At 37.1% G+C, this 115,343-nt stretch carries 90 protein-coding genes and 3 pseudogenes (1 of these 93 running past the window's edge); 58 read left to right on the top strand and 35 right to left on the bottom strand.

Going from position 1 to position 115,343, the window contains the following annotated elements; translation table 11 throughout:
* On the bottom strand, nucleotides 1-791 hold the beginning of the coding sequence (locus tag WA338_RS13370) for a tetratricopeptide repeat protein (protein ID WP_336093741.1). 1,255 nt of this gene lie to the left of the window's left edge; the window shows 791 of its 2,046 coding nt (coding positions 1-791); its start codon is at nucleotides 789-791; its stop codon lies off the left edge, out of view.
* Nucleotides 792-1,149: 358 nt separating this feature from the next.
* Here WA338_RS13370 and WA338_RS13365 point away from each other — a divergent pair, with 358 nt between their 5' ends.
* The 3 genes from WA338_RS13365 (at nucleotide 1,150) to WA338_RS13355 (ending at nucleotide 4,035) form a co-directional block, all read left to right on the top strand.
* Nucleotides 1,150-1,446 carry an STAS domain-containing protein gene (locus tag WA338_RS13365; protein ID WP_009779740.1) on the top strand — a complete coding sequence of 99 codons (297 nt, stop codon included), beginning with the start codon at nucleotides 1,150-1,152 and terminating at the stop codon, nucleotides 1,444-1,446.
* A gap of 22 nt (nucleotides 1,447-1,468) precedes the next feature.
* Nucleotides 1,469-2,716 (top strand): sugar isomerase, encoded by a 1,248-nt coding sequence (locus WA338_RS13360; protein WP_009779741.1) that lies wholly within the window; start codon nucleotides 1,469-1,471, stop codon nucleotides 2,714-2,716.
* A 107-nt stretch (nucleotides 2,717-2,823) separates the two neighbouring features.
* Nucleotides 2,824-4,035, top strand: a complete 1,212-nt coding sequence (locus WA338_RS13355; RefSeq protein WP_009779742.1) for a glycosyltransferase — start codon at nucleotides 2,824-2,826, stop codon at nucleotides 4,033-4,035.
* An 85-nt stretch (nucleotides 4,036-4,120) separates the two neighbouring features.
* Here the strand turns inward: WA338_RS13355 and WA338_RS13350 are convergent, their stop codons facing one another.
* Genes WA338_RS13350 through WA338_RS13340 form a run of 3 tightly spaced genes read right to left on the bottom strand, consistent with a single transcriptional unit; the run spans nucleotide 4,121 to nucleotide 9,956 of the window.
* Complete coding sequence (locus WA338_RS13350) at nucleotides 4,121-5,644, bottom strand: cellulase family glycosylhydrolase (protein ID WP_009779743.1); 1,524 nt, start codon at nucleotides 5,642-5,644, stop codon at nucleotides 4,121-4,123.
* Nucleotides 5,641-6,858 (bottom strand): hypothetical protein, encoded by a 1,218-nt coding sequence (locus WA338_RS13345; protein ID WP_009779744.1) that lies wholly within the window; start codon nucleotides 6,856-6,858, stop codon nucleotides 5,641-5,643. Before WA338_RS13345 ends, WA338_RS13350 begins: the two co-directional genes overlap by 4 nt.
* Entirely contained in the window at nucleotides 6,855-9,956 is a 3,102-nt protein-coding gene (locus tag WA338_RS13340) for a membrane protein (RefSeq protein WP_009779745.1), read from the bottom strand. Before WA338_RS13340 ends, WA338_RS13345 begins: the two co-directional genes overlap by 4 nt.
* A gap of 187 nt (nucleotides 9,957-10,143) precedes the next feature.
* Here WA338_RS13340 and WA338_RS13335 point away from each other — a divergent pair, with 187 nt between their 5' ends.
* The gene (locus WA338_RS13335) at nucleotides 10,144-10,956 is read left to right on the top strand and encodes a dolichyl-phosphate beta-glucosyltransferase (protein WP_009779746.1); all 813 of its coding nucleotides are present in this window, start codon (nucleotides 10,144-10,146) and stop codon (nucleotides 10,954-10,956) included.
* 76 nt (nucleotides 10,957-11,032) lie between these two features.
* On the opposite strand, the gene WA338_RS13330 is transcribed toward WA338_RS13335, so the two are convergent.
* The gene (locus WA338_RS13330) at nucleotides 11,033-11,785 is read right to left on the bottom strand and encodes an NUDIX hydrolase (protein WP_009779747.1); all 753 of its coding nucleotides are present in this window, start codon (nucleotides 11,783-11,785) and stop codon (nucleotides 11,033-11,035) included.
* 268 nt (nucleotides 11,786-12,053) lie between these two features.
* Here WA338_RS13330 and WA338_RS13325 point away from each other — a divergent pair, with 268 nt between their 5' ends.
* The 3 genes from WA338_RS13325 (at nucleotide 12,054) to WA338_RS13315 (ending at nucleotide 18,250) form a co-directional block, all read left to right on the top strand.
* Nucleotides 12,054-13,487 carry a sulfatase family protein gene (locus tag WA338_RS13325; protein ID WP_009779748.1) on the top strand — a complete coding sequence of 478 codons (1,434 nt, stop codon included), beginning with the start codon at nucleotides 12,054-12,056 and terminating at the stop codon, nucleotides 13,485-13,487.
* 145 nt (nucleotides 13,488-13,632) lie between these two features.
* Complete coding sequence (locus WA338_RS13320; RefSeq protein WP_273004806.1) at nucleotides 13,633-15,882, top strand: TonB-dependent receptor; 2,250 nt, start codon at nucleotides 13,633-13,635, stop codon at nucleotides 15,880-15,882.
* Between the two features lie 10 nt (nucleotides 15,883-15,892).
* Nucleotides 15,893-18,250 carry a beta-glucosidase gene (locus WA338_RS13315; protein WP_009779750.1) on the top strand — a complete coding sequence of 786 codons (2,358 nt, stop codon included), beginning with the start codon at nucleotides 15,893-15,895 and terminating at the stop codon, nucleotides 18,248-18,250.
* Nucleotides 18,251-18,372: 122 nt separating this feature from the next.
* Here WA338_RS13315 and WA338_RS13310 read toward each other — a convergent pair whose 3' ends face one another.
* Entirely contained in the window at nucleotides 18,373-21,900 is a 3,528-nt protein-coding gene (locus WA338_RS13310; RefSeq protein WP_009779751.1) for a PAS domain-containing hybrid sensor histidine kinase/response regulator, read from the bottom strand.
* A 205-nt stretch (nucleotides 21,901-22,105) separates the two neighbouring features.
* On the opposite strand from WA338_RS13310, the gene WA338_RS13305 reads away from it, so the two are divergent.
* The 35 genes and pseudogenes from WA338_RS13305 to WA338_RS13140 all read left to right on the top strand — a co-directional run bounded on the left by WA338_RS13305 (nucleotide 22,106) and on the right by WA338_RS13140 (nucleotide 61,914).
* Nucleotides 22,106-23,173, top strand: a complete 1,068-nt coding sequence (locus tag WA338_RS13305) for a serine hydrolase domain-containing protein (RefSeq protein WP_272986651.1) — start codon at nucleotides 22,106-22,108, stop codon at nucleotides 23,171-23,173.
* Between the two features lie 16 nt (nucleotides 23,174-23,189).
* Complete coding sequence (locus WA338_RS13300; RefSeq protein ID WP_336093730.1) at nucleotides 23,190-23,432, top strand: hypothetical protein; 243 nt, start codon at nucleotides 23,190-23,192, stop codon at nucleotides 23,430-23,432.
* A 128-nt stretch (nucleotides 23,433-23,560) separates the two neighbouring features.
* Entirely contained in the window at nucleotides 23,561-27,127 is a 3,567-nt protein-coding gene (locus tag WA338_RS13295; protein ID WP_336093728.1) for a hypothetical protein, read from the top strand.
* Nucleotides 27,128-27,131: 4 nt separating this feature from the next.
* Nucleotides 27,132-27,800, top strand: a pseudogene (locus WA338_RS18910) (DUF6443 domain-containing protein); the annotation flags it as partial.
* Between the two features lie 63 nt (nucleotides 27,801-27,863).
* Complete coding sequence (locus WA338_RS13290) at nucleotides 27,864-31,013, top strand: RHS repeat domain-containing protein (protein ID WP_336093726.1); 3,150 nt, start codon at nucleotides 27,864-27,866, stop codon at nucleotides 31,011-31,013.
* 10 nt (nucleotides 31,014-31,023) lie between these two features.
* On the top strand, nucleotides 31,024-31,488 hold the full coding sequence (locus WA338_RS13285; RefSeq protein ID WP_336093724.1) for a hypothetical protein: 465 nt from the start codon (nucleotides 31,024-31,026) through the stop codon (nucleotides 31,486-31,488).
* Nucleotides 31,489-31,769: 281 nt separating this feature from the next.
* Nucleotides 31,770-32,510, top strand: coding sequence for a hypothetical protein (locus WA338_RS13280; RefSeq protein ID WP_336093722.1), 741 nt, complete (start codon nucleotides 31,770-31,772; stop codon nucleotides 32,508-32,510).
* Between the two features lie 97 nt (nucleotides 32,511-32,607).
* Nucleotides 32,608-33,177, top strand: coding sequence for a hypothetical protein (locus WA338_RS13275; protein WP_336093720.1), 570 nt, complete (start codon nucleotides 32,608-32,610; stop codon nucleotides 33,175-33,177).
* Complete coding sequence (locus WA338_RS13270) at nucleotides 33,178-33,648, top strand: hypothetical protein (RefSeq protein WP_336093718.1); 471 nt, start codon at nucleotides 33,178-33,180, stop codon at nucleotides 33,646-33,648.
* Complete coding sequence (locus tag WA338_RS13265) at nucleotides 33,648-34,931, top strand: hypothetical protein (RefSeq protein WP_336093716.1); 1,284 nt, start codon at nucleotides 33,648-33,650, stop codon at nucleotides 34,929-34,931. Before WA338_RS13270 ends, WA338_RS13265 begins: the two co-directional genes overlap by 1 nt.
* The gene (locus WA338_RS13260; protein ID WP_336093713.1) at nucleotides 34,919-35,254 is read left to right on the top strand and encodes a hypothetical protein; all 336 of its coding nucleotides are present in this window, start codon (nucleotides 34,919-34,921) and stop codon (nucleotides 35,252-35,254) included. Before WA338_RS13265 ends, WA338_RS13260 begins: the two co-directional genes overlap by 13 nt.
* Nucleotides 35,244-35,696, top strand: a complete 453-nt coding sequence (locus WA338_RS13255) for a prepilin-type N-terminal cleavage/methylation domain-containing protein (protein WP_336093711.1) — start codon at nucleotides 35,244-35,246, stop codon at nucleotides 35,694-35,696. The genes WA338_RS13260 and WA338_RS13255 overlap by 11 nt, the downstream gene beginning before the upstream one ends.
* 2 nt (nucleotides 35,697-35,698) lie before the next feature.
* Nucleotides 35,699-36,829 (top strand): type II secretion system F family protein, encoded by a 1,131-nt coding sequence (locus WA338_RS13250; RefSeq protein ID WP_336093709.1) that lies wholly within the window; start codon nucleotides 35,699-35,701, stop codon nucleotides 36,827-36,829.
* 88 nt (nucleotides 36,830-36,917) lie between these two features.
* A complete protein-coding gene (locus WA338_RS13245; protein WP_336093707.1) occupies nucleotides 36,918-37,913 on the top strand; it encodes a hypothetical protein in 996 nt (331 codons plus the stop codon).
* On the top strand, nucleotides 37,910-38,914 hold the full coding sequence (locus WA338_RS13240; protein ID WP_336093705.1) for a hypothetical protein: 1,005 nt from the start codon (nucleotides 37,910-37,912) through the stop codon (nucleotides 38,912-38,914). Before WA338_RS13245 ends, WA338_RS13240 begins: the two co-directional genes overlap by 4 nt.
* The gene (locus tag WA338_RS13235) at nucleotides 38,907-39,614 is read left to right on the top strand and encodes a hypothetical protein (RefSeq protein WP_336093703.1); all 708 of its coding nucleotides are present in this window, start codon (nucleotides 38,907-38,909) and stop codon (nucleotides 39,612-39,614) included. Before WA338_RS13240 ends, WA338_RS13235 begins: the two co-directional genes overlap by 8 nt.
* 21 nt (nucleotides 39,615-39,635) lie before the next feature.
* Nucleotides 39,636-40,220 (top strand): hypothetical protein, encoded by a 585-nt coding sequence (locus WA338_RS13230; RefSeq protein WP_336093701.1) that lies wholly within the window; start codon nucleotides 39,636-39,638, stop codon nucleotides 40,218-40,220.
* Nucleotides 40,221-40,241: 21 nt separating this feature from the next.
* A complete protein-coding gene (locus tag WA338_RS13225; protein WP_336093699.1) occupies nucleotides 40,242-40,910 on the top strand; it encodes a hypothetical protein in 669 nt (222 codons plus the stop codon).
* Between the two features lie 369 nt (nucleotides 40,911-41,279).
* A complete protein-coding gene (locus tag WA338_RS13220; protein ID WP_336093698.1) occupies nucleotides 41,280-41,945 on the top strand; it encodes a hypothetical protein in 666 nt (221 codons plus the stop codon).
* A gap of 82 nt (nucleotides 41,946-42,027) precedes the next feature.
* On the top strand, nucleotides 42,028-42,783 hold the full coding sequence (locus WA338_RS13215; RefSeq protein WP_336093696.1) for a hypothetical protein: 756 nt from the start codon (nucleotides 42,028-42,030) through the stop codon (nucleotides 42,781-42,783).
* Nucleotides 42,784-42,790: 7 nt separating this feature from the next.
* Entirely contained in the window at nucleotides 42,791-43,795 is a 1,005-nt protein-coding gene (locus tag WA338_RS13210; protein ID WP_336093694.1) for an interleukin-like EMT inducer domain-containing protein, read from the top strand.
* A gap of 10 nt (nucleotides 43,796-43,805) precedes the next feature.
* Nucleotides 43,806-44,489, top strand: a complete 684-nt coding sequence (locus tag WA338_RS13205) for a hypothetical protein (protein ID WP_336093692.1) — start codon at nucleotides 43,806-43,808, stop codon at nucleotides 44,487-44,489.
* Nucleotides 44,490-44,498: 9 nt separating this feature from the next.
* Nucleotides 44,499-45,362, top strand: coding sequence for a hypothetical protein (locus WA338_RS13200; protein ID WP_336093690.1), 864 nt, complete (start codon nucleotides 44,499-44,501; stop codon nucleotides 45,360-45,362).
* Nucleotides 45,363-46,226, top strand: a complete 864-nt coding sequence (locus WA338_RS13195) for a hypothetical protein (RefSeq protein WP_336093688.1) — start codon at nucleotides 45,363-45,365, stop codon at nucleotides 46,224-46,226.
* The gene (locus WA338_RS13190) at nucleotides 46,216-47,166 is read left to right on the top strand and encodes a hypothetical protein (RefSeq protein WP_336093686.1); all 951 of its coding nucleotides are present in this window, start codon (nucleotides 46,216-46,218) and stop codon (nucleotides 47,164-47,166) included. Before WA338_RS13195 ends, WA338_RS13190 begins: the two co-directional genes overlap by 11 nt.
* On the top strand, nucleotides 47,163-47,327 hold the full coding sequence (locus WA338_RS13185) for a hypothetical protein (protein ID WP_336093684.1): 165 nt from the start codon (nucleotides 47,163-47,165) through the stop codon (nucleotides 47,325-47,327). Before WA338_RS13190 ends, WA338_RS13185 begins: the two co-directional genes overlap by 4 nt.
* 3 nt (nucleotides 47,328-47,330) lie before the next feature.
* Complete coding sequence (locus WA338_RS13180) at nucleotides 47,331-47,555, top strand: hypothetical protein (protein WP_336093682.1); 225 nt, start codon at nucleotides 47,331-47,333, stop codon at nucleotides 47,553-47,555.
* Between the two features lie 170 nt (nucleotides 47,556-47,725).
* Nucleotides 47,726-48,097: a hypothetical protein gene (locus WA338_RS13175; protein WP_336093680.1), complete on the top strand. Its 372-nt coding sequence runs from the start codon at nucleotides 47,726-47,728 to the stop codon at nucleotides 48,095-48,097.
* Nucleotides 48,090-49,058 (top strand): hypothetical protein, encoded by a 969-nt coding sequence (locus tag WA338_RS13170; protein WP_336093678.1) that lies wholly within the window; start codon nucleotides 48,090-48,092, stop codon nucleotides 49,056-49,058. The genes WA338_RS13175 and WA338_RS13170 overlap by 8 nt, the downstream gene beginning before the upstream one ends.
* 155 nt (nucleotides 49,059-49,213) lie before the next feature.
* Nucleotides 49,214-49,774, top strand: coding sequence for a hypothetical protein (locus WA338_RS13165; protein WP_336093676.1), 561 nt, complete (start codon nucleotides 49,214-49,216; stop codon nucleotides 49,772-49,774).
* A gap of 215 nt (nucleotides 49,775-49,989) precedes the next feature.
* Nucleotides 49,990-50,457 (top strand): OmpH family outer membrane protein, encoded by a 468-nt coding sequence (locus WA338_RS13160; RefSeq protein WP_336093674.1) that lies wholly within the window; start codon nucleotides 49,990-49,992, stop codon nucleotides 50,455-50,457.
* Nucleotides 50,454-51,071: a hypothetical protein gene (locus WA338_RS13155; protein WP_336093672.1), complete on the top strand. Its 618-nt coding sequence runs from the start codon at nucleotides 50,454-50,456 to the stop codon at nucleotides 51,069-51,071. Before WA338_RS13160 ends, WA338_RS13155 begins: the two co-directional genes overlap by 4 nt.
* A 56-nt stretch (nucleotides 51,072-51,127) precedes the next feature.
* Entirely contained in the window at nucleotides 51,128-51,730 is a 603-nt protein-coding gene (locus WA338_RS13150) for a hypothetical protein (protein WP_336093670.1), read from the top strand.
* A 108-nt stretch (nucleotides 51,731-51,838) separates the two neighbouring features.
* On the top strand, nucleotides 51,839-57,508 hold the full coding sequence (locus WA338_RS13145; protein ID WP_336093669.1) for a hypothetical protein: 5,670 nt from the start codon (nucleotides 51,839-51,841) through the stop codon (nucleotides 57,506-57,508).
* Between the two features lie 41 nt (nucleotides 57,509-57,549).
* A complete protein-coding gene (locus WA338_RS13140; RefSeq protein ID WP_336093667.1) occupies nucleotides 57,550-61,914 on the top strand; it encodes an RHS repeat-associated core domain-containing protein in 4,365 nt (1,454 codons plus the stop codon).
* Between the two features lie 477 nt (nucleotides 61,915-62,391).
* On the opposite strand, the pseudogene WA338_RS13135 reads toward WA338_RS13140, so the two are convergent.
* The 6 genes and pseudogenes from WA338_RS13135 to WA338_RS13110 form a co-directional block, all read right to left on the bottom strand.
* Nucleotides 62,392-63,036: pseudogene (locus tag WA338_RS13135) on the bottom strand (IS3 family transposase); the annotation flags it as partial.
* A gap of 18 nt (nucleotides 63,037-63,054) precedes the next feature.
* On the bottom strand, nucleotides 63,055-63,567 hold the full coding sequence (gene pilO, locus WA338_RS13130; RefSeq protein WP_273016657.1) for a type 4a pilus biogenesis protein PilO: 513 nt from the start codon (nucleotides 63,565-63,567) through the stop codon (nucleotides 63,055-63,057).
* A complete protein-coding gene (locus WA338_RS13125; RefSeq protein ID WP_273016655.1) occupies nucleotides 63,567-64,676 on the bottom strand; it encodes a hypothetical protein in 1,110 nt (369 codons plus the stop codon). Before WA338_RS13125 ends, pilO begins: the two co-directional genes overlap by 1 nt.
* Before the next feature lies 1 nt (nucleotide 64,677).
* Nucleotides 64,678-66,855, bottom strand: coding sequence for a type II secretion system protein GspD (locus tag WA338_RS13120; RefSeq protein ID WP_273016654.1), 2,178 nt, complete (start codon nucleotides 66,853-66,855; stop codon nucleotides 64,678-64,680).
* An 8-nt stretch (nucleotides 66,856-66,863) separates the two neighbouring features.
* Complete coding sequence (locus tag WA338_RS13115) at nucleotides 66,864-68,276, bottom strand: GspE/PulE family protein (protein WP_273016653.1); 1,413 nt, start codon at nucleotides 68,274-68,276, stop codon at nucleotides 66,864-66,866.
* Between the two features lie 475 nt (nucleotides 68,277-68,751).
* Nucleotides 68,752-69,165 (bottom strand): prepilin-type N-terminal cleavage/methylation domain-containing protein, encoded by a 414-nt coding sequence (locus WA338_RS13110; RefSeq protein ID WP_273016652.1) that lies wholly within the window; start codon nucleotides 69,163-69,165, stop codon nucleotides 68,752-68,754.
* 202 nt (nucleotides 69,166-69,367) lie between these two features.
* On the opposite strand from WA338_RS13110, the gene WA338_RS13105 reads away from it, so the two are divergent.
* The 10 genes from WA338_RS13105 to WA338_RS13060 all read left to right on the top strand — a co-directional run bounded on the left by WA338_RS13105 (nucleotide 69,368) and on the right by WA338_RS13060 (nucleotide 84,642).
* A complete protein-coding gene (locus WA338_RS13105) occupies nucleotides 69,368-71,038 on the top strand; it encodes a helix-turn-helix domain-containing protein (RefSeq protein WP_273016651.1) in 1,671 nt (556 codons plus the stop codon).
* A 681-nt stretch (nucleotides 71,039-71,719) separates the two neighbouring features.
* The gene (locus WA338_RS13100; RefSeq protein WP_336093661.1) at nucleotides 71,720-72,061 is read left to right on the top strand and encodes a single-stranded DNA-binding protein; all 342 of its coding nucleotides are present in this window, start codon (nucleotides 71,720-71,722) and stop codon (nucleotides 72,059-72,061) included.
* A gap of 73 nt (nucleotides 72,062-72,134) precedes the next feature.
* On the top strand, nucleotides 72,135-72,515 hold the full coding sequence (locus WA338_RS13095; RefSeq protein WP_336093659.1) for a DUF6876 family protein: 381 nt from the start codon (nucleotides 72,135-72,137) through the stop codon (nucleotides 72,513-72,515).
* 12 nt (nucleotides 72,516-72,527) lie between these two features.
* Nucleotides 72,528-72,977, top strand: a complete 450-nt coding sequence (locus WA338_RS13090; protein WP_336093657.1) for a JAB domain-containing protein — start codon at nucleotides 72,528-72,530, stop codon at nucleotides 72,975-72,977.
* A 449-nt stretch (nucleotides 72,978-73,426) separates the two neighbouring features.
* Nucleotides 73,427-73,816 carry a BfmA/BtgA family mobilization protein gene (locus tag WA338_RS13085; protein WP_336093656.1) on the top strand — a complete coding sequence of 130 codons (390 nt, stop codon included), beginning with the start codon at nucleotides 73,427-73,429 and terminating at the stop codon, nucleotides 73,814-73,816.
* Between the two features lie 16 nt (nucleotides 73,817-73,832).
* Complete coding sequence (mobB, locus tag WA338_RS13080) at nucleotides 73,833-74,864, top strand: MobB family relaxase (RefSeq protein WP_273016023.1); 1,032 nt, start codon at nucleotides 73,833-73,835, stop codon at nucleotides 74,862-74,864.
* 4 nt (nucleotides 74,865-74,868) lie between these two features.
* Entirely contained in the window at nucleotides 74,869-76,455 is a 1,587-nt protein-coding gene (locus WA338_RS13075; RefSeq protein WP_273016021.1) for a type IV secretory system conjugative DNA transfer family protein, read from the top strand.
* A gap of 448 nt (nucleotides 76,456-76,903) precedes the next feature.
* Nucleotides 76,904-80,377 (top strand): hypothetical protein, encoded by a 3,474-nt coding sequence (locus tag WA338_RS13070; RefSeq protein ID WP_273016019.1) that lies wholly within the window; start codon nucleotides 76,904-76,906, stop codon nucleotides 80,375-80,377.
* Nucleotides 80,378-80,381: 4 nt separating this feature from the next.
* Nucleotides 80,382-84,113: a DUF6443 domain-containing protein gene (locus tag WA338_RS13065; RefSeq protein ID WP_273016017.1), complete on the top strand. Its 3,732-nt coding sequence runs from the start codon at nucleotides 80,382-80,384 to the stop codon at nucleotides 84,111-84,113.
* Nucleotides 84,114-84,117: 4 nt separating this feature from the next.
* Complete coding sequence (locus tag WA338_RS13060) at nucleotides 84,118-84,642, top strand: hypothetical protein (RefSeq protein WP_273016016.1); 525 nt, start codon at nucleotides 84,118-84,120, stop codon at nucleotides 84,640-84,642.
* A gap of 288 nt (nucleotides 84,643-84,930) precedes the next feature.
* On the opposite strand, the gene WA338_RS13055 is transcribed toward WA338_RS13060, so the two are convergent.
* From WA338_RS13055 to WA338_RS13020, 8 genes and pseudogenes are all read right to left on the bottom strand, one after another.
* On the bottom strand, nucleotides 84,931-85,785 hold the full coding sequence (locus WA338_RS13055) for a DUF4138 domain-containing protein (protein WP_273016014.1): 855 nt from the start codon (nucleotides 85,783-85,785) through the stop codon (nucleotides 84,931-84,933).
* A gap of 9 nt (nucleotides 85,786-85,794) precedes the next feature.
* Entirely contained in the window at nucleotides 85,795-86,724 is a 930-nt protein-coding gene (gene traM / locus WA338_RS13050) for a conjugative transposon protein TraM (RefSeq protein WP_273016012.1), read from the bottom strand.
* 17 nt (nucleotides 86,725-86,741) lie between these two features.
* Nucleotides 86,742-87,356: a conjugal transfer protein TraK gene (locus tag WA338_RS13045; protein ID WP_273016010.1), complete on the bottom strand. Its 615-nt coding sequence runs from the start codon at nucleotides 87,354-87,356 to the stop codon at nucleotides 86,742-86,744.
* A 10-nt stretch (nucleotides 87,357-87,366) separates the two neighbouring features.
* Entirely contained in the window at nucleotides 87,367-88,209 is an 843-nt protein-coding gene (locus tag WA338_RS13040; protein WP_273016009.1) for a hypothetical protein, read from the bottom strand.
* Nucleotides 88,210-88,211: 2 nt separating this feature from the next.
* Nucleotides 88,212-88,767 (bottom strand): annotated as a pseudogene (locus tag WA338_RS13035) (conjugal transfer protein).
* A gap of 26 nt (nucleotides 88,768-88,793) precedes the next feature.
* Nucleotides 88,794-91,190: a TraG family conjugative transposon ATPase gene (locus WA338_RS13030; RefSeq protein ID WP_273016007.1), complete on the bottom strand. Its 2,397-nt coding sequence runs from the start codon at nucleotides 91,188-91,190 to the stop codon at nucleotides 88,794-88,796.
* Nucleotide 91,191: 1 nt separating this feature from the next.
* A complete protein-coding gene (locus WA338_RS13025; protein ID WP_273016006.1) occupies nucleotides 91,192-91,476 on the bottom strand; it encodes a hypothetical protein in 285 nt (94 codons plus the stop codon).
* Between the two features lie 28 nt (nucleotides 91,477-91,504).
* Nucleotides 91,505-91,792, bottom strand: coding sequence for a hypothetical protein (locus WA338_RS13020; protein WP_273016004.1), 288 nt, complete (start codon nucleotides 91,790-91,792; stop codon nucleotides 91,505-91,507).
* A 929-nt stretch (nucleotides 91,793-92,721) separates the two neighbouring features.
* Between WA338_RS13020 and WA338_RS13015 the strand changes: the two genes are divergently transcribed.
* Nucleotides 92,722-93,501 carry a sce7726 family protein gene (locus WA338_RS13015; RefSeq protein WP_273016002.1) on the top strand — a complete coding sequence of 260 codons (780 nt, stop codon included), beginning with the start codon at nucleotides 92,722-92,724 and terminating at the stop codon, nucleotides 93,499-93,501.
* Nucleotides 93,502-93,507: 6 nt separating this feature from the next.
* Here WA338_RS13015 and WA338_RS13010 read toward each other — a convergent pair whose 3' ends face one another.
* From WA338_RS13010 to WA338_RS12975, 8 genes are all read right to left on the bottom strand, one after another.
* Nucleotides 93,508-94,647, bottom strand: a complete 1,140-nt coding sequence (locus WA338_RS13010) for a beta family protein (protein ID WP_273016001.1) — start codon at nucleotides 94,645-94,647, stop codon at nucleotides 93,508-93,510.
* Nucleotides 94,648-94,651: 4 nt separating this feature from the next.
* The gene (locus WA338_RS13005) at nucleotides 94,652-95,755 is read right to left on the bottom strand and encodes a helix-turn-helix domain-containing protein (protein ID WP_273016000.1); all 1,104 of its coding nucleotides are present in this window, start codon (nucleotides 95,753-95,755) and stop codon (nucleotides 94,652-94,654) included.
* Between the two features lie 15 nt (nucleotides 95,756-95,770).
* Nucleotides 95,771-96,103 carry a type II toxin-antitoxin system RelE/ParE family toxin gene (locus tag WA338_RS13000; RefSeq protein WP_273015999.1) on the bottom strand — a complete coding sequence of 111 codons (333 nt, stop codon included), beginning with the start codon at nucleotides 96,101-96,103 and terminating at the stop codon, nucleotides 95,771-95,773.
* Between the two features lie 195 nt (nucleotides 96,104-96,298).
* Nucleotides 96,299-96,961, bottom strand: coding sequence for an ATPase (locus tag WA338_RS12995; RefSeq protein ID WP_273015998.1), 663 nt, complete (start codon nucleotides 96,959-96,961; stop codon nucleotides 96,299-96,301).
* Entirely contained in the window at nucleotides 96,945-97,661 is a 717-nt protein-coding gene (locus WA338_RS12990) for a hypothetical protein (RefSeq protein WP_273015997.1), read from the bottom strand. The genes WA338_RS12995 and WA338_RS12990 overlap by 17 nt, the downstream gene beginning before the upstream one ends.
* Before the next feature lie 3 nt (nucleotides 97,662-97,664).
* Nucleotides 97,665-97,949, bottom strand: a complete 285-nt coding sequence (locus WA338_RS12985) for a helix-turn-helix domain-containing protein (protein WP_273015995.1) — start codon at nucleotides 97,947-97,949, stop codon at nucleotides 97,665-97,667.
* Between the two features lie 377 nt (nucleotides 97,950-98,326).
* A complete protein-coding gene (locus WA338_RS12980) occupies nucleotides 98,327-99,157 on the bottom strand; it encodes an RteC domain-containing protein (protein ID WP_273015994.1) in 831 nt (276 codons plus the stop codon).
* Between the two features lie 108 nt (nucleotides 99,158-99,265).
* Nucleotides 99,266-99,637: a hypothetical protein gene (locus WA338_RS12975; protein ID WP_273015992.1), complete on the bottom strand. Its 372-nt coding sequence runs from the start codon at nucleotides 99,635-99,637 to the stop codon at nucleotides 99,266-99,268.
* A 224-nt stretch (nucleotides 99,638-99,861) separates the two neighbouring features.
* Between WA338_RS12975 and WA338_RS12970 the strand changes: the two genes are divergently transcribed.
* The 4 genes from WA338_RS12970 to WA338_RS12955 all read left to right on the top strand — a co-directional run bounded on the left by WA338_RS12970 (nucleotide 99,862) and on the right by WA338_RS12955 (nucleotide 103,086).
* Nucleotides 99,862-100,230: a DUF7793 family protein gene (locus WA338_RS12970; RefSeq protein WP_273015990.1), complete on the top strand. Its 369-nt coding sequence runs from the start codon at nucleotides 99,862-99,864 to the stop codon at nucleotides 100,228-100,230.
* Between the two features lie 21 nt (nucleotides 100,231-100,251).
* Entirely contained in the window at nucleotides 100,252-101,148 is an 897-nt protein-coding gene (locus WA338_RS12965) for a helix-turn-helix transcriptional regulator (RefSeq protein ID WP_273015989.1), read from the top strand.
* An 89-nt stretch (nucleotides 101,149-101,237) separates the two neighbouring features.
* On the top strand, nucleotides 101,238-102,749 hold the full coding sequence (locus WA338_RS12960; RefSeq protein ID WP_273015987.1) for a MauE/DoxX family redox-associated membrane protein: 1,512 nt from the start codon (nucleotides 101,238-101,240) through the stop codon (nucleotides 102,747-102,749).
* A 76-nt stretch (nucleotides 102,750-102,825) separates the two neighbouring features.
* The gene (locus WA338_RS12955) at nucleotides 102,826-103,086 is read left to right on the top strand and encodes a hypothetical protein (protein WP_273015985.1); all 261 of its coding nucleotides are present in this window, start codon (nucleotides 102,826-102,828) and stop codon (nucleotides 103,084-103,086) included.
* A 72-nt stretch (nucleotides 103,087-103,158) separates the two neighbouring features.
* Here the strand turns inward: WA338_RS12955 and WA338_RS12950 are convergent, their stop codons facing one another.
* The 3 genes from WA338_RS12950 to WA338_RS12940 are packed head-to-tail and all read right to left on the bottom strand — an operon-like array spanning nucleotide 103,159 to nucleotide 110,180.
* Nucleotides 103,159-105,777, bottom strand: a complete 2,619-nt coding sequence (locus WA338_RS12950) for an alpha/beta hydrolase family protein (RefSeq protein WP_273015983.1) — start codon at nucleotides 105,775-105,777, stop codon at nucleotides 103,159-103,161.
* A gap of 1 nt (nucleotide 105,778) precedes the next feature.
* Nucleotides 105,779-107,176 carry a RagB/SusD family nutrient uptake outer membrane protein gene (locus tag WA338_RS12945; protein ID WP_273015982.1) on the bottom strand — a complete coding sequence of 466 codons (1,398 nt, stop codon included), beginning with the start codon at nucleotides 107,174-107,176 and terminating at the stop codon, nucleotides 105,779-105,781.
* Between the two features lie 10 nt (nucleotides 107,177-107,186).
* Nucleotides 107,187-110,180, bottom strand: a complete 2,994-nt coding sequence (locus WA338_RS12940) for a SusC/RagA family TonB-linked outer membrane protein (protein WP_336093640.1) — start codon at nucleotides 110,178-110,180, stop codon at nucleotides 107,187-107,189.
* Between the two features lie 1,205 nt (nucleotides 110,181-111,385).
* Between WA338_RS12940 and WA338_RS12935 the strand changes: the two genes are divergently transcribed.
* Nucleotides 111,386-111,706, top strand: coding sequence for a hypothetical protein (locus WA338_RS12935; protein ID WP_273015979.1), 321 nt, complete (start codon nucleotides 111,386-111,388; stop codon nucleotides 111,704-111,706).
* 274 nt (nucleotides 111,707-111,980) lie between these two features.
* Here the strand turns inward: WA338_RS12935 and WA338_RS12930 are convergent, their stop codons facing one another.
* The 4 genes from WA338_RS12930 to WA338_RS12915 are packed head-to-tail and all read right to left on the bottom strand — an operon-like array spanning nucleotide 111,981 to nucleotide 115,180.
* Nucleotides 111,981-113,210, bottom strand: coding sequence for a DNA phosphorothioation-associated DGQHR protein 1 (locus WA338_RS12930; RefSeq protein ID WP_273015977.1), 1,230 nt, complete (start codon nucleotides 113,208-113,210; stop codon nucleotides 111,981-111,983).
* Nucleotide 113,211: 1 nt separating this feature from the next.
* On the bottom strand, nucleotides 113,212-113,646 hold the full coding sequence (locus WA338_RS12925; protein ID WP_273015976.1) for a hypothetical protein: 435 nt from the start codon (nucleotides 113,644-113,646) through the stop codon (nucleotides 113,212-113,214).
* Nucleotides 113,647-113,652: 6 nt separating this feature from the next.
* Nucleotides 113,653-114,018, bottom strand: coding sequence for a DndE family protein (locus tag WA338_RS12920; protein ID WP_273015974.1), 366 nt, complete (start codon nucleotides 114,016-114,018; stop codon nucleotides 113,653-113,655).
* On the bottom strand, nucleotides 114,002-115,180 hold the full coding sequence (locus WA338_RS12915) for a hypothetical protein (protein ID WP_336093636.1): 1,179 nt from the start codon (nucleotides 115,178-115,180) through the stop codon (nucleotides 114,002-114,004). Before WA338_RS12915 ends, WA338_RS12920 begins: the two co-directional genes overlap by 17 nt.
* Nucleotides 115,181-115,343: the final 163 nt, after the last annotated feature.

Below are 115,343 nucleotides of genomic sequence, written 5' to 3'. Positions count from 1 at the left end.
GTTTTCTTTTGCTTACTTAAAGTATAGGCTTCCGTCGCTTGTTGCAATGCCTGTTGTTCTTCCTCTTGCAAATGAGCAACAAGTGCTAAACCTATTTTCCCGGTGATGCTGTCATTACTATTCTTATTAAAACCAGAATAGATTTTAGCAGCTTCTTCAAAACTTTTGTTGGGTAAATAGATGGCGATAAGATTGAGTTGGGTATCACGATCCTGAGGAAAATCTTCAAAATTTGATTGAAGCAATGCAACGGCACTGTCAATTTCTTGACGTTTGGCCAATTGTCCCGCCATTCCTAATTTGATGTATTTATAAGAGACCTTGGCACTTGGGTTTTCCGCATCAACTTCAAGTGCTTTGTTGATATACACCCGAGCTTCTTGATAGCGTTTTAGGTTTGACAAGGTGTTTGCATAACCCAACAATGCCCCAAAATTCTCTGGATGTTCTGCAACGAGCTTTTTATACACAGGAACTGCAGCTTCAAAGTTTTTATTCCATAAAAAGGCTTCGGCATAGTTTAATTCGATTTCCAGATCACCGGGATAATCGTTACGCATTTCTTCAAATAAAGCTAAGGCTTCCTTTGGTTGACCGCCAAGACCTAAAGCACGTGCATAACATAAACGTGCGGTTTTGTTTTGGGGATATTCCTTAAGAATTTTTGCAAAGAACTCTTGAGCTTCTGCGTTCTTTCCGTTTTCAAGATAAGTAAACCCGGTTTGCATCTCTTGCGCCTGAACACTTATAAATAGTAAAGCACTTACAAGGCATAAATAAACTGTTTTCATAACTAAGATTTGGTAGGAGCAAGTTAGCCGCAATACCTTCTTTTTTAATCTACAGCTATGTACAGCTTATCGAAACATAAGCGCATTTCACGGGGAGTACAACTTTTAGAAACGTCAGATTTTGAGTTTGTTAGTCGATACGTGAGCGATTTCGTCAGGCTTTGTAATTCTTATATATAAGAGGATTGAAGCCTTCTTAGTGTATAACAAATATTTTTTAAAAGGATAGCATTGGTTGTTTCGGTTTATCTGCGGGATTTGAACCATTCATCTACACTTAAATTCCGCCGAACGAAATTTTCCGCTGTCGCCTCTCGATGCTCCTCATCTTTGCTTCATAATCTTTAAATCTTTTGTTATGTATTCTTTTATCACACAAAACCAGAGCATTCAAATACGTGGAATTTTAAAAGTACAGTCTGTTGGCGAACTCGCAGCAACGATCAATGAAGACTTTAGAAATCAAAAGAAGATCACGATCGACCTAAGCGAACTCCAAGAACTTACGTTAAGTACTGTTATGAAGTTGATCACTTTGCAAACCAATTACAGAAACAGTGGTAAACTCATCTTGTTTAAAGGCCTTTCTAATAAATCGGTAAGTGGAACCTTCGGCCTTGCCGGAAAGCGGTACTTGCTGGGAAACGTAGCCTAATAATCACTCCAAATCTGCCATTATGATAGCGATACCTTTTGTCAAACAGAAAATTTCTGCCCAACAGATTTTTATGCTAAGTGCCTTGCTGGTAAATACCGGTAACTACGCTTATAACTTACTTCTTGGGCGCTTGCTTGGCCCTGAAGCTTTTGCCGATGCTGCGATTTTAATCACCTTATTATTGGTGTTGTCGTTTGCAGCGATGACGTTTCAATTGGGTACCGCGCGCTTCATCGCACTGCTCGAAGAAGAAAAGCAAGGCGCATTTCTAAAAAAGATCAATAGATGGAGCCTTCGTATGGGGTTTGCGACAGGACTTGTCTTTGTGTTTTTTGCAAGCTTCTTTCAAGAAGTATTACAAACCTCCTCATCAATGATGTTTGTGGTTTTTGGCTTGTCTGTTCCGTTCTATTTTGTGATGAGTATCAATCGCGGGATCTATCAAGGAAAACAGGAACTGCTAAGCTTATCAAAAACCTATCAGATCGAAATGTGGAGCAGGTTACTGCTTACGTTTTTATGCATCTTATTATTTAAAGAACAGCCTGCCATTGGTGTAGCACTGGGAGTGAGTTTGTCTATTGTAGCGGCACAATTTCCCCGAGCAAAAACCATCAAAACCGATCAGGAAACATTAGATCGCCAATCTACAACTGAAGTCCTCAAGTTTTTATCGATCACAGCACTTTATGAAGGAACACAAATTCTTATCAACAACAGTGATATTATTCTTGTAAAGCATTTCTTTGAACCCTATCAAGCAGGATTGTACGCCTCGTTGGCATTAATAGGACGCGTGGTGTATTTCGTAGCCTGGATGTTTGTGATGCTGTTGCTTCCGGAAGTGGTAAAGAAGAAAAAAGCAGGAACACGTACCACAAAGATTTTATGGAAATACGTGGGTTATATTGGGCTACTTTCGGCAAGTATTGTGGTGGTGTGTTTCGCTTTCCCCAAGATGATCGTCAATTTGATGTTTGGGCAGGCGTATCTCGAAGTAGCGCATCTTTTAGGCCCTTATGCCTTAGCTACCGGACTTTTTGCAGTGGCAAATCTGTTTACCTATTACTTCTTATCGCTGGGTAAATACCGGCCTGTATATTTTAGTCTGGTGGGTGGCGCTTTACAAATAAGTGGCGTGCTCTTGTTTCACGACCAATTGTTGCACGTGGTGTTGGTACAAATTGCCACGATGCTTGTACTTCTTCTGGTACAAGTGGTCTATTGTTTTAAGGAAGAGGGAGTTAGATTAAGTGTTAACCGTTAAACGCAAGTAAAGTACCATTGGTCTACACTAGTCTTCGATCAAACGTATTTCGCAAAAACCAGCTTTATTTCTTTTCATCTTTGAATCAGAATTAAAAACCAAATCAAATGAAACTAGCACTTGTAACCGCATTTCCGCCCAGTAAAGTAACACTCAATGAGTATGCTTACTATCTGGTGCGCGCTTTTAGAAATCATCAGGAAATTGAAGAGTTGATCTTACTTACCGATGTTGAGACCGATGTAGCAGAACAGTACCTTGATGTTTCAGGATGTAAGGTAAGCGTGAAAAAATGTTGGAGCTTTAACAGCTACAACAGCTTTCCCGGAGTTTTAAAAGCAATACGCCAAACCAAACCAGACGCTGTACTTTTTAATCTTCAGTTTATGAAGTTTGGAGATAAAAAGATCCCGGCTGCTCTCGGACTTATCTTACCCGGAATTTGCAAAATGATGGGTATTCCTTCCGTAGTATTACTACACAATATTATGGAACAAGTAGATCTTTCTGAAGCAGGTATCACTCAAAACAAAGTACTTCAAAAAGCATACAATTTCATCGGAAGCGCACTTACGCGTATCCTTTTACAAGCAGATTTTGTTGCCTTGACGATCAGTAAATATGTAAGCATACTTGAGGAGAAGTACCAAGCAAAAAATATAGGATTAATTCCCCACGGAACGTTTGAATTGCCTGACACCCCTAATTATAATGTTCCTCAAGGTCCGCTGCAAGTAATGACTTTTGGCAAGTTCGGAACTTACAAAAAGGTCGAAATGCTTATTGAAGCAGTACAACACTTGAGAGCGACAACAACGCTAGACCTGGAGATCGTGATCGCGGGGACTGATAATCCTAACGTAAAAGGCTATTTAAAACAGGTAGAACAAAAATATGCACATGTAGAACAACTGCGTTTTACAGGTTATGTGGAAGAAGCAGAAGTGCCTCGCTTATTTGAAGAAGCTGCTGTAGTTGTTTTCCCCTACACTTCAACTACCGGCAGCAGCGGGGTATTGCATCAGGCAGGAAGTTACGGCAAAGCGGTTGTCATGCCAGACCTTGGAGATCTGGGTATTTTATCACGAGAAGAAGGCTATCAAGCCGAGTTTTTTGAACCGAACAATAGTAAGGATTTGGCAGAATCCTTAAAGGTTGTTCTCGAAAATGAAGCCTATCGTGTGGCTATGGGCATGGCCAACTATCAAGCAGCAACCGCTTTGCCTATGTCCTGCATCGCAGACAAATATGTAAACGTCTTTAAAGAAATAATGCTTTCAAAACAAGTTAAGACCTCTAAGACTTTGATTTCAGGATAGTGTCCCTTCACCCTCTTTGATTTGGTTGCAAACCCCTCTTGCTCTCCCTAAAGCATTTGGGGTTTCTTTTTGCTTGCTGGTGAAGTTATTTTAAGGCTTTAAATAGAGTAGCAGCTTCTTTTGATTCCCCTTGAGAGTCTAGGATACCGAATTTCTTTTGAGGCGCTCTGCGCCAGGGCAGTCGTCCTACCACTGCTGTGGGTACTTCTTCAAAATCATAGAGTGTCCAGAACGCAAAATGTAAGTTATTAGATTTTAAAATGGGTAAGATACGCTCGTAATAGGTTGTTTGATCGTTCTCGTCATTTCCGAAAGGTTTCCAGAGGCCTGAATATGTTGAAAGGCCAAATTCCTGCAACATGATAGGCTTGCTCGTGTTTGCTTTCAAGTCTCGATAGGTTTCTTCAAAGTCTTCAAGCTCTTCGTAATAATGAAAACTTACCACGTCTAGCTTTTCTTCTAAAATTGTGGCCGCTTTTGCTTTAGACCAACCAATGGTGACCGGAGTTTCAGGGTCAAGCTGTTTGAGATGCGCAATATGATTCTGAAGCCAAAAGGTGACTTGGTCTTTTCCTCGATTATCAAAATCGAGATCGGGTTCGTTTTTCAGATCCCAGGCCAAGAGCGCAGGATGTGCTTTGAGCGCAGAAATAATGCTTCGAGCATGTTTAAACGTATTTGGCGTATCTAAAACGGAATAATCTCCATAAAAATCAAAAAGGGTAACGATCACTTGAAGTTCGGCATCTTGCGCCAGATCCATGAGCTGTTTCAGTCGGTTTAGCTTTTCGGGATTTACTTCCGCTTTGCCAAAATCTTCATAACCTACAAATATACGCAGGGTGTTGAGGTTAAGTTGTTTGATTTTTTCGAAATCAGCTTGTATACGTTCCGCTTTAAAAAGGGTGTCAAACGTATTCCAAGGATGTTCTTGAGGGTAATAGTTCACGCCTTTAATCCATTGCGGAAGTCTTTTTAAGGATGACTTTTGTGCTGAAGAATCCTTTGCTTGCGGAATAATGCGCTCCTGATGCCTAATGCGCCAAAAGCCGTCTTCGAGCAGCATAACCACGCGGTAGGCTGAAGTATCTCGAGTTTCCAGCACGAGTTTTTCTTGGTCGTAAATTTGTTTAATTTCAAAAACAGCCTCATCTCTAAAACTGATGAGTTGCCCGTCTGCACTGTAAAATTCAAGATAGAGTTCGTGATTGAGGGAAGCTCCTTTTATGAAGGTCTTACCTTTTTTATTCTGAAGAAGAAGCGTGTCAATTTTAGCACGAGCACTTTCGGTATAATAATCAGTAATCCCTGTATTTTCTCCGGTGGCAAGCGCTACTTCACGCACATACCACGCATTTAAATAATCCTGTGCGACACGTTTTTTTGTTGGTTTTTCAATAGGTCGACTAGGGTTGATGCTGTCCTTCCAAACAAGATGCGGTTTATACACCGGTTCGGCTCCCAATGCCAGATTGAGCATCGTACTTTTGTCTGCACCGGTATTGAGGTAGGAAAGAATGTTGCTTATGGCCGCGACCAAAAGTAAATTCAATCCTATAAAAGAGAGAATAAGTAACGCGCGATAGATATTTTTATTTTGATTTTTCAATAGAGGTTTATCTTTTCAATGGTTTTTGAAACTCCCAAAACGGTCACCTTAAGATCATAAATTCCCGGTTTATAAAAGCTTGTGTTTAATTGAAATTCCACCTTTCCTTCTTGTGTTTTTTTCTCAAGCGTATAGGTGCCTTTTGTGGATTTTAGTTGAAGAACTACCGGCGTTCCTTCAGCAAGCAATTGCTGTAATTTACCAGTGAGTGGACCAACTTTTACAACAGCCTTTGTTTCGTCCCATTCCAGAGGGAAAGCATCCAGTGCCGGGGCATATGCTATAGTTAAAGCATTACTTTCTGCAATACCGGTAATAAAGGCTTGTACTTCCCAATTTTGTGCGCGGTTAGGATGTAGGATTTGTGCTTGAGCCACGCCGTTAAGGGTTGCACCTGAGGTTTGCAAAAGTTGGCTGTCTTGAGTTTTAATTACAAAATTGACCAAAGTTGCGTCAGAAATAAGGTTGCCGTATTGATCTTTGATCGTGCCGGTTTTAAACGTCGTGATCTGGTCTGCATCAGCAAAAGGATTTGGACGCTCATACGTTATATTGAAATCAGTCGCTAAATGCGCATCTATATAGATCGTTTGCAATTTTGAGGAACGCTCGTTAAGATGAACAGCCGTAAACATGGTTCCGGTTTTTTGAGGAGAGAACAGGTTTTTCCAGGCAATTCTGTTTTTTACGGGTAATGTTTCGGTTTGTTGTTGCTCTTTAAATCGGGTTGCAAGCGTTAGGGAAGTAGCGTCGGGGAGGAGGTTGTCATAAACGTCGGTTGCCAAAAGCGTTAATTGGGCAAAATCGGCGCCACCAGCCAGAATACGCTGCGGACCTAAGTACGATTCGATCGCTGCAATTTTTGAGGTGTCTGGTTTTATATTCAGGCTACCTTGCATCAATATATTTTTGTTATGAATCAATTTCCAGTCGAGTTTTCCGCTGGCGTTGGCGTAAGGCGCTTGAATTAGAAAGCTTTTCTGTATGGAAGTAGTTTCCGGTTCTAAAACTGTACTTCCTAGAGCGTTTGAAACCAGCAATTTCAAATCTTCAGCTTCGGTCTCAAAGCGTAATTGTACACGATCTTGAGCAACAACTTTTGTTGTTTGGGTAAGCAGCTTTAGAGTAATGGGTTTACGCGCTTGTTCAGGTTTTAAGGTAAAACCAAGCAGCAACACACAAAGGCATAAGATATGTATCAGTTTACTTTTCATCGCGGATTTCCTAAATAATTATTCAATTCAACTTTGAGATATCCGCCATTTTTCAATGCAATATGTGTGGCGTATTGTTGGGTAGACTTTCGATTGGGGATCACTTTTCGGGCGATCTCTTCGTTAGATAAACCATTCACAAAAATCGCTTGCATACGCGCACTGATCAACTCTGTTGCTTTGGGTTGCAATTTCAAATGTACTTCTTGCTTTCGCTGTTGGCGTACGCCTTCCTTTAAAAAATGATGATCTACCCATAGTAGTTGATGCGCTGCATCATAATAGGATAACAACACCTGCGGAATTGTCGCTTGCTGCGTCCCGGGATTGAAAAGTGTTGCTTGAAGCATTTCATCTTCTATCCTGATATCATTAACGACCACGCTCTTATACAAATCGGTATTGGCGACATTTGCCGAAACGTGCAAGTCAAAAGTAACGGGTTTTCCTTCTAATTCAATCGGGGTGAATTGTTCAGGATCAAAAGTGAGCGGTGCGTGTTCGTCGGGTTTTACCCAGGCAGTGCCTTCAAATTCAACTTTAAAGGAGGTTATTTCTTTAGGCATTAGCTTGTGTTTCATTTCATATTTGGCATTAAAAGTTGCCAAAGCCAGATCTTGTGCGTCATACAAAGTTCCTTTAACCGAAACATCTGCCGGAACATTATCAATATTTTGAATTTCACCTACAATTATATAATCGCCATTTACCTTTAAAAGTCGGGCTGAAAGCACCTCCAACACCGGTTGTTTTAAAATGTCTTCGTGATAGGTTTGCTCAGAGGTAATGCGCCTTCTCCCATGATTATAAAAATCGGTAGCATTACTGGTGATGAGTTGGTCTGGCGGTAGATCGAGATCGGGGTTTTTAGGTTTTACATACCATTTTGGGCCCCGCTTTACCAATTCAAAATCCTCTTGTGTAGGAATACGTTCTAAAGGGGTGATCCATTTGGCATAAGCAGTGGCCAACGCACTGGAGTCGGTTTTTTGAGTGATATCGATCTCAATGGCATCCAGTTTTGCATAGCTGTTAAGCAAGCCGTCTGTTACCGCAAATTCTAGCATAAACTGATCTAGCGATTTATCACTTTTGGGATCAAAATAGGAATAGGCGCGCTCGAGCTCTTTAAAATCAATAGCATCAAAATAAGCCTCAAGCACATTTTGTGGAGCAATCTGATCTGCATTTTTGAGGTAGAAGGTGTAAATGCCAAAGGCAAAACAAAACAATACTATGACACCGTAGCCGTGCGCTATAAGAAATAACAAGCGTTTGCGTTTGTTTGAAGTTTTGGCAGCAGCCGAAAAATCAAGCCTCCATCGCATATAGCTGGGCAGTGTAGGTTTTTTGGAGCGCAAAGCCCTAATCCAGATCGATTGAATATTGATCACAAAAGCGATAAGAACCGTCAGCAACGGAATGATGCCCCACATCAAAATTAAAAATACCGGAATGTCATCTTTAGGAATGATCTCGGGCATTGGTGGTACACCGAGTTTTTCCCAAACCATAATGCCATTTTCAAGTAAACCCAAGCGCTGCCAACCTGCAAAATACAGGATCGGATCGTAGAATTTATCGTTTGAAAAAACATATTTAAGATTATACTTTTCAGGAACGGTGAGAAATTGTTGCAGCGAACCAATACCTTCAACCCCTCTGAATTTTGAGTTCTCCAGACGTTCAATAGCGCGCGAAGTCAACTCGGGTAATCTTCGTGCAGAGTGGTAATTCCCGTCTACGGTCATTGCATCGGTTTGTGCCGAAAGCCAGGCGATTTGGTCTCCAAAACCTAGTGGAAGAAACCGCCATTTATAATGTTGATCCTGATTGAGGAAATTTACAATGGGCAACATATTAATAGGATCGGGCTGCGAGGGTCTAAAGTTATTGAGCGTCATCGTAAAGACCGTTGTACCTAAAAACAGACCTGCCAGAATACCCGCCAGAATGCGATGGTATAAACCGCCCAGTTTTGTACTTAAAAAGGTTTTATAGTCGCCTTCTGCAAAGCGATATGCAAATTCTCCAAACAATGGTAAAACCATAATACTTCCCCACAAGGTAAAGCGGTCTAGTGTAAGAATATTGAAAGCATTATCACCCAAAATGATTTTAGGAATAGGCGTGGTGCCACCAGTTCCCAAAATGGTGAGCATCGTCAAGGATAGTCCAAAAAATAAATAGCGTTTACTGTAATACCGGTAGAAAAAGTAAGGCATTAGCAGCAGTAAAATTCCCCACGGAATCAGAAAAAAAACGAGTCCGCTGGAGGTGATCTCTAGAAAATTATCCCGCGACCCGTGTGGAATAGGAACTTGAGTGATGGGATTATTTTTAGTATTGATCCAATAGGGTAGAATACAAACGATAATTAAAAACAGGGCCGAAAAGCCAAAGGCGATCATTCGCTTTAGCAGCCTAAAAAAGGCTTTGAGAAAAACGGGAAAGGTGATTTCTTTCATCGTATTTACTCGGGTTCTGGCTTCATCCATAACTGCCATCCCGATCAGCGGGAAAATGAAGAATACCATTCCGAAAATAGGCGTGACGTGATGGGAGCAAACCGTGACTGCAAGCAGGGACAATGACGTTAAAAAGTATTTTTTCTTTCCGGAGGTCAGCCAAAGGTAAATTTCTGGCAATGCGTGCATCAGGATCGAAACACCAATAATACTGGGCAGTTGACCAAAGATATGTAGGGTTTCTACAAAAGAGGATGAAAATACAGCAAGAATCGCTGCATATCCTGCAGCGTGAGCACTTGCGGTAATGAGCAAAGCGAAGCGATAAACACCGGTGATAAATAGGATCACCCCGATGATTGCTACCGTGAACATCCCAAATTTTAGTCCACCTATCAAGGATAATATGGCGATCGCCTGATGTACTAGTGGTGGATATCCCATAACCGTAAAACCGGTATACCAACTGTAGTTCCAAGGTTCAAACCAATGCGAGGCATAATGATCTGCAAAAAATAAATGGATTAAGGCATCATAGGTGCCTTCAAGTGTAAAAAAGATCCCAAAACCATGAAATACGACCCCGATCAACAGGGCGATTATCAAGTATCTGTTTGGGGTGTTTTTCATGAAATTATAAGATAAGAGATTGTTTGTTTTCTTACATAGCTAAGATAGAACTTTCGATGAATGACTCATCTGTCGACGAACGGTTTTCATCTAAAGTAGCCGTTTAACCATCGAAAATCAAGCATTTAGCCTGCGAGAGCCCGATATGTTTGTGGTGTAATTAATCAGAAACACCAAAACAAATCCTATGAAAACTGCAATCATCATCCCGTGTTATAACGAAGAAAAAAGAATAGATCAAGCGGCATTTAAAGCTTTTATCACGCAATCTGAAAATCATCATTTATGTTTTGTAAATGATGGGAGTAAAGACCAAACTTTAAATGTACTTAAGAGTATTCAGCACGCAAATCCTGAAAAAGTTACCGTAATCGATATGAAACGTAATTCGGGTAAAGCTGCAGCCGTAAGAGCAGGAGCACGTTACTTATACAGCCAGGAAAATGTACAACATATAGGCTTTATGGATGCCGACCTTTCTACCGACTTTGAAGATTTTATGGCTTTAGATCAGACATTAAAAACCAATAAAAACCTCAAAATGGTTTTTGGAAGTAGAGCAAAAGATGATAGCGGAATAGAAAAAGATCCTTTACGCGCGTTCTTTTCTAAGGTGATTAAATTTTGTGTTTTTTTGATACTGGGCCTGCCCATACAAGATACGCAGTGCGGCGCAAAAGTATTCAGTCGTGATCTCGTTCCTGTAATCTATGGAAATCAGTTTTTAAGCAAATGGCTTTTTGATGTAGAAATGTTTATTAGACTGAAGCACCATATGGGCGGCAAGGAGGCGGTCATGAATGCCATTCACGAGCAGGCTTTACAGCGCTGGGTGCACGTAGAGGACTCTAAATTAGGATTAAAAGACTCGCTTGAAATTCCTGTACGTCTATTCAGTATTTGGTTTAACTATACCGTTTGGGCTCCTGCAACACAATTAAATGTAGCTTCAGAAACCGAAGTACTATCTACGGTATACAGTATGCCTGTAGCCGCATAATTTTAAATTTACCCCAAGAAAGGCTCTGGGATCTTTAGGATCCTGGAGCTTTTTTTGCATTAAAAAGTATTGAGATTTACCAGCTTTCTTGCAAACCGTTCTCCAGCGCGACATTGTAATTTTCCAAATTAAAAGAATACAAGTCAGGAGCTTTGTGCGCGCCACCTCTGCGGGTTTCATTCAGTTTCTCTAAGATATTATAACGTGTCATTTTACGATAGAAATTACCGCGATTTAAAGATTTGTCAAGAATGATCTCGTAGAGCCTTTGCAGTTCTGGCATTGTGAATTTCTGTGGCAAGAGGTTTAGTCCGACCGGTTTGTAATTCAAATCACGTCTTAAATGCATTAAAGCATCTTCAATGATTCCTTTGTGGTCCATCATAATTTCAGGAAGTTGTTCTACCGGCTGCCAGGCACACGAATCAGAATACTTGTCTGTTCTAGGGTTCACGGCATCATAGCGAGTTAAGGCATAATATGCGATAGAAATGTAGCGTTGCTTATGCCATAGATCCTCGGGCAATTCGGTAAACGCATCTTCAGAGCGTTGTGTAGCCCCGTAGGTTTTAAACTGACTCAAGAAAATATTTTCGGCCCCGGTACGCTCTTGTAAAATTCTATGCGCACTTGAGTTGATGTTCTCCTCTTTAAATACGTATCCTCCGGGAAGCATCCATTCAGATTTCCCGATCAAACTGGTAAGTAACACGTGTAAATTTTCACCGTCAAAACCAAAAACAACACTGTCTATAGAAATATGAGGCAGGTAAAGGTCTTTATTATTTTCAGACTCAGCCAGAAGGATATCGTGAAGTTTTTGCGACATGAGAATTGTATTAGTTTTTAAAAGTACGCTTTAGCAGATTTATATAAAAATACCCAAAGCTATTTTCAAGCTTTCAGGCAGAATCACCTGTAGTATTTGCAATATTATCATTTAATATTATTCTAATTGCGCATAAACCAAAATCAAAGGCTTTACAATGTTAAATTTTCAATGCTTCATTTTGAATCTTTAAAAATTATTATTACTATTGCTTTAAATTGAAACATTAAAGACCTTTTACGAAAAGGTTATAGGAAAAAAGCAGCAGATGAATACAACAACAGTCAAATTTAAATTAGCGCTTTTTATAGCGATTCTTTTGGGTGGAACTATTACGATTTCAGCCCAGATTGAAGACAAGCCCAATTTTGTGATCATTTTTGCAGATGATATGGGTTACGGAGATCTAAGCAGTTATGGTCACCCAACGATCAAAACCCCAAATCTTGATAAAATGGCGATGGAAGGGCAGAAGTGGACCAACTTTTATGTGGGTTCTAGCGTATGTACCCCAAGTCGTGCAGCCATAATGACGGGAAGACTTCCCGTAAGAAACGGGATGACCAGTAAAGTGCATCGTGTATTGCAGCCTTGGTCAACCAATGGTTTACCTCAAAGCGAGATCACCATCGCAGAACAACTTAAAAAAGGTGGTTACGGAACAGCAGCTTTTGGTAAATGGCATTTAGGAGATAAAGAAGAATACCTTCCTGTAAACAATGGTTTTGATTACTGGTACGGTGTTCCTTACTCTAATGATATGGATATCACTTTAGAGATGAATGAACCTCAGGATTACTGGAATTTCTGGAAGTCAGAAGAGCGTAAAGAAATCAGTAGTTTCAACATTCCGCTGATGCGAAACACAGAGATCATCGAGCGTCCTGCAAACCAGCATACCATAACCAAGCGCTACACGAATGAGGCTATTGAGTACATTAAAGAGCATAAAGAAAATCCGTTTTTTATCTATCTAGCGTATAACCTTCCACACGTGCCATTATTTGCTTCAGAAGAATTTGAAGGAAAAAGCAAACGTGGATTATATGGTGATGTCGTAGAAGAGATCGATCATAATGTAGGTCGGGTAATGGAAGCTCTTAAAGAGCAAGGAATTGCAGAAAATACTATTGTGGTATTCACTTCAGACAATGGTCCTTGGTTAGTAATGGACGAAGAGGGCGGAAGTGCCGGCTTACTCCGTGACGGAAAAGGATCTACTTGGGAAGGTGGTATGCGCGAGCCGGGAATCTTCTGGTCTCCGGGTAACCTCAAACCGGGTATCGTGACAGAATTAGGTTCTACTATGGATTTGTTTACAACCTTTAGTAAACTCGCTGGTGTTGAACTTCCTGACGACCGTATACTGGATGGTGAAGACTTAAGCTCAACACTTTTTGAAGGAAAAGAGAGTCCTCGAGAAACGATGTTTTACTACAGAGGAGACGAACTTTACGCGGTACGTTACGGTTCTTATAAAGCACATTATGTGACGCAATCTGCTTATGCTGAAGATCGTGAGGCGCACGAAACACCATTATTATACAATGTAGATGTAGATCCTTCTGAGAAGTATGAGATATCTGCTAAACATCCCGAAGTGATCACTGCGATCAATAAAATAGTAGAAGAGCATAATAAGAATTTAGTAAAAGGTCCCGATATGTTGAAAGACTGGGATTACAACCCTTTTGGCGGTTAAACTAGTGTGTTAAATCCGGGCTGCTTATAGCAAGTAGCCCCGGATTTTTACGAGAAAATTTTTTCAACACAAACTACAAGGTTTGAATTTTTTTACTCAAATCTGAATGCTTCACCAAGAAGCTATTGAAAATAAAAATTATATAATGAAATTAAATTACAAGAATATATTCAGCCTGCTTTTTGTGGTCTTAGGAGTCGTTTCGATTCAAGCACAAGAAGAGGAAAAGTTAGCCACTCAGGATTCTGTTGCTATACAGCAGGATGTTGTAAAAGATGGTAATGCCAAAGAAAGCGGCAACCGTAATGTGATGCTCAATGCAGAAAGTAATACCGGTCCCAGAGAAGTAAACATCGGCCTACCACCTTCTATAGGCGGAATCACAATTTTAGAAAATAACCTCCCGGTGGTGTATTGGTTTTGGCCAGAAATGTCTACCGGAACCTGGAGACAAAGTGTAGGTCTAGAACGCACCGGTTTGCTTAAAATGGATGGTCTTGCCAATACTATGGGTGATCTTGGCTTTGGGGTGAATTCGTACACGCAAAAAGGGACTAAGGAGTTTAAAGGAAAAGCAAAACTTTCTGGAAGTCACTTTGGCTGGTTTCAGGGAGACATCAATGTTTCAGGGCCTATATCAGAAAGCGGGTGGAGTTATTCTGCAGGTGCATTTGTAAACTTTGATCCGAGTACGTATGATTTAGGTTTCAACAACTATGCAGATCAAACTCAGATTTATCGCATAGGACTTACCAAGCATTTTAAGGAAAATAAGGGGGATATTACATTTGCCTACAAGTATTCTAATTCCTATTCACTCACCAACTATGCGGTTTTTGAATATGGTCCTAACGGGGAAGCCAGAGAACTTGATGACTTTACCATTGGTCGCGATTCCTACTTACCACGAGATGGCAGACTCAAGTTTTTAGATATGGTAAGTGGAGACAACTATTGGGCAGATATGGATGGTCAATCTGCTACTTCAGAAGCACATAACTTTGATATTTTTGGTAATTATCTAATGGATAACGGTTGGAATTTTAAATACTCAACCCGACTTCATATCGCTGAAGCTTCTTTGATGTACAGTGCGCCAATTAGTATTTTTAATGCAGGTGCCGGTAGCAATTTTACGTTTGCAGATACGGGTGAAGCATATACCGGTCAGGTAGGTACCCAACTGGCAATGAATTCTCCCCGAATTCCCACAACCACGCTAATGGGAAGATTTTCAGTAGAAAAACAACTAGGAAACCATGACCTTACGTTTGGAATGCTAGAACAATATTACACGGTCGACGATTACCATTCTAACCGTTCCTTCTTTTTTCAATCTGTAGAGCCACAGCCCAGAAGACTTATAGGAACCAATACCGATGTAGACGGATTCTACAATTACAACGTGGGAGGGGAGTACAACAACGGTTTTGAAAACAAACTCTCTATTTATGGTTCAGATTCCTGGAAGGTTAGCGATCGCTTAAAGTTAGATTATGGACTACACCTACGCTATCATAAAATGAAAGGAGATCATTATACCACTCCAAGAGCTGCGGGCTTAGTACTTGATGAAGCAAACAAACAGCAGTTTGATCACGATTGGTTTCACGTAGCAGGTAAATTTAACGCGACTTATAATGTCCTAAACAATTTTGGTATACTTGGTAGCTTCCTGTATACCGAAGAAAATGGTCTTTTGGGAGATTATTCCGGAGCTCCTTATCCTAACTTGACAAAAAGTAAAAGTCCGTTGGGAGGTCTTGGGGTGTTCTGGAACACAGATTATATCCAGTTGGTTTCTCAAGCGACCTATTTGAACAAGAACAATTATTTACAACGTTTAAACCTTGTAAACCCTAATGATGATACCGAGTCTGTAACCAATACGATCTACTACGATATCCAGACGATAGGATGGACCACAGATTTTGTTTTAAAGCCTTTTAAAGGTTTCAACTTGCATTACCTGATCACACTTCAAGATCCTGTATATAAGAAATTTAATTTCACTGCATTCGATAATGAATACGATTACAATGACAACAGCGTACAGCAGATCTCCAAAGTATTGATGGAAATAGACCCGAGTTATACCTATAAAGATTGGAGATTTTGGGCAAGCTTCAGATATTTTAGTAAGCAGTATGCTAACCTTACTAATGCGCTTTATTTCGCAGAGCGTTGGGAAACCTTTGGTGGTATCAACTACAAATATAATGAGCACATCAGTCTAGGTGCGACGGTGGTAAACTTCTTAAATCAGCGCGGTGCTAAAGGAACCATTAATGGTGCAGAACTTATTACAGAGCCAGACCCGTATTACGGAAGGTTGTTAACCGGTTCTTACATTAGACCATTTACAGTTCAGGCATCAGTAACTATTAATTTTTAATTCTCAAACGATGAAACAGAATATTAAAACAGTAGCCTTGTCGCTCGTTTGTGTATTGGGCGGAATTTCGCTTTCAAATGCACAAAAAGCGCCACAATTAGGAAAAGCTTCTTTAGATGAAGTGATTGCAGCAATGACTGCTGAAGAAAAAGCTGAGTTATTAATTGGTCCGGGAATGCCCGGCTACGCGGGCTTAGTTCCCCTAGAAGGCGAGCCAGACGTTCGTGTTTTAGGTGCTGCCGGAGGAAATGCAGGCATCGAACGTTTGGGAATTCCGGAGACTGTTTTTGCAGACGGTCCCGCGGGATTGCGTATTCAGCCAAAAAGAGAAAATGATCCTAATACGTATTATGCGACAGCATTTCCGGTAGGAACTTCATTGGCTTCTTCCTGGAATACCCAATTGATCGAAGAAGTAGGAAAAGCAATGGGAGAGGAAGTAAAGGAATATGGCGTAGATGTATTGTTGGCACCGGCGTTAAATATTCATAGAAACCCGCTTAACGGAAGAAATTTTGAGTACTATTCTGAAGATCCTTTGGTTGCCGGTAAAATTGCTTCAGCGTATGTGCGCGGAATTCAATCGCACGATGTGGGGACTTCGGTGAAGCATTTTGCTGCAAATAATCAAGAAAGCAATCGTCTTTCTGTAAATGCACACGTGAGTGAGCGTGCTATGCGTGAGATCTATCTACGCGGTTTTGAGATCGCCATAAAGGAAGCCAAGCCTTGGACGATTATGACCGCTTATAATAAGATTGATGGCACTTACGCGTCTGCAAGCAACGATTTGTTAAAAACAGTCTTAAGAGAAGAATGGGGTTATGAAGGTTTAGTAATGACCGACTGGTTTGGTGGTTATCCGGGTTTTGAGACCATCACTGATACTACGAGATCAAGTGATGTTGTCGCACAGCTAGAGGCAGGTAACGACCTGATGATGCCGGGAACTGTAGCTCAAAAAAATGCATTGATTAAAGCGCTAAAAGATGGGAGTATTGATGAGGCAGCTGTAAACGCAAGCCTAAAACGTATTTTGAACTACATCTTAAAAACGCCTACCGTTGCCAAATACAAGTACAGCGATAAACCAGACTTGAAAGCGCACGCTGAAGTTACCCGAAACGCTGCTACCGAAGGAATGGTGTTACTGAAAAACGAAGGCGATGTATTGCCATATACCAACAAATCTGGAACACTTGCTGTTTTTGGCGATACCTCCTATGATTTTATCGCAGGTGGAACCGGGAGTGGTGATGTAAATGAAGCCTATTCGGTTTCTTTGATCGAAGGTCTAACCGGAGCCGGTTATCAGATCGATACCGATTTACAAAGCGCGTATGTGCCTTTTGTAAAAGAAATGACTGCAAAAGAAATGAAGCGTCGTGAAGAAAATGGTGGTTTATTGGCAGATGTGCAACGTATTCCTGAGATGCCTTTAGACAAGGATCTGTTGGCTAAAAAGGCCAAGGCTTCTGAAGTTGCCGTAATTACCATTGGTAGAAACGCCGGAGAGCAACACGATAGAAAAGTGAGTAATGACTTTTACTTGGGTCAGGATGAGGTGAAAATGATCAATACCGTATCTGAAGCTTTTCACGCAGAAGGGAAAAAAGTCATTGTGATCTTAAACATTGGCGGCGTGATCGAGACTGCAAGTTGGAAGGATAAAGTAGATGCCATTCTATTGGCTTGGCAAGCCGGACAAGAAGGAGGAAACTCTGTAGCCGATGTATTTTCGGGAGTAAAGAATCCTTCAGGTAAATTGACGATGACCTTTCCTGTAGATTATAACAATCATCCATCTGCAGCCAACTTCCCAGGTTTTCCTGCACACGATCCTAAAGAGGTATTTTATGAGGAAGGAATTTATGTAGGATATCGTTATTTCAACACGTTTGGTGTTAAACCATCTTACGAGTTTGGTTTTGGACAATCGTACACGACTTTTGAATATGCAGATCTAAAATTGAGCACAACGCGTTTTACAGACGAACTTGAGGTTTCAGTAAAAGTGACCAATACCGGAGCTGTGGCAGGAAAAGAGGTTGTGCAAGTATATGTTGCTGCTCCTGCGCAATTAGCAGATAAACCTTCAGAAGAATTGAAGGCGTTTGGCAAAACCGAAGTATTAGAGCCGGGACAATCAGAGACGCTTAGCTTTAAACTTACTGCTAAAGATCTGGCTTCATTTATCGATGCGCAAAGTGCCTGGGTTGCAGAAAAAGGAACCTATACCGTTAAAATAGGAGCTTCTTCTCTAGATATTCAACTTAAAGAAGATTTCACGATAGCAGAAGATATCACTGCTGAAAAAGTGAATAACGCATTCGACCTTGATGCTGAAATGGAAACCTTAAAGAATTAATTCAGCATATACTAATATACTATTCAAGTATTCTTAAATTAAAAAAGTCCCATCTTTTAGAAAGGTGGGACTTTTTCTTTATTTAAAGGGTTTTGTGTTTACTACGATGATCCCCTTTATGCTCACTGATCTTGAAAACTCTTTCCTAAAATAAGATGTTTAAATAATACGCTTCTTAGATCATCAAGAACAATGGGTTTGGTTAGATAGTCATCCATCCCGATTGCCAGACATTTTTCACGTTCATTTTTTAAGGCGCGGGCCGTAAGCGCAATAATTGGCGTGTGAGCAGGAACTTCCTCGAGTTCTCGAATGGCTATAGCGGCTTCAATTCCGCTTAGAATAGGCATTTGGATATCCATAAAAACGATATCCGGTTTGTTTTTCTTGAATTTTTTTATGGCCTCTTCTCCATTCACGGCCGAAATGAGCTTCGCATTAGGAGCGATTTTTTTCAAGATGGAATTTGCTAAAAACCGATTTACGGGGTTATCTTCTACAATCAGAATTTTAAAGGCTTCGGTGGTAGTTTTAAATGTCTCTTGATCTTTGTTTACAGGATTTGTTTTCACAGTGCCAATACCTTCTAGCAATTCATAAAGCTGATTGATCTGAATAGGTTTGGTGATGTTATAGGCAACACCGAGTTCCTTACAGGATTTTTGAATCAATTCATCCTCTGTAGCACTATGAAGCAAGATAACAGGAAGTTTTTCTGAATTCAATTTATGGGTGTTGCGTATCTCTTCTATAAGACCAATTCCATTTAAATAAGGCATATTAAAATCGACAATGGCTAAATCAAAATCATCTTGCTCCCCAAGTGTACTCAAAGCATCAATGGCGTCTGTACAAAGCACAGTCTCGATGGAATTTACAGCCAACATTTGCCCGAGAATCTTGCGGTTGGTTGCGTTGTCATCTACAACAAGAACCTTTTTGATCTCTTTTATGTTATGAGATTTGTAAATAGGCTCTTCTTCTGTTTTGAGTTTAAGGTCAAAATAAAACGTACTTCCTGTTCCTTGTACACTATTAACTTTTAGTTTACTACCCATTAGATTAAGCAGTCGGTTGCTAATGGTTAACCCAAGACCGCTTCCTCCATATTTTCGTGTAGTGGAAACGTCTTCCTGATCAAAGGCATTGAATATTTTGTTTATGTTTTTAGGATCTATACCTATTCCTGTATCTCGTATTTCAAATTTAAACTCGGCTTCATTTTCTTGAGCAATTGTATTACTTGCTGTAACGGTCAGCGCTACTTCGCCTTGATCTGTGAATTTAACTGCGTTTCCTAACAGGTTGATCAGAATTTGCCGTAGTCTTATGGAGTCTGCCTGTACAAAGCGTTTAACATCCGGGGAGATTTGTAACAGCATCTCAAGCCCTTTTTGATGCGCCTGATGTTTGACAATGTCTACTGTTTGCGTACAGAGTTCTATCAAATCTGTGCGCTCCTCGTTCAATTCAAGTTTACCGGCTTCTATTTTTGAAAAATCGAGAATGTCATTAATTAGATCCATTAAAGTATTTGCAGAGTTATGCACGGTTTGCATATACTTTTGTTGAAATGGTGCCAGAGAGGTTTGCATAAGAAGATCGGTAAAGCCTATGATACCATTTAAGGGTGTACGTATCTCGTGACTCATATTTGCCAAAAATTCTGATTTTGATCTATTGGCTGCTTCGGCTTTCTTTCGAGCTTCGACAAGAGAATATTCCATCTCTTTAAGGTTTGAGATGTCTATGGCTACGCCTAAATAACCGAACACGTCACCTGTTTCATTATGAACGGGTGTGATCACCAATTTTACCGGAAAGGTCGAGCCGTCCTTTCTTTTATACGTCCATTCTGCATCATAGAATTTTTGATGGTCTGCTTCTCGTTCTATAAATTCTTCTTCGGTATGAAAGGAAGAAACGTTCATTCTACCTACAACTTCTTCTGCGGTATAGCCCAGTAAATTTTCAGCCCCTCGATTAAATTTCTGAATGATTCCGTCCAAATTCGTTTCCATTATAGAGACTTTGGTAGTAGCATTCATGAGTTGCTGAAATTCGGTTAAACTTTTCTGAAGTGCTTGTTCTGCTTTGACTCTTTTTGAGAGGTCAGAAATTTGACCGATTAGGTATAACGGAGTTCCTTGCTCATCAGTAACTACCGAAACATTGAGTAAGCCATGAATAATCTTACCAGAGCGGTGTACAAAGCGCTTTTCTATACTATAGGTGTCTATCTCGAGATTGATGAGCGCTTTTAGCTGTTTAGAATCCTTCTTCAAATCATCGGGATGGGTGAGTTCGCTAGAGCGTTTGTTAATGAATTCTTCTTTTTTGTAACCAAAAATACTAGCGAGATTTTGGTTTACCATCAACCAATCTCCCTCAATACTCACCATACCCATTCCGTTAGGTGAATATTCAAAAGCTGTTGTAAAGCGTTTTGCGTGTTCCTTGGCTTTAAATTCTAAATGCTTACGTTCGGTTATATCTTCTACCTGACTAATGATTCTATCCTTGATTCCATCTTCCCCTTTTACTAAAGAGACCGAAAGCCTGCACCAGATCTCAACCCTATCGATTCTATAAAATTTAGCTTCCATCTGGTAACTATCAATTGCTCCCGCAATCAATTGAGCTCTGTAATTGATAGCTTCTTCTAAAAAATCAGGATGAATAAAATTTCTAAAGGTCAGTTTCAACGCTTCATTTAACTGTTCTTCCTGAAAGCCAAATATTTTGAGACTCGCAGGATTTGCTAAAAGCAGATGCCCATCTACGTGAACCAGAATGATACCTATGGCAGAATTTTGAACGATCTTTTCAAAACGCTCTTTGGTTACGTTATAATCCAGTTGAGCGATCTTACGCTCATTAATATCTTGAAAAGCGCCATAGAGACGAACGCAAACGCCCTCTTTAAATTCAGCCTTTCCTAAAGCTCTTACCCATATCTCCCGGTTTTTTGCGGTTACCAGTTGCAATTCTGCATCCCAGGGAGTGCCAAATTGTATCGCCTTTTGTACCAATTCTGAAATAGTATCCCGACTTTGTCCTTCTTTATAATAATTGATTCCTTCTTCTAGCGTAGGCTCGTAGTCATCAGGCACCTCGTGAATCTTCTTTGTTACGCGCGTCCAGGACACTTTGTTGTTTACTAAATCTACTTCCCAACCACCTACGCGGGCCAGTTCACTAGCTTCATTAAAGAGTTTGCTAATATCACTAAATCCATCCAGGACTTGAAGCGATTCTGATTTTTGCTCGTAGCGTTGAATTTGATACAAAAGACCAGGCTGGTCATTGATCGTTACTTCCTGAAGGAAGATGTTGACGAGAATAGCATTGCCAGTTTTACACGTAAAGGTCTTCTGCAGGGGAGTCTCGGGAAGTTCAGACTTTTGACTCACCTCACTCAGTATAGCTCCAATAGTTTTTTTTAAGTCTTGTACTTCTGCAGACGTAGCATTGAGTTCCAATCCTAAGAACTTAAAAAAGGAAGCACTTACCCACAGTTGGTTAGACGTTTTTTGGGGTTGCAACCAAATACCACAAGCAGCAGTGGCTGTAATTTCACTAAGCAGCTGTAAATTGTTTGCAATGGTTTTTTTAAACCAAGCCTGCGATAAAAACCGGATGTTTCCCATTTTGATAAAAATGTCTGCTAATCAGTGATAATTTACTCAAAATAATCCTTAAAATCATCAATTTGTTATTTTTTGGCTGTGTAGTCTTTCTTTTAATCAAGGATAAAATTAATAAATGAACCAAAGTGAAGAGACTGTAACAAATACGAAATCTCTTGGTCTATCTTTATAGTTGAAGTTGCTGTCTAACCTTATTCCTTTTTTCATGCAAAAATTCTTATCCTTTTTAGGCTTATTATTTGTTGTAACTGTTTCCTTTTCTCAAAGTATAGAAAGTAAGATTGATCAACTTATAGTAAAAGAATTTAATAATACTGATGAGCCGGGCGGCGTATTTTTGGTCGCGGTTGAAGGCGAGTCAATCTATAGAAAAGCATTTGGGAAAGCCAATTTGGCTCTAGCTGTTGAAATGACTCCGGAACAGGTTTTTCAAATCGGGTCGATGACTAAACAGTTTACCGCCATAGCTATATTGATGTTGGAAGAACAGGGAAAACTAAGTGTTGAAGATCCAATTTCTAAATTCCTCCCAGATTATCCCAATGGAGATGCCATCAGCATAAATCAATTACTCACCCATTCTTCAGGAATAAAGGATTTTACTCGATTGAAACGTATTGCAGAAATTGCAGAAAAGGAAATGACGCCTGAAGAAATGGTGGCTTTTTTTAAGGATGAACCCGTTGATTTCAGTCCCGGTGATGCATTTCAATACAATAATTCTGGATATGTTTTGCTAGGTTATCTTATTGAGCTTATTTCGGGAGAAACCTATGCCGATTTTATAGAGAAAAATATCTTTGATGCTATAGGTATGGAGCATTCGTACTATGCCAGCGACCGAAAGGTAATTCTCAATCGCGCCTATGGATATCACCAAAAAAGTTATGGCTTCGTAAATAAAAAACCAATTAGCTTTAGTATTCCTTTCTCCTCAGGCGCACTGATGTCTACAGTAGATGATATGCTCAAATGGCAAAATGCACTTGATCAAAATCTATTGCTAAAACCGGAGAATTTAGCTAAAGCTTTTACCAAAAAGCAGCTGAGAACCGGAGAAGCTATTGAATATGGTTATGGTTGGCATCTTAAAGATTGGGGAGAAACCGCTGTGCGGGAGCACGGTGGCAGCATATTTGGGTTTAAAGCAATGGGGGTTTATATCCCAGGTAAAGCCATTTATGTAATTGGTCTTAGCAATTGTGATTGTCACTCTCCAACACAACTCGTTCGAGATATTGCCAAAGTGGTTGATGAATTGGTAGGAGAATGATTAAAAATTACTTGCATTGAGAAGTAAGACAGAAATTCTCTTTTGTGCTCAAAGACAAAAGATAAATTTCCTCAAAAAAACAAAGCCCCGTCATCAGTGCGATAACGGGGCTTTTTGCGGAGAAAGAGGAACTATCTGGTTGTTTTTAAATGATGGAAAATCAGCACTTAATAGTTTGGTTAATGAATTAAGCACCGATTTCAGCTCTTTATTGAATTTGTATATAATTTTAAAGGTATTAAAAATTATAGGATCGTAATGTTTAAAAAATTTGAAGTAGTTACCCCTTAATTCTTAAATTTTTATGATTATCGAGTAGTAGTTTTTTGAACTGATTCAAATTTAGCGTTGTTTTACTAGAGTCAATAATTTGATATTTAGTGAAGTATGAAAAAACTATTATTAATCTTTTTTGTAGCGGTATCGGGTAAATTCTACGCTCAAGTTGAGGATGATTCATTTGATCCAGCTGCGGAATCTACGCGTCTTGTATCTGTACCTAATTCCCCAGAATCTCAGGCTTTTCAAAAATATGGAAATACTCCTGTTGATCTTTATACAGGAAAACCAAGTGTGGAAGTTCCTATCTATATTTTTAAAGGTCGTGAATTAGATCTTCCGATTTCTCTTTCTTATGATGGTTCGGCAATAAAGGTGGAGCAAAAAGCAACGAATGTTGGGTTAGGGTGGAATTTAAATGTTGGAGGAAGAATTTCGAGAATTGTAAATGGATTGCCTGATGATTTTATACTGAATAGTCATACCTACGGTCCTTATAAAACTTTTTGGGATAGTGAGGTTAGAAGTAAGATAGCCTCTTATAAGAATTTAGGATACTCTCCAACATTTTCAAGTAAGCAAGCACTTATAGATTATTTACGCTTTTTGAAAAAGACTAATGATAATGAATATGATACACAATCCGATTACTATAGTTTCAATGCTCTCGGTCGTAATGATATGATTGTAATTGACAATAGTTCGTTACTACCAAAAACCTTAAATAATCCTCGAATAAAAGTATCACTAACAAAAACATTTCAAGAAGCAAAGACCCCTATTGAAAAATGGGTTATCACAATGGATGACGGCACTAAGTTCACTTTTGAGGAATTTGAAAAAACAAAAGACACAAACCTTAATGATAGTCAGCAATTTAGCATCTATGGTTTTAAAAAAGAATATGTTTCCACTTGGTTGTTAACCGAACTGGAATCTGCTAATGGGAAAGATGTTTATGAGTTCATATATACTGATGTAGGTTATACAGAAAGTAGACCAGCTTCGATAAGTGGTGTAACCAACGTTATTGCAATGGAAGGAGGAGGTGCTCCTTCGCAAGTGCCAACTCCAACAAACGTAATTGGTTTTAATGATACTTACTACCAAATAAATGAAAAGGCACTCACAACCATTAAACATAATGGGAGAAGAATAATTAAAATAGACATAGGCACAAGATGGGATACCGATATTGATAATGCTGTTGAGAGTATTAAAGTATTTAATGAAGATACGGGGAATGATACCAATGATTTAATTAAAGAGTTCTCTTTTCAATATGATTACTTTAGAACTAGTTCAGCTCATGCACCACCATATTCTGCAAGTAACACTCCTACAATGGAATGGGTTCGTCTGAAACTAGATCAAATTGATATAAAGAACAATCAGAACCAAACGCTATCAAATTATTCTTTCGAATATGATAATCCTTATAGCTTGTCATCAACATCCTCTTATGCTCAGGATTATTATGGCTATTATAATGGAGTTTCTTCGAACTCCGTTTTGTATCCGAAGTATTCGCATGCTTATATTCCTAATAATGGGGCTAATAGAGATCCAAGTTTTTCAGATACCAAAAAAGGAATTCTAACTAAAATAAAATATCCAACAAGAGGGTTTACCGAATTTGAGTACGAAGCTAATTATGAACAGGAGGTGACGGGAAGTACAACTTCTTGGAACTTGGTTTCTATGCTTTCTCTAAATAATCCTCAATTGCCTTTGCTGAACACAAACGCTTGCAATAGTATACATTATAATAATGGAGAAATAACTCCGGCAACTACCTCGGCTGTATTTACTGTGAATGAAGATGATACCGACTTTAGGCTCACGTACAGTCAGAATCAAAAATTCCCTAAGTTTTTCACTGCCGAAAAGATTATTAACATTATTAAAATACCAGATTCAAATTCTTCACTGACTTGGTCTGATATTTACAACGATAATTGTAATGCGGAATTAGGTGTTGACGTAGTATGGAACTCTGGGCAATGGTATAATGACGGTTGGGGAGCTATATATAATAATCCAAAGGAATTTTTAGTTAATCTAGATCAAGGTACTTATCAGCTAGTTTTGGCAAATCCTCAGTCTAATATTTCGAATACAGTGAGTTTAGAAGAGGAAGAAACTATTGAGAGTTACGCATATAATCCAAAAGCTGGAATTAGAATTAAATCTATAACAGATTATACCTCATTAAACAATTTTTCTTCTAAAAGAACTTTCCATTATCCAAGTGGAAGAGTGATCTCTAACCCAAGATATACATATACTTCCTATCAATATTCAACAAATAACAGTGGAGTTGTTGAAGTTTCGCAAATACTTACTAGGATGTCCCACGCAAGTGGTACTGACAAGCCTCATATTGGATATGACGAAGTTGTAGAGACCTTTGTCGATGAATCTAATTCAGAAAATAATGGACAAGTAATACACGAATTTAATACAGCACATTATGGTAGTTATTTTAATGGTGCTTATACCTATTTTATAGGAGACAAAGAAGCTGCAACTAATTATAGGGTTGACTACGAGCTAGGAAAATCAAAAGCTACATCTTATTATAACAGTAATGATGATATCTTAAAAAAGAATTCAACTTCCTATTTTGATGAAGAGTTTTATAGCAATTCTGGAATTTATCTTCATATAGATGAATCTAAAAATGTTTTATATCCAACACCAGCACAGGATCCTGGAGGGAACTGGTATATCAACTTTTTACCGGGAGATCGAGTGCCAACTAACCAAGGAGGAACTATCACTTTAATGAGGCCTTGTGAGTGTAATGATCAAAACTTTATTACTGCTACAAATAACAACGAGCTTTGTCAACCTGCAATAGGTAGGTTGGTTTTAAATAAAACTACCGCGTGGGGTAAATTTGGAGCTTCAACAGCTACTAGGGAAATTCAATATTTTAATTCAGAAGAAGATCTGTCTACAGCTACCAATTATGAATATTACCTTGAAAGCTCAAATCCTAATAAGCCGGGGGTTATAATCCCTGGGACTTATCAATTAAAAAATACATCTACTACCGAAAGTAATGGGGATGTAATTGAGAAGGAATATTTATACGCGGAACACTCTTCCAATACAGGTAATTTACAATCTAAGAATATGGTAAATATTCCTGTAGAAACGATTGTAAGTAAAAATGGAAGTCCGGTTAGTTCGAAAAAATATTATTACAGTACTCAAACCGCAAACGGGACCCAACCAGAAAAAGTACAGGCTTCTAAAGGAGCATTAACTTATGAAGATCGCGTGTTTTTTGAAGAGTATGTTGACGGGAATTGTGTCCAGATCAGATTGAAAAATGGCTCCCCGGTGAGCTATTTATGGGGCTATAATGGTCAATACCCTATCGCAAAAATTGAGAATGCAACCATTACTGAAGTGGAGTCACAAATAGGTGCAGTTGAAAATATTGATGAGTCAGATTTATCGGTAATTAACAATCTGCGCAATACTTTGCCAAATGCAATGATCACAACTTATGAATATTCGCCTTTAGAGGGAGTTACCAAGATTACAGATGCTCGAGGTATATCAATAACCTATGAATATGGCGATTTTAGTAGATTAAAGACAGTTTTAGACAATGATATGAAACTGCTTCAAGAATACAAGTATCACTACAAAAACCAATAATCAGATGAAGCAGTTTTATTTGAGTATACTAGGATTATTATGTTTTATTTCCAGTGGATTTAGTCAGACGTATTACCCAGAGTCCGGTAGTAGCAGCTATGTTGTTGCAAGTGGGGAGAGTGTAAGTTTAACAGATCCTTATGGTATTATATTTGGTCCAGACACGTGGATCCACAGCGGTTCTAATTTTTCAGCATCTACCTCGCTCTCTACTTCAAGTTTAGTATTTCCCGCTTATACCAATTTGACTTTGAGCGATGAGAATTATGTTTTTACTCGTAGTTATCAAGTTCCTATAAACAATTCTGGGCAGATAAGTACGCTAGGTGATGTAATAGAAGGGATTATATATTATGATGGTCTAGGTCGTCCCATGCAACAGACTAGTATTCGCTCGTCTGATGAATATAAAGATGTACTTACACATGTGGGGTATGATAGTTTTGGTCGTCAGGATAAGGAGTGGTTGCCTATAGAGAACACCTCTGCAAGTTATGGTTCGTTCCGAACAGGGGATCAGAGGGCGGCTACTAATACGTTTTATCGCAATAAGTATCCTTTAGATATTAGTAGTACCGTTTCGAATCAAAACGCCTACAGCGCAAAGTTGTTTGAGACTTCACCTTTAAACCGAGTATTAAAGCAGGGTGCCCCAGGAGATACATGGAGATTGGATAATCAAGATGATAAAGGTCTAGTCACATTTAGCTACGATACCAATGTGGAAGCTGATAATGTGAAAAATTACCGGGTAATCTTTACCAACGGGGATACAACTGCTCCAGAATTGGTTCAAGGTGCTACCGAATATTACAATGCGGGTCAATTATATAAGACCGTAACCAAAGATGAAAATCATGATGGGGGTACTTCAAAGAATCATACTACCGAAGAATTTAAAGATAAGCAGGGAAGGGTAGTACTTAAGCGTACTTATGGCGATTCTGATACTAATGGGAATGGAAGTATAGGGAGTGGAGAAAGCGAAACCAGACACGATACATATTATGTGTATGATGATTTCGGCAACCTAACGTATGTACTCTCCCCTAAGATAGATGTAATCTCAAAAACAGTAAGTCAAATCAAAACTCTGCTTAATGAGTTGGGCTACCAGTATAAATATGACTATCGCAATAGACTAATCGAAAAGAAAATCCCAGGTAAGGGTTGGGAGATGATAGTTTATAATAATCTTGATCAGCCTATTATGACTCAGGATGCACTTCAGGCCGGTAAAAGTCCAAAGGAATGGTTGTTTACTAAATACGATGCTTTTGGTAGAGTGACCTATACAGGTCTTATAAAAAGCAATCTAACCAGAGCCCAGCATCAAGGTAATGCTGATGCAGAGTCAGATCAATATGAGAATACACAAAGTAGCGCATTAACTTACGGAGGAGGTAGCTTTTATTATACAGATGATGCGTACCCGGATTTAAGCAGTAACTCAACAAATGTCACGTTATATACGGTAAATTATTATGATGATTACCGTTTTTACGGTACCAGCTTACCACAATATGTTTATAATGTTGCAGTACAGAACTATAATAATGCCGCCAGTACCAGAATCAAAACCAAAGGCCTGGCCACTGGATCAAAGGTACGGGTGCTTAACACTAGTAACTGGATCACAACTGTGATGGGTTATGATAAAAAGGGAAGGATGATCTATATTAAAAATGATAATCCTTATCTTCAGGCTACTGATGAAGATTTTATAGAACTGGATTTTGTAGGGAAAGTAATAACTTCTAAAACTTTGCATAACAAACAAAATCCATCATTGTCAATCGAAACAGAAGACTACTTTACTTACGACCATATGGGCCGATTGCTTAAGCAAACTCAAAAAATCAATAATCAAGCAGAAGAGCTGATAGCTTTTAATGAGTACGACGAGCTTGGCCAGTTAAAGAAGAAAAAAGTGGGTAATACTGAAGCTTCGCCCTTGCAAACGATAGATTATACATATAATGTACGTGGTTGGCTGAGGACAATCAATGATCCTTCAAGCTTAGGTAGTGACTTGTTTGGTTTTAAAATTAATTACAATACCACGGAAACTACAGGAGGCGCTATTGCCTTATACAATGGTAATATCTCGGAAACGCTATGGCGCACATCAAATGATAATGCCCTGAGGTCGTATGCTTACCAGTATGACCCTTTGAACCGTATTAAAAAAGCGGTTAGTAGTGAATCTGGAAATTATACTCTAAATAGTTCTATCTATGATAAAAATGGAAACATCACCTTTCTTTCCAGAAATGGGCAAACTAATAGTGGTGCAACCTCTTTTGGAGAGATGGATAAATTGTATTATGCTTATTCGACCAATAGTAACAAGCTTTTAAAAGTAGATGATCGCGCTGCTACGGATATTTATGGTTTTAGGGATGATGTAACAGGAAGTACAATAGACGGCAGCAATGACTATACGTATGATGTAAACGGAAATCTTAAGACAGATACTAATAAAGGTATTACAAACTCTCCAAGTGGATTTATATACAATCATCTAAACCTGCCGGAATCCGTTACAATAAGTTCAGATATGGGAGATGGTACAGGTACGATATCGTATGTCTACGATGCGACGGGTGTAAAACTGAAGAAGATAGCACCAAATGATTTTGTTACGGAATACGCAGGTAATTATATTTATGAAGCTGGAGCCTTGAAGTTCTTCAACCAACCGGAAGGATATGTAGAGAAAGCAGGTGCTACTTACAAATATGTTTACCAATACAAAGATCATTTGGGGAACATACGCCTGGCTTATAAGAATATTGGGACAACTACTTCGCCTAGTTTACGTATTGAAGAGCAGCATCATTATTATCCTTTTGGGTTAAAGCAACAATATTCTGCAGCCGATGCTCGTATGAATAACATAAGTAATCATAAATATGGTTTTAATGGAAAAGAAGAACAAAACGAAAAGGGATTAAAATGGTTAGATTTTGGTGCAAGGAACTATGATGCAGCAATTGGTAGGTGGATGAATATTGATCCCTTAGCTGAAGAAATGAGAAGACATAGCCCTTATAATTATGCGTTTAACAATCCTATGTTTTTTATAGATCCTGATGGGATGAGCCCTATCGCTACTTTAATGAATGGCGGGCAAATAAACTCTGATGATATCGAAAATAGCGCATTTGGAGCACAGAATTTTGGTGGATATACTATGGGACCTCAGGATTGGGTTTATGACAATATTACGGGTAAGTATAGTTGGGATCCAACTGTAACCTCTTCAACTGATGTAGACCTCAAAGGTAGGGAATATGTAGGTCAATCAATTAATGATGTCACTACACATTACTCAGAGAATAATCCGCTTGCAACATTCTTTGGTTTTGATCCAGAATTTGGAGATATTTCTTATTGGCCAGGAGAATTCACAGCGGATCCGGATAATTGGGTTGATGCTTGGGCAAAATCTTCTAATATATTTGCAAGTACTGCTTATAATATTGTAAATTCATTCTCAATTGTTGGACAATCTTTAAACCCTTTTGATAATCAAGTTACTTCATTAGTTGGAGAAGGTTTGAATGGAACTGATAGATCTATGTATGGAGCAGAAGTTTCAGCAACACTTGTTCCTATAGGTTGGGCTGGTAAAGGTTTTAAAAGTTTATCCTTATTAAAGTCTCCTTGGGTATTTAGAAATGTTGGCTTGAAAAGCGGTCTTGGACAGACAACGTTTAGAATAGGAATAAGAGATACATTTGATAATTTTATGATTAGATTGGAAAGAGATATGGTTAAAGGGAAATCAGGTCCTCCATTTAAGGCGACTCATATTAATATTCACTTACCTGGTGAGTATAACTATCATATATTATTGAATCCTTTAAAATGGTTTAAATAAACAATTTCGAATGATGTTTTTTCAAGATTTAGAAGGATATAAAAATAATAATAACCAATTTGGAAAGCTATTGACTTATCTAGGAGAAAATTATAGTTTGCTGATTGAAAATGTATCTATCACTGATTTCTTTATTAAAGAGGGTTTTCATTCAATAACTATTAAGAATGATGAAAACTTTCTTAATATAGAATTACATAAAAACCGTATAGAATTGAAGGTGAATTTTATTTTATTCTGTGTGTTTTTTGAAGATTTTTCAGATGTAATAATTTATAAACTGTTAGCCTCGGCTTTTAAGGGTGAATATAAAATCATTGAATACTTCAGTGAAAAAGGAGCTTTGAGAAAACGAAAAATAATCTGGGATTCATCAATGCTAAATTCACTTAATAGAGAAGAAAATATATCATTAAAATCGAATTATCAGAGTAAACAGATAAACAAATTTCCAAGCTTAATTTTGGAAGTTTAAAATATCCTTCTACACAAGCTCATGCTTTTTATTAGCTTTTTTTAATGATTATTTTTTATAGTTTAAAGATGAACCGTATAGAAGATTGTAATTTTATTTGAATAGTTGAAATTTAATTTTGAGATGAGAATAAGAGTCTATTTCTAGTATTTTTAAAAGTAATCTTTTAAGTAAAAAAGGCACTTGATTTAAATTGATTTCTCTCAATTTATGAATATAGACCACTAAACATTGTTCGATAACTCTAGCTTTCTGTAAATTCGATTTCTTGAAATGAGCATATGTTTAGAATAAAATGTCCTCGAGTTGCTATTTTGGCTACATTAGTAATAGCTTTTACTACTTCCTGCACCACTTACGAAAGAATACTGGCTACACCGCAATCAACACCTGTGGAGTTAGGTATGATTGGAGATCTGGATGCTACGGTAACTACGAAGGAATTTCAAACCATAGGTTTGCCAAGCTTAGCTACCAAAATCAGACTTCAGCCTATTTTTAAGAGTTTTAATGCCTTAGACTATAAAGCATATACCAAACTTAAAAAGCAAGAATCCTTAGGCTTTGAGATAAATTATGTAGATAGTTTACCCAATAAACTAGAATATGTGCGATTAAGGCTTCAAGATAAATCAACCTTATTGTCAGAGCTTAACAGCGCCAAAAATGAAACCTTGAGAAATCAAATTCTAAATAATAAAAGGGCAGATATCGTAAGCCAAATTGATTGGGTAATTTCAGAAATGAATATTCAACAATTAAAAGCGGCAGATGCAGTTTACTTAAGTCAAAATGTAAATGGCATTCCAATTATACTTATTAGCAAGGATGACCAAATTACCGAGCTGCGGTTTTCAGATGGTGTAGTTTTATCCTACGACGTTTCTCAATTCTGCTGGGGGCTTAATTATAAAAATGAACCTGAACTGATGGCAATTTCTGAAAAAGGGAGTAGCTGTACCGGGACGCTAAAGCGTAATGGGACTAAATTAAAAAAGGAGAAAAATTTATTCAAGTACTAAAATGGGGCGTTATTTAATTTTTCTGTTGATTAGTGTAATTTTTATTTCTTGTGAAGAAATAGTAAGTGTCACAGATATATCTTCAGATCAAGTTAGGGTGTTAGCTCCCAAAAATGAAGCACAGCTTACTACAAGCGCAGTTAATTTTAGCTGGGAGCCGGTAGCTTTCGCTGATAGCTATAAACTACAGATAGCCTCTCCAAATTTTGAAAATACCAACCAGGTACTCTTAGATAGTATTATTGTTGATTCGATTAGTAATTACAGATACAATTTGAACCTTACCTTAAAGCCTGGAGATTATTCTTGGCGTGTAAAAGCATCGAATAGTGGGTATGCCACGGCGTACAACACACAGAGGTTTAGCGTTTCAGAAAATTCGTCTTTACTCAATCAAAATTTAGAACTCTTAACACCTGATGATGGTTTAGTCTCAACTTCAACAAGCATTAATTTTTCTTGGGAACCTATCGAAGCAGCTACCTTATACCGCTTTGAACTCAGTAATTCAGAGACTAATGCTATGCTGGTTTCAGAAGTTCTAGCATCAACCTCCTATGGGTATTCTTTTGAAAATTCAGGAAATTATACGTGGAGAGTCCGTGCTGAAAACGAAACGGAGCATACCGCCTACGTCGAGCGAACCCTAGAGATTGACCAAGACTAAATGAATAAGAATAAGCTCAAAACATATCTCCTGTCAGTTGTTGTGGTTGCGATTTGGGGCGTAATCGGTTTTCAAATTTACTCCGCCTTAAATCCTTCAGAAGAGACTTTGGAAGTGCCTAAACTTAATTCTTCCTTTAATCCGAAAAATGCTGTATCTCGAGATACGTTCAGTATTAAAAACAATTACCCTGATCCCTTTTTAGGGAAGCTTCCGGCTAAACAAGTACCAAAAACGGTACAAAGACGTGCTTTACCTGAAAAAGTAGATAGCATTATTTTTCCCGATATTCAATATAAGGGTATGGTTAAAGGCTCAGGTATTGATCAAGCTGTTTTTGCAATAGCTATAAATGGTGTAGAGACGATCTTGAGCGAGGGACAAAAATTTCAAGATGTAGAACTCGTTCAAGGGAAAGCCGAAGAGGTTTTAATTCAATACAAAGGTCAGCGTAAAACCATTCTAAAATAATGTTCTCGTTTGCGAACTCTAAGGTTAAAGCAGGAGCGCTTCAATTTACGCTCTTCATTGGGGTTTTAATTATACTAATCCTCGGAGCATTTGTTTTACTAAGTCAAACACATAAGCGTTTTAAGGCTCAAAATGATTTACTACAAGAGACCATAAGATTAGCCGATCAAGGAGTTTTGTACACCCTTAAAATGGATAATACTAATGAGGCGTTGACGTCTATACCTTATCCGGACCTTAAAGATTTTCAAGAAATTATAGTTTCCACTTCTGACTGGGGAATATATCGAAAGATAAAAAGCCGAGCAGTGAGTAAAAACTATGAGTTTGAACGCAATGCTTTAGTAGGAGGCAAACGTCAAGGAGATCGACTTGCTTTGTTTTTAGCAAATACTTTTTCTCCTTTGGTGGTTGTGGGTGATACACGCCTAAAAGGCAATGCTTATTTATCAGAATATGGACTGAAACCGGGCAGTATGGGGAGTGCTTATTACAAACAATCCCGACTCATAGATGGAGCGGTGATAAACCACAATAATGAGGAGCTTCCACAGTTTTCAGAGAATTTCTTAGCCTCGTTAAAATTGCAGTTTAACTCCTATCCAAAAAGTAATCAAGTTAAAGGAATGAATAAAGTACCATTGCACAATTCCTTTAAAAATGAAACCCAATGGATTTATGAACCTCGTCAGTTGATTCTTAGCGATAGCATTATGGGAAATGTTGTAGTTCGGTCTGAATCTGAGATAGTAATACGTGCTACATCCTACTTAAAGGATGTTATTGTAATCGCTCCTAATATTACTATAGAAAGTGGTGTACATGGAAACTTTCAAGCTTTTGCAGAAAATACGATTAAAGTCGGAGCTAATGTTGAGTTGAACTATCCTAGTGCATTAGTCCTAATTGCAGAAAAGGAAAATCCTTTGCAATCGCAGGGAGCGGAAAAGGAAGACCCTAATTTCATTAGTGTTGGTGCCAACTCGGTTATCAAGGGGAGTATAGTATATCTGGCGGACCTACCAAACATTAATTATGAACCAGAGGTCTATTTAGCTAATGGCGTATCCCTTTATGGCGATCTCTATTGTGAGCAAAATCTCGAGTTAAAAGGAGCAGTATTTGGATCTGTATATACAAGAGCTTTTATTGCTCGCGATTTTGGTTCTGTTTATAGAAATCATTTGTATAATGGAGTCATTGACTCAGAGGAGTTAGTCTCGGCATTTGTAGGGCTACCCATTCAAGCCTCAACTAAGGGAATAGCAAAATGGGTGTATTAAATAAAATAAAATCGGCTACGCTAGTTGAAACCATTGTTGCGACGGTTTTAATTTTAATCCTATTTGTTATTTCAAGTCTGATTATCAACAACATTTTTAGAAATAATTTTCTAAGCAATACAGATGATGTTGAGAGAAGGCTAATTACTTTAGAATATCAATTACAAAATCATCAAATAGATATACCGTATAATGAAACCTATGAAAATTGGGAAATAATGCTAGAGCGTCAAGCCGAAAGCAAGGATGGAGTTATTTTAATGAATGCTCACAAGAAAGGTACTAAAAAGGCTATTGAAAAAACTGTTTATTTTGAAGAATAAAACCAAATTAAAAGCATTTACATTAAGCGAGATGTTGGTTGTTCTTGCAATCACCGCAATTGTGGTTAGTCTGGCCTTTGTGATTTTGAATTTAGTTACTAAACAGATTCAACTGATATCTACCAATTATATCAACGATACTGAAGTTGATAAATTAGAAAATGCACTATGGATTGATCTTAACGCTTACGAGACTGTAATTTATAATGAGCAAAATAGAATTCTATATTTTTCAAATTCAAACAAAAGAATAACCTATGTTTTTTCAGATAATTATAGTCTTAGAAATCAAGATACTTTAATTCAAGTTGATGGATTAAATACCTACTTTTTAGGTGCTGAGCACAACACAGGTATTATCGATGCAATAGAACTTTCTATAGGTGACGAAAAAATATTTGTAAGTAAAATAACCGATGCTTCATTCTATTTAAATAATTGAATATGGGAATTCCAATAGAACAAAAGCGTCCATCAAATACTGCAGATAAAAGGGAAAAAACCGAATCAATTTTTAAAAAAGACATCGTGGTTTTTTCTAAACCTTTTGGTTCCAAAAAGAAGGAAGCTTTTTATGTAGAATTGAGTTTGTTGTTGAAAGCTGGTGTACGCCTTAAAAATGCATTGAGCCTGTTGGCTGATGCTCAAAAAAAGAAAGCAGATAAAGTATTACTTAAAACGCTTATCGCCGAGATTGAAAAAGGGAAGGATTTTTCTGAGGCAACAAAGGATAGAAAAGAGTTTTCTGACTATGAATACCACTCTTTGAAAATCGGGGAAACCACCGGCACTCTAGATCAGGTCACCGAAGCTTTGGGAGATTATTACATCAGACGAAATGAACAGCGTAGAAACCTCATAAGTGCCTTAACATATCCCATAATAGTTCTTAGCGTTGCCACGCTGTCTGTTATTTTCATGCTTCGCTTTATTGTCCCTATGTTCCAAGAGATATTTAAGCAGAATAATGTTGAGCTTCCTGCAATAACAAAGTTTATAGTTAAGATTTCCAACTTAATTGGTGATTATGGACTAACGTTGGTTTTAGTCTTGGTAGCATTAGTGGCGTCCCGTAAACTCTATATTAAGAAGGTTTGGTATCGAAAGAATAGAGATCAAATAATATTGAGAATTCCTTACATTGGTAATTTTGTGCGAAAAACCTATCTAGCGCAATTTACACAGGCCATTTCACTCTTAGTAAGTGCCAAAGTTCCAGTATTACGAAGTCTAAGTCTTGTTAAAAAGATGATTCCCTTTTATCCAATTGAATTTGCATTAGAAAGAGTGGAGGAGCGCATTTTAAAAGGAAGTAGTTTGAGCGAAAGTATGCGTCAGGAATCTATTTTTGATCAAAAGATGATTTCTTTAATTCAGGTATCTGAGGAGACTAACCAGACCGATTTTATATTTAAACGGTTGAATGCCCTGTATAATCAGCAAGTAACACAACAAGCAAAAATTTTTTCTACCGCTCTTGAGCCAATTATTATTATGATTGTTGCAGTTATTGTAGGGGTTATTCTTATAGCAATGTATTTACCAATGTTTGGGTTGAGTGAGGTAATTGGGTAAAGTTTAGTTGTCGGTTTTTATAAAAACAGAGAGGTAATTATTGAAAATTATAGGGAGGTTTTGGTTCTTTGAAAACAAAGACTTTATTATGAAATCAAAGAACTATTCCTTTTTAGTAATTCTAATTTGCTGTTTTTTTAATTTCACAGCATTTTCACAAAATACTTTTCCGTCTTCTGGAAGAGTTGGGATAGGTACAACTTCACCATCAAGCACGTTAGATATAGTTGAAACTAATTCAGGAAATCTCACAATCCCATTAACTTTAAAAAATGCAACAAATGCAGAAAATACAGGCGTGGGTATTGGCCTATTTACAGATGGAGGTTATAGAGGAGGGGTAATTTACCTTAATAGAGATTTAACTTCAGGACCGAGACATTCTTTACGATTTACAGTTAGTGGTGCTCCATCTGGAGGTGTTGATGCTTTAGTTATAAATGATAATGGTAATATTGGCATCGGTACAACAAATCCTCAATCTTCTCTAGATATTCTTAGAGATTCAGGAAATGAGACAATTGCCACTTTTAGAACACCTGAAGGAACTATTAATATTGCAGCAGCAGGCGCTTCAACAGAGAATCCAAATTATGGGAATTATATTTCTTCAAGAAATGTACATATGAATGCTTATGAAGATTTGGGTTTGAAAACTGCTGTTGGAATTCCTCAATTACTAGTAAAAACTAATGGATCAGTAGGTATAGGCACAGCAGAAACCGGTAACCATAAACTAGCTGTTGAAGGTTCCATAGGAGCTCGAGAAGTAAAAGTACAAGCAACCGGCTGGTCAGACTTTGTTTTCGAGAGTGATTATCAGTTGCCCACTTTAGAAGAAGTAAATTCTTTTATTCAAAAAAATGGTCATTTAAAAGATATTCCGAGTGCTGCTGAAGTTAAAGAAAACGGCGTACTACTAGGAGAAATGAATGCTAAGCTGCTTCAAAAAATTGAGGAGTTGACCTTGTATATTATTGATCAAAATGAAAAGATCAAAAAACAGCAATTGGAAATGCAACATCAATCTTCATTTAATAGAGTAATTCTTAATCGATTAAAAAAAATAGAAGGCAAAATATGAAATACAAAATCTTTGACAAGAACGAATTCAAGAATCTTTTATTAGTATTTTTTGTGCTATCTGCTAATTGCTATAGTCAAAACAACTTCCCTGCTTCTGGGAATGTAGGGATAGGTACTCTTAATCCATCTAGACCATTTCATCTTAATCAAACCATTAATGATGCTGCACTCCTTATATCTGCACCAAATAATCTTCAATCAATAGAATTACATTTAGCTGACAATATTAATGGTGAATATGGTTTTTTTAGTTTAGGAGGCGGAACTAAACTTAGAGGCAATGGACAACCCTCCTCGTTTAGTGGAAAATTGGGAATAGGTGTGGAGTCTCCTACTGAAGCCTTAGAAGTAAATGGAAATATTAGTTTAGGAATTGATAAGAGTAGTTCTACGCGAGATAATACATATGGCAATAAATTATTTTTTTTAGGTGCCAATAGGAATACAGATGATCTATGGATTGCTCGCTATAATGTTATGAGTAGTCCAAATTCTTCAGAGGTTAGATTAAATCTTGGTGATGATCCAGGTCACTACGGTGATAAATTCGTCGTGGGAGTAACTAAAACAGGTATATGGTATCCAAAATTTAGCGTTAGTGGAAATGGGAATGTAGGTATTGGCACAACAACTCCAGATTCCAAACTTTCCGTAAATGGCACGGTACACGCAAAAGAAGTTAAAGTAGACCTTTCCAATTGGTCTGATTTTGTATTTGAAAACAGTTATAGTTTGCCCACATTAGAAGAGGTCGAAAACCACATCAAAAAATATGGACATTTAAAGGATATTCCTTCCTCTGTAGATGTTGAAAAAAATGGAATTTTTCTTGGTGAAATGGATGCAAAACTGCTTCAGAAAATCGAGGAACTTACCTTATATACAATTCAGCAAGATAACAAGTTGCAAAAGCAAGATGAGCTGATAGCCATTCTGTTGAATAAAATGGAAACTTTAGAAAAGACTTTAAAAACAATAGAAACTTTTCCAAATGAATAGAAAACTCACCCTACTACTAGTTTTACTCACCTATTATACTTTATCATTCGGTCAACTCTATGATTCTACGGATAAGGTAGGTGTAGGGATATCTAATCCGGTAAAGAAATTTCAGGTTGAAGATGGACTTAATATGAAGTTGTCTTTAGGGGTGCAACAATCTTTTACTGGTTCCTTAGAGCCTTCAATTTTTATCTCGCGATGGCTTGGTACAGGAACAACCTATGATAGCACGATAATTCATGCTTTAAGAAATGGAAACACTGGTTATGGATTAGGATTTAGCACACTGCGTAATCACGATGATAATGATTTTTCTGGATATAGTACAAAAATGTTTTTATCACAATCAGGTAACCTTGGTATTGGAACTCTGGATACCGGTATACACAGATTGGCTGTAGAAGGATCTATAGGAGCAAGAGAGATTAAAGTGTTGCCATCCGGTTGGTCAGACTATGTGTTTAATAAGGAGTATTCGTTACCTACTTTAGAAGAAGTGGAATTGTATATCAATCAGTTTGGTCATTTAAAAGATATTCCTTCAGCGAAAGATGTAGAAGAAAATGGAATATTATTAGGAAAGATGGATTCAAAGTTGCTTCTGAAAATTGAAGAACTTACGCTTTACATCATTGAACAAAATAAGAAAATTGTCGATTTACAAGATCAAGTGAAAGCCTTATTAAAAAAAACCTAGACTAACTAATTTATTGATGATATGAAAATATTTACTGCTATAGTACTTTTTCTAAATATAAACCTTCTAGCGCAGACACAATCCATTCAACCTAATTCGAACAAGCCTACCCTTGAATTAGGCAGGAATAATGGATATCCTACTATAAAAGCACTTTCATCGGGATCTGGAAATATTGTGATGGATGCTTACACAGCAGGAGACGCTGTTTATATAAATCATTATATTTCAGCTAATACATTAATTTCTTCTGGTGGAGGAAACGTAGGAATAGGTACCACTAGTCCAGGATCTTGGAGGTTAGCGGTAAATGGTAAAATTAGAGCAAAGGAAATCAAAGTTGAAACTGGCTGGTCAGACTATGTTTTTGAACGGGATTATATATTACCGACTTTAGAAGAAGTAGAATCATATATTAATCAGTTTGGTCATTTAAAAGATATTCCCTCGGGGAAAGATGTTGAAGAAAATGGGATATTTTTAGGAGAGATGGATTCAAAGTTACTTCAGAAAATTGAAGAATTAACACTGTATATCATAGAACAAAATAAAAAAATCAATCAACTCAACGAAAGAATAGATTCGCTAGTTACAGATGATAAATAATAATTTACAAAGAGTAGATATATGAAAAGAACGCTTATCATGTTCATCAGTTTGGTTGCTGCAACTATAACTGTAACCAAAGCCCAAGATTATGTTCCCACAACAGGAGGTACCTTCGAGGGTGCCGTAACTATAAATGGAAATTTAACGGCTGGTAATGGAGATTGGGGAGCTTTAGTTATTAATGGAGCTGGTGATAACGATTGGTTATTTAATGCTCATAATAATAACAATTCACTTTACTTAAGAGTAAAAGAAAATCAGCCTAGTTGGTCAAAATATATACTTGCAATAAATAGGGCATCGGGAAATGTAGGGATTGGGACACATAATCCAGGGACTTGGAAACTAGCAGTAAATGGTAAGATACGGGCCAAAGAAATTAAAGTTGAGACAGATTGGTCTGACTTTGTGTTTGAAGATCATTACCGATTACCCACATTAAAAGAGGTAGAGGAGTTTATTCAAAAAAATGGTCACTTAAAAGATATACCCTCAGCAAAAGATGTAGAAGAAAATGGTGTTCTATTAGGGGAAATGGATTCAAAATTACTTCAAAAGATAGAAGAGATGACTCTTTACATAATTGACCAGAATAAGGAGATAGAAAATTTTAAAAAATTATTTAAAGAGCAAGTTGAAATAAACAAAAAACTGTCTAAACGTATAGATGACCTCTCAATTAATTAAAAAAGTACTGTGATGATAAAAAGCTATAATTACTATAAAAAATACTTCTTAATTATTTTTATTTTTAAATGCTTTTGCTTTTATGCACAAAACACATTTCCTTCATCAGGAAATGTAGGTGTAGGCACGAACAGTCCTCAGGCTAAATTACATGTATTTGGCTCCGGGCAACGTGTGCTTTTTGGAGACTCAAATTCGAGTTATCCAGCTTTATAATTTTTTACAGGTCATTCTGATGGTTATAATTACATCCAGTCTGGGGGAAAGGCTACTGGAAATATAAGATTTACAAAATTTAATACAGCTAATCAAAATTTAGAAAATTTTCAAATATTTGCAAACACCACATTCTTTAATAGTAAAATAGGCGTGGGGTTATCTGATCCTAGTGCAAAATTTCATGTTATTTCTAAGGTGATACAGAAAAATAGTACAAGTCAATATGATGCCAATTTAATAATTGAAGCAACTTCGTCTGCAAGGTCTACTACTGAGGGAGCAGCTCTTGGTTTTGTAGTCCCCGCAGCTCAGAATGGTGGAAACCCTTGGCAGCAAGGTCGGATTATTGTAACACCAGATAATACATCAAATAATAATGCTAACGGAAGAATGTACTTACAGACACGCTATAATGGAGGGGGAGTCTGGAAATGGAGAGACAATTTAGTTTTAAAGTCTAATGGGAATATAGGTATTGGAACGTCAAATCCAGATGAAAAACTTACAGTAAAAGGTAAAATTCATTCAGAAGAAGTACGTGTTGATTTAGCAGTTCCAGCTCCTGATTATGTTTTCGAAAAGGGATATGACCTAAAAGACCTTGATGAGCTTGAAACTTATATAGAATCTAATAAACATTTGCCCGAGATCCCATCTGCTACTGATTTTGAAAATAAGGGGATCTTGGTAGGTGATATGAATATGTTGTTATTGAAAAAGATCGAAGAATTAACCTTATACATAATTTCACAACATAAAGAAATTCAACAATTAAGGCGTGATGTAAATAGTTCAACTAAAGAAAGAAAAAAATAAGTCGCGTTTTATAAATACCGACAACTAACTTTTGATTAAAACGCTTATACTACATTTATTTGTATAAAATCATTAGTAGTATATGAGTCTCTTTAAGTCTATTTTATTCTTTTTTTTCCTATTTCTCTTTTGTTTTAAATCAACAGTTTTTTCTCAAAATACATTTCCACCTTCTGGAAATGTAGGTATAGGTATAAATTATCCCAGTACAAAGTTACATGTTGTACAGCTTGAAACTGGTATTAAGACTCAATACGGAACTTTTTTAGTAGAAGACCAAGATGCTATAATCGATTTGGTGTCAAACCAAAGCGACAGATGGGGCTCGGCAATAAATTTTGTAGAAGGCTCCGGTTCATCAAATACAGACGTTTGGTCAATAGCTCGACAAACGACACATGGAACAGGGGATTCATCGTTGAATTTTAGTTTTGGCACTAACAACAATCATTTAAATTCTACAAAGCTGATAATTAAACCTAATAGGAAAATTGGGATAGGAACGCTTACTCCAGATTCAAGATTATCCGTTAACGGTGAAATCCATACTAAAGAAGTGAGGGTAGATTTGACCTCTTTGCCAGATATTGTGTTTAAGTCAGATTACAATTTGCCTTCACTTCAAGATGTAAAACAATTCATTCAGGAAAATGATCATTTGAAGGACATTCCAAACGAAATGCAGGTTAAAAAAGATGGTGTTTTATTAGGGGAAATGAATGCTAAATTACTTCAAAAAATAGAAGAGTTAACCTTATACCTTATTGCCCAAAATGAAGAATTGATTGTTTTAAGGGAAGAGGTGACAGAATTGAAAACCATCTTAAAAAGCAAATAATACTATTATGAGAGTCAAAACATATAAACTGTTGTTATTAGGTCTATTTGTTTTTAGTAGTTCTATAGCTCAAAAAGCAATTTATATTAGAGGAACTGGTAACTACGATAATCTTAAGACAAGAATTCTTAAGATCGATGGAAACATAATTTATAATAATTATGCTACTCCTTATAATAGTATTTCTAGTAGAGGACTTGCATTGACAATTATAGATGCAAGTAGCCAACAAGTTTTATCCACAATTAATTATGATACCTTCGGTAATCCAGCTGAATCTGAGGCGTTAGCTCAAGAACTAAATAATTTAAGCAAAGGGCAAATAGGTATATTAGTTTCTCGAGATGCTTGGGAGGATAAAATTACCAATAACCTTAGGGAAGCAGCAAAACGATTGGGGTTATTTAAACTTGCGTTTAATAATGGAGGTTTGCGAAGGCCTTATGCGGCTATTTTCAAAGGAGCGAATCTACCATTTAATAATTCAATGGTAATCGAAGTTGTTCAACCAGCTAATTCACAAGCCAATTATGCAACTATATCAACAATGCTTATAGAAGATTCTTTTATAGCCAATGACATTAGTAGTGTTCTTCTAAAGACAGATGGAAATAAGAATGAAGTCGGATTAAGTCTAGACCACTTAGGTAATGTAGGTATAGGAATAGATAACCCGGACGAAAAGCTAACTGTAAAAGGCAACATCCACAGTCAAGAAGTTCGGGTTGATCTAGCTGGTGTTATTGCGCCGGACTATGTTTTTGAAAAAAAATACAATTTAATGCCTGTAGATGAAGTTGAAAAATTTATCAATACAGAAGGTCATCTTCCTAAAATTCCCTCAGCAGAAGAATTAGAGCGAGATGGATTGAACTTAAAAGAGATGAATTTAAAGCTTCTAGAAAAAATAGAAGAGCTTACGCTTTATATCATTGAACAGAATAATGAAATCAAAAGCCTAAAAGAGTCTAATGCTAATTTGAATAAACGTTTATTAGCAATAGAAGATTAAATATCCATATATGAGAATTAAATTAATAGTACTGTTGTATTTAGGGGCTAATTCCTTGCTACAAGCTCAATGGCAACAGTCGGGAGCGACATTGTCAACTTCAAATCAAGTTGTTGTTAGTAATAGAGTTAAATCCAATGAAATTGAATTCAATGATGCCAATTTAGGTCATAATTATGACAATACTCGTATATATAGAGATGATCAAAATCGTGATCAGACCTATTTGAAACTAATGTTGGGGGATGAACAAAATGGTATTTTTGAAATTGGTTATAAGCGCTATCAAGATGGAGTTTGGGTGCCAAATTTTTCATTTAATAGAGGAAATTTAGGGATAGCCACTTCAATACCTGATGAAAAATTAACAGTAAATGGAAACATTCATGCGAAAGAAGTACGCGTAGATCTTAGCGTGCCAGGACCTGATTATGTTTTTGAATCTGATTATAAGCTAAGAGAGCTTGTAGAGTTAGAGCAATATATTAGAAAAAATAAACATCTTCCTGAAATTCCTTCAGCAAAAGAAATGGAAAAAGAAGGAGTTGAGATTGGTAAATTGAATATGGTTTTACTCAAAAAAGTGGAGGAACTTACACTGCATCTGATCAAACTAAATAAAAAGATAGATCAACTGGAAGTTGCAAATAAGGCGCTGGTTTCAGAACTACGCGAACTTCAAACGAATAAATAATTTGAAAATATGATGAGGTTATTACAGTGTGTTTTATTCTTAATTATTTGCAACTCATATTCCCAAGAGTTAGAGTGGAATGTAGATAATACAGGAACAACTCCTGGCGAGCGTGTTGTTGCAATTTTCGATGCCGGTCAAATAGGGACCTATGACGCAATTAGTATTGTAGGAGAAGTCATAGATAATACTGGGAATTGGGGCTTCACATTCCCTAAAAGATCCCTCTTCAAAGCTTACGTTAATTTTAGTCAAAGCGAACAAGGTTTAATACAAGATCATCCTTTGCCTAATATAACGTTAAGATTGAGGAAAATCAGTACTTCAGTAGTTCATTTAACAGCAAATATTCCCGCAACTCATAAAGGCGCTCGAGTCTTGTTTAGAAAGGTAGAAGGATTCGCAAACTTAACAATGGGAAACCCAGCAGAAAACAATAATACAGGAGAACTGCTTATTGATAAACCTGTTTATGGATCATTTTTTATAAGTAATAATGGATTAGGAAATGTTGGATTAGGAACTACTAACCCTGATGAAAAGCTTACGGTAAAAGGAAATATTCACGCTGAAGAAATCAAGGTTGATTTGTCGGTCCCAGCTCCGGATTATGTTTTTGAAAAAGACTACGAGTTGAAATCACTTGAAGATGTTAGGGATTACGTTAATAAGAACGGGCATTTGCCAGAAATACCTTCTGCAAGTGAATTTGAAAGAGATGGTATTTCTGTTGGAGTAATGAACTTGATGCTTTTAAAAAAAGTTGAGGAGCTGACTTTATATTTAATTGATGAGCATAAAAAGAATAGTGATCAGGAAAAAAATATAAATAAACTTAAACAGCAAGTCCAAGAACTTTTAAAATCAAAATAGATGAAATTATACTATTTATTACTTGCATTATTAAGCTTTACTTCTATATGTGCACAATCAATTCCGATTTCTAGCGATAACTTTCACCTATATGGTCCCAACTCCTCATGGGGAGCTTATCTGCGAGTTGGTGGTAATGGGAATGATCCTAATGTCGCCTCTGTTGTTGCAACCAATGGTAATTTACACTTAGATGCTAAAACTGGCTTTTATACATATATTAATTATTACAATCAAGGAAATACTTATATTAATAAAAATGGTGGATATGTAGGGATTGGTACCGATAATTTGGCCGATAAACTTACTGTTAATGGTAATATTACCTTAGGGAATATTTCGAATAAGGAATATCAAATTGTGTTTAGGCCAAGCGATAATTCTTGGAGAAACGCACTATTAGGAGCTTCCTTTACAGATACTTCTAAAGATTATATAGGGTTAAGGTCTCGGTATGGTTCCATTAGATTCTTGGTTGAAACCGATAAAGAAATAATGAGAATCAATCGATCTGGTAATGTGGGAATTGGTACCACTAGTCCAGATGAAAAACTCACTGTTAACGGAAATATTCATTCGAAAGAAGTGCGAGTTGATTTGTCTGTGCCGGCTCCAGATTACGTTTTTGAAAGATCCTACAACTTAAGAACCTTGGAAGAAACCCAAGCTTTTATTAAAAATAATAAACATTTACCAGAAGTACCTTCTGCTATCGAATTTGAGAGAGATGGTATTTCTGTTGGAGAAATGAACATGCTGCTTTTAAAGAAGGTTGAAGAGCTGACGCTTTATATACTTGAACAGAATCAGAAAACAGTAGAATTAATAGAGAGGATTAACAGGTTAGAGAACAATGAAGAATAAAATCTCAATTATTTTTTTGATTTTTTGTGTATCAATAAGCGTTTATGCACAAAACACGTTTCCGACATCAGGGAGTGTAGGTATAGGTACGACAAACCCTTCCTCGCGGCTTCATTTGGCAAATCTGGGAAGTAATGAAGGTATCCAGTTTGACTCAAAATTTTTGATGAGAACGTCGAGCTTATCAAATAATCATTTTGTCTTCGATAATTTGACTTCTAACGGTAGCATTTATTTTAGAAGTGGAGGTGGTATCGGAAATATAATTTTAAATGACTCTGGAGGTAAAGTCGGTATAGGAACCACAAGTCCTTCTGAAAGATTAGATGTTAACGGTAAGGCAACAATTAACAACACCTTAATCATTAACGGTGTAGATTCTGGTAATCCTAATGCATCAAATGACCAATTGAGGGTAAGCGGATATGGTATTTTAGGTAATAGAGGAGCCTTGTATATCAGTAATTCAAATACTCTAGGAAGTATAAATTTCTTTGTGGGGGGGCAGCATGGATCTGGCTCACACTTGATGATTAAAAATACGGGTTATATTGGAATAGGTACTACCATTCCTGATGAAAAGTTAACAGTGAAAGGTAACGTACATGCAGAAGAGGTACGCGTAGACTTATCCGTCCCAGGTCCCGATTATGTTTTTGAAAAGACCTATGACTTAAGAACCTTGGAAGAGATTCAAACTTATATTGAAACCAATAAACATCTACCTGAAGTTCCTTCTGCTAGTGAATTTGAGAGAGATGGTATTTCCGTTGGAGAAATGAACATGCTGCTTTTAAAGAAAGTTGAAGAACTTACGCTTTATATAATTCAACAGCATAAAGAAAGCCAATCACAATCTGAAATGCTTTTGTTGCAATCAAAGGAGATCAACAAACTTCAACTTGAATTGAAAAATATTAAAAGTCTAATGGGTCGATGAAGGATCTAATCTGTATAGCAATATCTTTTGATTTATCTGTTCAAGTATTGTTTAGTCAAAATAATAGTTTGCCAAGCAATGGTATTGTTGGTATAGGTACTTTAACTCCTGAAGGTAAAGCTTTAAATGTGGTAGGTACAACTACTATTGGACCCACTTAAAATTTGAATAATTCTTGGGCTTTAGTAGGTACTTCAGATTTAGGAATTGGGATTGATAATAATCAAATTACTCAGTCTGGAAATCAACTTTACTTGGCAGCAAAAGACGGGAGTATTCTGTTTAGGACTTTGGCTATTGATCTTGTATTATTGATGACTCCGGTAATTTTGGATTTGGGACCATTAATCCAGTTGGGAGAGTTGAAATACGAAAAAATGCTACTCTAGCTGGTCAATGGCAACCTAATAAAAGTTTTTTAAATATTAATGATGGAACTAACACCTTATTAATCGATCCAAATGAGATTTATGGATCTGCCACACTTTATTTCGGTTCAGTTAATAATGGTGAGATAGCCGTTTTTAGAACACTCAAATCAGGTTCTGCTGTTGATGCTATGACAATTAATAGTAGTGGCAAAGTAGGTATTGGTACTAAAACAACAGGAAATCATCGTTTAGCTGTTGAGGGATCTATAGGAGCAAGGGAGGTGAACGTGAATCTTAATAGTTGGCCTGATTACGTTTTTAAGGATAAGTACGATTTAATTTCCTTAGATGACTTAAAAGAATTTATCAATTCTCACCAACATTTACCTGAAATTCCTAGTGAACAGGATGTTTTAGCAGCGGGTATAGATGTTGGAGAAATGAATGCGTTACTGCTCAAAAAAATTGAAGAACTCTCATTATACTTGATACAAGAACACGAATTGAATAGGAATCTTTTAAATAGAATTGAAACAATAGAAAGCAAACTATATGATTAAGAAATTATTATTCGGAATTAGTCTTTTACCATTATTGTCATACGCACAGTGGACAAACAGCGGTGATAATTATACTACAGGGAATTTGAGAATAGGATCCTCTAATAATGATGCTATTCCTGAATTGACCATTATTGGTCCAAATCAACCTTTAGGTAGTGGTAGTTCTAGAGATATAGCTTTTAAATTTGCGGCTGCAGGAGAGTCTATACTTAGATCATACCGAGGAAGTTCACACGATACTTATCTTCAATTTTTGACTATGCCTTATGAAGGTGGTGATCCTCAAGTAAGAATGCACATTGCTGGTAATGGAAGAGTAGGAATAGGTACCACATCTCCCGGGAATGCGCTAGAAGTAAATGGTCATATAAACTTAGGGATTACAAATAATGATGAGACAACAAAAACTCAAACGTATGGAAACAAATTATTCTTTCAGGGAGCACATTTAAATACAGATCATTTTTGGATTTCTAGATACAACGTTTCTAGCGATATTTCTGAACTCCGAGTGAATATAGGTGACAATCAAACTGCAATGTCTGACAAGTTTGTAGTTGGTCTAGCTAATTCTAATACTTGGATTCCTCATTTTGTCGTTCAGTCTAATGGAAGAATAGGTATAGGTACAAATTCTCCAGATGAGGCTTTAACTGTAAAGGGGAAAATCCATACTCAGGAAGTAAAAGTTGACCTTAATGGGGCTGTAGCACCAGATTATGTTTTTGAAAATTCCTATTCTCTTCGAAATTTAAAGGAAGTAGAAGAGTATATTCAGCAAAAAGGACATTTGCCTAATATACCTTCAGCAGAAGAAATGAATCAAGATGGTCTAAACTTGAAAGAAATGAACCTCAAGCTTCTTGAAAAAATTGAAGAGCTAACCCTATACCTTATCGAAGAACACAAGGAAAATCTAAAATTAAAAGAACGCGTAGCTAATCTTGAAAGAGAATAGTCCAACAATTACATTATTTTATGATTAGGTAAGAGTTTGTTGGATAGTAATTTATTCATTTAAGAAATGTCCTTTAGGTCTAATTTTATGAATTCAGACAAATTACTTTATTTAATTTAAATAGTTATTACGTCTTTTGAAGGAAATATTTTAAAATGAAAAAACTTTTCTTTTTAATTGCTCTAATAGGTTTAAACAAAAGTTTATATAGTCAAACAACATATACTGGGATTTTTAGATCTCCAAATAATAACACAACATACCATCACCTTATTAGAGATAATTCTGCCGGTGCAGCATTATACGTAAATCAAGTAAATGCTCAACCCTCATCAAGAATTTTACAATTATCTTTTGGGACTTCCCAAGCTGCTCAAGGAGTGAAGTTTACGGTGCTGGCAGATGGAAGAGTAGGTATACTAACATCTAATCCAGACGCAGAATTAACTGTTAAGGGAGATGTACATGCCCAAGAAGTAAAAGTTGATTTAAATGGAACAATTGCGCCAGACTATGTTTTTGAAAGAGAATATGATTTAAAAAGTTTGAAAGAAATTGAAGAGTATATAAAAGCATTTAAGCATTTGCCGGATGTTCCTACAGCACAGGAATTTGAAAAAGAAGGTATTAATCTAAGTAGTTTTAATATGCTTCTTTTAAAAAAGATAGAAGAGCTTACGCTTTATACCTTGGAGCAGGAGAAAAAAATTGAATAAAAGAATGCTTCTTTTATTCAATTGAAAGAGAAATTGGAGAAACAACAAGAAATTTTAGAAACTCTTCTTAATCGATTACATAAGCTAGAGAGTAATTAGAGTATATGCATAACCGTTATAAATAAAAATAAATTTTAATTGTTAGTATGAGTAAGATTACCCCTTTGTTAATTAGTATAGTAGCTTTAGCTTTTGGCATTTTCACATTTTTTTATTTGAAAAATAGTAGTGAGTTGGTTTATGTTGATATTAATCGTCTATTAGATGGTTATAAACGTACCGCTATAGTGAAAAAAGAGTTTGAGACCAAGGCCAATACGTTAAAGGCTAATGCTGATAGCTTGCTAACCGACTGGCAGAATGAGTTAAAGAACTATGAGAAAGAGCGCAGTTCGATGTCAAAGAAAGAACTGGAGCTCAAACAGGAGTTACTTTCCAACAAGCAGCAACAGATCAACAGCTACCAGCAGGCAGTACAAAAACAAATTCAGCAAGAAGATCAAAAAATTACCCAGACAGTAGTAAATGATATCAATGATTTTGTAAAAGAATATGGTGAGCAAAAAGGCTATCGCATCATCTTTGGTGCCACCGGAGGCGGAACCATTATGTATGCACAGGAAGGCTCAGACCTGACCGATGAAGTGCTCGAAGAACTTAACGCACAATTCACAGGTAAATGATACGAAGCTGCTTAAAACTTTTAAGTATAGTTTTCCTAAGTCTTTGGTTAGTCTCGTGTTCCACACCTACGTTTAATACCAGTGATGAGCTTACCGAGTATATCACCGCAGATGATTCGGAGTATTTGGTGTCTAAGGTAGTTAATGGCGTAGATTTCAGTATGCTTTACCGCCCTACAGATCTGTTGGTTTTTCAGGAGTTGGGTACTGGATATACTCCAGAGGAGGTTGATAGCTTACGTTCTAAGTATGGCTCGTATTTGTATTTTAACTTATCTATGTCTAAGAACAATCAGGAGCTTTTAAACGGTTTGGCAGCAGACCGTAACCGGTTTGGAGCAATGGTCAACACCCTTGCATTTGGGATGGAAAATAAACTCAATCTGATTACTGCTGCTAGGGATACGGTAGCCCTTGCAGATTATGTTTATCCCAGAATGTACGGGATGAGCCGCTCAACAACAATGATGTTGGTCTACCCCAAAGAAGAGGTAGAACGCGCTGAAGGTGATGATTTTATTATAACGCTTCAGGACCTCGGTTTTGGAACCGGAGAGGTATCCTTTAAGTTTCCTAAAACTGTCTTTATAGATCAGCCCGGGATAGAATTTTAGATTTTACGGCTTTATAGCTATAAAGTCAGCCAGAAATAAGATTAAATTATAAGAAGATGAAATTTGTTATCACCCTGTTGTCAGTAGCTGTTTTGATGAGTTGTGCAGCACCACTGGCCCCGGTCTCTCTATATATGGAAAATGGGGAAGTGGCCAAAGGTTTTGCTACCCAAAACCCGTACAAAAAAGTAAAGTTTAGAACCGAGCGTCAGGACAAGGGCGTCACATACACCTTTGATGAGATTGCTCAGGCGGAGTACAACACCAATGAGGGAATAAAGCGGTATATCAAACTACCGGTGGTAGATAAGGAAGATGAACTGGTAGTCCAAGAGATTGTCACAGGTAGAGTGAGTTTGTATACTACTAACCGGCAGGGTTATAACCCGGGAGCGCCTATGGGTTTTGGGGCAGCCGGAGGAATGGGAATGGGCTTTGGTGGTTATGCTTACAATATAGACAACTTCTACCTGAAGCGAGAAACAGAAACAGGGATGACCCATTTGGGCTCCAATCAACTTTTTACTAAGAATTTCATCAAAGCAGCGAGTGATTATTTTAAAGATTGCCCGCAGCTGATACAGAAAATAGAAGCAAAGGACTACCGCAAAAAAGACCTGCGGGCGATAGTGACGTATTACAATGAAAACTGTGATTAATAAAGGCTTATGTAGTAGTCTTAATTGATAAATACCGAGATAAAAAATTAGAAAACCAACCTTGGTTTTAGTTGTTTTGGAATTTGTTAAAGCTTACTAAAAATGAAAATGAAAACGACCCAAAGAGATATGAGAAAAGTAAAACGCTCGCATAAAATCCTTGCGATATTTTTAAATGTAATCATGCTCAGTGCATTGCTTCCGTATAATATGCTTTATGCAAATAATAACGGGCCAAATTCACCTGAAGCAGCAGGCTTTGAACCAGTAGATGCTACGGATATGGTAAGTCTTTCTACGGGAGATCTATCGTATGTGTTGCCACTGCTAGATGTAGAAGGCTATCCTGTAAACTTATCCTATCACGCAGGGATCACCTCAGATTTAGATGCTTCCTGGGTAGGTTTAGGATGGTATTTAACCCCTGGTGCTATAAACAGATCTGTAACCAATACTCCTGATGATCTAAAAAACGGGGTAAGTATTGATTTTAATTCCTATTACCATCAAGATACGTATCATGGAGTTTCAGTTGCTGTAGGATTTCCTGGAGCTATAAGTGTAGGTGTTGGAGCAAATTGGGGAGGAGGAAAAGGACTTTCAGGTTCAGTAAATGCCTCAGCAGGTCTCGCTACTTTAGGACTTGAGGGAGTAGGAGGCTCTATATCTGCTGATACTAGGGGAGATGTGAGTGTTGGTTTAAGCTATGGAATAGGGTTAGGTGATAATGCTGGAATTGGTGGAGGTGTGTCATACTCTTTGACTTCACAGGAAGTGTCTTTTGGATTAGGTGTAGGAGCAAAGGGTCAGGATTCTGGATCTAATGATTTTAGTGATGTAAGTAATAGCTTAAATATATCCTTTGATGGCTCTGGATCTTTCGGTGTAGGTGCGGGGTCAAACTATTCTAATAGTGCGGATGCATCAGCAAGATCGGGTGGTTCTGTTCAAAGTAGGGAACTATCTGTAGGAGATGCAAGTGTCAGCCAACAGTCATTTGCAATAGCTCTTCCGTTGCATGTCGTCGGACTACCAATTACACTGGGATATAATCAAAGTAAAGTAAAAGTTAATATCCAGAAAGGTTATAAGCATCATGATTGGGGTGCACTTTACTCTTACGACTTTAGCGCCCTGACTAGTGGAAAAGTTACAGGTACTGGTCCGAAAATTTATGATGTTAATTCAGGGACAGGTTTTAACGATTATGTAAATAGGGCAACAAGTCTCGATACTTATAGTACACCAGTTCCCCAAACGGAAGAAGAATTTGTGGGGGATTACTCAAAGCAAATTGAGAAATTAAACTTTAATTATTTAGGTTATGACAACTATAATGTATCCGCTCAAGGTTTAATGGGAAATATGACTCCTCACACATTTGAAAATGCCACTATAGCTGGGAAAGGATTAAGAACAACTAATGCTGATAACGAGGATATCCACGTGTATTGGCACGCAGGTTCACAAATTTTTGATGAATTTACTGATAGTTGGGGAACAAGACATTCACCATCAAATACCTTACCAAATAAAACATTGGGTTACTATAACTATGATCAAGGTAGTCGGCCCTCTGTTTTTTATTTTGATGGTCAATTTACACAGAGTGAGCAAAATACAATTGATGGTTTGATTAATGCGACTAGCGGAAATGATTTGTCTGATTTTATTGATAAAGGTTTACATTCTGGCTTTTCAACAATCAACAACCAGAGAGCAAAGAGTCCGAATTATGTTGAGGTATTTACAAATGAGCAGATTTATTCTGGAGCTGCAGGAAATCGCGGCTTGATTTCTCCTGCAACAGTAAGTAATAATGATCGGGATAATTCAGCCTTATTTGATCCTACTGGTATTGGAGGTTACAAAATCACAGCTCCTGATGGAAAGACTTACCATTATGCGTTACCGGTTTATCATTATGAACAGGTTCATCGTAATCTTATTAATGAACAGGAAGATGGTAGTTTTAATGCAGGCAATGTTAATGAGCGCCGTGAGTTTTCTCGATATGCAACGCACTGGTTGTTAACCGCTATAACGGGGCCGGATTATGTAGATAGACCAGACCCTATTAATAACGAGCTTGGTACCTTTAATAAAGAAGATTACGGGTATTGGGTTGAACTTGAGTATGGTAAATGGTCTGATGGTTTTGTGTGGAGGGATCCCTATCCAGACCGTAGTTATAACTACAATACTAACGAGATTGATAAAATAGAAGACAAGGATAAAGGCGGTTATAGTTTTGGGCGTAAGCAATTGTATTATCTGGATAAAATAAATACCCGTAATCAAACAGCACTCTTTGTAAAAGATATTCGTTATGATGCCATTGGAAAAGACCTGAAATTTAAATTCTCTAATTCAAATGGAGGGTATGATGGAGACCCCAAAAAATTAGGTAATACAGGAAACGGTACAAATGATAACTCCCTAAATTTTACAGACCCCAATCTTATTGTTCAAGAGAATGGAGTCAGTTATGCTCGTGAATATTCACTCAGACTTAAAAGAATTGTTTTGGTTAATGGTGATGCGGGAAAAAACTTATCAAAAAACTCGAGTGGTAATTTAGGAGTACAATATCAAAACAGTACTTCAACCCCGTATCAAAGGGATTCGTCACACTTTCCAAATTGGGAATCACCTTATTTTGAGGATGTTTACGATAGTAGCAATTACAGCTATGGGAAACAAATGGAAGGTAATGTATTGGACATAAATGATGTCAGCACATCATTTATTAAAGAAAATGCTTTAAAGGTTATTGATCTAGAGCAGGATTACTCATTGGCGAAAGGATCTGCAAGCTCTGCAGCTGCTCCAAACCATTCCAATCCGGAGCTGGGAAATAATGATAAGGGAAAACTGAGCTTAAATGCGGTTCATTATAAAGATCGGAATTTACGAGACTTTATGCCTCCTATACGATTTGATTATTTCTTTAAAGAGATGAGTAATATTGCTCCCCCTCAAAGTTTTGGAACCACAACTCCAACTCCAGATCAAATAAAATTTTATGTTGAGCAAAAAAGAGATTTTAGAGACAACTGGGGCTATATGCAGGGAGATTATAATGGTACTGATGGTTCGGGCAATAAGACTAAAGCCTGGAGTTTAAAGTCAGTCTCTATGCCTACCGGAGCGCGTATAGATATTGATTATGAGGAAGATGATTATTGGATTGAAGCCTTTAGTAGGAGGTATTGGCAGACTTTACAAAATGAATTGGAATTTAGGTTTGATGTTCAAGATATAAGTGGTAACAATACTAAACATTTAGTTCAGGTTAATATAAGAAAGAAAGCAGGTCTAAATGATAATATTGATTTTAGTCAATATTTTGATACCTCACGAAATGCATTTTTAAACTTATCTGGTTGTTTAAATAGGAAAGCAAGTAGAAATGTGAAAATTGATATAGACAAAGAAGTAGAGGTCATTTCAGTTGGCACTACTGGTGTGATTCTCCAATTTGAAGCAAACGTAGGGCAAGAGTTCATAGATTCTTCAGATAACATTGGTTGGTGGCAGGTTCCTGGTTGGTTTCGATTAGATTGGAGTGAAAATGATGAAGTTAAAAACAAGGGGGTTTATAAAAATTTTGATTGTCCAATTTCTGAATCAAATTATTCATGGACTATGAATTTAAATTATAAACTTATAGCTAATAAGGTACCCGAAGATGAAACAGGGGGAGGGCTTCGTGTTAAGCAATTAAGAACGACAGATGGGGCGACTACCTATAAAACCACTTATGATTATACGAATCCATTCACTGGTAAGAGTAGTGGTATAACTTCCTATGCACCCGTTGATGGGGTGAAGTTTGTCCCCTACCAATCAGAACTTCCTGGTCCTGGGGTTATGTATGAATATGTGACTATGAGGACCTCTGGAGCTAATGAAAATGACTACACTAGTGAGACCAGATACCGGCACCACGTTTTAAAACCTGTTTTTGACATTTTTAATCCTGAAATTGAAATGGAAGTTCTAGATGTAAATGCCGATACCGAGGATCGCATATTTTGGGCTGAAGTGAATGACAATTTTCAAGGTTTTAATGGTACTGCTTCACACAAGATCCATGCTAAAAAGATTGATATTCATGTGAATACGGCATTGTTAGGTCAGATTAAATCTATTGAAAACTTTAACTCTTTTGGACAGCTGATGATGCGTACCGAGAATGAGTACGTCAATGGAGAAATCCTTACAGGAGGTAAATTGGTAAATGGTAATAACCTTGCAGAATTCAATAAAGGTATTACTAAAGAGACGTTTAATTCGATGAAGACGGTATTTGAGACCAATTCCGAAGGTACAAGTATAACTAATACTAAAAGGTTGTTAAGTATTTCTTCAAAAACACTGTACAACAATATGCTTCGGAAAATTAAAGTGTATTCTGGTGGAGTTGAGACTAGTCAGGAGTTTAGTGATGTTGATCCTTGGCTAGGTAGCTTTAGAAAAACGATTACTAAACTTGCTGATGGTACTCAACTTACAACAGAGAAAGTCCCGGCATATGAAAAATATGCAGCTATGGGGTCTAAAGTTTTGAGTTCAGGGAATGCAAATATGTTAAGTCAAGAAGCATTTTCGATTACTACTGCAAACATTAATGGAACTGACAAAACTCTTAATGCATCATTAACTACCTGGAAGAATAACTGGAATTATTCAAATCTAGATTATACCGCTTTTGATTCTAATGCTGGCCCTGGTGTTTGGCGTAAACAAGCACAGTACATTTGGAAAGATGCGATCGACTCTGAACACGGCAATTATGTTAGCACATTGTCAGCAAGTCAGGATAATTTTAACTGGAGTGCTAACGCACCTTCATCCTCAAAATGGCAAAAAGTATCTGAAACTACCAGATACAATCATTGGTCTTCACCATTAGAAGTTAGAGACATTAATGGAAATTTTGCTTCTACAATTATGGTTGATAATGACTCTAAAGTAGGAGCCGTTGTTAATTCAAGAGCCTCAGCATCATATGCAGATGGTTCAGAATATATAAACAATTCAAGTGCTTCATACCTACTAAAGAATCAGATTACGCCCTTAAGAGACAACAAAGCACATACCGGATTATACTCCTATAAGACGCAGTCGAATGGAGAAACGGTATATAGTCTCAGTACTTCTAGCGGTACCAGTCAGACAGATCTAAGTAAGGCTTTGCAACCGGGTACATATAAAATTTCATTCTGGCATAAACCAAGTATTGGACTAACATCAAATCCGTCTTTGTTGCCTCAGGTAATTTTTAATGGAAACACAATCCAGCCATCAGAACAAGTAGATGCAGCTTGCTGGAGGTTACTGAATTATTACATAGAAGTAGGAGTCAACCAAAATGTCTCTGTTCAGATTAAGCAAAATGGTTCGGGTGCTATAAATTTTGATGATTTTAGATTGCATCCTGCTGAATCTAGTATGACGACTTACGTCTATGATCATTTAGGGTATTTAACTCATATAAACGGTAGCAATAATCTCTCAACAGCATATGTCTATGATGATGCCGGAAATCTAAAGGCAATTTATAATGAGATTCAAAATATGCATCAAGATGGTTCTAAAGTCATGGTAGACCCCAAAGACGATGATTCTATTATAGGAGGTTTTATTCTAAAATCCAGTTATCGTAGAAATTTTAAAGGGCATACCTATCAGTATGATGAACCAGTTAAGGTTTTAGACAATTGTTCTTCTACTCAGATTCCTAGTAATTATCAACCTGGATATTATCTCTAAACAATAAATAGGTATTTATAAACTTTTTGAAAATAAAAATAATGAAGAACTTTTTTATAATTTTTATGTTGTTTGGGATTCATTTTGTTACTCAAGCTCAAGCCACAATTATTGACGATGACTGTCCAGAAAGTGAAAGGGTTAATTATTATAGAGATAATGATGGTGATGGCTGGGGTAGTGCTTTGTACATAGAAGGTTGTAGTACACCTCCACCCAATTTTGTTGCGCGAACCGGTGATTGCGATGATAACGATTCGTCAGTTTATCCAGGGGCTCAGGAGTTAGCAGATGGAAAGGATAATGACTGTAATGGAAGCGTTGATGATGGATTAGGAACCCCTCCGGCTGTTCCAAGTGCGCCATCCATTACCAATAATTGTGGTAATACAGTTTTGACAAGGGGAAATCCTCCTTCAGGGGTTACTTGGTTTTGGCAAAGTTTTTCCAGTGGCACTAGTACTTCATCTTCAGTAAAATCTATTACGCGTACCAATGGTACAGTTTATTATTTGAGGGCTCGAGATAATTCTTCTTTAACTTGGAGCTCTTCACGGACTATTAATTACACGGTTGATGATTTACCAGTATGGTACTCAGACTTTGATGGTGACGGCTATGGAGACCCCGATACAAGTATGGAGAGCTGTAGTCAACCCACAAATTATGTTGCTAATAACTCCGATAACTGTCCCAATATTGCTGGTGATAATTCAGGTTGCCCGACGACTGAAGCGAAGGAGGATAGAAATTGGCTTTTAACTAAAACCTATGACGCATTAGGGGAAGAAGAGGCTAAATCTAAAACATATTACAATTCATATGGGAAAGTGGAGCAGTCACAAGTTTGGGATAAAAAAACAGATTCAATTTGGGCTTCGGAGGTACGTTATGACTCCCAGGGTAGACCAAAATTAGCTACTATAAATGCACCTGTCAAAAGTGGAGATTTTCTATTTAACCCCGACTTCATAAAGCGTGAAGATGGAGCTACATTGTCTGCGTCAGATTATGATAATGATTCAAATACCTTGGTTAAGATAGGAGAACAATCAAATTCTCTGGGTTGGTATTATAGTGATCAAAATACGCGATCCAAGTATCAGGATGTTACGGATTATCCTTACGCCAAGACGATTTACAGCAAGCTTATTCCTGGTGAGATTCTCAAAACAATAGGTGGTAATAAAAAAGGCGGAGACTGGAAACAGGGCTACTCATTTACCATGCGTGCAGGACAGGAACTTACAAGTAGTGTTGCATTTGATGATCCTAAATACAATTCTTCCTACCTTATTTTTAAAACAATAGTTCGTGATGTTCATGGAAATGAGTCTGTGGTATTTGAAGATGCTGATGGTAAAACACTTGCAGCTGCACGAAGTGGCGGAAGTACTGTAAGAAGTTCACAAGTCAAAATAGGTGAACAAGGCTATGTAGATATACATATTCCAGCAGGTTTTAATGCAATCGGTTTTAGAATTGATAAACCTGCCGGCATGGACGTCTCTATCTATAATCTTATTAACGAAGAACTTGAAACATTTAATTCAGAAGGTCTTTCAAATGGTTTTTACCGAGTAGCGGTAACGAATCTGGATACGTATACGCCTAATACGGTTACGGTAACCTATAAAGAGAATTATTACGACTATAGTCTTAATGAATATGATAAAGCTGGTAGATTGACACATGCTTACCAGCCCTTAGGAAAACTAGAAAGTATATTTCAATATAACTCATTAGGTCAGTTGGAATATACCAGTAGCCCGGATGAAGGCGAGGCCTGGTTTAAATATCGCAAAGATGGCCAAATACGCTATTCTCAAAACAGTAAGCAGGCAGATCCTAACGCTGACAACAATCCAGCCGATGCCGAATTCTCCTACACCAATTACGATAGCAAGGGGCGGCCGGTAGAAAGTGGTGTAGTAAAGAGTACAGCCTTTACAAGCGCCAATCCTGATGGAAGCTTGCCATCAGGTACAAAATCTGAAGTACAAAGTACTGTTTATGACAAGCTCACTACCACTGACCTTAGCTTTTTGTCTGGTGTACACAGCAGTTATAGCAGTCCTGGATTTTTGGCAGGTAATGTGGCCAAAACCAGTAACGATAACAGCACCACCTATTACAGTTATGATGTATATGGGCGTGTGATCTGGATGGTTCAGAACATAGTTGGTTTGGGTAATAAGAGCATCGATTACAGTTACGATCCTGTGACCAGTGAAGTACTTCGGGTAGATTATCAGAAACATACTCACGGGGAACGCTTTATTCATAAATACACTTACAATACGGTGGGACAGTTAATAGAAGTGAGAACAGGAGCAAGTGATGCAGACTTGAAATTGCAAGCTAGTTATGAATATTATGAGACAGGAGCTTTAAAACGCAAAGAAATAGGTAATGGATTACAGGGAATGGATTATGTCTATACTCTGGAAGGTGCTTTAAAAAGCATCAACCACCCCGATCTTACAGCAACTAGAGACCCTGGAGGAGATGCTAATGACCTCTTTGGGATGACAGTTCATTATAATAGTGATGATTATTTGCGGACCAATACCCCAAAGCCAATAGATAACTCTGCTTTAGGAACGGACCAGTATAATGGAAACATAAAAGGGATTGAGTGGAAGACCCACGGGTTACCCAAAAGCAACTACTACTATGATTACAACCGTAACAACTGGCTTGAAGGTGCAGAATTTAACGTAGGTTTAGAAGGAGGAGGCGCTACTACTAACCTTATTTTAAATTCGCCAACTTCAGGAGATTATGTAGATACGAATAGCATAACACTTAAACCCGGTTTTGTAGCTGCTTCAGGAACTAATTTTAGTGCAAGCATAGGTACGGGGAGTAGTGATGCCTATCGTGTAGAAGATATTACCTACGACGCCAATGGAAACATTTTAACGCTCAAGCGGAATAGTGCAGCGGGGAAGATGGATAATCTAAGCTACAACTATAAGACTAACAAAAACCAGTTGGATTATGTAAATGATGCAGTAACAGGAAATACGGAAGCTAACGATATCAAAGACCAGAGTGCGGGTAATTATATGTACAATGCGATTGGTCAGCTCACCCACAATGCCCAGGATAATACTACTTATACTTACAACACTGCAGGTCGTGTAACCGAGGTGACCGATGGTAGCCAGTCTGTACGTTTTGCCTACGATGATAAAGGCCAACGGGTAAAGAAAGAAGTTTGGAACGGCAGTACATTGAGCTATACCAATTTTTACGTACGGGATGCCGCAGGTAGTGTTTTAGCTATATATACGGGTAATACATTAGAACACCCGGTTTATGGGACTTCGCGTATAGGCGTGGCCAAAAGAAACAGCCTAAACCAAACCAGTTTTGCAGATAACAACTATTTATACGAACTTACCGATCATTTGGGTAACGTACGTGCTGTAGCTCAAAGAAATGGATCACAAGCTATTGCCGTCGTTAAAACGGATTATTACCCTTTTGGGATGCCTTTACCGGGCAGGGACAATGACGGGAACCAATCCCAGTACCGCTATAAATACCAGGGACAGGAAAAAGACTCAGAGACCGGGAAAGAGGCTTTTGAGTTACGTCTTTGGGATGCCAGGATTGGAAGGTGGTTGACGACTGATCCCGCCGGGCAGTTCCACTCTCCTTATTTAGGGATGGGAAATAATCCAACTAATGCGATTGACCCTGATGGCGGCTTTGCTTGTGTAGATGCAAATGGAGTCTCGATTCCTTGTCCTGAAGGCTATGAACAATACAATGGACCTACACCTCAAACTGCATTTTTTGATAGAAATATGAAATTCATTGGAACAGGAGAACTTCTTTCAGAGATTAACTTAAATCACGGAAATGATGTCAATGGAAATTTGTCATTATCTGCTGGTATTTTAGGAAGCTTGAACGGCATGTTTAATGAAAGTGAATTATATAAATTTTATAATTCAGCACCTGAAGGTAGATTTGCAGTCAAATTTAATGGAGAAACAAAATATTGGAAAAACTCTTGGAATACGGGAAACAAATATGTATCTCCTGAATTTTTGGAGGCTAGTAAGAAATTATCTGATCAAATAAAATTGAATTCTAAAATCGCTGGTTATGCTAGTTTTACTGGAAATGTCGTTTCATACTATGGAGCGGCAGAAAATTTATATTACGGGGATTATGTTGGATTTGGATACGAAGCTAGTTCAACAACAACGTCTTTATTGTTAGCTACTACGGACAATGCATATGGATTAGCTTGGACTCTAGGATGGGAATTGGGACGAATGATTTCTACAACAGAAGTATATAATAGGACTATGTTTGGAGTGCACTCTAAAATCTATATTTCAAGAGGAATAGAAAACGGATATATAAAAAGTGTCTTAGAAAACTAAAGTGATGTATTTTTTTAAAGTATTATATTATAATCTGTATAATTGGAGTAAAAGAAACAATTCAACGCCAGAAATACCAGTTTTAGGATTCATTTCATTTTGTCAAACAAATAATATATTGACACTAATAAGTCTGATTTTAATTTTATTTAATTTAAATATAGACTTTAAAATACATACTTATTTTATAGGAATCCAAATTCTTACATATCTTTTGAACTTGTATTTTTTTGAAATAAGGAAAAAAGGAAGACTTATAATTCAAAATAATTCCTATAGCCTGGGTAATTATTTTTTTCTAATATATATGTATATAATATTATCTGTATTTTTCACAGGATTAAGTTTTTATTATTATAAGATGTTCTAATAATTATTCTATGAAAGCACTTGTTCACAGTATTGCTCCCGCGTGTTTTAACTTAAATTGAAATAAAAAGTAAAGGGATTGACCTCCTCCCTGACCTCCTCCCATATTTAGGTACTGGTCATAACTAGAGAATCTGGGCTATTTTCATTGACTTCAATGTACTCATTGGGTGACATGTCACCCAATGAACTGTGTGGTCTGAACCCGTTATAGTCTTCCCTCCAAATATCGAACTTTTCCTGAGCATCTTCCAAAGAGAAGAACCAATTTGTATTTAAACACTCATCCCTGAATGATCCATTGAAGCTTTCTATAAATGGATTATCAGTAGGTTTTCCGGGTCTTGAGAAGTCCAATTCCACTTTGTTTTCATAAGCCCATTTATCCAATACTTTACTGATAAATTCACTTCCATTATCTACTTTGATGCGTTGAGGATAAACTCTTGCATCATTAACTAAATTATCCATCACCCCAACAACATCACTTCCTTTAAGGGATTTTCCTGCATATATCGCTAAACATTTACGACTATAGTTATCTACTACAGTTAAGGCCCTGAAACGGCTTCCATCGTAGAGTTGATCTGTCACAAAATCCATACTCCAGCACTCATGTAAACTAGAGGCATTACCAAGAACAGGTTGTCTATGGGCTGCACACCGACTTCTTTTAGGTCTCTTAGATCTGAGGTTTAAACCTTCTTCGCAATACACTCTATAAACGCGTTTATGATTATGTAAGCTCCCCTTCAAACCGAAAACTTGATTTTAATTAAACACCTGAATCGTAAATTCCATTTCAAGGTGTGTATCCTTAGTACGATAGTCTGTTATTTTTTTAAAATGAACATTAGAGAACTGCCCTAGATTGTTTAAGCTTTCTAATTCATAGATTAACCCAAGCAAATCGTTAAAGGTGCCGGACAGTTGCAATTTATAACTTGAGATATTTAAGTCGTTTGATATTATAATATGCGGTGCATCTACTTTTAAAATTTTTAACGCATTGAGTTGTGCATATCGGTCTATTCGCTCCAAAAGCGTATTCTGCCACGAGGTTTCGCTAATTTGGTAGGTGTTTAATAATTGGTCAAAATGCTTGTTCTTTTGTTTTAAAGAACTCAGTTGTACCGGAAGATTTTGCGAAATAAGCTGCTGGGCTTTTAATTCTTGATATTCTTTTCGTAGCGCTAAGGTTTCTGAAAAGGCTAACCAGTAACACAGAACAATTACTAAAAGAAAACTAACGACAAGGATTTTATTTTTCGGAATGAGTTTCATTATTCTTTGATTTCAAGGTTAAGCCTAAAACCTGAGTTTTTACTGTCTTCCAATTTTTGAAAGTCTGAGATAGCTAAATTGGTTACAAAGACTAATTGCTCTAGATCTGAAATCCATTGGGACAATATGCGGGTTTCATTAGTCTTCCCTTGTATGACAATCGTATTTACTTCAAATTCGATTTCTTGATCTTCTTTAATCGCTTTGACCAAGGGTTGGTATTCAAGTTCGTCTAAACCTATTTCCTTAGGAAGCGTTTGAATAATTTGATCGATGTAATAGGAAGATTTAGAGCTGGAGGATTGCTGTACATCTTTAATAAGTTGTTCTTTTTTAGCGACTGTTTTTTGTAGTTGAAGTAATAGTTCTTTCTGGTTTGAATTCAAGGTGTTAAGTTCTCTTAATTCTTGAATTTCCGAAAAGTAGGAGTTAAAAAATAAAAAGTTCACTATAAGTGCAAAAAGGATGATTCCTACAGCTCCAGGTAAGCCGTATTTATACATACGCTCTTGATAGAACTGCTGCTGTTGTATTTGCTGAGCATGTTCAAAACCAATAGCACTAGATCTATTTTTACTAGCACTGGCATAGGTCGCTGTAAATGCGGAATAAAATGTAGGTTCAACTTCAATTTGAGCTTCTAATTGGGGCCTAAAACTTTCCCACAACATAGAGTTCAGACTCCACTGCGTAATATAAATTTTGTGCGCTTCTAACTTCTTGATTAGGGAGTCGATTACTTCTTGACGGCAGATAGCAAGCATTGCGTTTGATCCATCGTCCGAATAGCTTTCATAATAAAACTCTTCCGGCTTAACATTGGGAAAGCCTTGCTTAACTTGTTTATAAGGATCAGCGTGCTTTGCTACGCTCTTTTTTAGGACCTGACGGGTATTATACACCAGACAGACTTGAGCTCCTTTGGGTATGAATTTGGTGAGCTCCTCAAAATCCGCATAGCTATTTTTTGAAACAACCTCGATTGCATCATTTTTGATTTCAGAAATAACTAGGCGGTATTCTTGAGTTTGATCTACATCTGTTAACTCCAGGCCATAAAACAACCTCCCATCTTTTATTTGTCGTATCCAATTTTTAATTACAGACATCCTAATAAATAATAGTAGGTTTGATCAATACAGTCAGTTTTGCTCGGGTATCCCTACGAACCCGTTTGCTAAACAACCATTTTAAAATCGGGATTTTGGATAGAAAGGGAACTCCGGTACCTGTATCATCTTTTGATTTTTCTTCCAGACCACCAAGTACAATAATATCATTATTTCTGGCTTTGACCAGTGAAGTGAATTCTCTTGAATTAATGCCTGGAGGTGCACCTTCTGCAATACGTTCACCATTGAAGTTAGATTGAATTACTTTCATATCTAAGGTGACAATACCGTCTCCGGACACCATTGGGCGTACATCTAAGGAAAGCTCAGCGTCTATAGGTTGATAGTTGGTAATTTCTGAAGTGGCCGGATTTTGAGAACCAATAAAGGTCTGATTGGTTACCGCATAATAGCTGGTTTGTCCGTTGCTGAAATAGGCACGATGACCATTTAAAGTAGCAATTCTTGGAGAGGACTTTACCTTAAAGTTACCATTAGTTTCTTCTGCTTTGATTGCAGCAAAAAAGTTAGGCATCACCGTACCGATATTAAAAAAGCTCGAACCATCTATACGGCCTAAAATCTTATTTACCGTTTCAGCACCCAATTGCATATCCAAATCCGGGAATAGTTTTCCCTGGGTTTGGGTAGGTTCACTTCCCAATCCCCATTCAACTCCGGCTTCAAGCGTTGCATTTCTTGAGATTTCAAGAATCATAACCTCTATTAAAATCACGGGGACCGGCTTGTCGATATCTTCAACAAAGTCTTTGAAGCGTTTAACATTGCTGTTAGGACCACTCACCAAAAAACTATTCAGCTCTTTATCAACACGTATGTCTAACCCGTTTTTAACTTCCTCTGGAATGATTTCTAAAATTTCAGTGGTTCCGTTCTCTTGGCCAGAAGTATTTTGACGTTGATACTGGTTTTGATTTTGATTCGCATTATAGGAAGCATTATTGTTGTTATAATTGTTGTTATAGTTGGAGTTCCCGATACCTGAAAAGTTTTGATTAAATCCAACAGTACGTCCCACGCTTCTTCCCGTACGGATAGGATCATTCATCAGTTCAATAGAACGATGCATTAAAGGAACGATCTGCACAGAGCGAACCGAAAGTTGGTCCTTAGTGCCAAAGAAATAAACCCCGTCTATTTTTTTGTAAGAGAAACTACTGGAAGCTCTGGCACCTTGTTGATTTTGGGCTCCATTTGGATTGTTTGGGTTAAAATTACTTCTATTGGGATTGCTGTTTTCTTCTGAGCTTTCAAAGAGAATACGAAGCAATTCATCATAAGTGATCGCACTTGATTTTAAGCTAGCGGAGCCGGCTTCCTCTAGGGGTGAAGCTAAAAAATAATTTTTGTCAAGAGCATTACTGATGTCATAGATAACATTAGCAATCGGGGTGTTTTCAAAATCTACTTCTAGGCTTCCGGTAAGCGTGTCTAAAACCTGAAAATAAAAATTAGACGATCTCCTGCGTACGGGACGATTTTGTGGAGCTTGACTATTGGATGCCATCTCCGGGAGGTTTTTACTTTCAAAAACATAGAAGTTATCCCGTGTTTTAGATACTATCAAATTGTTTGAAAATGCCAATTTATCCAAGGCTGCATCAATGGGCATTTCTTGAATATAAACCGTCAAGGGCGTGTTTTCCAAACCAGGACTATACACTAAATTTTTTCCTGTAACTGAGGTTATTTTTTTAAATACATCATAGAGTAGGTCATTTTTTAGATCAACACTCAAGGATTCTCGGTTGGGATTGTAAGATACGGGAATAACACGTTGCTCAATGGGTGGTATTGGGGGCGTGTAGTTTTTAAAAGAAAGAATCGTACCCGTAAACTCAATAGTCAGTTGATATTCTTTACACAAGAACACGAGCACATCAATAACCGGTACATCTTTAAAATTATTAGCAACTGTGATTTGCTTCAGGTCAGGGCTTACATTGATATTTATATTATGAATTCTGGAAATAGCAACAAGCAGGTTGGGTAATGTGGTGTTTTGAAGATCAATATTAATTGTTTCTCGCAATCCCGGAACATCTACTTCTAAACTTTCCAGTTGGTAATGTAATTGTTCTATACGTGGGGTATATTCTTGAGATTTTACAAAAGTAGAGCACAATAAGAAAAGTATGAACAGGATTTTTTTCATAAAGTATATTAGTTTACTAATAAAGAAAACACTTCCTCGATAGACGTTATGCCTTCTTGAATTAGCCGCGAAGCGTGATCCTTTAGCTGAGGAATTTGTGCCTCCTTTAAATAGGCATCGATCTCTAATTCCTCGGCTTTAATAGCATTTTGTAATGGTTTGGTAATGGGGATGATTTCATACAGCGCCATCCTTCCTTTGTAACCAGTATGATGACAATTTTGACAGCCTTGTGGGGTATAGTGGTACTCCAGGTCTTTAGGAACAGTAAAATTCTTAGGAAAAAGTTCTTTAGAAATTAAAGCCTTTTCTTTACAACTATTACAAAGTTTACGTACAAGACGTTGGGCAACACTTATATTAAGAGTGCTGGCAATCAAAAATGGGGGTACGCCCATATCAATTAATCTTGAAATGGTAGCCCAAGCGGAGTTGGTGTGAATAGTTGACAAAACTAAATGTCCCGTTAATGCTGCGCGGATTGCCATGTTCGCAGTTTTTACATCACGAATCTCTCCAACCATGATAACATCTGGATCTTGACGTAAAAAGGTACGCATTGCACTAGGGAAATCCAACCCTATGTCTTCTCGTAACTGGACTTGGTTGATTCCTTCAAGTGTATATTCAATCGGATCTTCAATGGTAAGTATCTTAGTTGTTGACTCATTCAATAATTTTAAGGTCGCATATAAAGTCGTTGTTTTACCAGAACCCGTAGGCCCTGAAATCAGTACAATACCATTTGGATTTTTTATAGCCTCTTTATAGGTAGAAAGTTCGTTCTTGGTAAATCCAAGATCTGAGAGGTTTATTGTACTCGTGTCTTTACTGAGGATGCGAAGAACAATACTTTCACCATGCAAGGTTCTTAAAGTTGAAACTCGTATATCAAATTCGTTAGTGCCAATACTCATGGTGATTCTCCCATCTTGAGGAAGCCTATTTTGAGAAATATCTAAAGACGCACTGTTTTTTATTTTATTTACAATAATTGGATACTCATCTATGGGGATAAAAAATTGTTCTTTTAATTTTCCATCTAATCGATATCGAACTCTACATTGTTCTTCATACGGTTCAAAATGAACATCACTACTTCCAATAGCTTTTGCGGTCATCAAAATCTTATCTAAAAAATCCTGAGAGTAACTGATAGCTTCAGCATCCTTTTGATCAGAGATTCGATAATGAAGACTTAAAAGTTTATCGATTTGATCAGACGCGTGAAGTTTTAGCGATACATTCAGGTTCAAAATTACCTGGAGCTCATTCTGAAGTGACTCAAGATCTTGATTGTCTGTCAAAAAGTAAAAAACCTCATTTACTTTATCATAAGGAATAACACGATATGCATAGGCATCTTCAGGTGCTATAATTTGTTGCAACGCGACTGGTATTTCAATAGAACGTTCTGTCATATAAGATAAAGATCTGGTGCGCAACCCAACCAATCTAATACAAGTATAACACTGAAAAATAAAGAAATATTTCCAGCTAATGGAATGGTGGTGTGGGTACTTCTATTTTTCAGAGTTATATATAACAGAATGCTAAACAATATGGAGCAAACAAACAGTACTAGAAAAGTTGCAGGGCTAAAGGAAAATGAGATAGCCACGAATAAAAGCAAATCTCCTAATCCAAATGTTTCAAAAAAAGCCCTTTTTAAAATTGCTCGCGCGTAAACAAAAAGAGTAAGAAGCATTAAGGCAATAAGCGTTAAATTGATTCCCGAATTTACTACAAACTGAAAGGTGCCCGCTTTTTCGAGGTGTAGTGTACTATAAAGTATACCTACAATAGGAAATAAAAACCAATACACCAATCGATTTCTGTAATCTTGAAAGAAGATAGTTATTAATGTAAAAAGCAATAAGATTTTAAAGATGATAATCAATCTTTTACAAGTTGTTTAGGGTTTCCATTTTCATCAATTTCCCATTCATTCATAATACCGTCACGATCAAAGTCGGTAATGGCCGTAGCTTTCACTTTGAATTGATTGTTTGTGGAGTTTACAATTTCATACACATAATTGGAAGTTCCATTTTCCTTAACGGTTGCGGGTGCTTCAAAATCTAATGAATTAAAGTCCTCGGCATATGTTGAATTCAAATAGAAATATTGCGTTTGTAAATTATATAAGTACTTAAGCTGTATTTGAGCTTCCATACTCTTAGCTTTTGAAATTAGCGGAAGTAACTTTGGTAGGGCTAACAACAGCAATATTCCAATAATTGCCAATGTGAAAAGCATTTCATTTAAGTTAAAAGCTTTGACTTTGGTTTTTAAATACAGATTGCGCATAATAAGAAATATTTAGAACAAATATAGGGGGGCTTTGTCCCAATTTATAATTTTACTTATCGAGATTCATAAATTAAGAGCAAGAGTCAAAGTAGAATTAACATTCGGTTTAAGGAAATTTAAGATTTCACTTGTATTATTGTAAATAATTGTTAAATAATAATCCTACCCCCTAAATAGGATTTTAGTTCCAAATCCTACTATGTTAAAAAATTACTTTGTTGTTTGCTTCCTTCTGTTAGGCGTTAGAATTTTCAGCGCACAAGAATCCAAGCAATTTGATCATTTTTCAGATCAAGAACTTATAGATATTTATGGTTCAAATGGAGATGAATTTGACTTAAAATTGATATCGAAAGCATATTTAGCTCGTGCCAAAACCCAAAATGATACCGTAAAAATAGCTCGCGGTTATGATTTACTGTCTCGTCTTTATGACATGAAAACGAACTTGACTTATGCCGATTCCGTCATATCTGTTAGTAAAAATTTAAAGGGAAATTCTAGCTATCCGGCAATTGGCTATTTATTGAAAGCTGCTTACTCTTTCATACAAGATGATTTTAGGGGATCTTGGGATTATTACATCGAAGCTGAAAAATATATAGCTTCTGATGATATTGATAAGATTCTAACAATGCGTTTTGGTATCGCCGCAATAAAGGATCATTGGGGAATCCCTAATTTGGATTATTCTTTAAAGACTCTTGATATCATAGAAGCTCAGGAGGACTATGAATCACACTATGAGGCCGATTATTTCAATATGTTGCAGAACATGGCGTATCTATATCTAGAGGATTCAGAAGAGATTAAAGCATATTCTTATTTATTAAGGGCTAAAGAATTTATTCGTAACAAAGAAAATAAGTATCTGCAAACATTCAGCAATTTTGCTTTTGCTTATTATGAAACTAAAACCAAAAATTTTAGTAAAGTAGAAGATTTTTTAAATGCTGTCGATACAAGTTTTCTCGATAATGGTGAATTAGCAATATACAATAGTCTGAAAGGGGATTTACATATGGCTTTCAATGAAAAGCAATTGGCCTATGAATATTATGTAAAGGTAGATTCATTATATACCCACGAAGACATATTGAATTTGAGTTTACCGAATGTATATCAAAATTTGATTGAACTTTCGATGGAGTATGAATTAGAAGATGAACAATTAGACTTTAGTCATAAGTTTTTAGAGATTAACGAGGAGATTAATTATAATGTCAAATACTTTAATTCAAAAATATACTCTGATAATCTTATTGGAAATTCTGAAATTAATCAACAGCCGAATACTGCTGAAAGCGGTTGGAAATTATATTTTTTTATTGCATTTGTAGGCCTATTGACTTTTGTAATTTACAAGAGAGAGTTATTTTTTGGGGTATTATCTATGACCTATGTTCAGGCTTTTGTTACTCATAGTGTGCTGGACAAAAAACAGGAGAAAAAGGAAATAGTAACAAATCCCAATAATAATAACCTTGATGTTGAGATCAAAAAGCCCCAAGCTTTAAATATTTCTCCTGAAGTGGTTGAATATATTTTGACTGAATTGAATTCATTTGAAGAGCAAAAGTTATACATAAACTATGGAAGACTAAAAGAGGTTGCAGACCTTATTCATACCAATTCTAGCTACCTGTCTAAAGTAGTAAACTTCTATAAAGAAAAGAGTTTTACCAACTATATTCATGAACTGCGAATTAGGGAGTCAGCCTATCAATTGAAAAGTAATCCCACATTACAGTCGTATACCATAGATGCAATATCTCGCGAATTTGGATATAACAACTCAGAATCCTTCTCAAAAGCTTTTAAGAGGTATTTAGGTAAATATCCCTCTCAATACATAAAGGATGTAGCATAATTACCTCTATTACTAAATCGAGGAAGTTTATTTAAAGAGTAATCATACTTGAAATTTAAAAAGGGTTGAACCACGTGTTATTTATATGGCTCAACCCTTTTTTATTGGCGCCGCCAAAGAGGTTGATACTCAGAGGCTTGCCTCGAAATTAAAAATTCGTTTCCATCCAATGCCTCATGGGCCTGCCTTTATCGGCAGATAGACTTGCACTGAGGAGGTTTATCTAATAATAAATGAAACTAACCCCAAAATCGGATGTAGGTGCATATCTGAACATTTAATTCCCCTTCTCAAGTTTTAAACCTTCCCTCGTTAGCTTTTTGAATTCCCTTAAGCAGCATCGCTGTACTTCTCTTTTTTTGAAAGCAAAATACCAATAGTTTGAAGTTAGACGGACAGCATAACCGCTCGTGCCTCGCTTTTATATGTCCTTACTAATTCAAACTCTTGAAAACGTATCAGCAACAAAAAAAGGGAACAGCGATAGGCACTAATGGAAGTAAATCAAAAAGAAATCTTATGAAATCAGTTCAAAACATACAAAAAGAAGCGGAATCAAAAACCTTAAAAACAAAAAAGGGAAACGCTCAGGATAACATAAGTAAATCATTTTTTAAAGGTATAAAAGCAAACTGTCCAAAGGGTTTGGGCAGCATTTTTAATCATCTAAATTTTAGAGTTATGAGTACACTAAGAAATCAAGTTCAATTAATCGGAAACGTAGGGCAAGAGCCTACACTAACAACCCTAGAAAGCGGTAAAAAAGTAGTGCGCTTTTCATTGGCAACCAATGAGTTTTACAAAAATGCTAAAGGTGAAAAAACACAGGATACCCAGTGGCACACCATTGTGGCGTGGGGCAAAACGGCCGAGCTTATTGAGAATTATGCACCCAAGGGCAAAGAACTGGCATTAACCGGAAAACTGAAATCCAGAAGCTATACCGATAGTGCAGGGCTTAAGCGCTATGTAACTGAAGTAGAAGCTTCAGAGATTGTACTACTGGGCACTAAACCCGAGTAAATCAAATTAAAAAAGAGGGCGTCTATTCCCTAGATAGTTGCCCTCTCATTATTCACTTTAAACTTTGATTAAAATGAATTTTAAAAGTAAACAATTAATCGAGCAGCTACAAGGGTTTTGTGGGAGTACAACTTATTATAAAATACCCCTTGTAAAAGCACGATATACCGAGGGGATAAAATACCTCGCAGAACAAGCCCAATGTCACTGGCTAGTTACGGACACCGCAGTAGTGTGTAAAAGCCTTAAAAACAAGAGCAACTTTATTGTGATTCTTTTTAAACGCAATCCTACCAGCGTACAAGAGCGGACTCATAAAGAGGCGAAAATCACCTATGCTGATGGCAACGGAACCATTCTATTGGAAGAGGAATACGAGTACACCGACTTTCCTTTGAATGAATTACGGATGTTTTATACAGACGATATGCTGATGCTCCCTAATGAATATTAAATCCTAGAAACTATGGATACACGTATCAATGAAATAAGTCTTAGTTATAGACCAAAACGCAAGGCGGAGCATTGGCCACAAATTAGCTCTTCTTCACTGGCTGCCCACGTGATTTATCAGAACTGGGACCAAAACACTATTGCCGTTTATGAATCCTTTAAAATCGTATTGCTTAATAATAGCAATAAAGTAAAAGGTATTTATCAGATATCTGCAGGGGGAATCACAGGCACCTTAGTGGATCTTAGATTGCTTTTCGCAGTAGCCTTAAAATCTTTATCCGTAGCACTAATCTTAGTGCACAACCACCCGAGTGGAACCTTAAGACCTAGTGAAGCCGATAAGCAGCTGACCCGTAAGATAAAAGCAGGTGCCGACTTTTTAGACATCAAAATTTTAGATCATATCATCATCAATCCCAAAGGAGACTACTACAGTTTTGCTGATGAAGGGATTTTGTAAAACAGCTAACCGTATCAAAGGCCTCTTACTATTTAGAGGTCTTTTTTTATGCGAACCCACCATTTTTTTGCAAAATAAACTATCTTTAAAGGGCTGGATCACAGCAACTAAATTATGTAGGTATATCCTTTTTTTGACTTTCGCTGATAACCTACCTATACCATTTTACATACCTGGAAATATTTCCTCGACGCAAGCAATGGACCATTTTAATGCAATCAAAAATGGAATCCGTTGGTTTGAAATTTTGTTCGCCTGGGGCGAACGAAAAGGAAAAGCAAGAGGGTAACCCGCTACGCGAGGTTACAAATCAGTCCTATACTACGCTAACCCCAATGAAAATAGGAGGTAAGCGTGATTTTTAAGAGGCATATTCTAAAGGTCAACCGGGTATTTTTAATGGAAAAATGCAGTGACCCCAATAAACACTACAAAAAATTCACGGAAAAATGGATAAAGGATATGAAAAAGAGCGGTTTGTCAACTTGAGCATCAAGGAATCTGTAGCACGAGATTTTCGAGTCTTCAGTAAAAAGTTATCCAGATCGCAGTCGATGGCCTTACGAGAAATGCTTGATTTTTTTCAAGTCAATGAACTCTCGCCAAACGAACGCTTAGGACCCTCAGGAAGAACTATGGAGGCCAACCTTAAAAAGCGTATTAATGCGGTTATTGCCATTATACGCGATATCGAAAAGACCCAAACTAAACCTACCAACGCCATGCTGCAGTCCCTTTTTGAATTGGAGCCGCAAAAGGAAAAGCCCCTGATCGTAGAAAAGAAATATGCTCAAGAGTCTGAGCAACCTCGGTTTCGAGAAAAACAAAAAGAAGATTAACCTAAAAACGATTCCTATGTACATCAGCATATCACCCCAAAAACAAGGCGGCAATTACCAGAAAAGTTCAGGTAGGTTTGTAGCTTATCTGGAAAAGGAAAATGAAGAAGGCATCAATATACAACACGAGTATTTTTTTAATCAGAACCAAGAGCATATCACTCCGGAACATGTGGTTCAAGCAATTGATCAAAACACTGCCAAACTGAAAGCTAAAGAGCCCAAATTTTATTCTATAACCATCAGTCCTTCACAGCGCGAACTCGGTCAACTTCAAAACAACAGCAAGGATCTTAAGGCGTTTACGCGTGTCGTGATGAAGGACTATGTAACCTGTTTCAATCGAGAGCTTGATGGGCGTCCAATCGCCATTAAAGACATATTGTATTTTGCTAAAGTAGAACATCAGCGTACCTATAAAGGTACAGATATACAAGTTCGAGAGAATCAGCCTTATGCTACAAAAATTCTTAAGCTCCATTCGGAAATTCGTAAAATTAGGCAGGGGAGTGCCCAGGGAAGAATTCAAGATCTAGCTAGGGAAATTGCACGTTTTGAACAACAAGCTCCACATCAGCAACAGGGCAAGCGTATCGTTCAAGGTATGCCTAAAGCCGGAAATCAAAGTCATATTCATATTATAGTGAGTAGAAAAGATGCATCCAATACCATCAGCCTTTCTCCAGGAAGTAAATACAAAGCTTCTCAAACTAAAATTAATGGAAGACTCATAAAACGTGGTTTTGACAGGGATGCATTTTATTCCAAAGCTGAAAAATCTTTTGACAGGCTGTTTTCCTATCAACGAAACTATGCAGAATCCTATAAAGCGCGAAAAACCTTTATTAAAAATACCAACGCCTATTTTGCTGCCCTGCTGAAATTACCGGCTAATGAAAAGGCATTGGCATTTAAGCTTATGTCGAAATCGGGTCTGCCTAAGGTCTCCGGCATACCTGTTTCTCAAGCGCAACTAGCATTGCGAATATTTAAGCGGCTTAGACGTGGGGCTGAAGTAGCCATTAAATCAAGTTCCATCGGAATCTAAGACTATGGAATTCGATCAACTACAGTCGTTCCTTTATTTTGGTATGGGTACTTGCCTTTGCTTTGTAGTGTTATTCAAGCTTACCAAATATGCTTTTAGCATTAATGCTGTGCTGGTGCTTGCCCTACTGTACTATCTATCCTCCGAGGTGCCGTGGGTTGATTTGGTTATGTACTTAAGCTGTCCTTTGATGCTGATCAATACTGCACTATATGTTTATTTAGATGCTTCTGAAAATCCCCATAAAATAGCACCGCGTTATACCGTGACCTTCAAAACGAATCAAGGTAAACTTCAATTGCATAATGTTAAACGGGGCGTTTCAATTATTGGAGCTGCAGGTAGTGGTAAAACCGAAAGTGTAGTATATGGATTTTTACAGCATTTCCAAAAAGAAGAGTTCTGTGGGGTGATTCACGATTATAAAAATTTTGAACTTACAGAAATGGCTTATCCGCTGTTTAAAAATGGATCCATTCCATTCAAAATAATCGCTTTCGACAGGATATTTCATAAGGTTAATCCGATTGCTCCGCGCTATTTGGAAAATGAGGAAAGTGTGAACGAAGTGGCCAAAGTGCTTATTGAAAATCTACTGGAACAGCGAGAAAGCGGCGTAAGTGGAACTACTAAGTTTTTTAATGATGCTGCGGAAGGTTTGATCGGTGGGCTCATCTGGAAACTCAAGACGGATTATCCTAACTTATGCACCCTACCGCATCTGATCGCAGTGTATCAATATTTAGATACCGAGAGTCTTATAGGATTTCTAAAAACCAATACAACCTCAAGAGCAATGGCTGATGCCTTTATCAGTGGGAAAGATTCGGAGCGGCAGACAGCAGGTGTCAAGAGCACTTTGGCCAATGCGCTTAAACGCATCAGTACCCAAAGCATTTTTATGGTATTGTCTGAAGATGAAGTACCGCTTAATATTAATAGCCCATCAAATCCCTGTTTGCTATCCGTAGTAAATAATCCAAAATACGAGGCTGCCTATGCACCGGTTATCGCCACGATCATACATACGATAACCAAACAAATGAGTGTGCGCGGACAACGCCCTTCCTTTTTAATGATGGAAGAAGCGCCAACCATTCGCTTATTAAATATGCATCGAATCCCGGCCACTTTACGCAGTTATGATATTGCTACCCTCTATGTGATGCAGGATAAGATCCAAAATGATATGATGTACGGAGATAAAGCGAGTAGAGCCATACTTAGTAACCTCTCCTACCAGTTTTTTGGCAAAGTCAATGACCCCGATACCGCCAAGTACTATGAGCGCTTTTTTGAAATCATAAAAAATCCTACCAAAAGTATCAGTAAGGCCGCTAATCTTTTTAAATCAGACACCCGAATAACCAAAGGGGAACGGGAAGTCTCTAAACGAAGAGCAGAAATTTTCTTTAAACTTAAACCGGGAGAGTTTATCAGTTTTGCGGATGGTAAAGACAAGAAGGTGAAATTTTACTTACCTGAAATTATTCGCGGGCTTCCTGAACATTCCCAAATGTATTCTACTGAAGATCTCAAAGCAAATTTTGAGCGAGTTTATATTGAAACCAGAGCCATTTTTCAAGAGTAAATATTTATTGGTACCGCAAAAGGGGGGTAATACTCCGAGGCTTGCCTCGAAATTGAAAATTCGTTTGCAAGAAGCAATGCCTCAAGGGTGTGCCCTTAGGTGGTTTAGTATAAGCGATAAAATAGTCCTAATACTTTAACTGTAGACTTTTAAACAGGGTTTGTGGATATCTTAAATCCTTGCTGGATGAGCTTCCAAGTTCATAGTTTTTCAAACCTAGTAGTCTAGAATTGACTATGCAAGATCTAATTTTATTATTGTAGGATATTTTTAATAGATAGCCTGAATTTTTTATTTCTTTTTATATACAACTACTCTAGAATCATAAATTTTTTATGATTCTAGAGTAACTTCATTTGTTTTATCAAGAAATAACGCGTCATTTTAAATGAACAAAAGCACTGTTATATACTGCTTTACATACTGAGGTTCATTTATAAATATGCATATGAAAAATCAATTACTTTCATTTAGATTTCTAATCCTTACCGCATTACTTGGTTCTACGCTAACTTTTGGACAGAGTTATAATTTTGAAGAAGAATTTAGACGTATCGTAGAAATTCCTAAATCTCCTGAAGCAGAAGCTTTCGAGCAATATGGTAATACTCCTGTAGATCTTTATTCAGGTAGACCATCAGTTTCAGTACCTATTTACACTGTTGATGGTAAAGAAATTGACCTTCCTATATCCTTATCCTATGACGCTTCCGGCGTTAGGGTAAGACAAGTAGCAACTGGTGCTGGGCTTAGTTGGAACCTTAACGTTGGCGGTAGAATTAGTAGAATTACAAACGGTCTGGTTGATGATTACTTTTCTATTTCTAATAAACCCTACAAAGCTGTACCAGATCACGCTCCGATTTCTAATCCAGAATATCAGACCAGCGCGACACTAGCCGAAAAAATTCAGGAATTTCTTAATCCTCCCTCTACATTTCCAAGCTTGCAGGCAGGAATAGACTACTTCAAATTCCTCAAAGCTATTGGAGATAACTATTTGGATACTCAAGTGGATTACTACAGCTTTAATGCGCTAGGTCTAAGTGATACTTTTGTTTATGATATGAACTCTCAAGAATTCATTGCTTTAGATAACCCAAGAATCAAGGTAACGGCGCATAGAGATACCAGCAATTCAATTACTGGATGGACTATTATAGCAGATGATGGCACTAAATTTTATTTTAATGCTGCAGAACCTTCAAAAACTATGGCGGCCGATAATGGTCCAGGAGCGGTAGTTCAAGAATATAATTCTTCTTGGGCGCTCACTAAGATAGAATCACCAAACAAAATGGATACTTATGATTTTATCTATACAGCACCTACAGCTTATGTCAAAAATCAACCTGATATCATTGCATCATCAATTTCCAATGAGCTCAACCACTCTAACCCAGAGACTGCTACCAACTTAACTACCTTTTTAACTGAAGTACTGGTAAAACCAAAAACATTGACCAGTATTAAGCATAATAATACCACAGTATTGACCGTAACGCATAAATCTAGAAGTGATTTCGGAGCTTCTTCAGCTATTGATAAAATTGATCTTAAAAAGCCAGATGGATCACTATTAAAAAGATATGCTTTTTTCCATTCGTATTTTGGAAATACAGGCTCTTCCAATAATTTTCATAAACGCTTAAAACTGGACAGTATTCAAATTAAATCGGGATCCAACAGAAAATCTTCCTATCAGTTTGAATACTTCTCTCCATCCAGTGTCCCACCACTTAGTTCTTCCTCCGTAGATTATATAGGACTTTATAACGGCAAAAATAACGGGATGTATTTATACCCAGAAGTTAGTATTGATGGCTATGATTTTGATGGTGCCGACCGTTCATCGAGTTTCAATCACGCCGTAATAGGGACATTATCTAAAATGGTGTATCCCACCGGAGGATATTCCATCTTTGAGTTTGAACCCAATAAAACGACCTATACCGTGAATGATATTAATTCAAGTACGGAAGACATCGCGTATGGTTATTTGTCACTTACTGGTGGAACTGTAAGTTCGTCTTCTTGCGGGGCTTGTTGCATTGATCAATATGGGAATGCACCTAAGATGAGTAGTGTTCTTTTTACCATAGAAGAAGCCGGGTTGTATAAAGTTGATTTCTCGGAAGACTTTGGTAGTAATGGTGAAGCTTATATTTTCAAGAGGTCAGATCAATTGAGACCTCAGGCTTCGCACCTTTCTTATGATCAAGTTATAGATCAATTGACCTGTAATGAATTGGTTGATATGTTCTGGTCAAGTAATTATAGTATTGGAGAAGAAGAAACCTATTTTGAAGTAGGGACCTATCAAATCACATTGGCCAAAGGAGTTAATTATCAAACTCCCAATAATATTAGTCTTTATATACATCGAGAAGAAATAACAACGACTAACAATGTCGGTACAGGGGAAGTTGAGCGTGCAGGATTTCGAATAAAAAATATTAAAAATTATAGTGCCAACAATGAGTTAGAAACGCAAAAACAGTACATCTACAAAACGGAGATAAACGGAGCTAATTCTTCAGGAGTAATTTTATTTAAACCAACGTATTTCACAAATCATGTCTATACCATGTGGTCTCCGGAAGATAATTCCCAAACTCAGGTTTCAATGGGGGTGAATACGCGCACACAGATGCGTCGTGGAGATTCTTGGTCAGGAGGAGACCGACCTCATGTGGCATATAAAAACGTTTTTGAAAAGCAAATATCAGCGACTGAAAATAATGGTTATATAAACCATAAATTCAGTGCAGAAGGGCATGTTGGAGTGTGGTCCTCTGGAGTGAGTCCAAACGCAAATTTATATGCAAAATATGCAACTAGTGGTAAGCAAACAGGAACACGTCATTTTTCAGCGACAGACTCTGTGGGAACAGAAGGAACCCTCTATCAAGATAAAATTCATTACGGAGCCTCTACCATTTACTTAACTAATAATCCATCTCACAATTACAATTTTATTAGAATTTACGATCCAGGAAATGGACAATATGTTTATGAATATGTTGAAGCTGAAATAAGTGGCTTTTTTGGACCTTATGCACCTGGAACTGCAGTTAATCCAGGTAAACCATCTATTTGTAATGATCCCAATAGTACTTGTTTACAACTCCAGTATTCTACTTTTGAAACGCGCCAAACCTATGCTCAAGGAAGAGTGGGGTCACCTTACCTCCAAACATCCCTGCAATATTACAATGGTCAAGCATTTAAAAAACAAACGCTTTACGATTATGATCCAGCTATAGATTATTTGATGCGTAGCTCAAAAACAACTACAAGTATCGGAGATACGCTTACCACTATATACAAATATCCTAAGGATTATAATACAACAGTCTATAATGATATGGTTGATCAAAATAGACTTAATACAGTTATAAAAACCGAATTGGAAAATGATGATGGAAGCACATTAGCTACCAAGGAAACTACTTTTAAGGAATGGTATACCAATATTTTTAAACCAGAATATATTAAGACCTCAAAAGGATCATCAACACCTTTAAATAGAATTCAAATTCACAGCTATTATCCTTCAGGAAATCCTAAAGAGGTGAGTATGAGTGAGGGATCAAAAACTACTTATTTATGGGGATACAGTGATAAATACCCTATTGCTAAGATTCAAAACGCTTCTTATGCTCAAGTGTTATCTGCTTTAGGGGGGTCCTTTAATGCGGGTAGCGGTGGGCTTACTTCGACCCAAAATAATAATCTAAGAACTATTTCCGGAGCCTTGGTGACTACCTATGCGTACACTCCGTTGGTAGGAACAACAACGGTTACAGACCCAAGAGGTATTGCAACCAATTACATCTATGATGAGTTTAATAGGCTTAAGAACATCAAAGATGACGACTTAAAACTTATTGAAGAATACCTCTATAATTATAAATACTGATATTATGAAAAGTAAAATTCTAATACCTTGTTACCTCCTTCTTCTTTTTCCTTTTATCAGTTGGAGTCAAATAGGACATACTGCTTATATTTTTGATAATTTAGGAAATAACTTATCCACTGCTCAAACATATTGTCAGTCGAATTTTCCGGGAAATACATCAATATATTCAGTACCTAATGAAGTATTAATTGAAGTAGGTAAAATCTATGAATATACAGATGGCTCTAATACAGTATTTTATGCAGTGGTAGGAATAAAATCTACCAGTCCAAAATTTGGGACTCCAATTTTAGGAGGCGACTGGACTTTTCCGGATGTATGTAGTTCAGTTTCCGCTCCAGCGCCAGTGCTTTATCAAGCCCCTAGCCTCAGCAATGAAAACTACGTGTTTACCAGAACTTACCATAAAGAAAAAGGCTCGGCCGTAACAACAAGTGATTCTGCTAAAACAGTAATAGAATCAGTATCCTATTTTGACGGGCTGGGAAGGGCTAAACAGCAAGTAGCTATTGGAGCCAGCCCAGATGGGAGTGATCTAGTTACTCACATCGATTATGATGATTATGGAAGAGCAGCTAAAGAATGGCTTCCTTTTAAAGAAACGGGAACGCGAGGTTCGTATAGATCATCAAATATAGAGCAGGATACCAAGGACTTTTATGATATGATGTTTCCTGATGACTTTGGAAGCACCATCAACCCATATAGCGAAAAACAGTTTGAAGCGTCTCCTTTAAGCCGAGTCGATAAACAAGCCAAACCTGGTGAAGATTGGAAACTCGGGGGAGGACACGAGATTGAATTTGCTCGTGGAGTAAATACTACTAATGAAGTTCGCTTATTTACCGTAAGCCTTTCTGGTGATTATAGCCCAAGTTTATCTATGAATGGCTATTATCAACCCGCTGAGCTTTATAAGTCTACTACCCGGGATGAGAATCATACGGGGTCATCGAATAATTATACCACTGAAGAATTTACAGATAAGCAAGGACGGGTGGTGCTAAAAAGAACCCATAATAATGGAGATCACGATACCTATTATGTGTATGATGATTATGGTAACCTGACCTATGTAATACCTCCATTGGCAATTGAGGATGGTTCGGTATCCAGTTCAGATCTTAAAGAACTATGCTACCAATATAAATATGATAATCGCAATAGACTTATTGCTAAAAAACTGCCGGGTAAAGGAGCTAGCTCTACCGACTGGGAAGAGATTGTATATACTAAACTCGATCAACCGGCAATGACAAGAGACCCTAATTTAAAAACACAAAGCAAGTGGTTATTTACCAAGTATGACGCTTTTGGTAGGGTTGCCTATACGGGAAAATGGTCAGGTACCTCCTCACATAGTTCTCTGCAAAATACTTTTGATGGAGCTAGTGTTCATATCGAACAGCGTCAGACCAGTGCAGCTACCTATTCAAGTGAAAATACACAAGTATATTATTCGAATAATGCCAAGCCGCAGAATATTAATGAGGTTTTGACCATCAATTATTATGATACCTATTTACCTTCAAATGCTCAAGGCTATATGGCTTTACCTACGAATAATACAAACAGTCTGGGGGATATTATAAATCCAAATGCTAAAGGGCTTCCTACGGTGACCCGTACTAAAATATTGGGACAATCAAATAAGTGGGTAACAACAACTACAGCTTACAATGATAAAGGTCAGGCAGTATGGGTTAAGACGTATAATGATTTATTACAAACCACTGATCTTGTCGAATATAATCTTGAATTTGATGGAAAAGTTCTCAAATCTAAAACTACTCATATACGGCCAGGTAATGACACCATCACTATGACCGATTTTTTCAAATACGATCATATGGGGAGGCAAATTGAGCATTCACAAGTTATAAATAATGAAAACCGAGAATTGATTGCAAAAAATAGCTATGATGCTCTCGGGCAGCTTGTATCTAAAAAAGTAGGAGGAACATATACCGGTAATGGTTTGCAAACTGTAGACTACACCTATAATGTAAGAGGATGGCTTAGGCAAATCAATGATCCTTCTTCTTTAGGTAGTGACCTGTTTGCCTTTGGGATAAGTTATAATGATACGGATCACGGAGCTTCAGCGCTATTTAATGGTAACATCAGCGAGACAGAATGGATCACGGCCAACGACAATACCAATAGGTATTATAAGTATACTTATGATGCACTAAATCGCCTTACAGAAGCAGACGGAGGATTTGGATATGATGTGAACAGTATCTCTTACGATAAAAACGGAAACCTTAAAACACTAAAAAGATATGAAGGTACTTCTACACTTATTGATAATTTGTCCTATAATTATCTAACTGGTTCCAATAAATTAAATAGTGTAGGAGATGCCAGTAACAATTCTAAAGGATTTAGAAATTGGAATACTTCTACGGATTATGCCTATGATGCTAATGGAAATATGACTAAGGATCTTAATAAAGGAATTAATACCAACGGGATCTCCTACAATCATTTAAATCTACCAGAATCTATTAATGTATCTTTAAATAGGGGGGATGGTACAGGAACTTTTAGTTATATTTATGATGCTACAGGTATTAAGATTAGAAAAACGGTGCAAAACGTAACTACAGACTACGATGGTAACTTTATCTACAAAGGTGGAGCATTACAATATATCTTTACCCCAGAAGGCTATATCGAACCTAGCGGACTAGGTTTTGACTACATTTATCAATATAAAGACCACTTAGGCAACGTTAGATTATCCTATAAAAACACAGGAACTGCTTCAAGCCCCAATTTAAGTATTGAAGATGAAAATAATTATTATCCTTTTGGATTGGAACACGAGGGGTATAATGATGGTGTTAGTGGAACAGAGAATCAGTACAAGTATAATAGTAAAGAAAAAGAAGAATTATTAGGCCTGAACTCTTATGATTATGGAGCTCGAAATTATGACCCGACAATTGGAAGATGGATGAGCATTGATCCGTTATCTGAAATATATCATACAGACTCCCCTTATGCATATGTTTTAAATAATCCAATTAATTTTATTGATCCAGATGGACGGCAAGTTATAGGAGTTACTGAGGATGATGCGGAAAAGGTACACGAAGATTTAAATTCTGTTTTTGCTGGTGAAAAGTTTTCAGCTCTAAGGGCTTTGTTTACAAGAGGTAAAAAGAATAAGAGTAAAACATTTGATAAAATAGATGGTGATGCATTAAAAGATGCTTTGGTCGGATTAGAGGGGGATGACTTGGCCTTAGCAGAGACTGTGGCAGGTGCTATTAATTCTGATGCGAAGCATAAAGTTGAGTATGCTTCGATAGATGGTGAAGTATCAAAAGAAGGTACTTCATCTGTAAAAGAACATATGAACAATGTTCAAGCGGGATTTGGAAATGCAATGTTTACTTCTGAAAATGCAAAGGCTACCTTAATAGAGGCACTAGGAGGAGCAGGTTTTAATGTTCCAACAGAAGGAGGGTCGCATTCAATCATAATTGAAGGGGAAAACGTAAAACAATCTGGAGGTAATAGGGCTGTAACTAGTTTTCATGAAATTTTTGGTCATGGAATACCTAGTGCAAATAAATCAAGTGCAACTATTAATAATATTAATGCAATACGAACAGATAATTTAGTACGGCGTATTCTGAATATTAAAGATCAGAGAGATGGTTCTAATCATGCAGGAGGTAAAATTGAGAATCCAAGTGCATTACCTACTGTAAAAAATTAATTTTATGAAGACTCAAATAATTTTTCTAATGTTATTTTTTTTATCGCTAATATCTTGTTCGCAAAAATTAGATAGAAGTGAATTAATTAGCCGTCAAAGTGCAGAAAGAATTATAGAAAATACTGATCTTGCTCAAAAAGTTCGAGGATCGAGCTATGTTCTATTTTCTATTTCTGATATATTTTATATAGTTATTGTTGAAGGTGAAAAAACCTATGAAGAATATTATATAAATTCAGAAAAGGGAAATAAACTGGTTAAAAAAGCAACTTATAAAAAGTCCGATGAGTTATTAAAAAAAATGTTTAATTCTGATAATTATAAAAATGAATTTATAAGTTTTGATTCTGAATTTTTTGGATCGGGATATGAATTATCTTCAGGAAACTTAACATATTTTGTTTTGAAAAACGAAGAGGGAGAAAGATACGGGGAGGCTCGACTCTCTATTTTAATAGAACCTAACCCTATTGATGATGAAGTTTACAATTATCTCACTCAAAAATTACTTTTGTATATAAGCAAGTAAATTGAAAACCATAAAATAAAATCTTAATATGGCTATTTTATTTCTCCAGATTTGCATTTTAACCTTTGCAGCCTCCACCGAGAGTTAATAGTTTACGACCTTGTCTAGGCTTTTGAAGTTGAAATAGTGTGCTTTGAAGGTCCCGTTGTTAAAGCTCTGATAGTAAAAGCTGTTGAAGAAACTGATCGATTTTTTATTAAAAGGTCTGAATATCATCTTAAGAAATGTAAGAACTGAGCTGATTTTTTGAGTTTATGTCGATTGTAACTAAGATTAATAGTTAATCTTTCAATTCGGTTTATTGATAAATCGATATTTGATTTTTAATTCCAGATCCCGCTCGCCTTGGCCCTCGTGCAATTGTACTATAACCCGGTTATTGTTACTCAAAGAAAACTTGGATAACACGTAGATAAACCGGACGCGTTCTCCTCTTTTTACCTTGCTGGGGAAATGATGTTTGTACAGCGGCTGTTTTACAATGCGCTGGGATGATTTTCGTTTTCCTTTAGTACGTGATTGCACAGCGATCTCCAGAAAGTCCACATCATAATCCAATCCGGATTTATTTTCAATCTCAAAAACGAAATACAGTTGCTCCCTATCAAATACAATATTTTTAGTAGTTAGTTTTATTCCGTAATTACGTTTGGTAAGATGTCCTAAGCCTTGTTTGCTTTGAAGCAGTTGTGCACTTACCGCTTTCATATGGGATAGGGGTATTGCTGCAGTTGGTTTTAAACTGATAGGCGCAGGAGAAGCTCTTTTTTGGACTTCTTGCCCAATGCGATGCTGCGGTTCTACGAAATAATTGACTCGAGTGAGCTTGGCTTTATATTTTATGATGTAGGAGTAGATACTTCCATCAGTTGTGATCACCAAAAGATTACTCTCCTTACCGGGTTGGGCCTGTAGCAATCCAAAGTATTGCGGGATATCCCGGTTAAAACTGAACACAAAAAAATCTGAACCTACAATTCCTTGTCGGATGGGTGACGGGAAAAACAAAGCTACATTTTTGGTTTCATTGGCATACAGCGTATCCAATACAATGGGGGACTCGTCGAGAAGGCTTTTGCTGTGTCCAGACAGGCTAAAGAGTGCGAAGATACAGACGGAAATATAGGTGTTGAGCGTTTTCATAAAAACTGATTATTTGATTTTTAAAAGCATGCGATAGTTGTTGAGTACGGTAACTTTGACATTGCGATTATCGCGTCGCAGTAATTGTGAAATTCCGCTGACTTGAGGCAGGCTGGGGATATTGATGTCCTGAAGTACATCATCCATAACTTCACTGCTCGCCTGTGCTCTGAAATTGTTTTCTACATAAATTCCCTCTAGACCATCCTGCAAATCATAGGCTATTATAGTAACCGGGTGGTGCTTGAGTTGCTCAATAGTTATAAGGGCTCTATTGGGCTGAAAGCTGATCGTACCAAATACCACGGTGTTCTTGGGGATCTTACTTCCCGGCAGGCTTACCGATGTTGTAAGACGCAATCTTATCCTGGAATTGGCTTTGACCACTTGATCTCCATCCACAACGGCCTGAACTACGTTAGTTTTGCCCGTACTCATAGGAGTAACCTTTAGGCTCGTCGAGGTTGCTGCAGCAAAAAAGAGTTGGTGCTCTAACCCCAATTCCTGACGGACCACCTGGCGTTCTTGTTGCTGTACTTCGGAACTTTGTTCAGCGGGTATAGCTTTTTGATTTGAAGTCTTTATAGAGGTCTGGGATTCTTGGGCATTGTATAGCTTTTGATTGGCACGATAAATACTGTCAACCACCCGTTGTTTTTCTTGCTCAGCATACTGCGGATTGTAATACCCCAAAGAATCCAATAAGTTTTCATCATAAATACTGGGGGCCGTTTGAGGTTTGACTTTTTTTAGATCGTTCAAAGCATCGAGTTTTGATTCGTACTCCAATTGTTCCTGTTCTAGTACTGGAATTTCAGTTTTGGTAAGTTGTTTATCGGGCTGATCCTCCCTTGAAAGCGTGATTCCATAGCAAACCAGGAATAGCACGATCACAACAAGAACAGCGGCAAATACAATTTTGTTTTTTTCAATTTTCATAAGCTTGGTTTTAAGAATTACTCTTGGGAATCGATTTTTTGCAGATGCTGTTCAAAATAGTTTGTGATAAGCAGGCCGTGGGGATTATTAGGGAAATTACGTGCAACAGAAATTAAGTTTCCTGTGGTCTGCAATTGATACGTATCGGTTACGCTTCCCCGATTGATCTCGAAGGTCAGGGTTGTTTTAAATTGTATAGGATTGGCGTCTAGATCAATTTGAGAGTCTATTTGAAGCACGCGTTGTACTAAAGAATATTGGATGAGTCTATTGTAGAGACCATCAGCACGCTTTTGCTGATAGACTTGATCGACTGAACTATTACCCAGCCATAATGCTTTATCCAGATTTTTGGAATAATTGCTCGCATCGATGTTATAGAAATACCGATGAAACAGGTCAAGGTGAGCCAGGGCCTCAACTTCAAGATGCTCTCTTTCAGTCGTTAATCTCAAGGGGATCACTTCACCAGTAGTACTGATGGCAAAAGCAGAGGAAGCAAACTTTTGATAACTAGAATATACCATCCACCCCGAGAACAGCACACAGAGTGTGGTAGAGACAACACAACTATAAACAATGAAGCGATTGGTTTTTAATACAGCATAAATGTTTGAATAAGGTGTTTTCATAGTATTGGATTTATTGAGTGAACAGACGCAGGGTAAAAGAGGTCGCCCGCCGGTAGAGTTTGAATTTTAGAAACACAATAAACCCCACAGAACCAAACTGTACCACGGGAGCAAAAAAACCTTCCATGTAGTTGGAGCCAAAGAGCTGCTCCCAAAAGTTTTCGTTGAGCTCAGCATATATCGCATTGATGAAGATGTTGACTAAAAAGAAAGCAGGGACCAGCATGTAGACCGCTGCGTAGAGCTTAAAAAAGCCATAAGCTAAAGAGCGAAATTTTTCAAAGACGGCAAGACTCATCACTAAAGGGAAAAATGCTTGCATAATGCCTAGAAGAAAAAACCGCTCCGCGAGAAATAACGGATAGATAAACAAGTCTAAGATCCATAAAATGATACTCGCAATAAATGCGAAAATTTTAAATCCAAACAAAGGGGTGACCAGAGCCTCGTAGAGTAATGCCATCGCTGCTTTAGTTGCCTCAAGCATTCCCACTTCTTCTTCGATTGGGATATCTTGCATTTGTAAAGGCAAGATGGCGGGAGCAGTATCTCGGTATTGCGTTTCTACAGCGAGTAAAATACCATCAAAAAATCCTAAGATCTGAGTAGAGAATATGACCAGTAGGACCACAGCAAAATTTTTAGCCAATTCTTGCGGACTCAATCCCCAGGTATATCCGTGTTTGTCGGCGATTCCTTCATTGTACTTTTTTATAAGGTTGACAAGAAAAAAAAGGACGGCAAGAGTTTTCATCCCGGTAATGGTAAACTGGGAAAAGGAACTGTTCTGGATGGTTTGAAACAGCGTATCTACATACTCCAATCCAATACCTAAAATTACGTTTAGAACCATTTTTAAAACTGAGTTTCTCGATTATTGATTTTATCCTGCATTTGACGAAAGGATATGATGTCTCTGTAGCGTTTGGTTTTGATATCGATCTCAGATACCATTTCTTGAGATTCTTCTTCTTTCTCCTTAAGGATCTTGGCACGCTCCCCATCAGACATTTTGAGAAAGTTGCTGGATAGGATTTGATCTATAAAATCCATCGTCTCCAATGAATTATCAACAATCTGATTGAAAGAATTTGTAAAGTGTGACCTCTTCCGGTTTGATGTAGGGACTGCTTAAAATACTTCGTAACTCATTCTGCATGACCTTGATCAATCTGGAATTGTTGTTCCCAATCTCCCGTACCGCTTTGAGTTGGCGTATAACGGAATTTACTTGTTCTAAGTTCTCTTTCTGTTGCTTTAAAAACTCCACCGTTTTTAAAAGTTGGGTAGTCTGCTTGGCAGATTCTACCAGAGTTTTCACCAGACTAACAAAATTGGTATTGTCATAAACCGGCATCCCCTGGGCCGTAGCACGGCCGGGCAAAAGAAGCAACACAATTATTATTAGCATCGAGAATTTTAATGGATATTCTAGTTTCATAACTCGTGTTTTTTATTGATAAATTCTTGAATGGCCAACTCCATATTTTGTGTGTCCTCATACAGTTTCATAATTTCCTCGTTCTCTTCACCATCAGTGAGATAGGCAGCATAGACCTCTGGAGGAACTTCCAAGCGAAAGATGTTACTGGATTTTCCTATTTTGATAAAGATCTCGGTATACTTACGAGCACCTTTAAAATTATTTCTGATCGAATGCAATTGATTACGATCGTGACTGGATAGATTCAATCGTTTGATTAATTCTTCATAACCTTTTTCATTATTGAGGCTATAGAGAACCTGCGTATTTTCTAAAATACTTGCCGAAGTTGCATTGGCAGGCAGTTGATTGATGGATTGTAAAATGATTCCAATCGCTCCATTCTGTTTACGAATGGCCTGATAGTAAAACTCCACGCTTTCCAGAACATTATCGAACTTGAGTTGTTTGGCAAACTCATCAAATAAGATAATACCTCGTTCTGCTTTGTTTTGCCATATAGTACGTTGCACAGCTGTTTTTATTAGCTTAAGCATCACCGACAAGATTTCTTTGTTATCCTTTACTTCATCTAATTCAAAAATGATCAGACGCTTATCTTCGATTTTATAGGTTTGATCCTCTGCGATTTCAAAGAGATAACTGTATAGCCCATCACCCACATATTCAGACATCACATGAAGAAACTCTTGAAGGTCAAAATACTCTAGGTGAATATTTAAGGATTGCATTAAGGAAATACCTTGGCTTTCAATAAAGAAATAAAACCCAGATAGCGAATGCTTCCTTGAGTTATCCCTATAATAACGCACAATTAATTTTTTAAGAGCGACGGCTTGCGATTTGCCTACAGCGCTACCGGAAGCATAGAGTTCAAAGAGAAAAGCACATAAATCTTCTAAGCGGTCTGAGGTGAGATCACGTTTATCAGAAATAAAGAATGGGTTGATCCCTAAATTAGAACCGGCTTCATAGCGCAATACAATATGATCATCAGGATAAAGTTTAGCGAACTTGGTATACGAGCCTCCAAGATCAATGATGACCAGACGTACTCCTTGCTCAAAAAATTGTCTAAGAATATTATTAGCCAGAAAGGATTTTCCTTCACCTGTAGGTGCAAAAATGGCAAAGTTTCGAGCTTTAATGCGCTTTTTACGGGCGTCCCAAACATCTTTAAGCACCGGTAAATTATGCAGGCGATCATTAAATAAGATACCATGTGGATCGCTTTTATAGTTTGTAGTGTGATTCAGTAAGCATAAAGCGTGTTTCAAGTCAGTTACATATAAATCGGAATCCGAAAAGTGAGAGACATAACCACAATAACTGTTAAGTATATAATTTTTTAAGGCATCCCCTTTAGGGTAATAGGGGAGGATGTCTAATTCTTTAAAGGCGGTCTTTATAGAACTCTTAATTCCATCGAGTGTTTTTACGTCTTTTGACCAATAGATCACATTAAGCTGACCGCGAATTACCCGAGAGGTTTCATCTGTATTGATCTGGTGTAGAATATGCTCAATCTTGTTTAAGATCACCTTGTTTTGTGACCCGAAGTTGGAGCTCTTTTTAAGTTCATCTACTTTTTTATCTAACAGTTTTCGCCATTTGTGTTTGTCGTCAAGCACTATGATTTGGTTGATGATATGATTCTCATTCAACCCTAATCCTAGACCTTCAATGAACCCTTGATGGAATACAAAATCGTCAGCGGTGAATTTTTCGTTGATGGTACTGGTTTGTACTCCCTCTCCAAAACACAGTTCGCTGTTAATTGCTAACGTATCAAAATAATGATCACCAATAGTCACGCGTTGTTTATCTAATAGAATATCTGTGGTAACCGCTTCATTAAAACCATTAAAATACGCTTGTGTCATCTGCGTAATAGCAGTTTCTTTAAGCGGTTCAAAAACCATTTTGCGGCTGTTATTGATAAAGGCAATAGCATCATCCACAGCCGCTTTAAAATCATGTAAAGCATCGTCCAGCATTTGGGGTGCTTGTGTTGGAGTCTTTTTGAAGGGATTAATATATCGCGCATTGGAAATTGATTTGTTTTTAGTGAGAATAAAGAACAAATAGCACTGGTGGCTAAGCTGCTGGCGTCCTTCAAAATGTCGCTTTGTGGCTCGTTCTAAAAAACTCGAATTAGGTAGTTTCTCTCCTGTATAGCAGGCTTTCTGATACACATCTTGCTTATGAATGATAGTTCCCGCAGGTAAGTTTTTTAAGGCCTGAAACCAACACGCGTGAAGCGCCTCATAATCTTTTTCAGATAAGGAATAGAGTTCCGGTAACTGACCTTGATAACATAGGACCACATCACCATTACTACTAAATAGCGTGTTTTGATCAAGGATTATTATGGGATGAATATGCTGCATATTATAGGGTGCTATACGTGATTAAAGGCTTGAGTTTGTTGCTTAGCTGCTTGGGAAATTGCGATCCGAAAATGGGATAAGACTTAATCCGCTCCAGATTGAGCAGCACAACATAAAGTAGGGCATTGCAAAACGGTATGCTTATAACCATCAGCAAACCGAAGGAAAAGATGATGATCATTAAAGAGCAAAGAATACTACACATCATCAGGGCAAACAGCGAAAGCGGGAGGCCAAAGAGTACCGCCCGTTTTCTGATGTTTTTATAGACTTCATACTTTTTCATAAGTCTGTGCTTAATCACATTTGATGATTTAGACCACAATACCTATGAGGTAGGAGAAGATGCCCACGACACCACCGGCTATCAGTACAAAGACTAAAACCCGGGTAATTCCTTTTTTGAGATCGGCATTCTCTCCAAAGAAATGACCAGCGTTAAATAAGAATCCTACTAAAAATATAACGCCTAGAATAATTGGGAATACAGCACGGATGGTGTCGGAAACATCATTGACAGAATCTTCAATTCCTCCAATCTGTGCAAAAGCGGCAGCGGAGCTCAAGATTAAAACTGCGAATAGATAAAGTGATTTTTTCATAAGAATTCGTTTTTGATTTGTGATGATTTGATGTTGTTGAAAATTACTTATTTTTTGTATTTAAAACACTGTAAGTCAAATAATTGTGAATAAAATATTATTTGAAACCTAATGATTTCAAATACATTCAAATTGCATTAGATGCTATGGGATTTTCATCGCAGGCTGTTGATAACTAGAAAATCATAATTCAAAATGAAGCTTCAAAACGTCATTTGGATGCTTTTGTCCATTCAAATTTGCTAGTTTTACGGGCAGGAATTTAACAGGTCTTTACGGGTATTCATTAATTTTAGCCACGGGGTAATTGAATCCAGAGCAGAGAAGTTTATAGATAAGGAGATAGTTCTGTGTTTGACACAGGAACAACAGTGTCTAAATTATAGATTAACTAACCTCAGATTTTTATCTATCAAGGTCAGCGGTACACTAATTTCTTAACTGATCGAAATAAGATGCCTCTAGCCATGAAAGTGGATAAATTTGTTTACTCGCATTGCAACCTTTCGAATAATCTCAATCCCCTTAGGATTAGAGTATATCTATTTGAAGCGTTAAATAGCCACACAGATGTTGTTGACTGGATAGACTATCAAACTCAAAAGCGCTTTGTAAAAAAACTGAGGTTAAAAAGAACAGGTAAAGTTTGTAAACTTTCAAGCAATATGTGCAACAAATGAGGAAATGCAGGCAGTATTGCTGGATTTGGATTTTGAGTTGATAGATCTGAGTATGAATTTAAACAGTTTCAAGTTCAAAACTTACTGGGCCTTAGTATTGCTTAATTTATTAATAGAGTTAAATCTAAGATAATTATGACTTTAAGGGATATCTTGCATTATACTCTATTAATCTGATAAATCTATTTCAACAGAACAATCATTAGAAAATTAATTTTTCAAGTTAGAAAATAAGAATATTTTTGAACGATGATAGAAACAGACTTAATTCCTCGTGAAATATCAGACTCCTTCAATTCAACTTTAAGGAAGTATAATCCATTGGAATATTCGATAAGATTAACATCATTATTAAATGATATTTTTCCAATGCAAAATTTTAATGATTATTCTAAGTTTGATTTACATAAACTCTTTAATGATCTTTATGTAAAGAACTATCAAAGTGAGGAGGTGCTTAAATTCAAGCTATTCGAAAAGCTAGAAGACAAAAAAGATATGATTGGAGCTTTCGAGATACCAGTAGCTGATAGTAGAGTTGATTTTGTAACTATAAACGGAAAAACTACGAGTTATGAAATCAAATCAGCCTATGATAATCTTTCCAAGCTAAATAAGCAAATAAATGATTATTCAAAGGCATTTGAATATAATTATGTTGTTCTTGATATTAAACATCAAATAAAAGCCGAAGCAATACTTCCTAAAAATTATGGAATCTTCATATTTAAGAATGGAGAGCTCATTAGGTCAAGAAGAGCAATTCTAAATAACGGTATTCAATCTATTGTACAATTAAATCTCTTATCTAAAAAAGAATTATTTCAAGGTTTTAAAACGGACAAAATTGAGTATATCAATGATAAATTTGGAGCAAAAAAGATTAATAAAATTTTCAAAATAATTTTAAAAAATAGATATCAAGAAAAATGGCAATTTTTAATAAATCATCAAAAAAATATTCTTCCAATTGATATTCAATTTTTTTTTAAGACCAATATGAATCCAAGAGACATTTACTATCATTAAAACTAATTAAAATTCTTGATCTCTCATTTTTTGCTGAATGCAGTGCAGATAATGTTGCATACTTATTCTTTTGAATTTGGCAGGGCTTTTTCCGTTTTCCTCTCCATTATTAATTTTATTTAAAATATTCCATCCCCAATTTTGAATATTTAAATAATCTAGATTTTTTGCCCTCATTCTTTTAACAGAGGAGGAGGCTAAAACAGCAGGTACTATGGTAGTTTCAAATTCATTAAGATCAGGTTTTACTTCGCCTTTTTTATGCCCTCCATAAGTATATCTGTATCCAAAAAACGCATTTTCAACTGCGTCATAAAAAATTAAACCTGGACTTTGAACTCCACCATTTGTTATATTATCCTTCTTAATCCCAACAAAATCTGAAAAACTATTACCTCCTATATTTTTATAAATATATGGTAAACTGTTATCTATTTTTTCAATGCGTTGACCATGTTCAAGACTACTCATTGTAATCGTTTCTGGTATGTGACAACGATGTATTATTTTATGTACGTTAATGTCTTTTAACGCATCCTTAATATCATTAGCTTCCCAATCATTTTCTTCTAAAATATTTTCTCCAAAATCAATAAAAATATAGTCCTTAGATCTAATAGTTTTGATTATTTCTGAAATGTCTTGTTCATAAGTAGCGACCATAATTCTATATGCTAGGCTTGGGAATACTTTTTTTAATTCTTGAGCTTGAAGATAAATTGAATCGTTTTCACCTGTTATTTGGAGATAAGATGATATGACAGGAATTATTTTATCGGAGTATTGTTTTAACTTCATTAAATAAGAAGTTCTTTTCTCTCGTTTTGAAATAACTGTTCTTAAAAAGTTAAGCGATTCTTGCTTCATATTTCTATCTGGAGAAAGATGAGTAGGAAGGTCAATAAAAATCTTTTGGGCACTTATAGACCTTATCAATGAACCATAAACGGACTCAAATGTTTTCTTGTTTTCACCTCCAAATAAAGATATTTGCTTTTCTTTATTCGATTGCTTTGATACTCGATCCAATTCCTTGATTATTTCTATATACGGGTATACATTTTTATCAAACACAAAGGATTTTAAAACTTGAATCTCTTGTTGCTTACTGCGAAAAACAGGAACATACATTAATTCATTGTCCATAATTCTAATATTTACCTTTCTCTATTATTTTTGATAAATCAACTTTCAGTCTCAAATTATTTCCAAATGAGTACGGGGCTTTGCCTAGATGTTGGAGTTGGCCTATAACTATTGCGGGATGAGTATTATAAATCTTAGCAATTTTTCTCAAATCTTTCTCACTAAAATTTGAGGGAACATCTTCTAGGAATTTTGGAGGTAGCAAAAATTTTCTAGCAAAGTCATTTGCTTCTGTTTCTTTTATATTAGTATAATCCATAATATCAGAGTTTTCAATAAAGATATTCTTTTTGCCGTGAAGTAGAATGTGACCTGCTTCGTGAAAAAACGAAAACCAAAATTGATCATTCCATTTGTACCTATCTGTTAATTGGATTAAAGGAATTCCTCTTACCCATCTTGAAACTCCACTTATTGGTGCTTTAGGAATTTTAGATGTGAAAACAAGAGCCACACCTGAATATGCACATATTTCCATAAGCTCTTCTGCAAAGTTAGAAGGATGAGATTGAACAATTTTTTTAATTTTATTTAGAGAATTTTTGAAAACGGTTTTGTCAAATTTATTTAGTTTCATTCTCATCATTTCAATTTCTCCTATTCTAAGAAATGCTGATATACCGCCAAGAGATGAATCATAAGCATTACTCTTTCTAAAATTAGATGATAAAAATTGATTTACATATACTGATTCCCACTGTTGCGGTGAAGCCACACCATAAAATTTAAGACATTCGTCGACCATCTCTGGACCAATCGTTTCTATTTTCAGATAACCTAATGATTTTAAAACTGTAATTGGTTGTATAGAAAGCCACTTCTTGTATTTTTCGTAATCTTCTTGTTCTTTTAATTTCAAAAGTTTCTCTCTGTAGATAAACTCCCGTTTAATCCAAAATTGTGAATCTATTCCAAGAACTTTTTCTAATTTCAAAGCGGTATTGAGACTAATTACCTCTTTACCAGAAATTAAATCATTCACTTTTGGAGCTGTCTTACCTAGACGCTCTGCTAATTCAACCTGACTCATTCCCAGAAATTCAATTGTTTCCAAAATTGTGTCCCCAGGTTTAGACAAGAAGGCTATTTCATCTTTTAATTTGCTCATAATAATATGTCTTCTTTAATGATAGTCCTCGATTTTTACAATTCGAACACTGTCCACGCATTTTACGTCAACTTCATTGTTCCGTATAATTGGAATTGGATCATTCAATATTTCAAAAATTAATCGATGATTAGCGGAAACGCTTACTGCCCATAAACCCTTTTTATCACCTAATAATGGATGGCACTTAGCAGGTGGTATTTGTATTAAAATTTCTAGGTTATCTGCAGCTTCCATATCTGCTATTCGAGATGCAACGCGTTTTGCATTATTACCAAAGTGTCGTTTTATATCAGAAATACTCGATAATTGCTTTCTAAGCTTATTATTTGCAAAACATACCTTCATAAAAAGTTACCTTATTAGGGTAATGATATTCAAAGATAATCTTAAATTTAATTTTGATAAGAAAGATTTGAAAATTTAACTTTTTAATTTAGAGGGACTTTAAAATTATGTTTGTATAAGTGTACAATGTTTGGGATAATTGCTGACTTTAAATTAGTAGGCTAATATTCATTTATAATTAGTATAAAATTGAAATTATTTCCTCTTATCCGCAGTATTTTGATCAAATGCGATTAAGTTGAATAACTCCCGCATTCTGCTGCGAACGCGATTACCGTAGCGCGCTTCTAATTCTTCAGCGTTTAAATTGGTAGTTGCATGCGTTTTTATTTTTCGTTTCGTGTTCAGATACAGCTCGTAGCGAGACAGTAACACTTCTCCCATAACATTGAGGTCTTTACCGTAAAACCTTCCGGGAGGTTCTACGCCTAAATCATCAAAGCAGAAAAACTTATGGTTCCCATAGTCTTCAATAACCTTAAAGCCTAGATGATTAAATCCAAAACATACATTCCTACAAGGGATCATTTCATACGGGCGTTGGTGAGGCACCAAATGGCGCAGTAATTTCATCAGACTTGTTTTTCCACAACCTACAGGCCCCGAGAGGAGAATACCTTTGTTTAAATCGATGTTGTAGGTTTTGCAGTTCTTTTGGTCGTTAATGAAGTAAGAGCAGAGTTTTAATAGGATGTCTTGATCTTCCTTTTGTATACTGAATTTTTCACCAAAGAGAAGTTTTCCTTTGGCCTCTAAATACGTCAATATCTTTGGGAAATCATAGCGAACGCATTTGCCATTAAAAGAGCCTAATGAATACTCAATCCCACCTTCAGTGATCTTAGAGGGGTTGTCCATAATCTTTGTGTTTACAGGTTCGTAAGTTGTCTTGTATTTGGAACTCTTGGGTTTTCTTTGACGTGGTCTCCTGTTCGAATTCCTTTGTTTTTTCCATCCAACTGTTGGCAATAGCGCGCCAGTCCCGTATATCTTCAGTACCTATTTGCCAATTCTTTTGAGCATAATGCCTGTAAAATTTTTTTGCTTCATCGGCATTAAATCCTTTTTGTTTAAAAAAAATAAAAACAGCCTGTCTGTCCTTTGGTTCTTTAATACCGTTTTTATGTTTAATAATGTTTGTATTAGATACCAAGGCTTGTTCACTGGTGGGACGGTAGTGTTCTTCTAGTGGTACACGTTTGGGACTGTAGTGTTCCGCCAGCTGTTCTAATTCAGGATTGTAGTGTCCCGTTTCAGGTTCAGTACTTGAATCTAAAACGGCCATCTTAATTTTACTTCCTTTAAAGGGATTTTTGGAGGGGAAATAACACAGGTAATTCCAATCGTGCAGATCGTTTACACAGCGATGATAGGTAGATTTAGATCCCAGCTTAGCCATATGCATCACCTCAAGCCTGCTGACATAAAAAATAGGTGCAAACCTACTGCTGTTCCACTGGTGAAATAGGGCTATATACAAGCTAATATGGGCTGGATTGAGGCGATCATCTTCGTAGAATCTGGCAAAAGCTGTATTGAGAAGCTTTATATAATTCATAGCCTATGATTTTAGTCCATAATCAATCCGATTGTTTTCCATCAATTTGGTGATATCCTCGTGGTCATAGTAGAGAATACCACCTACCTTAGTAAAGGGGAGGGTACCGTTGATTCGTAGATTTTGAAGGGTTCCCGGGCTTACCTGAAGCAGTTCCATAACCTCTGTAGATTTAAGATATCTTTTGAGTTTTTCAGAACCCTGATTTTTAAGAAGTGTTTTGATCTCTTGTAGCAATTCCGTTTTGAATTCGCGCAGATCATCTGTAGTAATCAATGTTGCTGGCATAATGCTGTTTTTTAATAGAAAGGGGCTATCGAGGTTCATTCATTTTTGTTGACAGCCCCTATCTGGGTTTGACTTTCGTTCTACGAATTTGAATAGGTTTGATGGGAATTATTCACAAGGGGCTTCGTAGTGGGAAAAAATTTAACAGTCTTTAAAAAGCATTAATTTTGAGCTGTTTTGGATGTTTTTGATAGTACAAAGAGCACAAACGTAAAAATGAAAGCGCCTAAGAATTTTAAAAATTCATTTTCGTAGTTACGAAGAGGTGGGATTTTTTATGGCACCGCAAAAGGGTGCAAAGTTCCAAGGATCAACTTGAAATAAAATTCATTTTCTACTACCGATTTGTAATTTACTCAGAGGTATTTTGTGAGGAACTATTCGTCGTCTTTATTCATTTTAGCTTCCAAAGCCACGATGAGGCTTTCAAGATATTTTGAACGTGTGTTTTTCCTGGCTTTGATTTCAGAATAGGTCTTGTAGATATTATCGAGTTTGATATTGAAGATATCTTCGAAGGAAGTGGTAAGGGTACTGATATCAGCAGTTCCATGATTGAGATCTCCCGAGGCAAAAAGCGCATAGATCAATTCAACCAAAGCCGTTTTGGAACCCGACCAAACCATAACCGGATGTTTCTGGGGCGGGAAGGTTTCGATAATACCGGGTTTTAAGGATTCTATAGCTTCCCGGATATAATGGATCAGCCGATACATCGCTTGTATTTTTGCCCAGAGCATATCGTGAGAACTGGAGAATTCAGGATACTGATAATAGTTTATGGTAGGTGTGAATGGGAAGTTTTTACGGTGGTTACGCGTAAAAAGCTGATGATCCATATACGAATGTCCTTGCTCCATGTATTGAACAAAATCATTATTCCGATAAAAGAATTTATTGATTTTACGCAGTTCTTTTTCAAAGAATTGAATCTGAAAGCTTTCTCCGGCTTTGGGTTTACGAGATTCACAAGAGCGCATCTCCGAGAAGTAAATGAGGTAACTCATCGGACACGGCTTGATGTTTTTAAAGAAATCAATTTCTTCGGGAACGTTTTCAAAATCCTCCTGCTCAACGATTTCTTTTAATTTAGAAAGGGAGTCATTAGCGATTTCAATTCCTGAGTTTGCTTTTTTAACGGGATCTATAAGCCCCAGCACTTGGGTATTGAGAAGTTGGTGAAAGTTGTGTATTTCAGAGGTAAACATCGTATTATTAACTAGGCGGGTTAATAAATAATGAGGCAGTAGAACTTTCAACTGGTGTAGTGGATTAGTGGGTAATCAATCACGTCTTATTGGAAGGGCTTCTTGCTTTTAGTTGCTGGTTCTCATCATTTCTAAGTATTCTAATAAAAAATTATCATCGGTATGCACTAAAGCCTGTTTAGGAATTACAGTTGCAACCCGTTTTCTCTCTTCAAAGTTGGCACTCAAACCAAAATCGATTTGATTCATATATAATTTTCGGGCTCTTAAAATGGTTTGATACAAAAGCTGCCTGTAGGTTTGAAATGCCTTCAGATCTATCCTCCCGCTCAAATTTGGGCATACCACATCATGATTCTTTTGATGCATTTCCAAGAATTTATAATCTACAACAGGAAACAGAGCACTATCAGATTTTATAAACTGAGGGGTTGTTTGGAGTACTATAGGTAGGAAATTGGTGTGTTTAACTTGAGCCATCGTGTAGTCTTTAGATTATGTTACAAGCTAGTTATAAATAAGAGAAATAATAACCGGTAGTTAAGAATTTGGACTTTATAGTCAAGCATTTGGGCTTTAGAGTCAATTCGACACAAAATCATTTTAATTAAATTTAAATATTCGTTTTTCATAATAGGTGCACGCATTTGCATAAAACTGATGCTAAAAATGAATGCTATTTATAGGACTAAATTGCTGACGGGATGGTGATTGATAATAAATATGCAAAAATGTGGAAAGATGACGGAATTGTGTTTTTTGTCTATAAACCGGTGCGCTGTATTGATTTAGTGATGGCTGAAAAAGTGGTGCTGCAGCGCCTAGAGTTACAAAACGGGATGGAGTATCCTATTTTTTGTGACTTACGGGCAGTTTATGGAGCAGATAAAGCTGCACGTGATTATCTTGGAAATCAAGGATCATTACTTACTAAAGCACAGGCTTTTTTGGTTGAAAGTAACTATACCTTATTTCTGTTGAACATGTATTTACGTACTACTGCTGTAAATACCACAATACAAGTTTTTAAAGAGGAGAGCAAGGCGCTGACATTCTTGAGTCAATTCAAGTAAATAACTTAAAATCTATAGCAGATGGAACGTACAAAGGAAGAGCGATTCAAACAACTGTCCGATCAAATCATTGAAATTGCAGTAGGCAATTTTGAATTTCGGTATAAACCCTCACCACGGCTGGATGCTATTGATACAGTGGGCGTACTTTTAAATATGTTGAGTGAAGAAATTACATTTTTTAATTTTGGTAGCTACGCCAATTCTTTTTTAAGGCCTGCGCCGGTGATATTGATTTTTGATTCAAAAGGTAAACTTAAAAATTGTTCTTCTTGCTTTTTGGAAATTTTGGGATATGCACAAGTACCTCAAGAAAGCGAATTATCTATTGATTCCTATCTTACGGAGTATTCTATTCCATTATTTACCGAGGAGTTTAATAATGTAACTCAAGAGTCCAACCCGAGAGTTTTTCCCTTAGATTTTAATACTGCAAATAAACGGATCTTTAAATCAAATTGTAGCTTAACTCTTCTGACACATAAAAAAGAGCACCAGTATGCATTATTAATCTATGAAGATTTTAAGCTGGAAGATCTAAAAGAACGCAGTGGAGCTCCCAAAAAACAAATCAAATCAGTTCGATCGCGAAGTGCTAGAAATCGGATTTTTGCGAAGAATTTACGGATGTATTGCTTGCGTAATTTAGATAAGCCATTACCATCTCTACGTGATATAGGTCTGCTGCATCGTACCAATGCAACTAAAATAAAGGCAGAATTTAAAAAAGCCTTTGGGATGACCATCTATCAATTCCACCTTAGTGAACGTTTAAAGCGAGCAGCTCTGCTATTACAAACTACAGATAGCTCTGTAAAGGAAATTTCCAGAAAATGTGGTTTTAACAGTGCAGCTCACTTTTCTCGATGTTTTAAAAAGAACTATGATCAAACTCCTTTATCTTATAAAGGGCTCTAAAAAAAGGCTTTACAGGCAAAATTTTGGACTTAGGAGTCAATCTGACTTTTAAAAACTGTTCCGACCTTTAGTTTCTGATAGTTAAGGTTATGGAACTAAAAACAGGAAACAGTAAAAGATGGTTTATAGATCTGGTGAGTGGCTTCTTCATTCTGCTCTGGGTTTATGCTGCTACCGCCAAACTTTTGGATTACCAAGCCTTTAGCGTCCAGCTGGGACAATCCCCCTTACTCAGTGCTTATGCCGGAGTCTTGGTTTGGTTGGTTCCGTTGAGTGAGTATATACTAAGCGGACTCTTGCTGTTTCCAAAAACTAAAAGAGTGGGTTTATATGGCAGTCTGTGTTTGATGACGGCTTTTACAACCTATATCATAATCATTCTCAACTACGCTGATTTTGTACCCTGCTCCTGTGGAGGGATTTTAGAATCCTTAGGTTGGACGGAGCATCTGATCTTTAATGGGGTATGTTTGTTGTTGGCTGCGACTGCTTTTTTAGTAGCTTCTCAAAATCCTAAAAGCGCTATTCTTGAGTTAAAACGAAACACAATATTAAAACTCTGCACAAGCCTATTCGGGAGTTCTGTATTGGTAATTGTTCTTTTTTTGACATCAGAAGAGCAATTGCATCGTAATAATGCTTTTATAAGAAGATATCCACACCATTTACTTACTTTTAATAAGGCTTATGACCTCGAAGTAAACTCCTATTATTTTGCTGGTATTGCACACGAAAGCCTGTATCTGGGTAACTACACCGCCCCCTTAAAATTGAAGTCATTCGATCTTACACTGGAGCCGAAAGAAAACCTAAGCATCAACTTACCCAATTTAACCAGTTACTCTTTTAAGTCGATACAAAATAAAGTATATGCTGATCAATTATATACCTACGATGGCAGTGTACCGGTGCTTTTTCAAGGGACCCCAGATGGTCAAAAGATGTCCCAAGAACTATATAAACGAGCTTTTTTTGATAAAATAATCCCAGTCTCTGACTCAACTTTTATTATAGGTACTACCGCTGCATCATCGGGGAACTATGCGTTGGGGAATATTACAAGCAATACTGGTAAAACTCGCATTTATCCTAAATTATTGGAACCCCAGATAGATGGGGTGTTTGATGTAAATGGCTTTCTGCTGTTTAATGATTTGCTCAATCTCGTGGTTTATCAATACCGCTATCGCAATGAATATTTACTGTTAAATACTCAACTAGAGCTACAGACGAAAGGTAAACTTATAGATACCATAGCAACTGCTCAACTGGAAGTATTAACCCTTAAAGATTCTATACACAAATTGGGTCCCAACACCCAAACCGTAGCGGAATATGCAACTACAGCTTCGCACTATTTGTTTATACAATCAAGTCGTTTAGGAAAATACGAATCTGAAAAAATGTTAGATCAAGCCCGTATTGTAGATGTGTATGATCTAAACAATCAAAACTATGTATCCAGTTTTTACCTCTATGATTATAAAGGTGAAAAATCAAAAGCTTTTATAATAACCGGGCAACATCTGTTTGCACTGATGGGAGACTATCTGGTGATCTATGAAATACGATCTGATTTTTTGGATCTGGAAGCCATTTAAAATATATCGGCCGATATCAGGAGTACGACCGAAAACCTGAACTAGAGTAGGTCATTAATTATTAAATTTTACAATTATGAAAAATGTAAAAAGAAGACTCACCTTGCCGGTACTCGCAGTAGCACTGGCAGCAGGGGGAGCACTGTTGACCAGCGCAAAAGATGTTGCGATTAAAAATGGTCATCAGTTTGATCCTACACAAAATCAGTGTGTAGACATGAACGTTGAGTGTACAGATGTTGCAAATGACGAGTTCTGTACCACTTTAGAAGGACAACCTTTGTACGACTTACAAGGTACGAGCTGTCCTGAGCGTCTCTATCGTATTCAGGATTAATTGAATACAAAAAGCTGCATCCCTAAGGATGCAGCTTTTATTTATCTCAACATACAATCAAAAAGTCATAAATCACTCTCGTTTATTTTTATAAGCATATGCATTGGTTTGCATCCATACAGGTTTTGATTTCTCCTTTAAATAATGCTCAAACCAGTCTGTAACGCGCCTGGTAATGTCCTTCCTTGCTCTTGATTTTACAAAATGATGGGCTTCATCCGGATAAAGTAGCAGGCTAACTTCTTTTTGGGCTCGGGAAAGGGCCAGATAGAAGGATTCAGATTCGTGCCAATTTACATGATAATCTTCTTTTCCGGCAAATAAGAGAAGCGGTGTGTCCATATTGTCAACCTCCAGAATAGGAGAATTCCTCAAATAAGCTTGCTTCATTGCATAATAGGGTTTAGACATTCGGGATTGGTGATTTTCAAACTGAAAGAATTCAGGTTTTCCACTTTCACTAGGGGAAGTATATCTTCGAATTAAATCATTGAAACCCCCTCCGGAAACCGCCGCGGTAAAGCGGTTATTATGTGTCACTATAAAATTGGTCTCATACCCACCAAAGGAATAGCCGATAAGGCCCAGTCTATTGGTGTCAATCGCCTGTTCCTGAAAGCTGTGATCAAGGATTGCATTAAGGCTTTCATTGGCAGAAACCCCTACGTTATCTATCTCATACTTTAAATTGGGATAAAGCACAAAATACCCCTTACTACGCATATGGCTGCTGTTGAAGCCTGTTGTTTTTACTACTCCGGGATTGCAATACCTGTTGATTTCACTGGCTTTATCCTCATAAACCTCTACGACCATCGGATATTTTTTCGAAGGGTTATAGTCAAAGGGATACATCAGCGCAGCAGCTACTGGTTGCTCATTAGCATTTTCAAACTTTAGAAGTTTTGCCGTACCCCAAGTATATTCCGCGTAGTGTGGATTTGATTGAAACAGTACTCTAGGATGCTCCAACTTAGGTTCCCAAAACATAAGCCGGGGCGGTAGATCCTGATCTTCCTCCAAATACAACAGCTGCTGGTTCCTGATTATTGGATTATAGCAATGTGTGTTTCCATATGTGATTTCTTTTAAGGTTCCATTTACAAGCCATGCATATCCGCTTTCATAAGCTTCTCCTTTTACTTCTAAAAATTGGGGTTCACTCAGGTCCAGTACCGGCGCCGTATCATAACTGTAATTTCGCTCAAAAGGATCGGTGATCTTTTGCTTTACGATACGATAACTTCTTTTTTTGGAGCTTCCTGAGGTGAGCCGCTTTACTTCTTGAGTCTTTAAATCAACCTGATACAGATCGTATTGATCATAGAGATATATCAAAGTCTCATCCGGACTGTAACCTGCTATTTCGTAAGCTTCCGGAGAGCCCGTCCAGTCATAATCCACATCATACAGAGGTTGGGCAATCAGTTGAGAAAGGTTCAGCTCTTTCCCGGTTTTAAGATCCAGTGCATACCAATTTAAGTCTTTAAAATAATTGATGTAGTTGCCTTTGGGTGATACCATCAGATTAGAAGTGATGTACTCCAGACGTTCCACTGTTTTTAAAACATTACCGGTTTGGATATTGAGAACTTCTAAAGCAACATCCTGCTCAATCTTTACCGTAGGTTCATTCAGGTGTTGCTTCACCCGGATCACATAATCTTGGTTATGGGTAAGTACCGTTCTTGACCAAATAGAATCACTCAAAGTTCTATACAAGCCGGTTTTAGGATTCCAAACGTGATATAACGGATAGTTTAAATAATCTTCCCGGTACTGGGTATGGAGTAGTTTGTAGGTATCCCTGCTTCGGAATAGATCTACGGTTTTATCCCAAACCACTTTGCGACGTACTTTGGGCTTGCTGGGAAAATACAGATTGCTTCCGGTGGATGCGAATATAAATTGCAATTGAGAATTTGGACCATTACAAAGCTCTTGATCTTTTGGAAACGCGGGTATTTTATCAGGATCAAATACCTGTAGATTCCTACCCTTAGTCTCATAATAATACAGTTTGGAATGATTAATGGAGTCCGTTGCCGTTCTAAGGGCCAGCTTTTCAGAATCGGGAGACCAGATAAGTTCTTCTGCCTTTGCATCGACTTCCGTTAGCACCTGTGGTTTTTGCTGGGGTTTTTGTAAATCAAATAGCAACACCCGTCGTATTTCGTTTACGTGTTGAATGCCCACCATCAACTTACCATTTGGACTCAAAGTATAGCTTTCTAAAGCAGGTAAGGCTTGTGTATGCCGCCCATCAAGGTCTACGTAAGTAAGCGGCTTAAGAGGATCCTTAGGTTTTAAAAGAAGTTTCTCAAGATCATCACTATATTCAAAATGGGTAGAACCTTCATAGGTCTGGGTAGTGCCGGTATTAAGATGCAGTACATTGACTGTTTGATCCTTTACGTAAACGTAGCAGTCTTTATAAAACTCTCGTTTAGAGGACAAAGGGATCTCATAGGTCTTTTGAGAATGACGGGCGCGAATCATTAAGCTGTCTTGCCGATTTTCATAATCTTTAAAGACTTCGTACCAATCAGCATCAGCTGATGTTTTTAGGACCTTGACCGAATACCAGCGTTCATAATCGGTTTCTTGAACGGGTTTTAGTTGTTGTGCCTTTGCTACAGTATTTAGACAAAGCAAGAACATGAGGCTTATCAGTGCTTTTAAATATTTCATACTAGTATCCCGGATTTTGTGGTAAAAGATTAGGGTTTGCCTGAAGTTCGGTTTCTGGTAGGGGCAACAAGTAACTTGAAATTCCCCAGCCGGGCTTAAGATTTTCAAGCCGGGCTTCAGCGCGACCCCAGCGTTTCAAATCAAACCAGCGATGCCCAAATTCTGTGAAAAATTCAGCCTTACGCTCGTATATTAATGCTTCTTCCAGCGCGTTGGGATCAAGCGTACTTATTGCAGGAAGCCCTGCCCGTAATCGTGTATGGTTGAGATCATCACGTGCTCCGATAAAATCATTTTTACGTAGCCTTGCCTCTGCTCGTATTAAATAAGCTTCAGCCAAACGAATTACTTTACTGTATTCCTGTGAGGTTTCGGTAGGGCTGTATTCCTGATATTTATAGGGGAAATACCAGATGGCTGTCCCATCGCTAACAGAACTCATCCAATTTTCAGCTCGTAAATCTTTCGCTTCAAAACTATTGAGGAAGGCCTCCCGTAAGGCATTACCGGTTGGTGGAGCAGTAAGTAGGATAAAGCTTTGGGCTTCATAGGTATTATAACCTGGTTGCTCGGGTTTAAATTGCCAAAGGGTGGCTGCACTGGACCGTTTAAAGACTTCATCAATATGGACATTCAGTGAATATAAGCCTGAATTAATCACACTGCTGACAAGGCTAGTTGCCTGTTCCCAATTTTCAGCATACAGGTGTACACGTGCTGATACTAATTGTGCTACAAAGCGATTAGGCCTTGTACGTTCTGTATTAGAATAGTTCTCAGGAAGCAGGTTTGTCGCTTGTTCCAGATCTGCCAGAATCAAGTCCGTAACTGTAGCGGCATCAGACTTTTCAATACGGCTGTTAACCGCATAATCTGTAGTAGTTACATAGGGAATGGCTCCAAAGAGTTGATTTAAGTAGAAATATAACAGTCCTCTCAGAAAGAAGGCTTCTCCCACTAAGGGATCGCGTTGTTCAGGAGTTAAGGATGTACTTTCTAGAAGCCCTTCAATTACCGCATTGGTCGCATAAATGCTTTGATACGTATTTGCCCACATCGTTTGAATAAGTGGGGTGGCGGGGGATAGGGTGTGGGTAGCAAACTCTGCAGCACTCCCGGAAGCACTTTCATTAAGTTCCAGTTCATCTGCATACAGCGAAAAGGCATTGGAAATTCCTGAAGCACTACCGCTAAGTAGTCCTTCTTCGCGCTGTATCGCGTAGATATTAGTCAAGGCTGCTTCGGCTGTTTTGAGTTCCTGGAACACCGAAGTTCCAGTCTGTTGATTGGAGGGCAGGTCTACTTCTACAAAATCTGCACAAGCCAGTACTATAACTGCTAGACATAAGTTAAGTAAAGAAGCCAGCCCTCGATTCCAAAATTGTTTATCGTTTTTCATCAGTAGTAATTTAAAAGGTGAATTGAGCTCCAAGCACAAACTGCCGTAGGGGAGGTAGAATCAGGGGAGATGAAGTTTCAGGATCTGCTCCCGTATAATCAGTAAGGGTGAAGACGTTTTGCCCCTGTAGATACAAGCGTGCTTCTAGATATTTAAGAAGCTTTCGAGGTAGGGTGTAATTTAGATTGACGTTTTTAAGCCGTATAAAGGAAGCATCAGACCAGTTAAGATTACTATCTAAAAAACGACGATAGGCATCAGCAACAGCACGATTTCTTCCTATGCTGTACTGTTGAAAAGTAGCGACATCCCCCGGTTCTTGCCAGCGGTCAGTTACCGCTACAGGCTGGTTGACCATACCTCCCGGTATGCCGGAATAGATACCTGTATTGTCCTTAGCTACAAACTGAAAAAAGAAATTTAAATCCCAATTCTTATAGGATAGTTCATTCCCCAAACCACCAAAATACCGGGGATCAACCCTGGCAATGAACTCTTTATCACCAGTAGCCGTGATATTGCCATCCCCATCAAAATCCCGAAATTCATAGATCCCCGTATCTGGGTTTACGCCGGAGATCTCGTAGCGTTTTTGAATAGTAAGCGATTCTCCAATTACGAGTTGGTTGGCATAAGGCGAACCTGCCAAACCTGGGTAGGAGACTAGTTCATTTTTTGGAATCGAGAGGTTAAAACTCGTGGTCCACTTCCAGTTGGTTGTATTCAAGTTAACACTGCGCAATTCCAACTCTAATCCGCGGTTTTCAACCGTCGCATCCAGATTAGCGCGTAACGTGTTAAATCCGGTGGTGGTTGGTAAAGGGATGCCTACCAGTTGATTGCCGGAGCGGTTTTTAAAGTAAGTCGTATTCAGAAAAAGATGGTCTTTAAAAAAGCCCAGTTCTAAAGCCAGTTCCTGTTTGGTATTGGTTTCCCAACTGAAATTAGGATTAAACAATTGGGTAGGAGCCAGCCCAATAAGCCCATCGTAATTGGTATTAGACAAGCTATAAGTGTCGAGGTACTCATAGTTTCCAATCTGGTCATTTCCCGTAATACCATAACTGGCCCGTAGCTTTCCAAAGCTCAGTAAACTTTGGTTTTTAAATAAAGCTTCTTCGGTAAATATCCAAGCCAAACCTACCGCTCCAAAATTGGCGAATCGGTTTGAGTTTCCAAAGCGGCTGCTCCCGTCCCTACGGCCTGTAATGTTAAGCAAGTATTTACGATCCCAATTGAGGTTGATGCGTCCAAAAACAGCCTGATAGCGATAGGTCTCGTCCTCGCTTTTCACAAGTTGTAAAACTGATGCTGCAGCCAGATCATCAAGCAGGGCGTTGCTGGGAAAATTTTGAGCATAGAAGGTGCGCATTTTTGTATCGTCTTCCTGAAAGGAAGCACCCACAAGCGCATTGATTTCTAATAAGCCAATTTCGTGCTCATACATGAGCTGCGGTTCGGCAATCCAAGATTTACGTGTCCCATTGTTGTCATAGACGCTAGAGAGGCTACTGTCGAGATTGAAAGCAGGATTATATCGGGTAGAAGGGAGGATGCGTGTTTCGTCCAGTTCTAATGTTGTATAGCCCAGATTAAGTTTGAGTTGCAGCTGATCAAGCAGTTTATAAGATAAATTGGCATTGGCTATCAGGTTATACGTTTTACTCTCATACCGTTCATTCAGGTAAGTGGCTAATGGGTTTGCCCAAGTACTGTTTTCCCAATTCAGTTCGCCATCTTCAGTATAAAGTTCAGGGGCATTAGGTACCAGAGTACGGGTATAACTAAATAAGTCAGATCCCGGTTGATCGTTGCGGTCGATCACATAATTAACCGACAGGTTAAGCGCAAAGCGCTCTTCGGTATCCTTATGTTGCAGGCTTGCCAAAACGCTGGCTTTATGATAGCCGTTAGCTCCCGGAAATACGGTGGTCTCGTCTCGCAGCGTGCCTCCTAGTAGATATCTGGTTTGATTGGTGCCGCCACTAAAACGCAGGTTTAGTTGTTGCTGCCGAGCCTGATCTCCTGCAAGAAGTTCCTGCCAATTGGCGTTGCGAGTAGTGTCCCAAGTCCCATTGACATCATAGGCATTAAAAGGGAGGGTAGTTACCCCGTCATTAGTATAAGCCTCTCTACGCATCTCAAGATATTGCTCAGTATTCATCAAGGGTGTGAAGTGAGCAACTTCCCCAATTCCTGAATACAAATCAAGTGAGAGTTGAGTTTTACCGGCCTTCCCTTTTTTGGTTGTGATCAAAACCACTCCATTAGCTCCACGTGAACCATAAATAGCGGTAGCATCTGCATCTTTTAAAATTTCAATACTGGCGATATCGGCAGGATTGATGCTGTTTAGTGGAGAGTTAGTACCGGGGTAGATATAGCTCAATGTTTCATTACCTAAGGAAGTTGATGAAAACGGAACCCCATCTACGATATACAGCGGGTCATTGCCCTCACCGATGCTGTTAGTTCCCCGTATCTGAATATTAAATCCACCTCCGGGCACTCCGGTAGTTTGTGTAATGTTGACCCCGGCCATTCGGCCTTGCAAAGCGGCTAGGGGATTGGTCACGGGTTGACCCTCGATCTCCTCGGCAGTTACCCGGGCGATACTTCCAGTTTGTTCACGGCGGGTGGTGTTGTAATACCCGGCGTTGATGGTCACTTCGCCCAGATCGGTGATGTCCTGTTGTAGGGTGATGGTAAATGTGGTTTGATTCCCTACCGGTAGGCGTAGCGTTTTAAACCCCAGATAGCTGATACTTAAAGTATCGCTAGGTTGTGCTTGAATGCCGAAAGCCCCGTCTAGATCGGTTTGCGTACCCGTGTTGCTGTTCAACAGGCGAATGCTTACACCGGGAATTGGATTTTCTTGTGTATCGCTAATGGTACCGGATACGGTTTGTTGGGGCGTAGTAGCCCAAAGTAGATTTCCTGTTGTCCAAAATAGGATAACAAGTATCCACGCAGCCCCCGTAAGGCGCGTAGTCAAAATTTTCATAACTTCGTCGTGTTATTAGATGAAACAATAGTTTTATTTAAGCGCACGCCTTCCCCGCTGACTCTACTCTTGGGGAAGGCTCTTTTGCTTAACACCCGTATTAACGCGTGTTTTTTATTTTCTCATAGTCATTTTTTTATGGCTAATTCAAGTGTTTTATAGAAAGTTTTAAAATTTGGTTTTAAGGCTTCTTTTTCTTCAGTATAGCATTCTCGTTGTCCTCGTCTTTAATCATCTCCTTTAACTCTTTTACCAAGGTCGGAGGGGAACTTAAGGATAACTTAACGTGAACCTTAACTACAAACTATCCAAACCCGAAGGGTTAAGCTTCCTTTTGGTCAGTATAGCAAGGGTATCCCGTTAAAAATTTCTGAAGCCTTGGAGGAAATTTAGGGATGCACTTGCGGTTTTTGCGGTAGCAAAAAATACCTATCCAAAAGGCGTCGTTTCTTTTGGTTCGTTTTCTTTAGACGAGTAAAGAAAATGAACAGAACTTGCTATAGAACCTATACTTTCTCATACCCGAAGACTTTCCTTAAACGACTATCTGAATTAAGGCAATTCGCACGCTAAAGAAAATCAACAAAACATCCTATAAAAACTACTGCTAATGCACCAGTGCTAATACAGAACCTGTATAAGCCCGTGCTGCACGCAGTGCATGCAACCCCAACCCAACTACCGATTAAACTTAGGGAATGACCGGTAACCCACGGGTGCTTTAGCAAGATGGTGTGCTCCCGTTCGCACGTTTGTCATATTTTATTTGATTTAAGGATGCCAAGGCAAGCCCATTAATAAATAGCGCAATATGATGCGTTGACCATTTTGGTCTTAATAAATTGTAGGGGGAGCTTAGGGGTGCGAAGCTTTATAAAGAGAAGAAAACGACTTTGAAAAAGTAAGTTGAAGATTTGCAAAAACCCTAAATACAAAAAAGGGCGTGGCTCAACTTACTGCATTAGAGGTACTGGTATACCTGTGTACAAATAAGGAATGAACCTACGCCCGGGTCGTAGGCATTCATACTTATCATCTCGTACACAATCAAAAATTACCAGTTTTCTAATGCGAGATTCAAAGCGAATGCTTCTAATATGTTACTTAAAGAAGTTTCGCAAAAATATAATAACAAATCAAATATAATAAATTTATTTACACATGTGTAATTGTAATCAGGATATTTTATTAGTCCATTTGTTTTAATGGCTAAACAGATAAAAATACCTGAACTAACTACTGCTATTTCAGAAGTAATAAAAAAGCTTTATAAGAGCAAAGAATCAAATGCTCTGCTTAATGCAAATAATGATTATTATGCAGAGATCGGAAAAAGTCTTGGCCTGGAAAGATATACCTCGACAGATCATAATGTAACTTGTAGTAAATTATTTGCAATCTGCGATTTTTTAGAAATATCCCTTTCAGATTTTTTTGAACTTGTTGAACAAGAAAATAATATTCTTAAATATTCAAAGGAAAGAAAAGGCAAGCTCGTAAAAAAAGCATATAAAAAAAGAACATAAAGATCTAATTTTAATATTTATCTGATACGAAAATCATCTTCCCTTCTTCAGTATTTAATACTAAATAATTCGATCTTTAAAAATAATCGAAGAAATTTGGTGTATACTCCTTTGTTTTTTAAAATTCGAAATTTTTAAAAATTAGTTTTACTAGAAAAAAACATTTAGAAAATGTCACCGAGCATTAATAAACTTAGAGCCTGACTAAACAGAAATTTTATTTCTGTGGTTTTAGCTCCAAATGTATTTTGAGACTTAATAAACAACGTTTAAATTAATCACCCGCTGAGGCTAGAATTCTACTAACATTTGTAGCATCAATATCTTTTAGATCACTTGTCGAAGAAAAATTATTTGCTATAAATAAGATTTTTTTAATTCGGGATTTACCGACCCCTGATGCCTGAAAATAGTTATCCGAAAAATCAACTTTTGAAAAATTCTCGACATATTTTTTAAAATCAATGTTATTAACGTCTGGATTTGACTGAAGAATTTTTTTCAATAAATCAAATAATGCCTGAATACCAACGGTTTTAATAATATAAGAATTCTCAGCACCAATTTTCTTCCAAATTAATTCATCAACCCAATAAAAATATTTTTTTACAATATTATATATTAAATCATCTTTATTTTGAATAAAAGCATCTCTTAAGGGCGAGGAATCTCTAAACTCTTTTAACGCTTTTCTATTTCTTCCTCTAAAAATTGAAGTTTGTCCCATTTCAACCCTATCCCGTTTAGGATTGCTGGAAATTAAGCTCAATATGCCATCAACGACAGTTGCTGTCGATACAATGAAATTATCCCTGTTAATACTAGAAAAAATTTCTTCTTGATAAATTGGAGCTAATTTAACTTTACCTTTGAAAGCAGAATCTTTAAAATTTAAAATACGACAATAATAAACTGCAAATTTTTCTGGTGTCCAAGATTCTTTTGGTTCTTCCTCTATATTAAAACCAAATTGCTCCAAAGCTAAACTTTTATCAACTTTTTTCTGGTTCCCATTTATTGTTGCAAATAAAAATGCTTGATAGGAATTAGTTAAATCGAAAAAAATAGCACAAACCAAGTCTAAATTTTTTCTGTCTTTTTTTGAAATATATTGAAATGCATTCAAACGATGTTGACCGTCAATTACAGACGCTAACTTTTCTTTGGAAGGAACATTAATTTCATAAAGGTCGTTTTCTATTTCTCGAACCGACCATCTCTTTTCTTCATCTTCAATGATTTCTCCTGTATCTCTATTATAATTTACGGCTAAAATTATGGAGTTTGGAAATGACATTTCTACTGAATCAATATATCTAGCTATGCTTTTAAGTCTTTTCTCATCTTGTTTTCTTTGATTTCCTTTTAATTCGCCACTATCATTGACATATTGTAATTCTTCGGAAAAAGAAATTTCAAGTAAATCTTCAGCCTTAATCTTAGTTACAAAAAAACTTGCTAAGGGCTGGTCTATTTTGAAAGCTTTTAATTTTAAATAACTCATATTATTCTTCAATATTACCACCTAATGCATTAGCTGGATTAACATCCCCTTTTTGAAAATTTGATAACCACCACAAGATCCATGAAAGAATTATGCCTGCACTAACAATCCATATACCAACACCAAAATTTTCCTTTATTGAAAAAACTATAGCTAGCACAACCAAAGCAATAGAAACTAAAAGCACTAAAACTGATAAAAAGACTAATCCTACTTTGTTTTTGAGATTTATATTTTCTATTACAGACTTAGTTAGTTCTAAACAACCAGCAACTGCAATAGAAATAAAATAAGTCGCTGAATTTTGAAGAAAGGAATATTTATCAATCTTTTCCTCACTAAAATAATCGATACATACTGGTAACCATATGCCCATTGTACCGATGAATAATATTGCAATCAAAAAGTACAAAATGAGATTTAAAAACTTTTCCATAATCTTTTATACATTCCAACAAATTAAATCATTCAAGCTATTATAGCTAGGTTCTATTAGGTTTAATTTATTCAGTCCATCATCAATATGCATTTTAAGATATTTAGGTAAGTTTTTATCATTAATACTTAAACCATATCGTAATACGATCATTCCTGCATAGATTTTATAATGATCTCCAAATAAAACGCCTTTTGAGTATTCCTTTCCTTTTGAATCCATGATAAACTTTAAATCTAGTTGTTTCTCTTGCGATAAAGAATAAGTAAGGGCTAAACGGGCTATAATATTTTCAGAACCCAGATTAAGAGATCGCGTTAACTTCGTTACTACTTCTTTATTTGCTTCACTGGTTTTAATACTGGTAAACATCTTCGTACTTTCTAAATGATTCAAAAAGCTCTTTATTTTTTGTTATTTTCTTAAATCGTGATCCAGCCTTGTCGTTTAAAATTAGAAAAGTGCTGTTCAGGTTGTCTTGTAATAAAGCGAATTCCTTTTCAGATAATTCCTTCTCCAGTAGGGGGAAAAGTACAACCTGATCTGAAACTGTAGGGTAGAATTCTTTTATTATGTTTTCAGCGTGGAATTTATCAAATTTTTGCAAAGGACTGTCTATAAAAACAGGAAAATTCACTTTAGACTCTTCAACAAGAGCATTTAATAAAGCTGTAGCATACAACTGTTGTTCTCCTTTAGAAAGGTTTTCCTTATTTATAGAGGCTCCAGAGCCATCCAATAACTCAATATCCATTACATCAGTATCTATAATCACTTTAACATCGATTACAAAATCCTGTTTATGCATGAGTTTTTTCAAACCTACTGATATGGCTTTCTGCAAGGAATATCTTTTTTCCTCCTTAATTCGCTTAATTACCAGATTAATTTTTTCTAATAAGGTAATTGCTACCTTATGCTTTTTTAAGTCCTGAGCTATTATTTGAGATTTTTTTTCAACCTCAGACAACTGCATTTTTAAAGAATTTTGTTGCTGTTTTAGCACCCCAAAATTTTCTTTAAGCTTATTACCTTTATATTGTAGCTTTTGAATTTCCTTTGATACCAGCTCTTTTTCTAATCTTAATTGCTTAGCTAAAGGGTTATCTTTCCGTGCTTCACCTGCCTTTATTTTTTTTGTGGTATTTTTAAGTAAAGTACGATAGTCCTTCTCCTCCTGAACGACCCGATTAAACTCATCTTTGAACGTAGTTTTCAAATAATTATAAAGTGTCTCGAATTTGTTAAACTGCTCATCGGAGTAATCTAACAGAATGTTTTGTATTATCGGAGTGGATGAAGCTTTCTGTCTATCATTTAAAGCTTCCTTTAGTTGTTTTCTCAATTGCTCCTCTTGATTTTCAGACAATTGTAATACATCAAGTTTATCTAAAAATCGTTTTGAAAATTGCTCAAGTTCTCGCTTAAGAACTAAAGGATTTGTTGAAGTGTTTTTTAATTCTTTTTCTAATTGAAGTTGCTCGTAAAAATTAGCCAGACTATTGCCTGCAATAGCAAGTGGAACAAATTCCATTAGCCTTTTTAGTTCAGCCTTAGTAAGGTTTAATTTAGTTTCTAACCAGTTGTGTCTGCTTTTTAATTCCTTAAGTTCTTCCAGGGTGGACTTGCAACAAAAAACTGGACTTTAAGTTGAGTGACTATGCTGCTAGTTTTTGATTATACATATCTATTTCAAA

Origin of the sequence: Leeuwenhoekiella sp. CH_XMU1409-2, assembly GCF_037029365.1 — a bacterium.
Taxonomy (GTDB): Bacteria; Bacteroidota; Bacteroidia; order Flavobacteriales; family Flavobacteriaceae; genus Leeuwenhoekiella; species Leeuwenhoekiella blandensis.
This window is presented reverse-complemented; position numbering and strand designations above follow the sequence as displayed.

Bases quoted from the DNA above. Each gene is read 5' to 3' on its own strand.
- WA338_RS13005 (WP_273016000.1), bottom strand. From the start codon at position 95,755: ATGAGCAAATTAAAAGATGAAATAGCCTTCTTGTCTAAACCTGGGGAC.
- WA338_RS13355 (WP_009779742.1), top strand. From the start codon at position 2,824: ATGAAACTAGCACTTGTAACCGCATTTCCGCCCAGTAAAGTAACACTC.
- WA338_RS13110 (WP_273016652.1), bottom strand. From the start codon at position 69,165: ATGCGCAATCTGTATTTAAAAACCAAAGTCAAAGCTTTTAACTTAAAT.
- WA338_RS12935 (WP_273015979.1), top strand. From the start codon at position 111,386: ATGGCTAAACAGATAAAAATACCTGAACTAACTACTGCTATTTCAGAA.
- WA338_RS12945 (WP_273015982.1), bottom strand. From the start codon at position 107,176: ATGAAAAACGATAAACAATTTTGGAATCGAGGGCTGGCTTCTTTACTT.
- WA338_RS13335 (WP_009779746.1), top strand. From the start codon at position 10,144: ATGAAAACTGCAATCATCATCCCGTGTTATAACGAAGAAAAAAGAATA.
- WA338_RS13070 (WP_273016019.1), top strand. From the start codon at position 76,904: ATGAAAAATCAATTACTTTCATTTAGATTTCTAATCCTTACCGCATTA.
- WA338_RS13090 (WP_336093657.1), top strand. From the start codon at position 72,528: ATGGATACACGTATCAATGAAATAAGTCTTAGTTATAGACCAAAACGC.
- WA338_RS13085 (WP_336093656.1), top strand. From the start codon at position 73,427: ATGGATAAAGGATATGAAAAAGAGCGGTTTGTCAACTTGAGCATCAAG.
- WA338_RS12940 (WP_336093640.1), bottom strand. From the start codon at position 110,180: ATGAAAATTTTGACTACGCGCCTTACGGGGGCTGCGTGGATACTTGTT.
- WA338_RS13145 (WP_336093669.1), top strand. From the start codon at position 51,839: ATGAAAACGACCCAAAGAGATATGAGAAAAGTAAAACGCTCGCATAAA.
- WA338_RS13045 (WP_273016010.1), bottom strand. From the start codon at position 87,356: ATGAAAACACCTTATTCAAACATTTATGCTGTATTAAAAACCAATCGC.
- WA338_RS13245 (WP_336093707.1), top strand. From the start codon at position 36,918: ATGAAATCAAAGAACTATTCCTTTTTAGTAATTCTAATTTGCTGTTTT.
- WA338_RS13295 (WP_336093728.1), top strand. From the start codon at position 23,561: ATGAAAAAACTATTATTAATCTTTTTTGTAGCGGTATCGGGTAAATTC.
- WA338_RS13030 (WP_273016007.1), bottom strand. From the start codon at position 91,190: ATGCAGCATATTCATCCCATAATAATCCTTGATCAAAACACGCTATTT.
- WA338_RS12950 (WP_273015983.1), bottom strand. From the start codon at position 105,777: ATGAAATATTTAAAAGCACTGATAAGCCTCATGTTCTTGCTTTGTCTA.
- WA338_RS13365 (WP_009779740.1), top strand. From the start codon at position 1,150: ATGTATTCTTTTATCACACAAAACCAGAGCATTCAAATACGTGGAATT.
- WA338_RS12975 (WP_273015992.1), bottom strand. From the start codon at position 99,637: ATGGCTCAAGTTAAACACACCAATTTCCTACCTATAGTACTCCAAACA.
- WA338_RS13165 (WP_336093676.1), top strand. From the start codon at position 49,214: ATGAAAAAACTTTTCTTTTTAATTGCTCTAATAGGTTTAAACAAAAGT.
- WA338_RS13065 (WP_273016017.1), top strand. From the start codon at position 80,382: ATGAAAAGTAAAATTCTAATACCTTGTTACCTCCTTCTTCTTTTTCCT.
- WA338_RS13260 (WP_336093713.1), top strand. From the start codon at position 34,919: ATGGGTGTATTAAATAAAATAAAATCGGCTACGCTAGTTGAAACCATT.
- WA338_RS13095 (WP_336093659.1), top strand. From the start codon at position 72,135: ATGAATTTTAAAAGTAAACAATTAATCGAGCAGCTACAAGGGTTTTGT.
- pilO (WP_273016657.1), bottom strand. From the start codon at position 63,567: ATGAAACTCATTCCGAAAAATAAAATCCTTGTCGTTAGTTTTCTTTTA.
- WA338_RS12995 (WP_273015998.1), bottom strand. From the start codon at position 96,961: ATGGACAACCCCTCTAAGATCACTGAAGGTGGGATTGAGTATTCATTA.
- WA338_RS13265 (WP_336093716.1), top strand. From the start codon at position 33,648: ATGTTCTCGTTTGCGAACTCTAAGGTTAAAGCAGGAGCGCTTCAATTT.
- WA338_RS12915 (WP_336093636.1), bottom strand. From the start codon at position 115,180: ATGGAATTTGTTCCACTTGCTATTGCAGGCAATAGTCTGGCTAATTTT.
- WA338_RS13325 (WP_009779748.1), top strand. From the start codon at position 12,054: ATGAATACAACAACAGTCAAATTTAAATTAGCGCTTTTTATAGCGATT.
- WA338_RS13360 (WP_009779741.1), top strand. From the start codon at position 1,469: ATGATAGCGATACCTTTTGTCAAACAGAAAATTTCTGCCCAACAGATT.
- WA338_RS13105 (WP_273016651.1), top strand. From the start codon at position 69,368: ATGTTAAAAAATTACTTTGTTGTTTGCTTCCTTCTGTTAGGCGTTAGA.
- WA338_RS13340 (WP_009779745.1), bottom strand. From the start codon at position 9,956: ATGAAAAACACCCCAAACAGATACTTGATAATCGCCCTGTTGATCGGG.
- WA338_RS13240 (WP_336093705.1), top strand. From the start codon at position 37,910: ATGAAATACAAAATCTTTGACAAGAACGAATTCAAGAATCTTTTATTA.
- WA338_RS13025 (WP_273016006.1), bottom strand. From the start codon at position 91,476: ATGAAAAAGTATGAAGTCTATAAAAACATCAGAAAACGGGCGGTACTC.
- WA338_RS13150 (WP_336093670.1), top strand. From the start codon at position 51,128: ATGAAATTTGTTATCACCCTGTTGTCAGTAGCTGTTTTGATGAGTTGT.
- WA338_RS13345 (WP_009779744.1), bottom strand. From the start codon at position 6,858: ATGAAAAGTAAACTGATACATATCTTATGCCTTTGTGTGTTGCTGCTT.
- WA338_RS12980 (WP_273015994.1), bottom strand. From the start codon at position 99,157: ATGTTTACCTCTGAAATACACAACTTTCACCAACTTCTCAATACCCAA.
- WA338_RS13330 (WP_009779747.1), bottom strand. From the start codon at position 11,785: ATGTCGCAAAAACTTCACGATATCCTTCTGGCTGAGTCTGAAAATAAT.
- WA338_RS13270 (WP_336093718.1), top strand. From the start codon at position 33,178: ATGAATAAGAATAAGCTCAAAACATATCTCCTGTCAGTTGTTGTGGTT.
- WA338_RS13100 (WP_336093661.1), top strand. From the start codon at position 71,720: ATGAGTACACTAAGAAATCAAGTTCAATTAATCGGAAACGTAGGGCAA.
- WA338_RS13280 (WP_336093722.1), top strand. From the start codon at position 31,770: ATGTTTAGAATAAAATGTCCTCGAGTTGCTATTTTGGCTACATTAGTA.
- WA338_RS13315 (WP_009779750.1), top strand. From the start codon at position 15,893: ATGAAACAGAATATTAAAACAGTAGCCTTGTCGCTCGTTTGTGTATTG.
- WA338_RS13200 (WP_336093690.1), top strand. From the start codon at position 44,499: ATGATGAGGTTATTACAGTGTGTTTTATTCTTAATTATTTGCAACTCA.
- WA338_RS13235 (WP_336093703.1), top strand. From the start codon at position 38,907: ATGAATAGAAAACTCACCCTACTACTAGTTTTACTCACCTATTATACT.
- WA338_RS13285 (WP_336093724.1), top strand. From the start codon at position 31,024: ATGATGTTTTTTCAAGATTTAGAAGGATATAAAAATAATAATAACCAA.
- WA338_RS13205 (WP_336093692.1), top strand. From the start codon at position 43,806: ATGAGAATTAAATTAATAGTACTGTTGTATTTAGGGGCTAATTCCTTG.
- WA338_RS13010 (WP_273016001.1), bottom strand. From the start codon at position 94,647: ATGGACAATGAATTAATGTATGTTCCTGTTTTTCGCAGTAAGCAACAA.
- WA338_RS12920 (WP_273015974.1), bottom strand. From the start codon at position 114,018: ATGTTTACCAGTATTAAAACCAGTGAAGCAAATAAAGAAGTAGTAACG.
- WA338_RS13250 (WP_336093709.1), top strand. From the start codon at position 35,699: ATGGGAATTCCAATAGAACAAAAGCGTCCATCAAATACTGCAGATAAA.
- WA338_RS12930 (WP_273015977.1), bottom strand. From the start codon at position 113,210: ATGAGTTATTTAAAATTAAAAGCTTTCAAAATAGACCAGCCCTTAGCA.
- WA338_RS13075 (WP_273016021.1), top strand. From the start codon at position 74,869: ATGGAATTCGATCAACTACAGTCGTTCCTTTATTTTGGTATGGGTACT.
- WA338_RS13040 (WP_273016009.1), bottom strand. From the start codon at position 88,209: ATGGTTCTAAACGTAATTTTAGGTATTGGATTGGAGTATGTAGATACG.
- WA338_RS13155 (WP_336093672.1), top strand. From the start codon at position 50,454: ATGATACGAAGCTGCTTAAAACTTTTAAGTATAGTTTTCCTAAGTCTT.
- WA338_RS13185 (WP_336093684.1), top strand. From the start codon at position 47,163: ATGAAGGATCTAATCTGTATAGCAATATCTTTTGATTTATCTGTTCAA.
- WA338_RS13305 (WP_272986651.1), top strand. From the start codon at position 22,106: ATGCAAAAATTCTTATCCTTTTTAGGCTTATTATTTGTTGTAACTGTT.
- WA338_RS13140 (WP_336093667.1), top strand. From the start codon at position 57,550: ATGAAGAACTTTTTTATAATTTTTATGTTGTTTGGGATTCATTTTGTT.
- mobB (WP_273016023.1), top strand. From the start codon at position 73,833: ATGTACATCAGCATATCACCCCAAAAACAAGGCGGCAATTACCAGAAA.
- WA338_RS13210 (WP_336093694.1), top strand. From the start codon at position 42,791: ATGAGAGTCAAAACATATAAACTGTTGTTATTAGGTCTATTTGTTTTT.
- WA338_RS12955 (WP_273015985.1), top strand. From the start codon at position 102,826: ATGAAAAATGTAAAAAGAAGACTCACCTTGCCGGTACTCGCAGTAGCA.
- WA338_RS13195 (WP_336093688.1), top strand. From the start codon at position 45,363: ATGAAATTATACTATTTATTACTTGCATTATTAAGCTTTACTTCTATA.
- WA338_RS12965 (WP_273015989.1), top strand. From the start codon at position 100,252: ATGGAACGTACAAAGGAAGAGCGATTCAAACAACTGTCCGATCAAATC.
- WA338_RS13310 (WP_009779751.1), bottom strand. From the start codon at position 21,900: ATGGGAAACATCCGGTTTTTATCGCAGGCTTGGTTTAAAAAAACCATT.
- WA338_RS13015 (WP_273016002.1), top strand. From the start codon at position 92,722: ATGATAGAAACAGACTTAATTCCTCGTGAAATATCAGACTCCTTCAAT.
- WA338_RS13215 (WP_336093696.1), top strand. From the start codon at position 42,028: ATGAGTCTCTTTAAGTCTATTTTATTCTTTTTTTTCCTATTTCTCTTT.
- WA338_RS13060 (WP_273016016.1), top strand. From the start codon at position 84,118: ATGAAGACTCAAATAATTTTTCTAATGTTATTTTTTTTATCGCTAATA.
- WA338_RS12970 (WP_273015990.1), top strand. From the start codon at position 99,862: ATGGTGATTGATAATAAATATGCAAAAATGTGGAAAGATGACGGAATT.
- WA338_RS12985 (WP_273015995.1), bottom strand. From the start codon at position 97,949: ATGCCAGCAACATTGATTACTACAGATGATCTGCGCGAATTCAAAACG.
- WA338_RS13170 (WP_336093678.1), top strand. From the start codon at position 48,090: ATGATTAAGAAATTATTATTCGGAATTAGTCTTTTACCATTATTGTCA.
- WA338_RS13000 (WP_273015999.1), bottom strand. From the start codon at position 96,103: ATGAAGGTATGTTTTGCAAATAATAAGCTTAGAAAGCAATTATCGAGT.
- WA338_RS13120 (WP_273016654.1), bottom strand. From the start codon at position 66,855: ATGAAAAAAATCCTGTTCATACTTTTCTTATTGTGCTCTACTTTTGTA.
- WA338_RS13225 (WP_336093699.1), top strand. From the start codon at position 40,242: ATGAAAAGAACGCTTATCATGTTCATCAGTTTGGTTGCTGCAACTATA.
- WA338_RS13230 (WP_336093701.1), top strand. From the start codon at position 39,636: ATGAAAATATTTACTGCTATAGTACTTTTTCTAAATATAAACCTTCTA.
- WA338_RS12960 (WP_273015987.1), top strand. From the start codon at position 101,238: ATGGAACTAAAAACAGGAAACAGTAAAAGATGGTTTATAGATCTGGTG.
- WA338_RS13115 (WP_273016653.1), bottom strand. From the start codon at position 68,276: ATGACAGAACGTTCTATTGAAATACCAGTCGCGTTGCAACAAATTATA.
- WA338_RS13190 (WP_336093686.1), top strand. From the start codon at position 46,216: ATGAAGAATAAAATCTCAATTATTTTTTTGATTTTTTGTGTATCAATA.
- WA338_RS13320 (WP_273004806.1), top strand. From the start codon at position 13,633: ATGAAATTAAATTACAAGAATATATTCAGCCTGCTTTTTGTGGTCTTA.
- WA338_RS13125 (WP_273016655.1), bottom strand. From the start codon at position 64,676: ATGTCTGTAATTAAAAATTGGATACGACAAATAAAAGATGGGAGGTTG.
- WA338_RS13055 (WP_273016014.1), bottom strand. From the start codon at position 85,785: ATGAAAACGCTCAACACCTATATTTCCGTCTGTATCTTCGCACTCTTT.
- WA338_RS12990 (WP_273015997.1), bottom strand. From the start codon at position 97,661: ATGAATTATATAAAGCTTCTCAATACAGCTTTTGCCAGATTCTACGAA.
- WA338_RS13175 (WP_336093680.1), top strand. From the start codon at position 47,726: ATGACAATTAATAGTAGTGGCAAAGTAGGTATTGGTACTAAAACAACA.
- WA338_RS12925 (WP_273015976.1), bottom strand. From the start codon at position 113,646: ATGGAAAAGTTTTTAAATCTCATTTTGTACTTTTTGATTGCAATATTA.
- WA338_RS13020 (WP_273016004.1), bottom strand. From the start codon at position 91,792: ATGAAAAAATCACTTTATCTATTCGCAGTTTTAATCTTGAGCTCCGCT.
- traM (WP_273016012.1), bottom strand. From the start codon at position 86,724: ATGAAAATTGAAAAAAACAAAATTGTATTTGCCGCTGTTCTTGTTGTG.